This window comes from Pseudoalteromonas sp. CST2 (genome assembly GCF_028599385.1).
In the GTDB taxonomy this organism is placed as follows: Bacteria; Pseudomonadota; Gammaproteobacteria; order Enterobacterales; family Alteromonadaceae; genus Pseudoalteromonas; species Pseudoalteromonas atlantica.
In genome coordinates this window covers 1-115,343 of sequence record NZ_JAQREO010000003.1, presented here as the reverse complement: position 1 = coordinate 115,343, position 115,343 = coordinate 1, and the positions used below count along the sequence as shown (strand labels likewise).

99 protein-coding genes (1 of these 99 running past the window's edge) are annotated in these 115,343 nt (G+C 40.7%); 48 read left to right on the top strand and 51 right to left on the bottom strand.

Annotated features, from left to right (window positions below; translation table 11 throughout):
• Positions 1 to 597, bottom strand: partial view of a LysR family transcriptional regulator gene (locus PSH41_RS05395; protein WP_054981994.1) — the 5' portion only. The gene continues 351 nt to the left of window position 1, outside the view; only the first 597 of its 948 coding nucleotides appear in the window; it begins with the start codon at positions 595 to 597; the stop codon falls past the left edge of the window.
• Between the two features lies 1 nt (position 598).
• Positions 599 to 1,504, bottom strand: a complete 906-nt coding sequence (locus PSH41_RS05390) for a LysR family transcriptional regulator (protein WP_004586290.1) — start codon at positions 1,502 to 1,504, stop codon at positions 599 to 601.
• 298 nt (positions 1,505 to 1,802) lie between these two features.
• Here PSH41_RS05390 and PSH41_RS05385 point away from each other — a divergent pair, with 298 nt between their 5' ends.
• Both PSH41_RS05385 and PSH41_RS05380 read left to right on the top strand, forming a co-directional pair.
• Positions 1,803 to 2,558 (top strand): SDR family NAD(P)-dependent oxidoreductase, encoded by a 756-nt coding sequence (locus tag PSH41_RS05385; RefSeq protein ID WP_004586289.1) that lies wholly within the window; start codon positions 1,803 to 1,805, stop codon positions 2,556 to 2,558.
• Positions 2,559 to 2,744: 186 nt separating this feature from the next.
• Positions 2,745 to 3,536, top strand: coding sequence for a DODA-type extradiol aromatic ring-opening family dioxygenase (locus tag PSH41_RS05380; protein WP_273588542.1), 792 nt, complete (start codon positions 2,745 to 2,747; stop codon positions 3,534 to 3,536).
• Positions 3,537 to 3,652: 116 nt separating this feature from the next.
• On the opposite strand, the gene PSH41_RS05375 is transcribed toward PSH41_RS05380, so the two are convergent.
• Complete coding sequence (locus PSH41_RS05375) at positions 3,653 to 4,279, bottom strand: DJ-1/PfpI family protein (RefSeq protein ID WP_273588543.1); 627 nt, start codon at positions 4,277 to 4,279, stop codon at positions 3,653 to 3,655.
• Positions 4,280 to 4,429: 150 nt separating this feature from the next.
• On the opposite strand from PSH41_RS05375, the gene PSH41_RS05370 reads away from it, so the two are divergent.
• The 8 genes from PSH41_RS05370 (at position 4,430) to PSH41_RS05335 (ending at position 15,266) form a co-directional block, all read left to right on the top strand.
• Positions 4,430 to 5,107 (top strand): haloacid dehalogenase type II, encoded by a 678-nt coding sequence (locus tag PSH41_RS05370; protein ID WP_273588544.1) that lies wholly within the window; start codon positions 4,430 to 4,432, stop codon positions 5,105 to 5,107.
• Positions 5,108 to 5,467: 360 nt separating this feature from the next.
• Entirely contained in the window at positions 5,468 to 7,006 is a 1,539-nt protein-coding gene (locus PSH41_RS05365; RefSeq protein WP_273588545.1) for a pyridoxal phosphate-dependent decarboxylase family protein, read from the top strand.
• On the top strand, positions 7,006 to 8,325 hold the full coding sequence (locus PSH41_RS05360) for a lysine N(6)-hydroxylase/L-ornithine N(5)-oxygenase family protein (RefSeq protein ID WP_273588546.1): 1,320 nt from the start codon (positions 7,006 to 7,008) through the stop codon (positions 8,323 to 8,325). Before PSH41_RS05365 ends, PSH41_RS05360 begins: the two co-directional genes overlap by 1 nt.
• Entirely contained in the window at positions 8,322 to 9,500 is a 1,179-nt protein-coding gene (locus PSH41_RS05355; protein WP_273588547.1) for an MFS transporter, read from the top strand. The genes PSH41_RS05360 and PSH41_RS05355 overlap by 4 nt, the downstream gene beginning before the upstream one ends.
• A 25-nt stretch (positions 9,501 to 9,525) precedes the next feature.
• Complete coding sequence (locus PSH41_RS05350; RefSeq protein WP_273588548.1) at positions 9,526 to 11,874, top strand: GNAT family N-acetyltransferase; 2,349 nt, start codon at positions 9,526 to 9,528, stop codon at positions 11,872 to 11,874.
• A complete protein-coding gene (locus PSH41_RS05345; protein WP_273588549.1) occupies positions 11,867 to 12,505 on the top strand; it encodes a hypothetical protein in 639 nt (212 codons plus the stop codon). Before PSH41_RS05350 ends, PSH41_RS05345 begins: the two co-directional genes overlap by 8 nt.
• On the top strand, positions 12,489 to 13,568 hold the full coding sequence (locus PSH41_RS05340; protein ID WP_273588550.1) for a heparan-alpha-glucosaminide N-acetyltransferase domain-containing protein: 1,080 nt from the start codon (positions 12,489 to 12,491) through the stop codon (positions 13,566 to 13,568). Before PSH41_RS05345 ends, PSH41_RS05340 begins: the two co-directional genes overlap by 17 nt.
• Before the next feature lie 498 nt (positions 13,569 to 14,066).
• Positions 14,067 to 15,266, top strand: a complete 1,200-nt coding sequence (locus PSH41_RS05335; protein WP_273588551.1) for a multidrug effflux MFS transporter — start codon at positions 14,067 to 14,069, stop codon at positions 15,264 to 15,266.
• A 64-nt stretch (positions 15,267 to 15,330) separates the two neighbouring features.
• On the opposite strand, the gene PSH41_RS05330 is transcribed toward PSH41_RS05335, so the two are convergent.
• Complete coding sequence (locus PSH41_RS05330; protein ID WP_273588552.1) at positions 15,331 to 16,200, bottom strand: LysR family transcriptional regulator; 870 nt, start codon at positions 16,198 to 16,200, stop codon at positions 15,331 to 15,333.
• A gap of 101 nt (positions 16,201 to 16,301) precedes the next feature.
• Between PSH41_RS05330 and PSH41_RS05325 the strand changes: the two genes are divergently transcribed.
• The gene (locus PSH41_RS05325) at positions 16,302 to 16,802 is read left to right on the top strand and encodes a lactoylglutathione lyase family protein (RefSeq protein ID WP_054982007.1); all 501 of its coding nucleotides are present in this window, start codon (positions 16,302 to 16,304) and stop codon (positions 16,800 to 16,802) included.
• Positions 16,803 to 16,962: 160 nt separating this feature from the next.
• On the opposite strand, the gene PSH41_RS05320 is transcribed toward PSH41_RS05325, so the two are convergent.
• Together PSH41_RS05320 and PSH41_RS05315 are read right to left on the bottom strand one after the other, a co-directional pair.
• The gene (locus PSH41_RS05320) at positions 16,963 to 17,226 is read right to left on the bottom strand and encodes a hypothetical protein (protein ID WP_256851014.1); all 264 of its coding nucleotides are present in this window, start codon (positions 17,224 to 17,226) and stop codon (positions 16,963 to 16,965) included.
• Positions 17,227 to 17,593: 367 nt separating this feature from the next.
• A complete protein-coding gene (locus tag PSH41_RS05315) occupies positions 17,594 to 18,568 on the bottom strand; it encodes a transposase (protein ID WP_273588553.1) in 975 nt (324 codons plus the stop codon).
• Positions 18,569 to 18,740: 172 nt separating this feature from the next.
• Between PSH41_RS05315 and PSH41_RS05310 the strand changes: the two genes are divergently transcribed.
• Positions 18,741 to 19,073, top strand: coding sequence for a gamma-glutamylcyclotransferase family protein (locus tag PSH41_RS05310; protein ID WP_273588554.1), 333 nt, complete (start codon positions 18,741 to 18,743; stop codon positions 19,071 to 19,073).
• A 44-nt stretch (positions 19,074 to 19,117) separates the two neighbouring features.
• On the opposite strand, the gene PSH41_RS05305 is transcribed toward PSH41_RS05310, so the two are convergent.
• Entirely contained in the window at positions 19,118 to 19,789 is a 672-nt protein-coding gene (locus PSH41_RS05305) for a hypothetical protein (RefSeq protein ID WP_273588555.1), read from the bottom strand.
• A 107-nt stretch (positions 19,790 to 19,896) separates the two neighbouring features.
• On the opposite strand from PSH41_RS05305, the gene PSH41_RS05300 reads away from it, so the two are divergent.
• The gene (locus PSH41_RS05300) at positions 19,897 to 20,772 is read left to right on the top strand and encodes a LysR family transcriptional regulator (protein WP_273588556.1); all 876 of its coding nucleotides are present in this window, start codon (positions 19,897 to 19,899) and stop codon (positions 20,770 to 20,772) included.
• A 77-nt stretch (positions 20,773 to 20,849) separates the two neighbouring features.
• Here PSH41_RS05300 and PSH41_RS05295 read toward each other — a convergent pair whose 3' ends face one another.
• Positions 20,850 to 22,931, bottom strand: coding sequence for a TonB-dependent siderophore receptor (locus PSH41_RS05295; protein ID WP_273588557.1), 2,082 nt, complete (start codon positions 22,929 to 22,931; stop codon positions 20,850 to 20,852).
• A 168-nt stretch (positions 22,932 to 23,099) separates the two neighbouring features.
• Here PSH41_RS05295 and PSH41_RS05290 point away from each other — a divergent pair, with 168 nt between their 5' ends.
• From PSH41_RS05290 to PSH41_RS05270, 5 genes are all read left to right on the top strand, one after another.
• Complete coding sequence (locus PSH41_RS05290) at positions 23,100 to 23,723, top strand: fused MFS/spermidine synthase (protein WP_004586267.1); 624 nt, start codon at positions 23,100 to 23,102, stop codon at positions 23,721 to 23,723.
• Positions 23,716 to 24,600: a spermidine synthase gene (locus PSH41_RS05285; RefSeq protein WP_273588558.1), complete on the top strand. Its 885-nt coding sequence runs from the start codon at positions 23,716 to 23,718 to the stop codon at positions 24,598 to 24,600. Before PSH41_RS05290 ends, PSH41_RS05285 begins: the two co-directional genes overlap by 8 nt.
• A 119-nt stretch (positions 24,601 to 24,719) precedes the next feature.
• Positions 24,720 to 25,193: a MarR family transcriptional regulator gene (locus PSH41_RS05280; protein ID WP_248444255.1), complete on the top strand. Its 474-nt coding sequence runs from the start codon at positions 24,720 to 24,722 to the stop codon at positions 25,191 to 25,193.
• 8 nt (positions 25,194 to 25,201) lie between these two features.
• Positions 25,202 to 26,266, top strand: a complete 1,065-nt coding sequence (locus PSH41_RS05275) for an HlyD family secretion protein (protein ID WP_273588559.1) — start codon at positions 25,202 to 25,204, stop codon at positions 26,264 to 26,266.
• Between the two features lie 10 nt (positions 26,267 to 26,276).
• The gene (locus PSH41_RS05270; RefSeq protein WP_273588560.1) at positions 26,277 to 27,326 is read left to right on the top strand and encodes a DUF2955 domain-containing protein; all 1,050 of its coding nucleotides are present in this window, start codon (positions 26,277 to 26,279) and stop codon (positions 27,324 to 27,326) included.
• Between the two features lie 139 nt (positions 27,327 to 27,465).
• On the opposite strand, the gene PSH41_RS05265 is transcribed toward PSH41_RS05270, so the two are convergent.
• The 3 genes from PSH41_RS05265 to arfB all read right to left on the bottom strand — a co-directional run bounded on the left by PSH41_RS05265 (position 27,466) and on the right by arfB (position 29,494).
• Positions 27,466 to 28,383, bottom strand: a complete 918-nt coding sequence (locus PSH41_RS05265) for a histone deacetylase family protein (protein WP_273588561.1) — start codon at positions 28,381 to 28,383, stop codon at positions 27,466 to 27,468.
• A gap of 2 nt (positions 28,384 to 28,385) precedes the next feature.
• Entirely contained in the window at positions 28,386 to 28,850 is a 465-nt protein-coding gene (locus PSH41_RS05260) for a hypothetical protein (RefSeq protein ID WP_273588562.1), read from the bottom strand.
• Positions 28,851 to 29,080: 230 nt separating this feature from the next.
• Positions 29,081 to 29,494, bottom strand: coding sequence for an alternative ribosome rescue aminoacyl-tRNA hydrolase ArfB (gene arfB, locus PSH41_RS05255; protein WP_273588563.1), 414 nt, complete (start codon positions 29,492 to 29,494; stop codon positions 29,081 to 29,083).
• Between the two features lie 193 nt (positions 29,495 to 29,687).
• Here arfB and PSH41_RS05250 point away from each other — a divergent pair, with 193 nt between their 5' ends.
• Positions 29,688 to 30,260 carry a hypothetical protein gene (locus PSH41_RS05250; RefSeq protein ID WP_004586261.1) on the top strand — a complete coding sequence of 191 codons (573 nt, stop codon included), beginning with the start codon at positions 29,688 to 29,690 and terminating at the stop codon, positions 30,258 to 30,260.
• An 89-nt stretch (positions 30,261 to 30,349) separates the two neighbouring features.
• On the opposite strand, the gene PSH41_RS05245 is transcribed toward PSH41_RS05250, so the two are convergent.
• From PSH41_RS05245 to PSH41_RS05225, 5 genes are read right to left on the bottom strand one after another with little or no spacing between them, the layout of a single operon-like run.
• Entirely contained in the window at positions 30,350 to 31,096 is a 747-nt protein-coding gene (locus PSH41_RS05245) for an SDR family oxidoreductase (RefSeq protein WP_171036111.1), read from the bottom strand.
• 10 nt (positions 31,097 to 31,106) lie between these two features.
• Positions 31,107 to 31,811, bottom strand: a complete 705-nt coding sequence (locus PSH41_RS05240) for a histidine phosphatase family protein (protein WP_273588564.1) — start codon at positions 31,809 to 31,811, stop codon at positions 31,107 to 31,109.
• Positions 31,811 to 32,884: a phosphotransferase family protein gene (locus tag PSH41_RS05235; RefSeq protein ID WP_138579637.1), complete on the bottom strand. Its 1,074-nt coding sequence runs from the start codon at positions 32,882 to 32,884 to the stop codon at positions 31,811 to 31,813. Before PSH41_RS05235 ends, PSH41_RS05240 begins: the two co-directional genes overlap by 1 nt.
• Positions 32,885 to 32,896: 12 nt before the next feature.
• Positions 32,897 to 33,718 carry an SDR family oxidoreductase gene (locus tag PSH41_RS05230; protein WP_055254307.1) on the bottom strand — a complete coding sequence of 274 codons (822 nt, stop codon included), beginning with the start codon at positions 33,716 to 33,718 and terminating at the stop codon, positions 32,897 to 32,899.
• A gap of 9 nt (positions 33,719 to 33,727) precedes the next feature.
• A complete protein-coding gene (locus PSH41_RS05225) occupies positions 33,728 to 34,948 on the bottom strand; it encodes an acyl-CoA dehydrogenase family protein (RefSeq protein ID WP_273588565.1) in 1,221 nt (406 codons plus the stop codon).
• Positions 34,949 to 35,063: 115 nt separating this feature from the next.
• On the opposite strand from PSH41_RS05225, the gene PSH41_RS05220 reads away from it, so the two are divergent.
• The gene (locus PSH41_RS05220; RefSeq protein ID WP_273588566.1) at positions 35,064 to 35,972 is read left to right on the top strand and encodes a LysR family transcriptional regulator; all 909 of its coding nucleotides are present in this window, start codon (positions 35,064 to 35,066) and stop codon (positions 35,970 to 35,972) included.
• Between the two features lie 55 nt (positions 35,973 to 36,027).
• Here PSH41_RS05220 and PSH41_RS05215 read toward each other — a convergent pair whose 3' ends face one another.
• From PSH41_RS05215 to PSH41_RS05205, 3 genes are all read right to left on the bottom strand, one after another.
• Complete coding sequence (locus PSH41_RS05215) at positions 36,028 to 36,900, bottom strand: bile acid:sodium symporter family protein (protein ID WP_273588567.1); 873 nt, start codon at positions 36,898 to 36,900, stop codon at positions 36,028 to 36,030.
• Position 36,901: 1 nt separating this feature from the next.
• Positions 36,902 to 38,887 (bottom strand): AMP-binding protein, encoded by a 1,986-nt coding sequence (locus PSH41_RS05210; RefSeq protein ID WP_273588568.1) that lies wholly within the window; start codon positions 38,885 to 38,887, stop codon positions 36,902 to 36,904.
• A 129-nt stretch (positions 38,888 to 39,016) separates the two neighbouring features.
• Positions 39,017 to 39,823: a class II aldolase/adducin family protein gene (locus PSH41_RS05205; RefSeq protein WP_273588569.1), complete on the bottom strand. Its 807-nt coding sequence runs from the start codon at positions 39,821 to 39,823 to the stop codon at positions 39,017 to 39,019.
• 90 nt (positions 39,824 to 39,913) lie between these two features.
• Here PSH41_RS05205 and PSH41_RS05200 point away from each other — a divergent pair, with 90 nt between their 5' ends.
• On the top strand, positions 39,914 to 40,843 hold the full coding sequence (locus tag PSH41_RS05200) for a LysR family transcriptional regulator (protein WP_024033009.1): 930 nt from the start codon (positions 39,914 to 39,916) through the stop codon (positions 40,841 to 40,843).
• Here PSH41_RS05200 and PSH41_RS05195 read toward each other — a convergent pair.
• From PSH41_RS05195 to PSH41_RS05180, 4 genes are all read right to left on the bottom strand, one after another.
• Positions 40,827 to 43,199, bottom strand: coding sequence for a TonB-dependent receptor (locus PSH41_RS05195; protein WP_273588570.1), 2,373 nt, complete (start codon positions 43,197 to 43,199; stop codon positions 40,827 to 40,829). The two genes, PSH41_RS05200 and PSH41_RS05195, sit on opposite strands and share 17 nt — an antisense overlap.
• Positions 43,200 to 43,362: 163 nt before the next feature.
• Complete coding sequence (locus PSH41_RS05190) at positions 43,363 to 44,100, bottom strand: phytanoyl-CoA dioxygenase family protein (protein WP_273588571.1); 738 nt, start codon at positions 44,098 to 44,100, stop codon at positions 43,363 to 43,365.
• The gene (locus tag PSH41_RS05185) at positions 44,097 to 44,687 is read right to left on the bottom strand and encodes a uracil-DNA glycosylase family protein (RefSeq protein ID WP_273588572.1); all 591 of its coding nucleotides are present in this window, start codon (positions 44,685 to 44,687) and stop codon (positions 44,097 to 44,099) included. Before PSH41_RS05185 ends, PSH41_RS05190 begins: the two co-directional genes overlap by 4 nt.
• A gap of 150 nt (positions 44,688 to 44,837) precedes the next feature.
• The gene (locus PSH41_RS05180) at positions 44,838 to 45,194 is read right to left on the bottom strand and encodes a VOC family protein (protein WP_006793291.1); all 357 of its coding nucleotides are present in this window, start codon (positions 45,192 to 45,194) and stop codon (positions 44,838 to 44,840) included.
• Positions 45,195 to 45,416: 222 nt separating this feature from the next.
• Between PSH41_RS05180 and PSH41_RS05175 the strand changes: the two genes are divergently transcribed.
• From PSH41_RS05175 to PSH41_RS05165, 3 genes are read left to right on the top strand one after another with little or no spacing between them, the layout of a single operon-like run.
• On the top strand, positions 45,417 to 45,755 hold the full coding sequence (locus PSH41_RS05175) for a hypothetical protein (RefSeq protein WP_064385857.1): 339 nt from the start codon (positions 45,417 to 45,419) through the stop codon (positions 45,753 to 45,755).
• Positions 45,752 to 47,347 carry a PepSY-associated TM helix domain-containing protein gene (locus PSH41_RS05170; RefSeq protein ID WP_273588573.1) on the top strand — a complete coding sequence of 532 codons (1,596 nt, stop codon included), beginning with the start codon at positions 45,752 to 45,754 and terminating at the stop codon, positions 47,345 to 47,347. The genes PSH41_RS05175 and PSH41_RS05170 overlap by 4 nt, the downstream gene beginning before the upstream one ends.
• Positions 47,344 to 47,685 (top strand): DUF3325 domain-containing protein, encoded by a 342-nt coding sequence (locus PSH41_RS05165; protein ID WP_055254328.1) that lies wholly within the window; start codon positions 47,344 to 47,346, stop codon positions 47,683 to 47,685. The genes PSH41_RS05170 and PSH41_RS05165 overlap by 4 nt, the downstream gene beginning before the upstream one ends.
• Before the next feature lie 237 nt (positions 47,686 to 47,922).
• Here PSH41_RS05165 and PSH41_RS05160 read toward each other — a convergent pair whose 3' ends face one another.
• The gene (locus tag PSH41_RS05160; protein ID WP_004588274.1) at positions 47,923 to 48,444 is read right to left on the bottom strand and encodes a lipocalin family protein; all 522 of its coding nucleotides are present in this window, start codon (positions 48,442 to 48,444) and stop codon (positions 47,923 to 47,925) included.
• 120 nt (positions 48,445 to 48,564) lie between these two features.
• Between PSH41_RS05160 and PSH41_RS05155 the strand changes: the two genes are divergently transcribed.
• Genes PSH41_RS05155 through PSH41_RS05145 form a run of 3 tightly spaced genes read left to right on the top strand, consistent with a single transcriptional unit; the run spans position 48,565 to position 49,974 of the window.
• Positions 48,565 to 49,020: a YaiI/YqxD family protein gene (locus PSH41_RS05155; RefSeq protein ID WP_004588273.1), complete on the top strand. Its 456-nt coding sequence runs from the start codon at positions 48,565 to 48,567 to the stop codon at positions 49,018 to 49,020.
• A gap of 1 nt (position 49,021) precedes the next feature.
• Positions 49,022 to 49,564 (top strand): DUF6942 family protein, encoded by a 543-nt coding sequence (locus tag PSH41_RS05150; protein ID WP_273588574.1) that lies wholly within the window; start codon positions 49,022 to 49,024, stop codon positions 49,562 to 49,564.
• 17 nt (positions 49,565 to 49,581) lie between these two features.
• Positions 49,582 to 49,974 (top strand): ACT domain-containing protein, encoded by a 393-nt coding sequence (locus PSH41_RS05145; protein WP_273588575.1) that lies wholly within the window; start codon positions 49,582 to 49,584, stop codon positions 49,972 to 49,974.
• 125 nt (positions 49,975 to 50,099) lie between these two features.
• Here PSH41_RS05145 and PSH41_RS05140 read toward each other — a convergent pair whose 3' ends face one another.
• Entirely contained in the window at positions 50,100 to 50,981 is an 882-nt protein-coding gene (locus PSH41_RS05140) for a LysR family transcriptional regulator (RefSeq protein ID WP_273588576.1), read from the bottom strand.
• A gap of 144 nt (positions 50,982 to 51,125) precedes the next feature.
• On the opposite strand from PSH41_RS05140, the gene PSH41_RS05135 reads away from it, so the two are divergent.
• Both PSH41_RS05135 and PSH41_RS05130 read left to right on the top strand, forming a co-directional pair.
• Positions 51,126 to 51,731 carry a short chain dehydrogenase gene (locus PSH41_RS05135; RefSeq protein WP_054982054.1) on the top strand — a complete coding sequence of 202 codons (606 nt, stop codon included), beginning with the start codon at positions 51,126 to 51,128 and terminating at the stop codon, positions 51,729 to 51,731.
• Positions 51,732 to 51,834: 103 nt separating this feature from the next.
• Positions 51,835 to 52,005: a hypothetical protein gene (locus tag PSH41_RS05130; RefSeq protein WP_273588577.1), complete on the top strand. Its 171-nt coding sequence runs from the start codon at positions 51,835 to 51,837 to the stop codon at positions 52,003 to 52,005.
• A 1-nt stretch (position 52,006) separates the two neighbouring features.
• Here the strand turns inward: PSH41_RS05130 and PSH41_RS05125 are convergent, their stop codons facing one another.
• The 5 genes from PSH41_RS05125 to PSH41_RS05105 form a co-directional block, all read right to left on the bottom strand.
• Positions 52,007 to 52,663, bottom strand: a complete 657-nt coding sequence (locus tag PSH41_RS05125) for a class I SAM-dependent methyltransferase (RefSeq protein ID WP_024033000.1) — start codon at positions 52,661 to 52,663, stop codon at positions 52,007 to 52,009.
• A gap of 12 nt (positions 52,664 to 52,675) precedes the next feature.
• Positions 52,676 to 56,326 (bottom strand): SbcC/MukB-like Walker B domain-containing protein, encoded by a 3,651-nt coding sequence (locus tag PSH41_RS05120; protein ID WP_273588578.1) that lies wholly within the window; start codon positions 56,324 to 56,326, stop codon positions 52,676 to 52,678.
• The gene (locus tag PSH41_RS05115; protein WP_273588579.1) at positions 56,323 to 57,570 is read right to left on the bottom strand and encodes an exonuclease SbcCD subunit D; all 1,248 of its coding nucleotides are present in this window, start codon (positions 57,568 to 57,570) and stop codon (positions 56,323 to 56,325) included. Before PSH41_RS05115 ends, PSH41_RS05120 begins: the two co-directional genes overlap by 4 nt.
• A 77-nt stretch (positions 57,571 to 57,647) precedes the next feature.
• Positions 57,648 to 57,884 (bottom strand): hypothetical protein, encoded by a 237-nt coding sequence (locus PSH41_RS05110; protein ID WP_004588266.1) that lies wholly within the window; start codon positions 57,882 to 57,884, stop codon positions 57,648 to 57,650.
• A gap of 135 nt (positions 57,885 to 58,019) precedes the next feature.
• Positions 58,020 to 58,256: a hypothetical protein gene (locus PSH41_RS05105; RefSeq protein WP_004588265.1), complete on the bottom strand. Its 237-nt coding sequence runs from the start codon at positions 58,254 to 58,256 to the stop codon at positions 58,020 to 58,022.
• A gap of 381 nt (positions 58,257 to 58,637) precedes the next feature.
• Here PSH41_RS05105 and PSH41_RS05100 point away from each other — a divergent pair, with 381 nt between their 5' ends.
• The 4 genes from PSH41_RS05100 to PSH41_RS05085 all read left to right on the top strand — a co-directional run bounded on the left by PSH41_RS05100 (position 58,638) and on the right by PSH41_RS05085 (position 63,343).
• A complete protein-coding gene (locus PSH41_RS05100; RefSeq protein ID WP_273588580.1) occupies positions 58,638 to 61,073 on the top strand; it encodes a M1 family metallopeptidase in 2,436 nt (811 codons plus the stop codon).
• Positions 61,073 to 61,564 carry a DUF6702 family protein gene (locus PSH41_RS05095; protein ID WP_004588263.1) on the top strand — a complete coding sequence of 164 codons (492 nt, stop codon included), beginning with the start codon at positions 61,073 to 61,075 and terminating at the stop codon, positions 61,562 to 61,564. Before PSH41_RS05100 ends, PSH41_RS05095 begins: the two co-directional genes overlap by 1 nt.
• Before the next feature lie 257 nt (positions 61,565 to 61,821).
• On the top strand, positions 61,822 to 62,439 hold the full coding sequence (locus PSH41_RS05090) for an HAD family hydrolase (RefSeq protein WP_004588262.1): 618 nt from the start codon (positions 61,822 to 61,824) through the stop codon (positions 62,437 to 62,439).
• A 178-nt stretch (positions 62,440 to 62,617) separates the two neighbouring features.
• Positions 62,618 to 63,343: a YebC/PmpR family DNA-binding transcriptional regulator gene (locus PSH41_RS05085; protein WP_121638623.1), complete on the top strand. Its 726-nt coding sequence runs from the start codon at positions 62,618 to 62,620 to the stop codon at positions 63,341 to 63,343.
• 292 nt (positions 63,344 to 63,635) lie between these two features.
• Here the strand turns inward: PSH41_RS05085 and PSH41_RS05080 are convergent, their stop codons facing one another.
• Entirely contained in the window at positions 63,636 to 65,828 is a 2,193-nt protein-coding gene (locus PSH41_RS05080) for a malate synthase G (protein ID WP_273588581.1), read from the bottom strand.
• A gap of 236 nt (positions 65,829 to 66,064) precedes the next feature.
• On the opposite strand from PSH41_RS05080, the gene PSH41_RS05075 reads away from it, so the two are divergent.
• Positions 66,065 to 67,666 (top strand): isocitrate lyase, encoded by a 1,602-nt coding sequence (locus PSH41_RS05075; protein ID WP_004587182.1) that lies wholly within the window; start codon positions 66,065 to 66,067, stop codon positions 67,664 to 67,666.
• 490 nt (positions 67,667 to 68,156) lie between these two features.
• Here PSH41_RS05075 and PSH41_RS05070 read toward each other — a convergent pair whose 3' ends face one another.
• The 3 genes from PSH41_RS05070 to PSH41_RS05060 form a co-directional block, all read right to left on the bottom strand.
• Positions 68,157 to 70,193 (bottom strand): S9 family peptidase, encoded by a 2,037-nt coding sequence (locus PSH41_RS05070; protein ID WP_273588582.1) that lies wholly within the window; start codon positions 70,191 to 70,193, stop codon positions 68,157 to 68,159.
• Positions 70,194 to 70,556: 363 nt separating this feature from the next.
• Positions 70,557 to 71,291, bottom strand: a complete 735-nt coding sequence (locus tag PSH41_RS05065) for a 5-oxoprolinase subunit PxpA (protein ID WP_273588583.1) — start codon at positions 71,289 to 71,291, stop codon at positions 70,557 to 70,559.
• A gap of 19 nt (positions 71,292 to 71,310) precedes the next feature.
• The gene (locus PSH41_RS05060; protein WP_273588584.1) at positions 71,311 to 73,107 is read right to left on the bottom strand and encodes a glycoside hydrolase family 3 protein; all 1,797 of its coding nucleotides are present in this window, start codon (positions 73,105 to 73,107) and stop codon (positions 71,311 to 71,313) included.
• Positions 73,108 to 73,664: 557 nt separating this feature from the next.
• Between PSH41_RS05060 and PSH41_RS05055 the strand changes: the two genes are divergently transcribed.
• Both PSH41_RS05055 and PSH41_RS05050 read left to right on the top strand, forming a co-directional pair.
• Positions 73,665 to 73,874 (top strand): cold-shock protein, encoded by a 210-nt coding sequence (locus PSH41_RS05055; protein ID WP_004587186.1) that lies wholly within the window; start codon positions 73,665 to 73,667, stop codon positions 73,872 to 73,874.
• A 121-nt stretch (positions 73,875 to 73,995) separates the two neighbouring features.
• A complete protein-coding gene (locus tag PSH41_RS05050) occupies positions 73,996 to 74,751 on the top strand; it encodes a substrate-binding periplasmic protein (protein ID WP_337946890.1) in 756 nt (251 codons plus the stop codon).
• Positions 74,752 to 74,847: 96 nt separating this feature from the next.
• Here PSH41_RS05050 and PSH41_RS05045 read toward each other — a convergent pair whose 3' ends face one another.
• From PSH41_RS05045 to udk, 3 genes are all read right to left on the bottom strand, one after another.
• Complete coding sequence (locus PSH41_RS05045; RefSeq protein ID WP_248450080.1) at positions 74,848 to 75,549, bottom strand: substrate-binding periplasmic protein; 702 nt, start codon at positions 75,547 to 75,549, stop codon at positions 74,848 to 74,850.
• Between the two features lie 354 nt (positions 75,550 to 75,903).
• Positions 75,904 to 77,127 (bottom strand): NupC/NupG family nucleoside CNT transporter, encoded by a 1,224-nt coding sequence (locus tag PSH41_RS05040; protein ID WP_004587189.1) that lies wholly within the window; start codon positions 77,125 to 77,127, stop codon positions 75,904 to 75,906.
• Positions 77,128 to 77,144: 17 nt separating this feature from the next.
• Positions 77,145 to 77,774 (bottom strand): uridine kinase, encoded by a 630-nt coding sequence (udk, locus tag PSH41_RS05035; RefSeq protein WP_004587190.1) that lies wholly within the window; start codon positions 77,772 to 77,774, stop codon positions 77,145 to 77,147.
• A 194-nt stretch (positions 77,775 to 77,968) separates the two neighbouring features.
• Here udk and PSH41_RS05030 point away from each other — a divergent pair, with 194 nt between their 5' ends.
• The 5 genes from PSH41_RS05030 to PSH41_RS05010 all read left to right on the top strand — a co-directional run bounded on the left by PSH41_RS05030 (position 77,969) and on the right by PSH41_RS05010 (position 82,202).
• Positions 77,969 to 79,186 carry a phosphopentomutase gene (locus PSH41_RS05030; protein ID WP_096042662.1) on the top strand — a complete coding sequence of 406 codons (1,218 nt, stop codon included), beginning with the start codon at positions 77,969 to 77,971 and terminating at the stop codon, positions 79,184 to 79,186.
• A 15-nt stretch (positions 79,187 to 79,201) separates the two neighbouring features.
• Positions 79,202 to 79,903, top strand: coding sequence for a purine-nucleoside phosphorylase (gene deoD / locus PSH41_RS05025; protein WP_004587192.1), 702 nt, complete (start codon positions 79,202 to 79,204; stop codon positions 79,901 to 79,903).
• Between the two features lie 394 nt (positions 79,904 to 80,297).
• Positions 80,298 to 81,041 (top strand): ferredoxin--NADP reductase, encoded by a 744-nt coding sequence (locus PSH41_RS05020; protein ID WP_273588585.1) that lies wholly within the window; start codon positions 80,298 to 80,300, stop codon positions 81,039 to 81,041.
• A gap of 92 nt (positions 81,042 to 81,133) precedes the next feature.
• Complete coding sequence (locus tag PSH41_RS05015; RefSeq protein ID WP_273588586.1) at positions 81,134 to 81,865, top strand: nuclear transport factor 2 family protein; 732 nt, start codon at positions 81,134 to 81,136, stop codon at positions 81,863 to 81,865.
• Between the two features lie 16 nt (positions 81,866 to 81,881).
• On the top strand, positions 81,882 to 82,202 hold the full coding sequence (locus tag PSH41_RS05010) for a hypothetical protein (RefSeq protein ID WP_004589283.1): 321 nt from the start codon (positions 81,882 to 81,884) through the stop codon (positions 82,200 to 82,202).
• 580 nt (positions 82,203 to 82,782) lie between these two features.
• Here PSH41_RS05010 and PSH41_RS05005 read toward each other — a convergent pair.
• On the bottom strand, positions 82,783 to 83,661 hold the full coding sequence (locus PSH41_RS05005) for a tetratricopeptide repeat protein (protein ID WP_024032988.1): 879 nt from the start codon (positions 83,659 to 83,661) through the stop codon (positions 82,783 to 82,785).
• Between the two features lie 658 nt (positions 83,662 to 84,319).
• On the opposite strand from PSH41_RS05005, the gene katG reads away from it, so the two are divergent.
• The gene (gene katG / locus PSH41_RS05000) at positions 84,320 to 86,500 is read left to right on the top strand and encodes a catalase/peroxidase HPI (protein ID WP_273588587.1); all 2,181 of its coding nucleotides are present in this window, start codon (positions 84,320 to 84,322) and stop codon (positions 86,498 to 86,500) included.
• A gap of 1,232 nt (positions 86,501 to 87,732) precedes the next feature.
• Here katG and PSH41_RS04995 read toward each other — a convergent pair.
• The 4 genes from PSH41_RS04995 to PSH41_RS04980 form a co-directional block, all read right to left on the bottom strand.
• The gene (locus tag PSH41_RS04995; protein ID WP_083901829.1) at positions 87,733 to 89,334 is read right to left on the bottom strand and encodes an ABC-F family ATPase; all 1,602 of its coding nucleotides are present in this window, start codon (positions 89,332 to 89,334) and stop codon (positions 87,733 to 87,735) included.
• A gap of 186 nt (positions 89,335 to 89,520) precedes the next feature.
• Positions 89,521 to 90,255 (bottom strand): substrate-binding periplasmic protein, encoded by a 735-nt coding sequence (locus PSH41_RS04990; protein WP_264391099.1) that lies wholly within the window; start codon positions 90,253 to 90,255, stop codon positions 89,521 to 89,523.
• 177 nt (positions 90,256 to 90,432) lie between these two features.
• A complete protein-coding gene (locus tag PSH41_RS04985; RefSeq protein ID WP_273588588.1) occupies positions 90,433 to 91,185 on the bottom strand; it encodes a substrate-binding periplasmic protein in 753 nt (250 codons plus the stop codon).
• The gene (locus PSH41_RS04980) at positions 91,182 to 91,919 is read right to left on the bottom strand and encodes a substrate-binding periplasmic protein (protein ID WP_273588589.1); all 738 of its coding nucleotides are present in this window, start codon (positions 91,917 to 91,919) and stop codon (positions 91,182 to 91,184) included. The genes PSH41_RS04985 and PSH41_RS04980 overlap by 4 nt, the downstream gene beginning before the upstream one ends.
• A 441-nt stretch (positions 91,920 to 92,360) precedes the next feature.
• Here PSH41_RS04980 and dptF point away from each other — a divergent pair, with 441 nt between their 5' ends.
• Genes dptF through PSH41_RS04950 form a run of 6 tightly spaced genes read left to right on the top strand, consistent with a single transcriptional unit; the run spans position 92,361 to position 103,328 of the window.
• A complete protein-coding gene (gene dptF, locus PSH41_RS04975; protein ID WP_273588590.1) occupies positions 92,361 to 93,953 on the top strand; it encodes a DNA phosphorothioation-dependent restriction protein DptF in 1,593 nt (530 codons plus the stop codon).
• Positions 93,954 to 93,956: 3 nt separating this feature from the next.
• A complete protein-coding gene (dptG, locus tag PSH41_RS04970) occupies positions 93,957 to 95,255 on the top strand; it encodes a DNA phosphorothioation-dependent restriction protein DptG (protein WP_273590061.1) in 1,299 nt (432 codons plus the stop codon).
• The gene (gene dptH / locus PSH41_RS04965; protein ID WP_273588591.1) at positions 95,236 to 100,284 is read left to right on the top strand and encodes a DNA phosphorothioation-dependent restriction protein DptH; all 5,049 of its coding nucleotides are present in this window, start codon (positions 95,236 to 95,238) and stop codon (positions 100,282 to 100,284) included. Before dptG ends, dptH begins: the two co-directional genes overlap by 20 nt.
• On the top strand, positions 100,274 to 101,146 hold the full coding sequence (locus PSH41_RS04960; RefSeq protein ID WP_273588592.1) for a phosphorothioated DNA-binding restriction endonuclease: 873 nt from the start codon (positions 100,274 to 100,276) through the stop codon (positions 101,144 to 101,146). Before dptH ends, PSH41_RS04960 begins: the two co-directional genes overlap by 11 nt.
• An 18-nt stretch (positions 101,147 to 101,164) precedes the next feature.
• Positions 101,165 to 102,223, top strand: a complete 1,059-nt coding sequence (locus PSH41_RS04955; protein ID WP_273588593.1) for a ParB N-terminal domain-containing protein — start codon at positions 101,165 to 101,167, stop codon at positions 102,221 to 102,223.
• 1 nt (position 102,224) lies between these two features.
• On the top strand, positions 102,225 to 103,328 hold the full coding sequence (locus PSH41_RS04950; RefSeq protein WP_273588594.1) for a potassium channel family protein: 1,104 nt from the start codon (positions 102,225 to 102,227) through the stop codon (positions 103,326 to 103,328).
• Between the two features lie 141 nt (positions 103,329 to 103,469).
• Here the strand turns inward: PSH41_RS04950 and dndE are convergent, their stop codons facing one another.
• The 9 genes from dndE to PSH41_RS04905 form a co-directional block, all read right to left on the bottom strand.
• Complete coding sequence (gene dndE / locus PSH41_RS04945; protein ID WP_273588595.1) at positions 103,470 to 103,820, bottom strand: DNA sulfur modification protein DndE; 351 nt, start codon at positions 103,818 to 103,820, stop codon at positions 103,470 to 103,472.
• A 1-nt stretch (position 103,821) separates the two neighbouring features.
• The gene (gene dndD / locus PSH41_RS04940; protein WP_273588596.1) at positions 103,822 to 105,813 is read right to left on the bottom strand and encodes a DNA sulfur modification protein DndD; all 1,992 of its coding nucleotides are present in this window, start codon (positions 105,811 to 105,813) and stop codon (positions 103,822 to 103,824) included.
• On the bottom strand, positions 105,810 to 107,435 hold the full coding sequence (locus PSH41_RS04935; RefSeq protein ID WP_273588597.1) for a DNA phosphorothioation system sulfurtransferase DndC: 1,626 nt from the start codon (positions 107,433 to 107,435) through the stop codon (positions 105,810 to 105,812). The genes dndD and PSH41_RS04935 overlap by 4 nt, the downstream gene beginning before the upstream one ends.
• The gene (gene dndB, locus PSH41_RS04930; RefSeq protein ID WP_058550467.1) at positions 107,432 to 108,517 is read right to left on the bottom strand and encodes a DNA sulfur modification protein DndB; all 1,086 of its coding nucleotides are present in this window, start codon (positions 108,515 to 108,517) and stop codon (positions 107,432 to 107,434) included. The genes PSH41_RS04935 and dndB overlap by 4 nt, the downstream gene beginning before the upstream one ends.
• 127 nt (positions 108,518 to 108,644) lie before the next feature.
• Complete coding sequence (locus PSH41_RS04925) at positions 108,645 to 110,702, bottom strand: DNA phosphorothioation-associated putative methyltransferase (protein WP_273588598.1); 2,058 nt, start codon at positions 110,700 to 110,702, stop codon at positions 108,645 to 108,647.
• Positions 110,703 to 111,479: 777 nt separating this feature from the next.
• Positions 111,480 to 111,752 carry a hypothetical protein gene (locus tag PSH41_RS04920; protein ID WP_273605085.1) on the bottom strand — a complete coding sequence of 91 codons (273 nt, stop codon included), beginning with the start codon at positions 111,750 to 111,752 and terminating at the stop codon, positions 111,480 to 111,482.
• A 276-nt stretch (positions 111,753 to 112,028) separates the two neighbouring features.
• Positions 112,029 to 112,379, bottom strand: coding sequence for a hypothetical protein (locus PSH41_RS04915; protein ID WP_138578931.1), 351 nt, complete (start codon positions 112,377 to 112,379; stop codon positions 112,029 to 112,031).
• Positions 112,379 to 113,398, bottom strand: a complete 1,020-nt coding sequence (locus PSH41_RS04910; RefSeq protein ID WP_273588600.1) for a hypothetical protein — start codon at positions 113,396 to 113,398, stop codon at positions 112,379 to 112,381. The genes PSH41_RS04915 and PSH41_RS04910 overlap by 1 nt, the downstream gene beginning before the upstream one ends.
• A gap of 210 nt (positions 113,399 to 113,608) precedes the next feature.
• The gene (locus tag PSH41_RS04905) at positions 113,609 to 114,613 is read right to left on the bottom strand and encodes a nuclease-related domain-containing protein (protein WP_273588601.1); all 1,005 of its coding nucleotides are present in this window, start codon (positions 114,611 to 114,613) and stop codon (positions 113,609 to 113,611) included.
• Between the last annotated feature and the right edge of the window lie 730 nt (positions 114,614 to 115,343).

Here is a 115,343-nt window from a genome sequence, read left to right as displayed (position 1 = left end):
TAGGCTTACATCGCCATTGCCATAAACCACCGCAGGTAAGGCGATAAGTTCTTCGGGTGTGCTTGGCATACCATGGCGTGCAATAAAGTCATTAGAAGCAACCAAAGCAAAGTGCATATCAGATATTTTTTTTGCCATTAGATTGGAGTCATTCAATTTGCCAATTCTAAATGCTAAATCGTAATGGTCGGCAATAATATCATTGCGCTTATCATCAAGCATGAGGGTTATTTTTACCTCAGGGTATTTTTGCATAAATAAATTAATGGCCGGCTGCACATACTGCTGCCCAAAAAACATGCCCGAGGTAATACGCAAAATACCTTTAGGTTTTGCTTGGTAAGAGTCGGCAATGCTATGAATATCACTGAGCGTATCAATTAAAATATGCGCTTGCTGGAGTATTTCCTCCCCTGCGGAGGTAAGCGAAAAGGAGCGCGTAGAGCGATTAAGTAACTGAATACCTAAACTGCTTTCTAGCTTTTTAATTTGCTTTGAAAGCGATGAGTTGTCCATATCGTGCAGCGCCGCGGCTTTTGCAAATGAGCCTTGCTGTACTACATCAACAAATAACGCTAATTGGTTGGTGATTGACATCTCACTCTCCTAAATCCCAATAAGGTGTATCGGTGTAATAATTGCTCGCAAAATCAACAAACGCGCGCACTTTACTGGGTAAAAACTGCCTGTTTGCATACACCATATAAAGCCCTATTGGCTCAGGCTCGTAGTCTTTTAATATACGCACTACTTTACCCTGTGCCAGCGCCTCTCCGGCTATAAATGTTGGCTGCATGGCAATACCGCCACCTGCTATAGCGGCATTGAGTAGCAGGTCGCCATTGTTAGCAACTAGGTTACTTTCAAGCTTTAACTCGTTTTTAAGCTCGTTCGCTCCACGTAGCTTTTTGGTAGGCTCGGTGTGTGCGTAGCGTAAATAGTTATGCGATTGCAGCTCTTCTAAGCTAGTAGGCGTACCGTGCTGCGCTAAATAAGAAGGAGAGGCAAACACCGCTAACCTAATAGGCGCTATTTTTTTAGCAATAAGTGATGAGCTTTTTAAAACCCCAATGCGCAGCGCTATATCAATACCTTGCTCAACAATATCAACAAATTGGTCGGTAAGGTTTAGATCTAATTTTAAATTTGGATAACGCTTTTGAAACTCAACCAATAGCGGTGCTAAGTGCTTTACCCCAAACGACATAGGGGCGCTAATACTGAGCACACCAGAGACATTTTCGTTTAGGTTATCGAGCGAATTTTCCATGTCGTCTATATCGTCTAGCACCTGTAAGCAGCGGGTAAAATAGTGATCTCCCGCCTCGGTAGTGCTTACTTTGCGCGTAGTGCGGTGCAGTAATCGGGTAGCAAGCCCCTCTTCTAGCGCAGACACATACTTGCTCACAAGTTGCGGCGATATATCGAGTTTATCGGCAGCTTTAGAAAAAGACCCCTCTTGTACAACACTTACAAAAGTCTTCATGGTGGTTAGCTTATCCATTATTAGCAATGCCTTGTTTATAATTTTTAAATAAAGATCGTATTAATTATGTTTATAAAAACAGTTAAAGTCCACACATCGCATTTTTGCACAGATAGTGAGTTTTTATAGCGTTATAAACACATTTTTTTGCGTAAATAACTATTTATTTACAACAAAATGGAGTTAATACGTGCTACTGCAGCAATCACGCTTCTTTTTATCCATTCTAACGCCAAGTCGGGTTTATTAATAATGCAGTATCGCTGTACGTGAATAAGCACGCTTATATTTTTATTAATGACTAAGAGATAAAGCCATGAAAAGATTAAACAACAAAGTAGCCATCGTTACTGGTGCAGCACAAGGTATTGGCGCTGCTTATGCAAAAGGTTTAGCTCAACAAGGCGCTAAAGTTGTGCTTGCTGATTTAGCCGACCCAAGCGCAGCTGTAGCTGAAATTATTGCCGCTGGCGGCCAAGCAATAGGCTGCAAAGTAGATGTAACGAATAGTGAATCGTTAGATGCCATGGTAAAACAAACCGAAGCTGAATTTGGCCCGGTTGAAATATTAGTTAACAATGCTGCTATATTTGCTGCGCTTGAGCTTAAACCATTTTGGGAAATATCTGAAGACGAATGGGATTTAGTTATGCGCGTAAATGCCCGTGGGCCTTTTCAGTGTACCAAAGCAGTGTTGCCTAGCATGCGTAAATTAGGTCGTGGTAAAATCATTAACATTGCATCGGGTACATTTTTACGCGGTGCACCTATGTTTTGCCATTATGTGGCATCTAAAGGCGCGGTTGTTGGGCAAACACGTGCGTTGGCCACTGAGCTTGCTAACGATAATATTTTAGTTAACTGCCTATTAGTTGGCTTAACCGAAAGCGAAGGCGTTAAAAATAACGCACAGTTTGATAAAGCTAAAAATAGCACACTAGGCTCACGAGTAATTAAACGTGCAATGGAGCCTGAAGACTTACTTGGCCCTATTTACTTTTTAGCCAGCGAAGACAGCGATTTTATGACCGGACAATGTATTAACGTTGATGGTGGTGCAATTAACTACTAACACGCCATATTGCTTATTTAGTGTTAATTTAAAAGCCGATGTTTACGCATCGGCTTTTTAACGTGGGGGCAAATAAAAATCAGTTTAACAATACTGTATTTATAATATCTCAATGCGCGCTTTATTTATTAACAAAATAAAAGCCAATAAAATAAGGATATATTAATAAAATCCTTAGGTATTACCATGGCTCAACCTGCACTATTTATCTCTCACGGTTCACCTATTATGGCCGTACAGCAATCGCCAACGTCTGACTTTTTAAAAGCGCTTGGCAAGTCACTCAACACGCCACGCGCTATTGTTATATTTTCGGCGCACTTTGATATGGCCCATGATGAAGCGGCCCATAATATTGTAATAACCGCAGGGCGTGCGCCTGAAACCATTCACGACTTTTACAATTTCCCTGCGCATATGTATAACATTAAATACCCAGCTCCAGGACATCCTGAGCTTGCGGGTAATATTGCAACGCTATTTAAAAATAAAGGCATTACAGCAATACTTGATGAACGCCAAGGCTGGGATCATGGTGTATGGATACCACTGCGCTTAATGTACCCGCAGGCAAATATTCCTATTGTACAAGTGTCTATAAATACTCAATTAGGCGCAAAAGCCATGTATGAATATGGGCAGTTACTTGCCCCACTTCGTGACGATAATATATTAATTATTGGCTCTGGCGGCATTAGCCACAACCTACGAGAAGTGTTTAAAACCCCTGCTACACCTAACCGTGTTCAAATGGTAAAAGCGTTTACCCAATGGGTTGAATATAAGCTTTTAGCGCAAGACACGCCCGCACTTTTAAATTACTTAGCCGATGCACCCCATGTGTTATTTAACCACCCTACCCAAGAGCATTTTTTACCACTCTTTGCTGCTATGGGGGCAGGCGGCAAGCAAGTTGAAAAACTCTTTAGTGATATTGAAATGGATATTTTAGCGCTTGATACCTATAAGTTTTATTAATTTTAATCAGTACAGTGCAAGCGCCTTTGGTTTTTTAATCAAAGTGTAATGGGGGTTTACAAAGCGTATGTTGGGTTAAGAGCAGCAAAGCCCAACATAAAGTTATAAAGTGGGCTTTAACGCAGCTTTTTAATGTAATTAGATGTGGCGCTATTTTTATGCGCGTCACCATAAATAATTGGTGACGGATAGTATTCTGCGTCTAACTGTATGGTGGAGGCAACATCTTCACTAAAATAATCGGCAATAAAAGCAAGGCACATATCCATACCTGCTGAAACACCCGCACAAGACCAAATATTGCCATCTTTCACAAAGCGTTCTTCAACTACGGTTACAGTGTTATCTTTTTTAAGGTGATCTAGAAAAGCCCAGTGGGTGGTTACTTTTTTATGCTTAAATAGCCCCGCTTTTTGCATTAAATACATACCAGTGCAAATAGATAAAACACTGTGGCAGTTTTCAGCTGTTTTTTTAAGATAATTAATAACGTCAAGGTCTTCCATTGCTATACGTGCACCACTACCGCCAGGTACAAATAATACATCGGGCTGCACTGGATCAGTAAAATGATAACCGGCACTAAAACGCATGCCGTGCTCACCTGAGGGAGTCATAGAATTTAGCGATATTAATTTGGGTTTTTCACATAACCCCTTTTCTGCCAGCAGACCTATTAGTTCCCATGAACCAACTAAATCCAGCTCTTCAACTTTGTCGTAAATTAAAAAATATATTTTCATACTATGTTATTTAGTCCTTTAATTTGTATCGTTTTTAAATAATAGGCGCTGCAATCGTGTTGTAAACTTTATTAATTTGAGCAATCGTTCAAAGTAAGTTAAGCTCAAAACGATTAACTTACAAGTATCTTAAATTTATTGGGAGCAAACATGGCAACCACACTCGCATTTGACGTATACGGTACGCTTATAAACACTCACGGCGTGCTGTCTTTACTTGAAGATATGATAGGCGATAACGCGCAAAAATTTTCAAATACATGGCGCGAAAAACAATTAGAGTATTCGTTTAGACGTGGGTTGATGCAAAACTATATTCCATTTTCGTTATGTACCAAACATGCCCTCGATTACGCGTGTTTAGCGCATAAAACGCAGCTTAGTGATGATCAAAAGCAGCAATTGCTTGAGCAGTATAAAATTTTACCGGCCTTTGACGATGTTAAAAAAGGCCTTGAGCAACTTAAAGCGCAAAATTACCGATTGTTTGCATTTTCAAATGGCGCTGCTGATGCGGTAAATAAATTGCTCGAAACTGCAGGTATTAGTGAGCTTTTTGAAGGCGTTGTAAGTGCCGACGATATGAAAACATTTAAGCCAAACCCAGGTGTTTACAGCCATTTCTTACGCGAGACCAATTCAACGGGCGCAAACACGTGGCTTATTTCGAGTAACCCGTTTGATATTACCGGCGCTATTTCACATGGTATGCGCGGAGCATGGATAAAACGCTTTGAGGATTCTATTTTTGATCCGTGGGAAATTCAGCCAACCACCGTAGCCACCGATCTAGTGGATTTAAAAAATAAGCTTGAAGATATCAATTAAGCTGCATTTTTACTGTTATATCCCTCTTTAGCACTTAAGGTTTAACCGAGTTGTAAAGGGGGCTTACTTCTTATAGTGGTACTGCACACTTATAATACGTTCGCTTTTTACTACCCCTCCCATCTCTTATATTTCAACTAGCGCACTATTTTACAAACTGTCATTATTTAGCGCGCATTTTGGCACCTTCCCATAGCTCATTTTATATACTTTGTTAGTTTTAAAAGTAATTCCTTATAACTAATCAGTCACTCCTAATTGCGAAAATAAACCTATATCTAACCCTTAATCATTATTGTAAATGCAAATTGTTACTATTAAGATCCTCAACCCCAATACAAGTACAACCAAGGAGCGAATATGTCACAATTACAATCGGCGCAGCTCAGCCCTGTCGAAAATAAAGCAATATTTGAGCAAAACGGGTTACCTCCTCAATTTAATCTCGATCAGTTTATTAACTACCAAATAGCGTCGTTGCAGGGGCTTTCGGCTGTACAACAAGCTATGGCTAAAGCGCAAAAGCCGTTTTCTGGCGTGTCTGTTAATACGCTTGCCGCCACTGTAAATGATGTAGATTTAGCCAAACCTCTTGCTGATTTTCCTGCCGTATTAAACGAGCTTAAAAGTGTGTATTTAGATCACGCAGTGTATTTTCATCATCCGCGTTATATGGCGCATTTAAATTGCCCTGTTACGTACCCTGCAGTTGTAGCAGAGCACATCATTGGCGCAATCAACACTTCGGTAGACACCTGGGATCAAAGCGCTGGCGCGACCCTTATTGAACAAAAATTAATTGATTGGAGCTGTGAAAAAGCAAAATTACCTAGCACTGCCGATGGCGTTTTTACCAGTGGTGGTACGCAATCGAACTTAATGGCCATGCTTGTTGCACGCGAAGTCGCAGTGAGCCGCTATGCACCTAATCATGAAGTAAAACTGCAAGGCTTGCCTGAAGTAGCCTCACGTTTTCGTATTTATTGCTCTGAGGTTGCGCATTTTAGTATTCAAAAGGCTGCGGCATTATTGGGCCTTGGTTATAACGCGGTAGTGCCCGTGGCTACAAACAATAAAATGCAAATGGATATGGATGCACTTAACCACGCAATTGCGGATTCTAAAGCCAAGGGCGATTTACCTATCGCTGTGGTAATTACCGCAGGTACAACCGATTTTGGCTCAATTGACCCTGTTGAAGACATAGCAAAACTTGCTAAAAAAGAGCAGCTTTGGTGCCATGTTGACGGCGCATACGGCGGTGGTTTATTGGTAAGCGAGCATCACCGAAGTGCTTTAAACGGCATAGAACAAGTAGATTCAATTACCATTGATTACCATAAATCGTTTATGCAACCGGTTAGCTGCAGTGCTTTTTTATTAAGTGACAAACGCCACTTTAGCCATATAACCCTTTACGCTGACTATCTAAACCCGCTTGCTGAGGCCGGCAATGGCACGCCAAATTTAGTTGATAAAAGCTTACAAACCACACGCCGTTTTGATGCCCTAAAGCTTTGGTTAACACTGCGCACCATGGGCGAAGCGCCACTAGGGCGAGCGTTTGATAAAGTAATTGGTCTTGCTCGTCAAGCCCACATTGTACTTAACGACCACCCAGATTTTGAAGTTATAAATTACCCAGAGCTTAGCGCGCTGGTATTTCGCTTTGCGCCAGAGGATCTAAAACATAACCCCGATTTACTCGACACCCTAAACCTGCACGTACGCCAAACATTCTTAAATACTGGTGAAGCCATGATTGCGCGTACCAAAATTAACGGCCGTCATTACCTTAAATTTACGTTACTTAATGCCCAGTGCCAATTGACCGATGTGCGCGCCGTGCTTGAACAAATTAGTGCTATTGCGTGGCAAACGTATAAGGAGCAAAAATAATGAGTAACCAACCTTATGACTTTATAGCCATTGGCCTTGGCCCGTTTAATTTATCGTTAGCATGTTTAAGTGAGCCACTAGAGGGCGTGAAAAGCTTATTTTTAGAGCAGCGTAGCCAATTTGATTGGCACCCCGGAATGATGCTAGAAGGTGTTACCTTGCAAACGCCGTTTATGTCTGACTTGGTGACCCTTGCAGACCCTACTAGCAAGTATAGCTTTTTAAATTATGCCAAGCTTAATAATCGCTTATACCCATTTTATATTCGCGAGAGCTTTTTTTTACTGCGTAAAGAGTACAACCTCTATTGCCAGTGGGTGTGCTCGCAGCTTAGCAACGTAAGCTTTGAGCAAAGTGTAACTAAGGTTGAGTTTTGCCAGCAAAGTGAGTGCTATACCGTTACCTGTAAAACCCCAAATGGAGAGCAGCACTATGTTACGCGCCACTTAGTGCTTGGCACCGGCCCTGCCCCATACATTCCTGATTGCGCAGTGCAAAGTAATTCAAATAACGTAATGCACAGTAGCGATTTTTGCCACCGCCTTTATGAGCTAAAAGCAGCTAAACGCGTTACGGTTGTAGGAGCTGGGCAAAGTGCGGCTGAAATTTATCACACCTTATTACAACAAGCCGTGCCACAAGGTTTGCAACTAGATTGGATTGCGCGATCGCCGCGTTATTTTCCGCTGGAATACACTAAACTCACTCTTGAGATGACCTCTCCTGAGTATGTTGATTACTTTTATAATTTAAAAACCGAGCAACGAGATTGGCTTAATCACAATCAAAAAAACTTATTTAAAGGCATTAATGGCGATTTAATTAATGACATTTTTGACACCCTTTACGAGCAAAGCCTAGATGGGCCCATTTCTACCACATTTAAAACTAACAGCAAGCTTACCAATACACGTAAAAGTGCTGGTCGCTTAGTCACTGAGTTTTATCATCAAGAGCTAAATGAAGCCTTTGAAATAAAAACCGATTACTTAATTTGTGCCACGGGCTTTAAATACAAGCGCCCTGCTTTTTTAAACCCCATTGCACAGCAACTCCCAGAAGATGAGCAAGGCCGCTACTTAGTTAGCCGCGAGTATGCGGTAGATAGTGAACAAAAACGTATATTTGTACAAAATGCAGAGCAGCATACCCATGGTTTTGTAACCCCCGATTTAGGCATGGCGTGTTATCGCAACAGTATAATTTTGCGCGAAATACTCGGTTATGCGCCGTATCAGGTTGAGCAAAAAATTGCTTTTCAGTGTTTTGATTTAAGCGATGTAGAAACCCATCCACAGCAAAAGAGTAACGCCGCATGAGTTTACGTTTAGCGCTTATTTTGCTTACGGTTATTTCGGTAGTGTGCGACACCTTATTACTGCCGTTTTATCCGCAATTTTTTGCCAGCGAATTTTCTGTAAGTAATCCCACACTTATTGGCGTGTTTGTAGCTAACTGTTGTATTACCGTTATGCTCGCGCTGCCCCTGTGGGCAAAGGTTGCCAAAAAATACCACGAGCTGGCTCTTTGGCTTGTAACGCAAGTGATTGCCGCCTGCTTTGGTTTGCTTTGTTATTTTGCAACTAACGTGTGGGAGTTTTGGTTTTATTATCAGCTTATGTTGGTGCTTAAAGCCAGTTACCTGCTTATTTACCCGTTTGCACTGCGTTTAGAGCAGCAAAGTAAGCACCTTTCTATTATTGGCTTATTTTCGGTACTTATGCACTTTGGTGCTATTGGCGGCGCGTTAGTGGGCGGGTACTTTTTTAGTATAAATGCACCGCGTTATGCATTGTTATTAAGTGCTGCGGGCGATGTTATACAAGTGCTGTTGTGCGCCTATTTAATGGTGAGCTTAAAGTTAGGTATTTATCAGCACGCGATTGAAAGCGAAAAACCGCGCACTCGCACGCCGTACTTTATTTGGCAATTTTGCTTTATAAGCGTGGTGGTTTATTTTAGCGCGTTTTTAATTAGGCCGTTTTTTACGACCCATTGGCAAGGAATGAGCGCACAAAGCAGTGCATTCCAAAGTGCGCTTGTGTACGCCATTCCTGCTTTTGCAGCCCTACTTATGCTGTTGTTTAACCACTTTCGGCAGCACTTACCTCTTCCTACGCTTAGCCGCACTAGCACGCTATTGTGTGCACTTATTTTTGGTGCTATTGGGCTTTATTTACAGGCGCAAGAGTCGGTGTGGTTAGTGGTCAGCTCTCGCGTTTTATACGGTATAGCGCTGTTTCAAGTCATGGTTTTATTAGAAGTGATGCTATTTGCTAAAAGCGAGCCTGCTCACTACGGCAGTGATTTTGCCAAAGTACATGTTGCGCAAAATATTGGCGTTATTTTAGCGTCGTTATTAGTGGGTATGAGTGTGGAATATTTTAATACCACCGTGCCTTTTTACTTTGCTGCCATTGGCTTTGCAAGCCTTGGCGCTATTTTGCTATGGCGCGTTAAATTTGTTTGCCAAGCTGCACACACAGCCACTTAATAATTAAAAAGATTTAGGAGTTTTTATGTATTTTTCATCTTTTGTAACCACGTTACAACACACAGGTAATGTGACTATGCGGTTACTACAGCAAAGCGATATGCCCATAATTTGCCAGTGGCTTACACTACCTTACGCCCATTTTTGGGGTATGAGTAAACACACACACGAGCAAATGTGCAGCGCCTACCAAGATATAATTAACCACCCGCACCATCATGCCTATGTTATTGAGCAAAATAATGAGCTGCTTGCCTTAGTTGAGCTTTACAGCCCAAAGCACGACAAGCTACTCGCAGCCGCCTATGAGGTAATGCCAAACGATACCGGCATGCATATTTTACTTGCCCCAAATACACAGCCTAAACGCCATTTTAGTTTTGAAATAATGCAGTGCGTATTGCACAGTATTTTTACTCATAATGCCGATGCACGCGTAGTAGTAGAGCCCGATATTGGCAATAGTAAAATTCATACCTTAAATAAGCGTTTAGGCTTTGTGCATACTAAGCAAATAACCCTTGGTGATAAAAACGCCTACCTTGGGTTTTGTAATAAAGCTGCATTTGAAACGCATGTTAATTTACATCACAAAGCGCAAACGCCAATAAACACCGACTATGTAAAGTTTGACCACTGGCAATGGGCAAACAGGCACTTACAAAGTAAAGCCATTAGCGAACTGGTACACGAGCGCTTATTGGTTGCAGAGCAAACCCCACAAGGTTTTAAAGTAAATATTGAAGGGGGTTATTTTATATTTAATGGCCGTGCTATGGCGCTTAATCACATAGATATAGACGAGCCAAGCTTATGCTTTTATAACCTTAATAATGAGCAAGCAGAGCTTGATGTACTGCACTTTTTTAGCGTGCAAGGCCCTGCGCTGGGTTTAACTGGCGAGCGTTTAGCCACCTACCTTGAAGAGCTTAACGCCACACTTGCGAGTGCCTGTTATAAACGCGAAAACAACACTCTTAGCGCAGCCGAACTTGCGCAATTAGGGCTGCAACAAATAGAGGCTGCAATGAGCGAAGGCCACCCTGCGTTTGTGGCTAATAATGGCCGTATTGGTTTTAGCAAAACCGACTTTTTACGCTATGCGCCAGAGGTGGGTAAACCGTTTAAAGTGCTGTGGTTAGCGGCGCATAAAACAGTATGTGATTTTGCTTATAGTGAATACTTTAGTGATTACCCAAGCCATATTAGTGGCGAGCTTGATTTAACCACTCGTAATGCGTTTAACAAAGCGCTAAAAACGCAAAACCTAAACCCCGACGACTACCTATTTATGCCTGCCCACCCGTGGCAATACCAACATAAATTAAGTGTGGTGTTTGCCAACGAGTTTGCCAATAACCGTTTAGTTTACTTAGGTGAAGGCGACGATTTATATCAAGCGCAACAATCTATTCGCACCTTATATAACTGCTCGCATCCGCATAAGCCGTATTTAAAAGTGGCGCTGTCTATTTTAAATATGGGCTTTATGCGCGGGCTTTCGCGCGCTTATATGGCGGTAACCCCGGCTATAAATGATTGGGTATTTAATAAAGTAAACTACGACCCCACGCTTAGTGCGTGCAATTTTACTGCACTTAGAGAGTACGCCACCTTAGGGTATGCGCATCATACCTTTGAGCAAAGCGCATTGGGCGATACACCGTATCGTAAAATGTTTGCCTGTTTATGGCGCGAAAACCCAAACCATAACTTACAAAATAATGAGCAGCTCACCACCATGGCCGCACTACTGCACCTAGATAACAACGGTAAAAGTATGACAGGTGCATTAATAGATCAAAGTGGTTTAAGCACACATGCTTGGCTGCAACACTATTTTAATGCCTATCTTATCCCGTTAGTGCATAGTTTTTATGCCCATAAATTAGTGTTTATGCCGCACGGCGAAAATCTCATTTTAAAGCTTAAAAATTCAGTCCCTGTAGGCGCTTACATGAAAGACATCGGCGAAGAAGTAGCGATGCTTAATAGCACTGAACCTTTACCTGATGAGGTTTCGCGCATTCATATTACTATGCCAAAAGAGCTTGAATTACTGAGCATATTTACCGATGTATTTGACTGCTTTTTTAGATACCTAGTGGCTATTTTAGTAAGAGAAGAGCGCATTACCGAGCACGACTTTTGGCACGGCGTTGCGCAAAGTGTTAAAGCGTATCAACAGGCTAACCCTGCCTTAAATGCGCGTTTTAAAGAGTATGACTTTTTTAGTGATGAATTTGCACACTCTTGCTTAAACCGCTTGCAGCTTGGCAATAATAAACAAATGGTTGATTTAACCGACCCAGCAGGCAGTTTACAGTTTGCCGGAAGTTTAAATAACCCAGTATCGACAAAGCTGTATGGCTAAGCCTGTAACCCTTGCGCACTTTTTATTTTGCCCAAGTGAGCCAGCTACTGCGGCTCACCCAAGCTTAGATTTAGTGCGCACATTAGCGATTCATTGCAAGGCGCACTACCCACATGCGCCTGGGCAATTTATTAGTCGGCATTTATATTTGCAGCTTTGTTGGCAAACTATGTATGCCTATTGTTATTGGCATACTTCTAAACAAAATGCACATAACCCCACGCAATTACAGCTTAAAATTAATGGCGCTTATAGCCGAGGGTTTAACCTCAGCGGTGCGCCTATATTAAGTAAAGCTGAGCAAAACAATGCACTTATTGAGTTTATTAGCTGTGTAGGAAAGTGGATAAATACCGATTATGCGCTGGGAAAAAAAGAGCAAGGGCGCTTATTAATCGACACCCTTAACAGCGCATTTGAGCGCGCCCATAGCTTAAATTTAGCAAGCGCTGATCACACTACACATTGCCATCAGCAGCTACACAATTTAATCAGCAATCACTTTAATTTAAACACCCCATTTAAATTAACGGCCGGTCGCTTAACGTGCTGTCGTTATTATTTAGCAGGTTATAACAAATGCCAAACCTGCCCTAAAAAGGATATTAAAACCAATGAACACACGACTTAAAACGATAGACCTTGCCCGAGGTGCGAGCGTTTTTATTATGATTTTGGTACACACCCTATGGATGTACTCGAGCACAACGCTTCAAAGTGAAAGCCTATTTGGCGCTGTTATTCATATACTTGGCAAAGGCACCGCCTCGTTTTTAGTGGCAATGGGGCTGTCTATGGCGCTTTCGCGCAGGCAAACCCCCATGTTATTAATTAAGCGTGGTATACAGCTTTTACTACTTGCCTATTTAATGAATGTGGCAAAATTTTGGCTACCCATTGAGGTATTTAATACCATGCCCGAGGCATTTATAAATGCCTATGGCTGGCAAAGTCCGCTCAGTGCTGGGCAGTTACAATTTATGGTGTTAACCGGTGATATTTTACAACTTGCTGGGGTGAGCTTAGTGCTGTTTGGCGCGCTTAATATTGCCCGCTGGAAAACCACATGGATTGCATGTTTAGCCGTGGCTATTGCACTTGTAAGCCAGTTTGTTAGGGGGCAGCAGTTTGCGCTTTCGCCTTACATTAGTGATTTGTTTTTTGCTAATAACTACCAAGTTTATTTTCCGGTATTTCCGTGGGTAAGCGCTATATTAACGGGGTATGTGCTTGGGCGTGTATATATAAATAGCCAGCGTAATGCAGCGTATTTATTTAATGTGTGTGCAAAGTTAGGGGCCGCATTATTAGTGATTGGTTCAGTGTGGTTATTTATTGATTTTAAAGGCCAGTTTGGTAACTTTTTTCACTTAAATGGCGGCGGTATTATTTATTTAGTTGGTTTAAATTTATGTGCATTAGCCTTAATAGAATATGCCATTGCCAATAAATTTAATGGCCCTATTACACGCGCTCTTTTATATGCGAGCAAACATGTAACGGCCCTTTACATTATTCAATGGGTGCTAATTTGCTGGCTTATGGGCGTGTTTGGTTATCATACACAGTCGTTTTGGCCAACGTTGTGCTTAATGGTACTTATGAGCTTATTAACCTTTGCAGTGCACAAAGTGTATTTGCAAGCTAAGCAAACCATACTCGCTATTAAGCAAAAGCCTAAGCGTACAGCATAAATTAAACTCTCTGGCTATTACTGGTAAAGTAATAGCCAGCCATAAAAACGAACATAAAAAATGAGCAATATACACATGGGCTAAGAGTATATAAAATCTACTTATAACGTGGAGCATACAAAAGGAGTCTATTAAGTAGGTAATGAGTGCAGTCGTGCTTTGCATTTACCACGTTATTTATAAGCAAGATTGTGTATTAGTCAGTTACTTTGTTTTTTTTGGAGTTTAGTTTGAAAGTAGAGCAGCCTGTATTAGGCAAAACTGGCACGTTAATTTTTTTAGTTATTTTAGGGCGTGTTGATCTTTGCGGATTGAAATTTGTTCAATCTAGGGGCGATTAAATCGCGGCGCGAGGTTTGTAACCTAGTGGGCTAAGTAAAAACCGAGTAACAAAGAGTTTATCGCCCCTAGGCAGAACCCGAAGGGCAGCGCATGTTTGGCATTTATGCTGCGTTATCGCCTATTTATGGGGAATAACCACACTTCATAGGCTCCGCCTTGCCTAAAAACCAAACATACTGCTGCAAATTCAACCATCAAAGATCAACACGCCCTAGTGCATTTCCCCCTTTAACTACCGATTTATATCTTCCTGCTTTACCTACTATGGTAGAGAAACTAAATACTAACCAAGCCTTGGTTAACTTAACACTTAGCGTATATTTTGCAGCCTACGCCATAGGACTATTGTTTTGGGGCCCACTAAGTGAAAAATTTGGCCGTAAACCTATTTTGCTTATGGGCTTTGGAATATACGTAATAGGCAGTGTGTTTTGTGCGTTATCTAATTTTGTAGAAATGCTTATAGGCGCGCGTTTATTACAAGCCTTTGGCGGAAGTGCAGTAACGGTTGTAGCCACGGCAATAGTAAAAGATTTGTACGATGGCCGCGAGCGAGAAAAAATTATCGCCACTATTATGTCGCTGGTTATTATTGCCCCTATGGTGGCGCCTGTGCTGGGCGCATTGCTATTAAAAATTGCTAATTGGCATATGATGTTTGCTGCTTTAGCCGTGTTTGGCTCGGTGGCTATGTTATTTACCTTTTTTTACCGCGAAACCTTACATACACGCTACGCCGGCTCTGTTTTTCAGTCGTGGGGGCGATTAGCTGTAGTAGTTAAAAATCCGCCATTTTTATCGCTATTGGCTGTTTTTACTATTGTGCCTATGGCGTTAATGTCGTTTTTAGCGGCGGGCTCTTATGTATATATCAACGGGTTTGGTTTGTCGGAACAAACCTTTAGTTACGCCTTTGCAGCGAATGCTGTGTGCGCCTCGTTTGGGCCAACAATTTATATGCGGCTTTCTAAACGTGTATCGGTAAAAAAAATAATTACTGCGAGTTTTTTAACCCTAACAGCATGCGGTATAAGTACCATTTTTATAGGCGGCTTATCGCCTTGGGTATTTGGTGCATTAGCAGCAATAGCTACCCTAACCGTTATTATTACCCGCGTGCCCGGTACTAATTTAATGTTAGAGCAACAAACAACGGACACGGGCTCTGCTGTGGCCGTTATTCAGTTTTGTTCTATGATTGCAGGTGCAATAGGCATGGCGCTTGTATCGCTTAATGCAGAAACATTAATTAAAAACTTAGGTGTTATTCAGCTAAGTATTGGCCTTATAGCGCTTACTTTATGGTTGGTATTTAAAAATAAGGCGTATGTAAGCGCCTATATGTCTAAAGTTTAAACACGCTAAAACCCGAAAAGGCAGTACAGTAAATAAAAGCTGGCTGTACTGCCTTTTTAAAAAACTATTCCCCCGCTTTTATCGCCTCAATTACCGTGTGCATGCGCTTTGCTATTGGCCTGTTACGATGATGACACACATAAATATTTTCGCTGATTGGATTAGCTAAATGATGCGTTTTTATAAGCGCTGGTTTATTAAATGCGCCCACCGCATAAGCAGGTAAAACAGTAAAACCTAGCCCTAAACTTACCGGCTCGAGTATTAAACTTATTTGGTTAGAAAACCCCGTACGCTTAATTTGATCAACATGTTCAAACTCATTGTAGTTTTCGCTAAGTAATAGCTGCGCGTGGTGTTTTGCATCGGGGTGGCCAATAAAGCCAAGCTCACATAAAACCTCCCATGTTGGGTTTTTAATATGTGCTGGAGTTACTAATAATAAAGCTTCTTGGCCAATTTTGTGGCTGGTAACTTCGCTAAGTGTAGGTGCTTGGGTTAAAAAGCCTATGTCGGCACTGTGGTTTGCCACCGCTTGCTCTACACTGGTATTAGGTGCAAAGCGATAATCAATATTAAGCTCGGTATGCTCAGCCTGTAATGCTAATAATTGGCTATAAAATTGTAGCCCACAGCTACCTGGCGATTGTATTTTTACTAGGCCGCTGTAAGGCGAGTCATCTTTTAATTGTTGTTCTAAAAATTGCCATTCTTTTAATAACAAACTGCCTTGCTGATACAAATTTTGCCCATGTACGGTAAGGGTAAATTGTTTGCCGTGGCGCTCTAATAGCGCGCAGTTTACTTGCTGCTCTAGCTTTTTAATATGCTGACTTACGCCCGATTGGGTCATAAATAAGCGCTCGGCGGTTTGGGTAAAATGATTTACCTCAACCAACGTACAAAACGTGTTTAACCATGTCGGGTTTATCATTACAAAACGTACTCAAAATGATGATTAATGATAATTTTACTTAATAAACACGGGTTCGTAAACTAACACCATCAACTAATCACAGTTAAAGAGGAAGCATTATGAGTCATACATATCCACGTAGTTTTTCGCACATTGGTATTTCAGTACCTGATGTTGAAAAAGCCGTAGAGTTTTACACTAAGGTGATGGGCTGGTACACCATAATGGAGCCTACCGTGATCACTGAAGATAACAGCCCCATTGGCGAAATGTGTACCGATGTATTTGGTCCAAATTGGGAAAAATTTAAAATAGCGCACCTTTCAACAGGCGACCGTATTGGTGTAGAAATTTTTGAATTTAAAGACCAAGAAAACCCTAAAGACAACTTTGAATACTGGAAAACCGGTATCTTCCATTTCTGTGTACAAGACCCAGATGTGGAAGGCTTAGCGGAGCGTATTGTTGCTGCAGGTGGTAAAAAACGTATGCCAGAGCCACGTTACTACTACCCTGGCGAAAAGCCGTACCGCATGATCTACATGGAAGACCCGTTTGGTAACATCCTTGAGATTTACAGCCACAGCTACGAGCTTATTTACAGCGCAGGCGCTTACTAAACGTAGCTAATTTAAAAAAGTTTAGCTAAAAACAAAGGCCGAAGTATTTATTTACTGCGGCCTTTTTGTTTTTAAATAGACTTGTAGACTATTAATTTGGCTAATATAGGGATTGTTACTGCTAAATAAGAAAACAATTAAAATTAAAATGACACCTATTTCAAATGCTTTTAATTAAGATATACATAAGCACAAAAATAGCAGTGACACTAAAAACGACACCAGTTAAAAAACCAGACTCCCCTTCCTTACACCACGTACCAAGTGAAAACTGTTTATTACATTCTTGCTTTAATTCAAAAACACTCATGTTCTTATTTGTTTTCAAACGATAGCCAGGAAGAAAAATCTCACCAACTCTAAGTGCACTAAAGAGATTAAGGCAAAACAAAATGACCAATAGAACCGATATTAAGCTAACCATTTTAGGTCCTTATAATCCAATCAAAATTTTCAATAAATCTATCTACCTATTATTACAGCAATAAAATCTAATATAGTAGCCTTCATTGCATGTATCAGAAAGGTGGATGTGACTATAAACTCAATTAAAATGACACCCATCTTAAATTCTTCACAAAAATATAATTTATTTAAGATGACACCCACTTTAATTATTTCAAAAAATCGACTTAATTAAATGGCTAATTTAAAAATATGTAAGCTCAAGGCATATTAAAAGGTATATACTGCGGGTATTTTAAAAATGTGCTGCTATTTATTTAGTTAACTAAATTTAGGGCACGCTGAAACCAGCATTTAGGCTGTTTTTTAAATGAAAGAAGGTTTTTTTAGGCTAGTAGCTTTTCGCAATTACTAAAATTAACTCGTCGCTTTTTATTTAAATGCTCGCAGTAACTTACATGTGATTGCGGCTTACCTACAGCGCCATGAAATACGCGTGTAAAATCAGTAGTGAGTTTTAACCAATTCTCTGGCGATATGTTTACTCTTTCTAATAAAGGGAGCTGTGTATTTTCAATAAAACCTGGTTTGTTATCGCGAATAATGCGCCCTGTGAGCTCAACTAATTCGAGGTAATATTTAAGCTCGAACGGTAAACCTTTAGGCATAAATTTACAGGGTTTACCTGCAAATTTTAAAAGTTGTTTGGGTTGCTTTGCGTTTTTAGCGCCCTGAATGCGCTTTTGCACGCTGGTGAAGTTTGAGCACTCGGGGGTTTTAGCTACTTTTGCTCTTATTGGGTTTAAATCAACGTAAGCCATGCAAGCTGCAAGGGCTGCTTCATCAAGGAGAGCTTGTGATTTAAATCGCCCTTCCCAAAATCGGCCTGTGCATTTGTCTTCTTTATTTGCTTTTCGGGCAATGTGTTCGTTTAAAACGCGCATAAACCAGCTAATGCTAGATAACCTTTCTCTGTATTGAATAATAGTTTGGCTTAAAAAGTATCGCTCTGTACTGCTAAGCTTCTCACCTTGTAAAAATTTTTGTGTAAGGGGTGTGCCTTTACATAGCTTATGCCAGCGTAGCAATATAGCTTTGTCATTTAACCTATTTGCTTTTTTATCATCAACATAAAGCACAATATGGGTGTGATTACTCATAACTGCATAAGCACATATATCAATACAAAATATTTTAGCGAGTCTAAATAGCTTTTGCTCTACCCAGCCCCTTCGATGTTCGTAGGATTTACCCGTTAATGAATCCTCGCCGCATAAATAAGCATGACGTACACAGCGCGAAATACAGTGATAATATTTTGTATCTGCCAAACTGATTTGGCGTTTTCTTGCAATAGCCATGTAGCACCTAGCTTTTGATGAACCAATTAAAAAAGTAGATGCTTATTGCGTAAAGTGCAAAAATAAGGATGGGTGTCATTGTAAAAGTAAAATTTCACTCGGGAATTTTTTCATATTTAGTTAAGCTTTAGCTTAGTTAAACATAATCATTAGCCTTAATTTAGGAGTTTACGTGTTAGAAGCGTTATTTGTATATGGCACCTTGTGCCCAGGGCATCCGAACGAACATATTCTTGCCAATATTGGCGGTACGTTTGAGCAAGGCAGCGTGGTTGGCAATTTAATTAACGAGGGCTGGGGCGCCAAAATGGGCTTTCCTGCACTGGTATTAGACGAAACAGGTCAAGAGATAAAAGGCCATGTGTTTAGCTCAACTAATTTAAAAGATCACTGGCATGTGCTCGATGAATTTGAAGGCGATGCGTACTCACGCATTTTAACGCAAATAAAATTGTTAAACGGCGAATACGTTCAGGCAAATGTATATGCTCTTAACGTTAAGTAATTTATATAGCAGCGCTTTTTAAGCTAAAGCGCTGCTATAATTTTTTAATTAACTTCAAAATCGCGAGTTTCTAAATAGCTTGGTACGCTTTTAAAACAGGCCTTTAGCTTACTTGCAAGCGCTGTGGTTACTGGCGCATCACATTTTAACTGGCCATTATATTTTCCGTTAGTTAGTGCTACTAAACTGAGTGAGTCATAGCTTGGTTTACTTTGTATTTTATGAATCACCAACCCCTGCTCTGCTGAAACCTTTATTAAATCAAACTCTTCTTTTTCAGGTTGTGTTATAGCGATCTTTTTTACATATAACGGATTTTTAAAGGTCAGCTTTGTCGAAAACAAAGCCTTACCTCCGCGCTCAAAATGGCCATTAAACACAGTAGTATTTAAAGTGGGTGTCTGCTTATTTATTAATAAATTCAAATCAAATTTGGTTGGTAAAATGGTGATCTGAGTTTGTTTTTTTAGTGACTCGTTCAGTGCTTTTTTGATTATTTTAAGATGGGTGTCATTGGTAGTTACTTCGTACACTATTTGGTAGTTGTGTGGGGGGGCGTATAAAGGCATGTGGCTGGCAAGTACTTTATCGCCGGCTAATATAAGCGCCATGCCATGAAAGCCATTATAGCTGTGGGTTTTGTGTGAATTGTGTTGAGGTGTATTTGAGTGCGCTGCACTCGATAATAAAATAAAAATTAGCAGTATGTGTTTCATGTTAATGCTCAAAAATAAATATAGCGTCACTATAAGCTGTTTTATATGTATAAATAATCGATAATAAGTTATTAGTTGTTTCCTTTTAATCAATACGGTTTGGCGCTATGCATTTAGATGACATTGAAAAAGTAATCCATATGGCGGGTTCGCAAAACCTGCACACAACCGCTAAGCATTTTAATATTACCCCAGGGGCGCTGTCTAAAACGCTAAAAAAGGTTGAGGCAAACTTAGCCACAGAGCTGTTTAATCGTGTGGGCAAAACCTTAGAACTTAATGATAAAGGCAAAGAGTTTGTTAAGCACAGTAGTGATTTAGTACATAATTACCAGCAGCTTATTAGCCGTTTTAAAAGCGATAATCATAAATTTAATGCAGTTATAGCAGGCCCTGCCATTTTACTTAAAAGTGGCCTTAAAAAGCTGCTTACACCCCTTAGTAACCTGCCCTGCTCGGTACGTATTAATAATGTATTTGAAGGTGAAGCCATAAGCCAAGTTGCATCAGGCGCGGCGCATATTGCGCTAGTAACTCGCGAGGCATTAAATAACAGTTCACATACAAATTTAGTGGCGGTTAATGTATTTAATACTGGGTTTAGTGTGGCTGCGCATGCTTCGCATCAGCTAGTACAAACTGGCTCTTTAACGCTTAATAAAAACCAATTACTAGAGCTTGCTTTTGCATGCCCTTTGTTTTCACCCCTGTGCGGCCTTGAGCAAGGAGTAGGCTCCGACGGCTGGCAAGACGATACTGCACCGCGCAATATTGTATTTAGATGTAGCGATTACAGTGCATTAATAGAGGTGGTTCAAAGTGGCTTGGCGTTGGCGTATTTACCTAACTTTGTGATTGATGATTTAGGGCTTACAAAAATAACTGTAAAGGGGGTTAACAGTCACTACAGTGAAAGCATTGTAATGATATACAAACCTTCAAAGGCCGATGGTTGGCTTAATAAACTTATGCATTCTTTATAAAAAAGGGCTTAAAAATATAAAGCGCCTTAACCACTACATTAAGACGCTTTAGGATGAAAACTTTAATTTGCTAGCTATTAAAAATTATACGCTAGCGACATTTTAAATTGAGTTGGCGCACCTGGGTAAACCCATAAAGCGTTGTAGCTACTTTCGGCGTAATCTTCATCAAAAATGTTATTAACACTCACATTAAGCTCTGTTTGCTCGGTTAAGTTAACGTTGCCAAACACGCCAACTAATTGGTAGCTCGGTAGCCTAAAGCTTAAATCGGCGGCATCACCTAAACGGCTACTGGTGTATTGGTAACTTGCACCAAACTCAAGCTCTTTGCCCATTAATGCTGTTTGGTGGCTAAGCGTAAGGTTTAAGTTATTTTTTGGTACATTAACCAGCGGGCTGCCTTTTTCAATTGGCACGCCCCAATCGGCATTAATAATGTCGTTTGCTGTGGTGGCATCTATATAGGCGTACGATAAGTTAAACGCCGTTGCATCAGTAATATAGGTATTTAAATCAAGCTCAAACCCTTTACTATCGGCTTTACCAATAGGCGCAGAGAATCCAACGTTTACAGGGTCTGCCACTAACATATTACTTTTAGACGCATCAAAAAATGCCACAGTACCGTTTATGCCTAAGTATTCAAACTTAGCGCCAACCTCAAACGAGTCACTGTATTCAAAGCCAAAGGGATCGCCGCTTGCATCTGTGCCGCTCAGTGGTAAAAAGCCTTCTGAGTAACTGCTGTAAAAAGTGATTGCGTTATTTAGCTCGTACACTACGCCAACACGAGGGCTTACTTGGCTTTCAGAGCTGGTCGAAAACACGCCGCTGTTGGTTTCTAAAATATCTTGGTCTACGCTGTCAAACCTTAGGCCCACTAATAGCTTAAATTTGTCGGTAATATCCATTTGGTCTTGAACATAAATACCGTACGCCTTTTGCTCTTCGTCGTTTTCGTAAAGCAGGCTTACTGCTGGGCGTTCTACATCGTAATTTGGCTCAAAAATATCAACGGTATAAGTGCCGTTACCGCCTCGATAGCGAGAAAGCGCTGTACGTAAATCGTACTTGTATGCATCGGCACCTATTAATAAATGATGCGTAATACCGGCTGTGTCTACACTGCCGCTTAGCTCAAACTTTACACTTAAATCTTCTACTTCGTAGTCGCGATAACGCTGCTGGCGAGTAAGTGTGCGGCCATCATCAAATAGCGATTGGCGCGATGGCGAAAGCTCAGCATCTGACGAAAAGCCCGTTAACGTAGAGCTACGGTAGTTTGCACCGGCCACTAACGACCATTCATCGTTAATATCGTGATTTAAAGTAATTTGGTGCCCGCGCGAATACACCTGCGTGTCGCCATCGTTTGGGTTACCTAGATAACGCGAGTTTGGTACGGTCTCAAAATCGTTATCGAGTACGACAACACCACGGTCAAATAACTGCGCTAAATCTACGTATTCAAACTCATAAGTCACACTGGTTGATGCGTTTATTTGATGATAAATAGACGGTGTAATTACCTTTTTATTGGTGTACACCTCATCGCGGTAGCTGTCGCTATCTTGCCATGCGCCATTTATTCTAAACACGGTGGTGTCGTTAATGCCGTTTGTGTAATCGCCTTCAACGCGATTAAAACTGTCGCTGCCTAAGCTTAGTTTTAGCTCACCTTGCGGCTCAAACTGAGGCTTTTTAGTCACAATATTTACAGTACCGCCGGGCTCTGAGCGCCCATAAAGTGCTGAGCCTGGGCCTTTTAGTACTTCAATGTAATCAATGTTAGATACATCACGCGGGCCGCTAAAACCACGCCCACCGCTAAAGCCATTAATTAAATAGCCCGATGGCATGTTTTCGTTACCCGAAAGACCCCGAATAGAAAAGCTATCCCATAATGCGCCACTGTTATTTTTGCGCGAAATACTGGCCGAAAAATCGAGCGCGTCTTGTAATTTAGTAATGCCTTTTTGATCAATCGCAGCACTGCTAACACTTACAATAGATTGCGGCATTTGCTTTTGAGGAATGTCGCCACGGTATGCTTGTTTATAAGTAACCGATATTTTTTCAATTTCGTCGTTTTGCTCTTGCGCCACTGTTTGCGCACTTATGCCTAAGCAGGCTAAATAAATTAAAGAATACTTCATGATAATAGGGAAATCGAAGGTGTTATATTATAACAATAAGTTTAGCATGCGTTACTTTATAACAAAACAACTTTTTAAAAAATCACAGAGCGATTAATTAATGCACTAGCGACTGCCGAGCCATCACGTTAGTATGGAGACCTCTTTAGGTTACATAACGATAATTACATGAGTATAAAAACAAACGCGTTAATCTATTTTTTAGCCTTTTGCAGTGGCTTTTGCATTATGGGTATTGAGCTATTAGGCGGGCGTATTTTAGCGCCTTTTTTTGGTAGTAGTGTGCACATTTGGGGCAGCATAATTACCGTATTTATGCTTAGCCTTTCTTTTGGGTATTTACTCGGCGGTAAGCTAAGTACTAAAAATGCATCGCTTACAAAATATGGCTTAATATTTTTAACTGCCAGTATTATGGTGGTGCCTATTGCGCTTTTTTCGCAGCCAATAATGGAGTTTATTTTTACCCACATCGAAGATACACGCTACGGCTCGTTACTTGCCTCTACGGCTTTGTTTTTTATTCCTACCGTTATTTTAGGCATGATCTCGCCTTACTCGGTGCGTTTATTAGTCACCGACAGCCATAAAAGTGGCCAAGTTGCGGGTATTTTATATTTTGTAAGCACGTTGGGTAGCGCCTTAGGGACTATTATTACCTCGTTTTACTTTGTATTGGCGTTTGATGTAAATACCATTATAAGTGCCTTTGCGTTAACCTTGGGCCTTTTAGGTGTGCTGGCAATTACTGTTAATAGCCTTGCTGGTAATAAGGAGCTTGCCCATGCGTAACTGTTTATTATTTTTAGCGGTACTGTTTTCGGTTGCGGCGCACAGTAATGTAGTGCACGAGGAGCGTTCTTTATATCGCAATATTATTGTTGATGAAACACATGACCTACGCTGCTTAAAATTTAATACAAAAAGTAGCCAAACTAGCCAAAGCTGTATGTACAAAAACAACCCCGACAAACTGGTTTTTAACTACACAAAGCTTACGTTTGCCAGCCTTTTAGTAACCGATAACCCTAAAAATGTGCTTATTATTGGCCTAGGTGGCGGTACGCTTTCTAATGTCATTCATGCGCTTTACCCTGCAGCTAAAATTCATAATGTTGAAATAGATCCCGCTGTTTTAAAAGTAGCCCGTAACTATTTTAACTTTACAGAAAACGATGCGGTCACCTCAAGCGTGCAAGACGGGCGTATATTTATAAAGCGCGCAGCCATTAAAAAGCAAAAGTACGATTGGATTATTCTTGATGCGTTTAACGGCGATTATATTCCTGAGCACTTACTCACCAAAGAGTTTTTTGAAGAGGTAAAAAGCGTATTGGCCGAGGGCGGTGTAATTGCCGCTAATACGTTTTCGAGCAGTAAATTATACGAACATGAGTCGGCAACTTACCACGCCGTGTTTGGCGATTTTATTAACGTAAGCCGTGCTAATCGCTCTAACCGTATTATTTTAGCGGGTGTAAACTCTATGCCTACTGAGGCGCAAATTAATCAGCGTATTAAAGCACTTAACCCGCGTTTAAAAAAATACGATGTAGATTTAAAAGCAATTAGTACCTATATGCAAAGTACCAAAAACAAGCAAGATTGGCCTGCCAATACAAAAGTGCTTACCGATCAGTACTCCCCTGCTAACCTCCTTAATTTTTAAATCCACAAATTTATGTAGCCCCAGTTTTGGGGCTTTTTTATTTGCAACACCCCTCAATATTTACTTAGCACGCTAACTAATGCTAAAATACTTAGCATGCTAACTAATTTGAGGTGGTTATGACTACTCAAAAACCTTTTCACGAAACGCTCGATTTAACCATTATTGGTAACATGGGGCGGGTTCATAGGCTGTGCCGCGAGGCCATCACTTTAGCTGTAGAACCTTTAGGGCTTACGCAATCGCGCTGGACGGCACTAACCCATATAAATATGTTGGGCGAGGGCATAACGCAGCTTGAGCTTGCGCAGAGTTTAGGAATAGAAATGCCCTCGCTTACCCGCACATTAAAGCAATTAGAAGAGCAGCTATTAATTACCCGTAAAGTTGATGAGCACGATAAACGCAGTAAAAAAATTTACTTTACCGATCAAGGTGGCGCAATTTTACAGTCGCTAAACGAAAAACTCATTGATATTAAAAGCCAGCTATACAGCGGGCTAAGCACACAGCAACTCGATGCGCTTGCATATGGCATCGTCAATATGGAAAAAAACGCACTAAACTGTATTAAAAATCAAAGTAAAGAGTAAGAGAGACAATGACACCAGATCAAAAATTTACTCGTTATGTAAGGCTTTCGTTAGCGGGTTTTGTTGTTATATTTATTTACTATTTAATTGCCGACATGTTTATGCCGGTAACGCCGCAAGCGCGGGTTTATCATCCTGTGGTGCAAATTGCCCCGCAAATAAGTGGCCGTGTTACTAAGGTATTGGTTAATAATAATCAAACCGTAAAAGCTGGCGATGTATTGTTTGAAATAGACTCAGGCCCTTATAAATTAGCGCTAGAGCAGACACAGCTTGCCCTTGACGACGCCAAATTACAAAACAAACGTTTAGACACCAATGTAAAAGCACTTGAGGCGCAAATTTCGGCGGCCAAGGCAAAGCTGCACGAACAGCAATTACTAAATAACCGTGGCGAAGCATTATTTAAGCAGCGCTCTATTTCAGAGCAAGAGCTTGAAAGCATTAAAGCTAACTTTGAAGCAAGTAAATCAAATGTCGCCTCATTAGAAGCGCAATTGGCAGAAGCAGTACTTGCCCGCGGCGAAAGCGGCGCGCAAAACTTAGCGCTTCGCCATGCTGCAAACCAATTAGCACAAGCCGAGCTTAACTTATCGTATACCCAAGTACGTGCGCTAAGCGCTGGTGTGGTTTCTAACTTACAACTACTTGATGGCGCATATGCGGTAGCGGGTAGCCCGCTTTTAGCTATTGTGACTAATAAGGCCGACCTTGTTGCCGATTTTAGAGAAAAATCATTACTAAATATGAAACCAGGTAGTTTGGCGCGAGTGGTATTTGATAGCCGCCCAGGTGAGGTTTACAACGCGCATATAAGCACGTTTGAGGCAGGCGTAAGCGATGGGCAACTCAGTGCAAATGGCTCGCTTAGTAGTACCGAAACCAGTAATCGTTGGGTGCGCGATGCTCAGCGCCAGCGTATTCATTTAGTGATGCCAGATAACGCTAAATTAATTGCTAATATGCCAAGTGGTGCGCGTGCCACTGTGCAACTATTGCCAGAGTCAACAATTGGGCAGTGGTTAGCGTCGGCTCAAATTAGGTTTATTAGCTGGCTACACTACATTTATTAATGGAGGCCGTATGACTCAAGCTGTTAGCCAAGCACCGCAATTAGACTCAAACGGTTTACGCCAAGCGCTGCGCATAGCCGGTGGCTGCACCATAGGGTTTACTATTAGTAAATTAATGAACTGGCCATACGGTATATTTTTTACTGTTTACCCCATGTTGCTACTTGGTTTAGTGCCGGTGTTAAATAAAAGCATTGTGCGCCAGTTTTTAGCCAGTGCCGCCATTAGTATTCCAATGGTTTTAATAATGCAGGGCTTGTTTTCGCACCTTCCGGTACTGATGACCGTTATTGTATTTTTAGCGTTTTGCTTTTTGTTTTATCAAATGAGCTCAGGTGCGGCTTTTTTATTTGGCGCACTAGGCGTGGTTGGGTTGTCGATTCAGCTGCACTTTTCAAGCTATGTAACCGGTACAAGTAGTGTATACCCGCTTATTTTAAGTAATGGTTTGGCTACTGTTCTCTCTATTGTTATTGCGTTTGTTATGCATGGTGTTTTTCCTGATGTAACCGCGCGTGCCGTAAGGGCGGTACCCGCTAAAGCCAAAGAAAGCATTCGCCATGAGGTATTATTATGCGCAACGGTTGCTACGCTTTCGTTTGTGGCGTTTCAAATCCTCGATTTACAAGATTCAATATCGGCGCAAGCCTCATCGGTATTAATTTTGTTTTCGCTGTGCTGGAAAGCCGCAGGTATGGCTGGTTGGCAGCGCGCTATTGGTACATTAATTGGCTGTAATGCTGCGTTATTGGCGCAAGTGTTATTGTATAATCACTCTGACTTTTTGTTGTTTCCGGTGCTTATACTGTGGACGTTATCGTTTGTATTTAGCCGTTTTCATATTATTGGCGGCGGCGCTCCGGGCATAGGGTTTGGTGTGTTAACCACGTTTGGTATTTTGTTTGGCAACTCACTAGGCCCCGGGCAAGACCTTGTTTATAGCGCCATGTATCGCTTTAGCTCTGTTGCGGTGGCTATTGTGGCCAGTTTATCTGCGGTGTATGTAATGCACCATATATTAAACCGCTTTAGTGCCACCCGCCATCATACCTATGAGTAGCTTGTTTACTCCTAGAGGTAATTTTACCTGTAAGCGGTGCAGCCCACTACGCAAACAAGTTTCGCGTCTACAAGTAATTAAACTCAAAGGTTAGGATTATGCCGTATGCGCAGAGCTTGCTCGCACGAAAAGCGAAGCTTTACAGTTCTGCACATGCCTTAATTGATGCAGCTATGGCTGAGGCACTTTGTTTTGAATATCCACCGCCACCAGTAACTACAGTAGGTATATCTAGGTTTTTCAAATATGTAAGTATGGCTTTCTCTCGCTTAGCAACATCTTCAACAGTAAGCTCAAAACCACCTAACTTATCAACGGCTAACACATCAGTTCCAGCAATAATGAATGCTAAAGCATAATCAGTTTCTACTAACTTTAGCGCTTGATTTAACTTATCCAAGTATTCATGGCCTTCAATGCCACTTTTCAATGGAACGGGGAAGTTAACTCTATTACGCGTAAAATCAGAGGTTGGATAAATATCTGCGTTGTATACATCTAGTAAATGTACATTTTGGTTATCCTTGAAAGAGTATGCATTACCGTTACCGTGATGAGCATCAACATCTATAATTAATACTTTATCCGTTTCACTTAATTGGCCATTTTTACGTAATTGCTGATAACTAATTCCAATATCATTATAAATACAAAAGCCTTCCATATTAACGTTGCTAGCGTGATGGAAGCCTCCTGATAAATTCCACATAATATCGCCAGAGCTTAATGCTTTTTCAGCACCTAGCAAAGTTCCCGCAACAGCTAAGCGCATAGGTAGCAAAATTTTATTATCTAGAAAATTAAAACTAACGAAAGGAATTTTCGGAACTTCCAAAGCCCTAAGTATAAGCGTTTTACTTAAAACCAATTTTCGCATTAATTCATTGAGATATTCATTAATCTTGACTGACGAAACAGGTCCCTGTGGGTAGATTATTTCAATATCTAAGTTATCAAGTTCTGTAATTACTTTTGCAAACTTTTCACCATCAAATGGGTGTAAGTATTTTAGTAATCCTAATTGATAATTAAAGCGGGGCTCATAAATAATTTTCATGTCTATGCATTTTCCGTTTCTGCAAGTTCCTTAGCGTAACGTAAAACTTCATGGGGCGTCCATATACCACCACCTAATGTTCTTGCTAATTTACCATATGCACCAGCATTAGGCTTAAAACTTGGCTCTTTAGCACACGCAACTCGTAAGCAATCAGCTACAACATTTGAACAATTGAATTTAGCTAGCTGGTATTGAGGTATATTTTCCATTAAAGAAACAACATAGTCTTCTAAGGCACTCGTGTTTGCATTTGAAATAGTAACAGTTATGGGGCGGCGGTTACCCTCACTTTCAATATCAAACTCCAGTGCTTGCATAAAGTGACCAGGACGACGACGCTTTATTTTTAAATCTTTTTTACCAGCATCATCAGCTGGCCAAAAGCTTATGTAAGTAGTGCCAAATGAAATTGAAGCATGACCTACCATACTTCCGTGAGGTAACCAGACGTGTACTTTTAGCATAATAAAATCCTTTTTTGTATTTTCCTAATTGAGGTTCAATTTATATATTTGAAGACTAAAAATCAATACATAGAATTAGAATCTTTCTTACAGTGAATTACGTAACATTAATTTACACTCTATCTCCTATTTCGCTTTGCTAAATTAACTAGCACTTTATTTATGGGCCTTGCCCATCATGCAAACAAACTTCGCGGCTACGAGTAATTTAAATTTATACCCCAAGCTTTTTAAAACTTAATATTTCCGCGCAGGGCTTTGGTTTGCCCATGTTTGGTTTTTTTATCCATGCGCTTGCGCTGCGAGTTACGGCTTGGCTTGGTTGCGCGGCGGGCTTTATTTACCTTGGTTGCACTTAAAATTAAATCTTTTAAACGTTTTAGTGCATCTTCTCGGTTAAGCTCTTGGGTGCGAAAGCTTTGGGCTTTAATTACCACCACGCCCTCTTTGGTGATCCGAGAGTCGTTTAGCTTTAATAAACGTTCTTTGTAAAAATCGGGTAACTTTGAGCGGTTAATATCAAAGCGTAAATGAATGGCGCTGGCTACTTTGTTAACGTTTTGGCCACCGGCACCTTGCGAACGTATAGCAGTTAGCTCTAGTTCCCATTCATCTATAGTGACAGTATTTGAAATAGTTAACATTACGTTCAGCTCTTATCGACAAAAATGCAGTATAACATTTGTAACTATATTTGTGCTGAATCAGCTTAAGTTATAGAACTTTAAAGTATTTATACTACTTTATAGCCTAAATACACCTAATACTTTAGTTATGTATTGGCAAGCGCTTACATTTAGTTTTTAATGGCTTTAATTAAATAATAGGAAACGCCCAATGAAAAAAATAATTTTATCACTTAGCTTATTAGCAATGAGTTTTTCAAGCCTTGCTGAAGATATTAGCGAAGGCCAATTACAAAGCTACATGAAAGCACTGCCGGCTGTTTCTAGCTGGGCTAGCAGCCAAGATTCGTTAAAAAACCTAGATTTAGCAAGCATGCTAGGTGGCTCTGCTGATCAAAATGTTGAAGAGCAAAGCTCTCTTGCTAATAGCGCATTAAGCATGATTAAAGAGCAAGGCTTATATAAAAGCTTTGCCGATATTACTAACCGTTACGGTTTTTCGCCGGAAGAGTTAGTATCTGTTGGCTCAGAAGTATCTATGGCTTACATCGAAAACCTTAAATCGGGCCTTTCAGCTGAAAACCAAGAAACAGCAAATAAAGTAATGGGTGGCCTGCAAAGCCTTAAAAGTGCTAAAAGCAGTGACGCTAGCTCGTTAATGGGCTCGTTTGGTAAGGCTTCAAGCGCGGCTGAAGAATCTACAGACCCACTAGTAAGCGAAAACAACCTTGAGCTTGTGAGCGAGTACATGCCACAGCTGCAAAAGATTTTTGCACTACTATAATTTTACAAATAACCTAAACGTAGGTTAAGTAAACACGTACATAAAAGGTGGCATTTGCCACCTTTTTTAATGCCTAAAATTTAAAAACCTTACGACATTTTACGAATTGTACTCAGCGGTGCTATTCGTAAAATCCAATGCAGAAATGCCCACGGCCAGCTTGGCACAAAGCTGTTGGCTTTTTCTTTATTTATTGCTTTTACCAGTGCTTTGCAGCCAGTTTCGGTATCAACAATAAACGGCACTGTTTTTACTTTTTCGTTTATTTCGCTTCTTATAAAACCTGGGTGTACGCAGCTTACTTTTATAGGCGTGTGCATTACATCTATGCGTATGCCTTCACTTAATGAGGTAATAGCCGCTTTAGTGGCGGCGTAAACGGTCATGGCGCGCCTAAAACCACGCACAGCACTAATAGATGAAATAGTCACTAAATGACCATGGTTTTGCGCTCTAAAAATTTCCATTGCGGCCTCAGCCTGCGCAAGTGCGGCCACAAAGTTAGTTTGTGCGGTTTGTTTGTTGGCATTAAAATAACCCGTACCAATAGAAGCCCCTTTGCCCATACCAGCATTTATAATCACTCTATCAAGGCCGTTAAGCTCATCTTTAAAGGCGTTAAATACGCTAAATACTTGCTCGTGGTCGTTAACATCAAGCACTTTTATGCTAATGGTTATATTTGGGTTTATTTGTTCAAGCTCACTTTTTAGCTGCTCTAATAGCTCAAAGCGCCGAGCACATAAAGCAAGATTACAACCTTGTTTTGCAAACTCTTTTGCCATGCCTTTGCCTAAGCCTGAACTTGCACCTGTTATTAGTATGTTTTTGCGCATAATTAGATCCTTAGGTGTATGTAATTAATTTTTGTTGTGGGTGGCACTCTAAAAAGTGATGCTCGTTTAAACTACTTATCGTTAATTTTTGATTTTTTCCTTTGCCGCGCGCCACTACTTTGGTTACGCCTGCGTTTACTAAGCTCCAATTAATATCAATAAAGCGCTCGAGCTTTAGCCCCATTAAATGGCTGGTTATAATGCTAATAGGCCCGCCAGAGGTATAAATAAGTACCTTTTTACCGTGGTTTTCATTGGCTATTTGTTCAAGCGCGCCAAGTACACGCGCAGTAAATGCATTAAAGCTTTCGTTATATTGAGTGCTGTCGGGATTGAGTACCCATTGCTGTATGGCGCTAATAAATACCGTTTTAAAATATTCCATAGGCTCGGCTTGCTTGCTAAGTGCCGCGCGAACTTGGCTTGGGGTGGCAAGCTGTGGGTTATAAACGGCTAAAATATGTTCGTGATCGTACTCGTTTAATCGCGCATCGTTTATTACCACTGGCGTATTATTAGCACTTGCTAAACTCAGCTCTGCGGTTTGATTATGGCGCAGCATACTGCCTGCAAATACTGCATCGGGCGTAAGCTGCTTTTGTGCTAAATATTCACCCAGTAGTGTTGCTTGCTGTTGCCCTTTTTTTGAGAGCGTATCGTAATTATCAGCCGAAAAACTGGCCTGCCCGTGGCGTACTAAATATAAAATACACATTAGACTTTACCTTGGTTGTTAATGGCTTTTTTACAGCGCCATAAAAGGTAATGTACAAACACCCAAAAGTGTTTAAAGGCGGGGTTTTTAGTTTGCCCATGGTGATAGCGGTAATAAATTTGCTGCACAATGCCGGCAAGTCTAAATAGCCCGTACACTTCGTAAAAGGTAAAGTCATCTACGGTTATATTCATTTTTTTACAGTAGTAGGCCACCACTTCTTTGCGCGTTAGCATGCCCTCTAAGTGAGTGGGTTGACGGCGCGTGGCTTGGGCTAAAAAGTCATCTCCTGGCTCTACCCAGTAAGCCAATGTATTGCCCAAATCCATAAGTGGGTCGCCAAGGGTGGCAAGTTCCCAATCTAAAATACCCAGTACGTTGGTGTAGTCGTTTGCATCAAGCACAACGTTATCAAACCTAAAATCGTTATGTGTTATGCAAATACGCTCGTTACTTGGCATGTTGTTTTCAAGCCACTTAATGACTTTTTTACCGCTGGGTACATTCCAGGTTTTGGCTTTAGTAAAGCGCTCGCTCCAGCCGCTAATTTGACGCTGGGTGTAGCCTTCGCCTTTGCCTAAATGGCTTAAATTGGCCTGTTTGTAATCTACTTTGTGTAACTCTACTAGGCAGTCGAGTACGTTTTCGCACAGCTTTTTGGTTCGCTCGGGCGTGGGGGTTAATCCGCGTGGTAAATTTTTACGCGGAATTATCCCCGTAAGCTTTTCCATAACGTAAAAGTCGGTGCCGAGTATGTTTTCATCGTCGCAAAACGCCTCCATATTTGGCACATAGCTGTAAACTGGTTTTAGCGCTTGCTGCAGCTTATATTCACGGGCCATATCGTGTGCGCCTTTGGCTTTGGTGCCTTTGGGCGCACGGCGTAAAATAAGCGACTGCTCTGGGTACTCTAGGCAGTAGGTCCAGTTTGATGCCCCCCCTGCGTATTGAGTAACACTTGGCTCGCCAGTTAACTGTGTAAGGTGCTGTTTAAGCCAGGCATCTACTTTTTGTGTGTCGAGCTCTTCGCCTTGGCGTACGTTTTTGGCTTGATCTAATAATTGTGTGTTCATTGCTAGCCTTTATTATTTTGATTTTAAACGTTGCATAGAGCGTGTTTTTTTCAGCATGTTTTTAATGTACCACTCAACGGGGAGTAGTTTTTTCATTAAAAAGGCCTGTTTACCTAATTTATGGGTCAAAATTAAAAATGGGCGGTTAAGCGACTGCTGATAAATAATATCGGCAACTTGCTCTGCGTTTATGGGGGAGCGCTCAAAGGCACGGTTAAGCATGGTTTTCATGGCCGGCTCGCTGGTGCGCATGGATTCATCAAGATTGGTTTTAAAAAAGCTCGGGCAAACAACACTTACATCTATATTATCGTGGGCGAGTTCGAGCTTTAGGGTTTCGCTAAAGCCTATAACCGCCGCTTTTACGGCGTTATAACTGCTCATAAACGGAATAGGGGTAAGCCCTGCTTGTGAGGCTATATTAATAAAGTAGCCACCGCCTTGTTGCACAAAGGCGGGGTAAAACGTTTGGCACACCCGCACCATAGAGAGCAAATTAATATCCATAATCCACTGCCATTGCTCAAGCGATTCGCCCTCAAGCGAGCCGCCCGTGGCAACGCCTGCGTTATTTATAACAATATCTACGCCCTGCCACTTGGTCTGGATAATATCGTAAAGCCCCTTTACATCTGCTTGCTTGGTTACATCACAGGCGTAAAAAAAGGCATCGCTTTTTAGTGCTTGCAGCTCACTAATGGTTGTGGCTGCACGCTCGGCGTTTATATCGGCAATACAAATTTGTAAGTTAGCGCCCAAATTACTTGCGTAACTCAGGGCTAACGCTTTACCCAGCCCTGTTGCTCCACCTGTTATTATTAGTCGTGTTTTCATGGTGTTGCCTTAGCTGTATTTGTTAAGTTCGAGGCGCGAAACCATGCCCATATGTACTTCGTCTGGGCCATCTGCAAGGCGTAAAATACGCCCCATTGCATTAAACGAGGCAATAGGAAAGTCGCTCGACACCCCAGCGCCACCAAATACTTGTATTGCCATATCTGAGACCATTTGCAGCATATTAGGCACGACTACTTTTATGCTCGATATTTCGGTCATGGCGTGTTTAACGCCTTGGGTGCCTATTTTCCATGCCGCGTGCAGGGTTAATAAACGGGCTTGATCTATTGCCATACGCGCTTGCGCAACGCGTTCTAAATTACCGCCTAATTTAAGTAAGGGTTTACCAAAAGCACTGCGCGACAGCCCGCGTTTAATCATGAGCTCTAAACAGCGCTCTGCTGCGCCAATTGCGCGCATACAATGATGAATTCGCCCAGGCCCCAAGCGCCCTTGTGCAATGGCAAAGCCTTTGCCTAACCCTAAAATAAGATTTTGTTTTGGTACGCGTACGTTATTAAACTCCATTTCGCCGTGGCCGTAGGGGGCATCAAAATCGCCACAGGCACTTAGCATACGCTTAATGTTTACACCGGGTGTGTTTAGCGGCACAAGTACCATTGAATGCTGGCTGTGTTTATCGTTTTCGGGATTAGAAAGCCCCATAAAAATAGCCACCTGTGCATTAGGATGACCAAGGCCGGTGGTCCACCACTTTGTGCCATTTAAAATAAGCTCGTCGCCATCAACATCTATGGTTGCTTGCATGTTTGTCGCATCTGATGAAGCGACATCGGGCTCGGTCATGGCAAATACTGAGCGAATATCGCCATTTAATAATGGGGTTAACCACTGTTGTTTTTGTTCATCATTTGCAAAGTGATAAAGCACTTCCATATTGCCGGTATCGGGGGCGTTACAATTAAATATTTCTGAGGCAAATAAGCATTTACCCATTTGCTCTGCAATAGGGGCGTATTCTAAGCAGGTTAAACCTTGTGCTAGTTCTGCATCGGGTAAAAATAAGTTCCACAGGCCAGCGGCTTTTGCTTTCGCTTTTAATGGCTCAATGTGCTCACTTAGCTGCCAAGTGGTCCAATCGTTTGAATTATTTTTAGCATGGTTATGCGCAACTACTGCTTGCTCAATAGGCAATACGTGTTCATCCATAAAGGCGGTTACACGCTTTAGGTAGTCTTGGCTTTTTTGGCTTGGCTCAAAGTTCATTAGGGTTGCCTGTTTATTTTTTAGTTAACCCAGCATAAAACATTCGCCCCAATGAATTAAATGAAATATATTACCAGTTAAGTGTGAATTACATTCATAGTGTGAGCGGGTAATAATGATTGAAGCTAAAAATATTCAGCAGTTAGATTTAAATTTACTTAAAATATTTGAATGCCTATACCGTGAAAAAAACATGAGCGAAACCGCAAAGGTGCTATACATAACACCCTCAGCAGTCAGCCATGCTATAAAACGTTTGCGTTGTGTATTAAACGATCCGTTATTTGAGCGCCAAGGGCAATTAATGCTCCCCACCCCTGCGTGCCAACGTATGGCACCCGAGCTAATAGATTTACTCGAAAAATTACGCCAAGTGCTACAAGCCTGCGGTGACTTTAATTTAGCGACCACAGCGCAAACTTTTAAAATAGCCCTGCACGATGCAATAGAGCCTATTGTTTTGCCTAAATTGCAACTTGCACTGGCAAAACATGCTCCCAATGCAAGCTTAGCGAGCGTAAAATTAAGCCGTGAAGAAATGCATAAGCAATTAGCTAATCATCAAATAGATATGGCAATTGATGTAGCACGGCCAATAAAAGCGCCCATTAGCCACGCTGTTCTCTCAAGTGATCACTTTTGTGTACTCATGAAAAAAAACCACCCGCTTAAAAACCAACTCAATATAGACAATTATTTAGCGGCTAAGCATGTTGCGGTATCTAATCGAGCAACCGGCACTGTTATTGAAGATATTGCGTTATTGCAATTGAGTTTTAATAGGCAGGTGGCTATACGTTGTCAAAATTATTTTGCCGCGAAAGAGGTAATAAAAGACGCGCCATTTTTACTTACTTTACCTTCAATGGTTGCCAGCCAATTGCTAGACGACACGCTAATAGCACGCCCCGTGCCCACTACTATGCCTGCTATTTATCAGCATTTATACTGGCATCAAAGTACTGATAAAGACGACGCTTTAATATGGTTACGCGGGCAAGTACAGCCTATTTTTAAACGTTAATAGCTATAAAAAAAGCGCCAAACTTAGAGAACTAAATTTGGCGCTTCGCGTTTTTTTAAGCGTTTACAAGATGTTTGTTTTTAAACTTAAGCCCAGCAATTAATAACAGCGGCCCAATAAACATGGCAAGGCCATATACACCGCCTGTTACTGCGTATTCGGGCTTATTTAAAAAGCTTATAGCAATTAAAATAGCCAACGATGCGTTTTGAATCCCTACCTCAATCCCAAGTGTTAGTGAATCGGTCAGGTTAAGGTTTGAAAGTTTAGCTATGAGCAAGCCAATGACCATTGAGCCAATATTTAATGCAAGGCAGGCCCAAAATACAGCATCAAACGAGCTTGCCAGTAAGGAGCGTTCTTTTATTACTAACGCGGCTATCATGGCGAGCATAAAAAATAACGAAAAACGTCTAAAAAACGGCTCGCTTTTAATCGCAAATTCGCTTTTAAAATGGCGCAGGCTTATCCCTATGGCTACAGGCACTAAGGTGATTACAAATAGCCCAAGCGATGTAGTTAATATAGAAAAATTAGCATCGTCTTGCGGCGCAAATTGGTGCATGGCAAAGCCAATAATAAACGGGGTGGTAATAATGCTAATAGCAGTTGAGGCAGCGGTTAAGCTTACCGAAAGCGCTAAATTAGCCTTTGCCAGCTGGCTCACTACGTTTGACATAGTACCACCTGGGCACGCGGCTAAAATCATTAACCCTATTGCTATAGGCGTGGGTAAATTAAGTAAATAACACAAACCTAAAGCCAGTAGCGGCATGGCAATAATTTGACCTAGTAAGCCCATAGCAATTGCTAAGGGCTTTTTAAAAAGCCGCGTAAAGTCGCCAACTGTAAGCCCAAGCCCCATGCCAAACATAATAAGGGCAAGAGCGAGTGGGAGTATGATTTCTGTTAAAAATGATGCGTTCAAATTAGGCGGCCTCTGTTGTTTTTAATGCCAGCACTTCGTAGTTAAATGAGTACGGGGTTAGCAGCGTTTTTATCTGTTGTTGCAGCGCGTTTAACTCATTTTCATTAACTAAAATTGTGGCTTTTATGCCTAACTTTTTATCAGCAAACACATTTATTTGCACGGTTTTGTTGATTAATTGCTCGCTAAGAGCCTCTGTAATGGTTTGTTTTATTTCTAGGCAAACCAATTCGGGCTTATAAATTTTACCTACGGCAGTAAGCGGTATTTCATCAATTATATAAATAGCTTTTGGTATTGCTGCCCGCTCAGGTATGTTGGCGCTAACATACGCGGTGAGATCATCAAGCTTAAGCGTGCTATGTGGGCTAAGCGTTACGTAAAGTACCGGCACTTCGCCTGCGTAGCTGTCGGGGCGTGGCACGGCGGCTGCAAGTGTTACTTCGGGGTGGCTGGTTGCGGCATCTTCTATCATTTTGGGGTCTATATTGTGCCCGCCACGTATTATTAGCTCTTTTTGCCTACCGTATAAGGATACATACCCGTTCTCATCTATTTTTCCTAAATCGCCGGTTCTAAAATACTGTTGGCCGTTTTCATCAACTACCCATGCGCCTTGGTTATGCGCATCTTCTACATAACCGGGGAATACGTTATTACCGGTTATTATTATTTCGCCGACATCGAGTGTATCGCACATTTTAACAAGCGTACCTTGCTCGTTTATATCGGCAATTTTAAGCGTAATACCAGGTATTGGCAGCCCTACAGAAGCCTCTTTATTAATTGGGTTTACAGGCATTAACGTACTTACTGAGCTGCCCTCAGTTGAGCCATAACCCTCTACCAGTGGGGTGTTTGTGAGTTTAGTAAACAGGGCTTGTAAATCTGATGAAAGCGGCGCGGCCCCACAAATGGCAAACTTCATTTTAAGCGGTGGCACCGATATTTTTTGCGAGGTAATTTGCTCAACCATAGCAGCGTAAACCGTAGGTACGGCGGTCATAACGGCTACATCGTAATTATTAATTAGGGTGAGTAAGTTTGGAATGATGTTTTTACCTCTAAAGCCAGAAGGGCTTGCGAGTAAAATTTTACAGCCTTTCATAACTGAGGCTATGCCTGTTGCCACTGCCGCATTTACATGAAATATGGGCAAACCTACTAGCATGGTATCGCCTGCGTTTACTGGCGAAAGTAAATTAACCTGCCCTGCATTGGTAAGCTGGTTTAAGTGCAAGTGCTTGGCAAGTTTTGGTAGGCCGGTGGTACCACCCGTATGAAAATACGCGCACACATCGCTTTGCTCAGGCAAAATAAAATTAGCTGCTTGCGTATTTTGCGCTGCGAGTAACTTTTTAAACCCATACACGGGTACTTTATTATTTTGCGAGCACGCTATGTCGTCACCAAATAAGCTAATAACCGCTTTTAGGCCAGGTATATGCTCTTTAATTGCCATTACTTTTTGCCAAATATCGCTACCAGGGACTGGGCCTAGGGCAATGATTACTTTGGTATTGGCTGAGATCATAATTTCTTTCATTATGGACTCATCAAGCAAGGGGTTTATGGGGTTTGCAATGCCAGCGGCCTCTGCTGCCCAAAGCGATACATAGGTTTCAGGGAAGTTAGGTAGCACCAGCGAGGTTACCTCGGTTTTTGTAATACCCAACGAGTGCAATGCATTACCAAGCCCTGTTACGTTATTGGCAAGCGCTTTGTAGCTCATTTTACGGTGCGGATTTGCAAAGCTTTTACCTTTAAAGGTCATTAAAATGCGGTGAATAAGCTTTTTTGCAAACGGAATTTGCGCTTCGCTAGTGCAGTCGCCATCTAAAATGTATTCAATAGCGGTTGCATCACCAAAGTTTTTTGCCGATTGTAAAATGGCATGATAAGTAGAGCGAGGAAGTTGCTCTGGTGATATTTCCGCAAGGTTTAAATTGCCAACATCGGCGTGGTTTTTAATTGTTGTTATATTCATAAAACCCTCAACGTATCTTTATAATGTGTGTGTTTGCGTGTGAGTGCATAGTATTTAAACGCGGCTTTGGGTGTGTGGGCCATTACCGCGCAAATTTTAGTCTATCAAAATTAAGCTATTGCCAGTGCTTTAATCTAAAAAGCTGTTATCTTTTGCGGCAACGACCTGATACATGGGCTGAAAATTCCCCCATGTAACTAGCTCTGAGCCATTGGCTTGTTTAGTGTGTAGCGCAACATCGTGAGAAATCAGCTTAGGCTCGCCTGCGGCTTGCGCTAATAATTGGCTTTGGCAGCAGCTATCTAGCAATACAAAATTGGCAACTGCGGCATCAACCGACGAACCGACGGTAAGTAAACCATGGTTTTGCAAAATAACAGCGCAGTGATCACCCAGTGACTTAGCTATCATGTCGCCCTCTTCGCTGTCGGCCACTACGCCGCTAAATACATCAAATACGCTATGGTTTTCATAAAATACGCAGGCATCTTGCGAAATAGGTTTAAGTAGCTCACCTAATGCCGAAAACGCACGGCCATAACGTGTATGGGCGTGGGCTACTGCGTTTACGTCGGGTCGTGCCATGTGTATGCGTGAATGAATAGCAAACGCGGCATTATTAATCGGTGTGCTGCCTTCAATAATATTACCTTTATGATCAACCCGAATAAGATCTGACGCTTTAATATGCGCAAAATGCATACCCACAGGGTTTACCCAAAAGGTATCGGGCTCTATGCAGTCGCGAAGTGTTATGTGCCCAGCAAGTCCTTCATCAAAACCGTACATGGCAAATACTCTAAACCCAGCGGCTAGGCGTTGTTTTTCGTAGCTGCGTTGCTCGTTTAGGGTGCTAAATTTAGGCGGCATAATAAGTTTAAATTTGTCGCTGCCTATGGTCATTTTTGCGGCTTGCTGCTCTAGTGTATTGCTCATAATAATCCTAAATTAAACTCTGTTGACTTTAGTTTAGTCTCGCTTAAGATAAATAGAAGTGATGTTAATTAATGGTTAAACATAAATACTATGCATGGAAAGATAGATTTAAACCTGTTTGTAATACTTAAAACGGTATATCAAGAGGGCAGTATTACCACTGCAGCGGATAAACTGCATTTAACGCAACCTGCTGTTAGCCATGCGCTTTCTCGCCTTAGAGAAAAGTTTGACGACCCATTATTTATTCGCCACGGGCGGCGTATGGTGCCCTCACCTTTTTGCCAAAAAATAATAGCGCAAGTTATTGAGTCGGTGCAGGTATTAGAGTCAACCTTAAATAACGAACGGCTTTTTGATATAGCCGCCTTTAAGCGCGAAATAAAATTTGGCTTTAGAGATATTTTAGAATCGATATTTTTTCCGCCGCTAATGAGCGACCTACTCACAAACACCCCCAATATCACGATTAACAGCCGACAGGTGTCGCATGTTGATATGGAAAAATCACTCGAAAACCAAGAGCTCGATATAGTCATTGATGTGCTTACCCCTACCAGTAACCACATAAAAAACACCTTTATTTGTAATGAGCATTTTTCGCTAATTTGTAGGCACGATCACCCAATATTAAATGACTTAACCGTACAAAATTACGCAAAGGCATCGCACGCGTTGGTGTCGTTAAAAGGTGCGCAGGTAGATATTATTGATATGGCGCTGGCAAAGCATGCACTTGCCCGTAATGTAGTGCTTAAATGTGAACATTATTTTGCGGCGACTAAAGTGATTAGCCAAAGCGACATGATAATGACAATGCCAAACGCATACGCGCAGGTATTAAAAGAGCAAATGCCTGTGCATGTAACTAGCTTGCCGTTTGATGTGCCGTTAATGCCCGTGCACATGTATTGGCACGAACAAGCCGATGACGATTTAGTAAATAGTTGGATGCGAGAAAAGCTGCTAGGTTTAGCCCAGCAACTTATCCCTGCTGACAAACTTAAAAGCGGTAATTAAATTGTGCGTGATAACTGCGCCCACGCTCTGATAAAAAACGGTGTGCGTAGCTAATTACTGGCACATCGTTGGCCTGCGAAAAAGTGTGTTTATCGGTTAGGTTTTTAGCTAATAACGACACCGACCAATCTCCTTCACTGCTACCTAGCTCTATGCGTAAATTTAGCTTTTCAAAAGCACTTTGCTTGGCTATTGGGTCAAGATCTTGCTCTAAAAAGTAATCGTCACTAAAGTTAAGCGCTAAATTGCTACTTAAAGTTAAATTAGAAAATACCTCGGTATTGTAATCAATCGCTATATTGCCTGAGTAATCGGGAGCAAACGCGCCCGTTTGTCCGGTTAAATCTTGAAACGCTTGGCCAAGTAGCTCGCTTTGCATAACCGTTGGCGAGGCACTGGCGTATTGCTCGTATTCAAAATCAAGCACCGCAAGGTTTGCCGATAGCTGCCAACTCTGATTTATTGCCCAGCGCGAATCGAGCTCAATCCCTTTTACTTTGGTTTCGGCGGCATTTTTAACTACAAATGCATTACCATTAAATTCAGATACTTGTAGGTCATCGTACAGGGTGTAAAACAGTGTAGCGTTTACTTGTAGAGTATTTTTAATTGGCTCGGCTTTAATGCCAAATTCAAAGTTTGTGGCTTTTTCGTCGTCAAACTCAAAGCCTGAGTTTTCATCAACCGTATTACCTTGTGAGCAATTTAAGCCAGAGCCATCAAAACCACCGGCTTTGTAGCCTATGCCAGCGCTTGCAAATAACATGGTGTTGTTAAACCCTAAATACTGCACACTAATATTGGGTGATAAGTGCGATTCATCACGCTTAGCGTTAAGGTTATGTACCCCCGCGCCCGAAAGCTGCCCTGCAATAGTGGGCGCAGCGGCATTAGCAAATTGTTGTACGGCTTGCGGTGTGTTTGGCTCAAATACGCTATACACACTTTGTACGCTGCTTACTTCTTTTTCTTCTTTTTGATAACGCAGGCCAAAATTAGCGCGCCATTGCGCGTTTACATTCCAAGTAAGGGCGGTAAATGCTGAGTAGCTTTGTTGGTCTTGATCAAACAGCGCATTTACGCCCAATGATGTACCCACTAAATCAGGAATAAGTAACGATGCACCAAATAAAATATCGTTTGGGTGTTTAAGCTCACTGCTCATGTAAAAAATGCCCGCTACGTATTCAAGCGTGCGCCCTGTTGGCGAGCTTACTCTAAACTCTTGCGTAAACTGGTTATAGGTTTCTAAGTAGTCTTGTTTTATAAGCGGGATTTCTGAAAAGTCCGCGTCAAATGTTGAGTCCCAATCGTACTCGCTATACGTGGTTACAGAGGTAAATTCGTATTCGCCATGGTTATAGGTTAATTTAAGTGATGCGTTATCAAGCGTGGTTTTACTTTGCTCATTAAGCCCACCTGGGTGATCATCGCCCGATACCGAACTTGTGTAATCAAGACCCGAGTTGTCGCTTAATAAAAGTGAACGATACCCTACATTGCCTGGGTTAGTAGGGTCATTTGCTATTTGTAAATCTCGGTTGGGAGTATCAATAATGTATTGGTAGCGCGAGCCATGCGATTCAAACTCACCGTGTTCCCACTTAAACAATGCGTTTATATCATCGTTTATTTGCCAATCTATTGATAAACGCGCACCTGATGAGTCGTTAGATTGCTCATCACTTTGGCGCGCTTGGTTATATAAAAAGCCATCAACAGAGTGGTCAAACGCGGCAATACGAATGGCTAAATCATCGTTAATAGGAATGTTTATAACGCCTGTAAAGCGCTTTTCGTTGTCTGATCCAAACTCTGCCGAAACATTGCCTTCAAGTACATCGGTTGGCGAATTTGAAACCATACTAAAGGCTCCTGCTGTGGCGTTTTTACCAAACATAACCGACTGCGGGCCTTTTATAAGCTCAAGGCGCTGCATATCTAAAAATGGAAATTTAGCCTGGTGCCCGCGCCCTAAATACACGCCATCTTTATACATAGCAACCGATTGCTCAAAGCCTGAGTTAGTACCCGAGCCTATGCCGCGTACAAAAATACGTTTGCTGCTTGAGGTTTCGGTTATATGCACGTTAGGTAGGTTTTCGCTTAGGGCGAGTAAATCCTCAACACTGTTTTGCTCGAGGTAATCGCCAGAAAGCGCTTGAATAGAGGTAGGAATATCTTGTAGCGATTGCACCCGCTTTTGCGAGGTGACAGTAATGGTTTCAAGCTCACTTTTATTTATTTTTTGCTCGCCAGCTTGTGCCATACCCACGTTTAATGCGCTGAGCGTAAATAAAGTCAGTGTTTTTTGTTTTAAAAAGCTAGGCTTTAAATGTGTGTGTTCAGTTGTCATAGCTGCAACTCCATTATAGAGGTTATTTTTATTGGATAATTTTGCGTCTATTTCATACTGACGAGTCTTAAAATAAATAACAGTGATGTTTATTTATTCAGCACTATTAGTAATATTTATAGTTAAGCGAAAAAGTGTTGTGCTAAATGGGGTTATAGCGGGTTTAAAGTGGGTTAAAAAATACTTGCGGATTAGCAGTTTTATTTGCTATTGCCGAGCTTGGGGTGTTTGCTGCATTGATAAAGGCAGTAAGCTGTGGTGCATTTTCGCAAAAAATAATATCCAGTGCTAAACGGTTTTTGCCGTATAAGCCTCGGTGAATCATATTGGCTGAAAACAACAGTAAGTCTCCCGCATTAAGTTTAATAACTTTGCCTGTAGTTAGGTTATCGCTTGGCAGTTTATTATTTTTTGCAAAACGTACATTTAGCTCCTCTAGTGTATCCCAATTTTTATGCGAGTGGGGCACAAGCTCTATGCCTGGCTCGTCTTCAAGGGCTAACCGGCAGTGCACTACGTCGGGCCCGTTTAACGCAGCTTGTTGCTCTTGAACATTTAAATGGTATTGCATATCGCGATGCCAATAGTTTTTTTGTGTAACATTAACGGGATTAAAAAATAACTGAGTATTTAAAAACAGTGGCTCACTAATCGCCTGTTTTACACGCTTAATTAATTTGTTATCAGCTATTAAACTAAATAAGGCTTCGTTTTGCTGCGCCGTTAAATACTCACTATTTGTTATGCCTGAACTATTAATTGCACGGGATTGATAAAACTCATGGTTATTAGCCTTCCACTTTGTATGAAAGGCATTAACTAGGAGCTTAATTTTATTTAGCTCTTTGATACTGTAAAGCCCCTTTACAAGCATATAACCGTTTGATTTATAGCTGTTCATTGTGGTTCTTTATTTAATATTGCAGCAACGCGCCCAGCAAGTTCTGGCAGTACATCTTGTGCAAACCACGGGTTCTTTTTAAGCCAAATATTATTGCGTGGGCTTGGGTGTGGTAGCACCAAATGCTCCGGCCAATACTCACGCCACGATTTTACTAACTCGGTTAAGGGCCTGTTTTTAGTATGCGGTAAATGATAAGCCTGCGCGTATTTACCAAGCACTATTGTAAGCTCTAAATTTGGCAGAGCGGCCAGTAATTGCGCTCTCCAAGCAGGTGCACATTCTTTACGCGGGGGTAAGTCGCCCGACTTACCTTTACCAGGGTAACAAAAGCCCATAGGTAAAATAGCTATTTTTTGCGGATTATAAAACTCATCAACACTTAGCCCAAGCCACTCGCGTAGGCGGTTTCCGCTGGCATCGTTAAAGGGCTTGCCAGTTTCGTGTACTTTTATGCCCGGTGCTTGGCCGGCAATTAAAATACGCGCATTGGCATTAAATTGTATAACGGGGCGAGCACCTAACGGTAAATGAGGTTCACAGATCACGCATTTACTAACTTGCTCAATTAAATTGATCGGATCCATATAAATCTGGCCTTAAATGCTTAAATTTTGTTCTAAATGGCCATTTAGACCTAATGAGTTGGTAAAAAATCGGTTTATTTTACTCAAATTAGTTATTAGTTGGTAAAATCGTGATCTCACTTGAAAGTAACAACTAATTATCTGATATATTTATTGTTTTTCTGACCATACGGCAAATTCGTTACCACTGGGCTCGGTAAAATGAAAGCGGCAGCCACCGGGGAACTCAAAAATAGGTTTTACTATTTTGCCGCCATATTGCGCTACTTTTTTATAGGTAGCGTGAATGTCGTTACTGTAAAACACCAGCAGTGCGGCCCCATGTTGAGTAAGTGATTTAAGCGGTGCTTTAAAAAAGCCACCATCAAGCCCTTGGCCGCTAAACGCCGTATACTCTGGGCCGTAGTCGGTAAATTGCCAGTTAAACACGTTAGTAAAAAAGCTTTTTGTAGCTGTTAAATCGCACGCGGGAAACTCTACATAATTTAGTTTTTCGTGGTTGCTCATTTTAAATTTACTCATTGGCTTGCCAGTATTGACCACTGTAAACCTTCGTTATTAGCTAAGCAATAACCCTAAAGCGGCAGAGATCAGTATTTTACTAACATGCTAGGCACTAATGTTAAATTAACTAGAATATACAAATGAGAATCGCTATCTTTTGTATTTGTAAGCTTTATAATAACGCCTTCTTTTTATCCTCGTATTTGAATAAGGGATTTGTTAACTATGCAGGCACCTCTGCACATAGCACCTTTTACAAAAACTAACCTAGCTGCGCTTTTAAAGGTGGCCCAAAGCTATAGAGTGTTAGTATTTTTGCGTTTTATTATTGCCATTGTGGGTGGCTATGCGTTTACCTCAGCGTGTATTTCATTATTAAGTGTACTGCTGCCCATTCCTAAGCAAGATGCCGTTTTACTGTGTGTGTCTATCAGTATTTTAATTTACGCCGCAGTGTTTATTTATGCGTTTTCGGTTAAGTCGTTAAAAACTGTTTGGATCAGTATTTTACTAAGTACCGGTTTTTTTGTTGCTGTATTGGCATTACTGAAGGGTTGGCTATGAAAGACAGTTTTTTTAGGTCGATGACCTGGCTACATACCTGGGTGGGCTTACTTACCTGTTGGATTATTTACGTAATATTTTTTGCAGGCACAGCGAGCTTTTTTAGAGACGAAATAAATCTGTGGAATCAGCCGGCTATACACAATGTGCAAGCCCAAACCGACAGAGTGGCCGCGCAAAGGCAGCAAATTATTAATGGCTTTGATTATTTAAATCAGCACGCTGAAAATTCCCCTAGTTGGCGTATTACCTTGCCCGAAGAGCGAATACCGTATTTGGTATATGGCTATGCAAAACCTAAAGAGCCGGGGCAGCGCCGCAGCCAGTTTGTAAATACCCAATTAAACCCAAACACCATGCAAGCGCTGCCTTCTTTTGTTGAAAGTAAAGGCGGTAACTTTTTTTACCGGTTGCATTATCAGCTTTATTATTTAGATGCCATAACAGGGCGCTGGGTAGTGTGTTTTGCCAGCTTTTTTATGCTACTGGCAATAATTTCGGGCGTGGTTATTCATAAGCGCATATTTAAAGATATGTTTACTTTTAGGCGCAATAAAGGGACTCGTAGCTGGTTAGATGCACATAATTTAAGCTCGGTACTTGCCCTACCGTTTCATTTAATGATTACCTACACAGGCATTATTACGCTTATATTTATGTTGTTCCCCTACCCTGCGTTAACGACGTACGACAAGGGTATGCGTGGCTTTTTTAACGATGTAACACCTAGCAATAACGTGACTAATAACGCCCAAGGCAGTGCAGAATTGCTCCCTATAAACACTATTTTGGATCAAGTTTATACTAAGTGGCCTAGTGCAGATATTACGCGTGTTCAGGTTAGTAAACCGAATATGGCCGCTTCAACAGTAACGGTATTGGTAAGCCCTGCGAAGGCGCTTCGCGATCAATCTCCACGGCTTTTGTTTAGTGGCGCTACGGGCGAGTTAGTTGCACAAACTGATGACGAACTTAGCAGTAGTAAAGCACTTTATGAATCACTTAACTCTATGCATACAGGGCGCTTTGCTACGCCTTTACTGCGCTGGCTATACGTACTTGGCGGTATTGCAGGCTGCGTAATGATTGGCTCTGGCTGCATAATGTGGGCTAAACGCATACGCGAGCGTAATAAGGGTAAAGCCTCATTTGGCTTACAATTAGTCGAAGCTTTAAACCTTGCCACCATTATGGGCTTACCACTGGCTACTTGCACCTTTTTTATTGCCAATAGATTACTTAGTCCAACCGTAGCAGGGCGTGATGAAAAAGAAGTTACAGCGTTCTTTTTAGCGTGGTTAGTGGTTGCCGTTATGGCACTTTTAAAGCGCGATAGGCTGCAATGGCGTGTAATGGCAGCCATAAATGCCCTCGCCTGTTTGAGTGTACCGGCAATAAATGCGCTTACCACACAGGGCAATATAGTGAGCTACTTACTTAATAAGCAATGGGCCTTGTTTATTTTCGATGCGGTATTTTTACTGTTTAGCATACTGTTTTTAGTACAAACCGAAAAATTACGTACTGCTTCTAGCGCATCTAAAAAAACAGCTAATAAGCTAGCCGATAATAAAAAGGGGCAAAAAGCATGATTGATTTACTAAGCTTTAGCCTCTGTTTGTTTGCTTTTAATGGTTTTGCTTTGGCAAAACCAGCGCATTTTAAAACGGTGTTTACAACGCGTCCCTCTAAGCTGCAAAGTAATTTGCTGCTAATAGTTGCCTGGATCAGTATTTTACTAAGTTTATTGTTCTGTGTGGTTACGCAGCAGGGATACGGTGCTTTACTGTTTTGTGGCTTTATGGGGCTAAGTGTATTAATTATAACGATTTTTTATAATTTTATAGAAAAGTTGATTAAGCCATTTAGCTTTTTAAATATGTTACTGATTGGCTTATCAGGGCTATTACTGGCAGTAAATTCACTTTAGTTAGTAAAAACCTGATCCAAAGAAAACCCTTAATTTTAGGCAAAAAAATGGCAAGCTATAAAGCTTGCCAACAATAGGGGGATATTCAGTATGTCCAACACTTGCATGTCTCGTTGCAAGTGCAGCTAATATAGCCCTAACATATTTAACTTACCTTACAGTGAGGTGATCGTTTTATTACAGCTGTAACAATCATTTGCTCAACAACTGTAAAGCCCCTTTACATAGCTAAATAACCTATTGTTTAACCCAAATAATTTGCTCTGTAGCAAAGCCTAGTTTGTTGGCTTTAGCTATAAAATGTTGTTTAAGTTTGTCACTAACGGTCGGTGTACGCGATAAAAACCATAAAAAGTCGCGGTTATAACTTGTAATAAACGCATATTGGTAGTCGTCTTGGTCTAATTCAAAAATAACGTAAGCACCATAAAATGGGCCAAAAAACGAGACTTTAAAATGGCCTGTGTCAGTACCTTCTACAAATTTAGCTAAGCCCTGTGCTTCATCCCACTTTTGCTCTTTAGTTATAAAACCTTTGTTGAGCACTTTTACTGTGCCATCGTCATTTACGGTGTAAGTCGCGGTTACTTGCTCCATACCCTCTTCGAATGAGTGATCAAGGCGGGCAATTTCGTACCACTTACCTTTGTACTGCTCTAAGTCAAAGTTTTTAACCGGAGTAATGCCCTCAGGTGCACTAGTACAGGCGGTGAGTAAAAATAACCCTGTAATGAGTAAAATAGTCGTAATGGCCTTCATGAAAGCTCCTTTTTAAAAGTGATGTTGTTGGTACGGCTCTAAGCCAATAAAGTTTGCTAGCCGATTAAAATAAATTGCTATAGGATCAGCTAAATACTAGAGCAATTAAAAGATTTAAGCATGAAAATATGGGTAGATGCCGACGCATGCCCTGTGGTAATAAAAGAAATACTTTTTAGAGCCGCTGAGCGCACGCAAACACCAACCATTTTAGTAGCTAACCATGCAATGCGCATTCCGCCTTCAAAATTTATAAGCCGCGTACAGGTTTCGAGCGGGTTTGATGTGGCCGATGACGAAATAGTAAAACGCGTAGAAAAAGGCGATTTAGTTATTACTGGCGACATACCGCTTGCCAGTGAAGTTATAGATAACGGTGGCCAAGCACTTAACCCGCGTGGTGAGCTTTACACGCCAGAGAATATTCGCTCGTTATTAAACGTGCGCGACTTTATGGATACCATGCGCTCAAGCGGCGTAGAAATGAGTGGCGGGCCACCACCGCTTAGCCAAACCGACCGCCAAAACTTTGCCAATAACCTCGACCGTATTTTAGCGCAGAAAAAGGCGAGCTAGTGTGAGTGAGCAACTAATTGGCTTAGGTGAGCAAGCCTTTAGCGTAGCCGTTTATGTGGCAAAAGCGCCGCCTATGCCCTACTTTGAAACCCTACAAAGTGTTGAGCCTGTAATAAACGAGCAAATAAATACCATAAACCAGCACTGTGGTAATGGCTGGCGTAAAGTGTTTAACGTATACGCTAAAGTTTTGTTTGCGCTACCGAGTGAGCATTACAGTTTTGCTAAACAAGCCGCTAGCTGGCAAGCATATCGCGATACATTTTTACTGCAAAAAAACAGTAAAACAGCGCTGTTATTTAGTGCGCCCATCATTAACGGCATAAATAAAAACCAACTGCATATTATTGCTGGGCGAACCCATGCTAAAAACTTATTACAGCAAGGTAAGATTAATGCGCAATTTAATTGGTTAGACGATGAGTTTGCAATTGATACAACGAATAACATTATCGTGTGCCCGTTCTTTGATTACCGGCAGTTAAGTAATATTAAAATAGCCCGATTAAGCGAGCTAGTTGCCAAGCTTAAAACATCTAATTGAAAATGTAAGGACTCAACATGGCGGGAATTTTAGAGCTAAATACATTATTAAAATCAATGAACCCTGAGCTTAAACAAGGTGAATATATATTTTGCTGTTTAGCAGGCAGCCTTGCCGACTACGTTCATTTAAACCCGCTTGCCAGTTACGTTGAAGAAGAAGGCCTAACCCTTATTTTAAATGCAGATACCGCCAATAAAGCCGGTATTACTTATGAAGCTAAATATAATTTAATTACCCTTAATGTGCATTCAAGCCTTGAGGCTGTTGGGTTAACCGCTGCGGTATCGGCCAAATTAACCGAGCATAATATTAGCGCTAACGTAGTAGCTGCGTTTTATCACGACCATATTTTTATACAAACCGATAAAGCTCAGGCCGCGATGAAAGCACTTGGTGAGATTTCTTGAGTTTGCGGGCACAGCAACATGTTAGGTGATGTGGATATTAGCGCATCGGGTGGCGCTTCGCTTAACCGACCTACGTTTTAGGATGAGCTTGTCTTAAGCGTTTGATCAGAATTAATATATCCAAATTACTCAACCACTAACTTTGACACTACCCATTTATGCAGTGGGTTTTTATTGTAGCGTGGATGCCACGCAGCTATTACATCAAACGGGGCTGGCAGCTGCTGTAGCTCTATCTTTACCAGTTCGGAGCTTACCGCGCGTGAGGGTAAAAACGCGATGGAGTCGGTGGTTTCTAGGTACATAGGCACAATTGAAAAACACGGTGCCGATACAACAACATTGCGCGTTAAATCAAAGCTTTTAAACCAATCGTCAATAGAGCCTTTAAAATTTAGGCGCGAAGGTGAGGCTATAATGCTTGGGTAACTGGCTATTTGTGCAAGGGTTGGTTTTGTGCCTGCTATTGATGAGTTAGCTGAAGTAACGCAAATATGTTGCTCTTCAAATAACTTAATAATGGGGTAAGTACTTGGGATGTAGTCGGGGAAGGCAATGGCTAAATCAACTTTACCGTTTTCCATTAAATCGTGCAGGCTGTCGAGTTCAAAGTCTCTTATTATTAATTTTAAATTAGGCGCTTGCTCTCTTAACTCTTTTACAAGCGCTGGCAAAACAACTTGCTGTGCGTAGTCGGTAGCGGCTATTACAAACGCACCATCAACTGTTTTTGGGTCAAATATTTTAGGCGCTAATAATGCCTGAAAATCGTTTAGCAGCTTGTCTATATCTACCGATAACTCTTCTGCATAAGGCGTTGGCACAAAGCCGGTGGTTTTTCTTAAAAACAGCTGGTCGCTAAATACATCACGCAGCTTTTTGAGTTGCTCACTCACAGCTTGTTGGGTTAAGCCTAATTTACTCGCCGCTTTTGATGCGTTTTTTTCGCGAATGAGCGCCTGGAAAATACGCAGCTGCTTTATATCTAGCCTGTCTAACTTACTCATGCCAATGCCTTTGTTGTTTTAGCATTATTAACGTATCACATTACCATTTATTTTTGTATCACTTACATGAAGTGGTTGTTTCTAATTGTCGAGCTACCCCCTTATTATGCCCCTACACACTAAATTGAATGATTGGAGCAAACAATGAAAACAGTAATTTTAATCGGTGCACTGGGCAAAATGGGTCAAGCGGCATTGACCGGTTTATCTAAGCATAAAGTAATTACAGCGGGTCGCTCGGGCGATGTAGATCATATTGTTGATATTACGAGTGAAGCGTCAATTACCGCTTTGTACGAAAAAGTAGGCCACTTTGATGCCCTAGTAAATACAGTGGGTTTATGCGAATACGAAACCTTTGCTGATATGAGCGAAGAGCAGTGGATGACGACCATTATGAGCAAAATGATGGGGCAAATTAACCTTGTACGTATTGGTCAAAAGTACATTGCTGATGGCGGCTCATTTACGCTAATTAGCGGTATTTTAAACGTTAAACCGATTCCTTTTGCGATTGCCGATGCAACAACAAGCGGCGCAATTGATACATTTGCAAAATGCGTATCACTGGAAATGCCACGTGGCACGCGTATTAATGTGGTTAACCCTACTGTGCTTGAAGAAGCGTGGGACGTATATGGCGAAATGATGCCAGGTTTTCAACCCGTACCAAGCAAGCTTGTAGGTAAAGCGTTTGAGCGCTCGGTTGATGGCTTTATTACTGGCGAAGTTATTTTTGTAGATGCATAACTACCCGCCATATTGGTGAGTGACGTGGCAAATTAAACAAATAAGCGCTCTGCATTAACAGTAACTGCAAAGCGCTTAAATACAGATTTTAATAGGTGATGAAATGAAAAAATTAATATCCGTATTTGCGATATTATTGGCCGCAGGCTGTGCCAGTGTAGCACCAAGCTCGCAATATGTTAGCGAGCCAGGTGCCGATTCTAATAAAGAATGTAAAACCATACCGCGCCATAAACATACGGTTAAATGGTGCAGGCCGCATCCTTCAAGATAAGTTAAACAACGTATCCGCTAAAACCAAGCGCTTTAAAATAAAGCTTAGGAATACCGTATTTGCATTCATTAAGTAACTCGCTAAAGCGCATTCTATCAAGTGGGTAAAATTCACTGTCTAAGTTTTGAGCTGTGTAGGCTTGCCCTGCATCACTTAAGCCTAAATCGGCACACACAGTAATTTGTGCTTCGCGCTCAAAGTCGGTTTCGGGTTTCATTAAATCGCTAATAAATAAGTTTGCGCCTTTATTTAAATTAGCTTTAATATTTTTTAATAGCTGCTTTTTGCTGCCGTCGTCTTTTAAAAAGTGCATTACGAGTAAGCATAGGGCCGCATCGGCCTTAGTAGATAGCTTATCAAGCTCGCCTTCAATAACATTAACGCGCTTTGCTATGCCGTGCTCTTCAAATGCTTGTTTAGCAATTGCGAGCATATCACTTGAGGTATCTTGCGCGGTAAATTGCCAAGTAGGGTTAAGCGCGGCAAGGGCGAGTATTTCTTTGCCTGTGCCTGCGCCCACGACTAAAATATGTGCGTTATCTTTGAGGGTTGCTTTAAGTTGAGCATTAGTAAGTTGGTGCAATAGCTCATAACCAGGGACTAAACGGGTAATGCGGTCGTTGTAATGCGTTGCTTGCTCGCCTGTGAATGTTGGCATTTTTTAACTCCTTTATAAGACTTCAACAGTGGAGTATCCACCACTTTTTTTACTTACATGTACTTGCGTGGCTACGCGTTCACTCATTTCACTCACATGCGATATAACCCCTACTTTACGGCCTTGTGCTTGTAATGAGTCGAGTGCGTCCATAGCAACGCTGAGTGTTTCGCTATCTAACGTACCAAACCCTTCGTCAATAAACAAAGAGTTGATTTGCACTTTGTTTGAAGAAAGCGATGCAAGCCCTAATGCCAGTGCTAGTGATACTAAAAAAGATTCACCACCAGAGAGCGTATTAACAGAGCGTTGTTCGTCGGCCATATCGCGGTCAATAATGGCTATATCGAGCGATTGCGCAATGGCAGTGAGCTCGTAGCGTTTATTGAGGGTTTTTAAATGGCTGTTAGCATAATGCAGCAATATTTTAAGGGTTTGTGTTTGCGCTAAATTACGCATGGTTTTACCGGTTGCATCCCCTAATACTTTATTAAGCACGTGCCACTGCTCTACCTGCTTTTTAAGGGTAGCAAGTTCAGCGTGTTTGCCTTTAAGTGCTTTGGCGTTTTGATTGTGTTGCTCAAGCGCGGTATTAGTGCCAAGCAAACTATTTTGTAGCTCAGTTTGTTCATTAGCTAAGGACGTTTCTTGTTCTGCTAATTGGCTTTCGCTTTTTTCGGGCTTGTTAGTATTTTGGTGATCTGTTTGCGCCTTTTGCTGTTGCTTAAGCGCTGCATTTGCGTCTGTAAGTGCTGCTAAACGCTGCTCAAACTGCATTAATTGCTCTTTTATTTGCTCACTAGTCAGAGTTAGTAAAATAGCGATCTGTTCGTGATTTACCTCGCTATATTGCGCTTTAAAGTCGTTAAACCAGGCATTGTAGCGCTCTTCAAGTGTACTTTGCTCTTGAATTTGCTCTGCCAAGCGCTGCTCAATGTTTTTGAGTGTTATAGCGTGCTCATCGCGTTTTTTAATTGCGCTGTCGTGGGCTTGTTGGCTTGTATGTAATGCCTTTTGGCATTGCTCAAGCTGCGTATTAAGTTTTGCTTGGTAATCATCAGCACTTAGTGGCTCGTTGTTAAATAAAGCAAGGCGCTCTGTGCGCGTGGTGTTTTGCAGTTGTTGCGCTTTGGCTAAATCGTCGTTTAAAACTTTAAGCGCTTGCTCGCTTTTAGCTATTAACGGTGTGAGTTGCTGTAATTGCTGATTAGCGCTGTCTATTTGTTTTTGACTTTGTTCAAGCTGAACTTGTGTTTGCTGGAACTGCTCAACCTGCTGGCTTAAATCGCTCATATTTAGCGTGTTGTTTTGCAATTGCTGCCAAAAGTCACTGTGCTCAAACTGTGCATTAAGGGTGCTGGTAAGCTCGTTAACTTGCGTATTTAACTCTGCATGTTTAGTGTTTATTTGGCCAAGCTTATTGGTTAATTCAACATGCTGATTATGCAATTGCTGCTGTGTATGTTGCTCGGCTTTTAAGTTATTTATTAGCTGATTTACTTTTTCTTGCAGGGCTGTTTGCTGTTTTTGCGATTCAAAATAGTGCGACTTTTGACTGCTGAGCTGGGCGTATGTTTCATCAAGCTGCTGTGCTGTTAAGTCGTTAAGCTCTGTACGTGCCCCTTGCATTGTTGTTTTAATTTCTAGCTGCTTTGCCTGTGCGCTCTGTATAGCTTGGCTGTATTGAGCGTGCTCAGTGACAAGTACAGCATGTTGAGTTTGGTGCTGATGCAGCTTAGCTTGGGCGCTATCGTGTTGCTGCTTAGCTAGGTTATAACTTGTTTCAAAATCGGCTATTAGGTTATTTAATTGCGGGTTTTGGCTGCTTGCATACGGGTGCTCTTTTGCCCCGCACACTACACATGGCTCGTTAGGGGTAAGCTGCGTGCGTAAATGCTCTACGTTTTCGCTGGCACGCAGGCGAGCTTGGTTTAATGCGTATTCATTGTGTTTAAGTGCTTGCTCGCACGAGGCTAAGCTTTGTTGCAATGTTGTTTGCGTTTGCTCACTGTGTACAAGCTTGGCCGCAACCGCCGCTTGTTGTTGTGTGCTGTGTTTTATTTCTTGATTAAACTGCTGGTAGCGCAAGCGCTGATCTTTTAAATATTCAATATTTTTAAGTTTGCTATCGCATTGTTCAATATTAAATTGGCGTTGTTGCTCACTTAGCTGGTTAAGATCTTTTTGTTGATGCGCAAGTTGTTGCTCTTGCAGCTCTACTTTTTTAGTTTGCTCTGCTAACAGCGCCGCTTGTTTAGTTTGCTCTTCTAACAGCTGTTGGTTTTGCGAAGCGGTTGCCTTTATTTGCTCATTGGCACTTAAATACGTATTAAAGCTATGTTGGTAATAATTCCAATCATTAGCCAATGGTTTAAGCTGCGTGTGCTCGTTTAGCCACGTTTGATGCCCAGTGCTGAGTTTGTTTGCCTCATCAAGTGCATGTTGGCTTTGCGTATACTGCGTTTGTAATTCGCTAAGTTGCTGCTGCTCTTTTTCGCTTTGCTGAGTCAGGTTTGTAATAGTTTGTGCGTGTATAGCAAGTTGGCTGTCGAGCTCGCGGGCTTTTGCAATAATTGGCTCTGCCGTTTGCTTTTGCTCTTGCGCTGTTTTTAACTCGCTTTGCTTTGTTGTAAGTGTTGCGGCCTGCTCTTTTATAAGCGCAGCATGGTCAATCGCTTTTAAATCGCTTATTTGCGTACTAAGTGCTTTGTTTTGCGCCGTTAAGTACTCATGACGTTTGCGGTTGTCTTTTATTTCAAGGGCGCTTTGTGCTTGTTTAGCTTGCTCACTTTGCTTTGCTATTGCGTCAAGCTGTTGTTGCGCGTGTTGTTGCTGCTCTACTGCGTGTTCTAGTGCCTGCGATAAGCTAGCTGCTTGCTTATACCAATTTAAGTCTTGCTCTGTTGCTGCATGCGTTTTTTTAGTTTGCTCAATTTTTTTAAGTAACTCATCGCGCTGGGTTTGTTTAGCACTTAATTCGTCATCGCTTAACAAGGTGTAGCTTGCAAGGCTTGCATTAAGTAATTCATATTGATCTTTTAGCGCTTTATTACGCTCAAAAATACGTTTACCTATTAAGCTAAATTTATCGGTGCCGGTTAAACACTCTAAAAGTTGTGCGCGTTCATCGCCTGTGGCTTTTAAAAAGGCTGCAAACTCGTGCTGTGCTAACAATACCGCGCGGGAAAACTGCTCAAAGTTAAGTCCTATCTTGCTTTCAACGTCTTTTATGGTTTGGCTTTTATCGGCTATTAGGGTTTCATCGGGCAAGGTTAGTAACGTATGCTCAGCTACTTTTAACTTGCCTGTTGCTTTTTTGTGGGTGCGGGTAATAACGTAGCGTGCGCGGTATAATTGTTTGTCTTGGCCAACAAAATCAACTTCAGCAAAGCCTTCCCATTTGCCTCTGCGCAGTAAGTTACGCGCATCGTTTAGCTTTATGCTGTCGCCGTTAAAATCAATTAAGTTGCCTTTATCGCCTTTTAAGCGTGCTGTTTTAGTATAAAGCGCTAAACAAATAGCATCTAAAAAGGTGCTTTTACCTGCGCCTGTGTCGCCGGTTATAGCAAACAAGCCCGCATCTTTTAGTGGAGCTTGAGTAAAGTCGATTTCGGCATCGACTATTGAGGCTAAATTATGAATACGAACTGCGGTTATTTTCATAGTTGCTCTTGCTCCGTCAGCTCACTTATTACATCGTTTAACAGTGTTTTTAGCTCATCTGGTACAGCTTGGCCGGCCATATCTTTGTCGTTTGCAAAGGCTTGTTCTAATAAGTTTAATGGGTTGAGCATTTCAATTTCGCTTAAATCTTTAAATACGGCGCTGTTATCACTTGTTGTGGTTTGTTCTCGAACCCGCTCAATGCCGCAAAATTTTACGTGTTTACCCTCAAGTGCCTGCTCTATTTGTTCTCTAAAGGTGGTGTCGGTATCACTTGATTTAAGTTTTACGCGTAAATAAGGGGCAATAGTATGTTGTGATGTATCGAGCGCTTTAATTTGCTCGCATAACTCGCTCAATGGCACGCACTCCCCTTTTGGTAAAATAATCACTTCAGCAGAGCGTGGAATGTAAAGGGGGTTTACAGATGTGCTAATAGTTTGTTTTTCATCACTTTTAAATTCTACTATATTAACTTGGTGCGTGTACTTACGCTCTGAAAACGACATAGGAATGGGCGTACCGCTGTAACGAATAACGTCTTTTTTAGCGACTTGCTGTGCTTTGTGTAAATGCCCCAATGCTACGTAGTCTGCCTTGTTACCAAATACACTGGCCGAAATAGACTCCTCCCCACCAATCACTAAATTACGTTCTGAGTCACTTGAAATATCACCGCCTTTGGCATGTAAGTGCCCCATTACAATTAACGGCGAATTTTGCGCGTTAATGCTATAGGCGTGATCAAGTGCAAGCTGATAGGCTTTGTCAACGCCTTGTGCGTAACTAGGGCCGTTTTTAGTATGGCTAAGTGAACTTATATCGCTGGTACGTAAAAAAGGCATAGCGACGATTACAGCGCGTTTATTTTGCGTATTTATTTCAATCACGGTATTGACTGGGTCGGTTACTTCAAAGCGCCCCACTACATGGGTGTCAAACTGAGCAAGTAAGGGCTGCGCCGCTAATATACGATTTGCTGAGTCGTGGTTGCCGGCAATAATAACAACATGCAATTGCGGGCAACGCTTTTTAGCATCTTTTATAAATTGGTAAAGTTGGTTTTCGGCGCTGGCACTGGGTGTGGCTGTATGATAAATGTCGCCTGCAACTAAAAGTATATCTATGTGTTGCTCTACTAGGGTGCTAAGTAGCCAAGTAAAAAATGCAGCGTGCTCATCACGGCGGTCATGTTCATAAAATTGTTGGCCTAGGTGCCAATCTGAGGTGTGGAGAACTTTCATATCGCGCTCTTAAAAAACCATAAGAGCGCCAATATACCCAAGGCAAGTAAAGATGCAAGCCTCGGGAGGGCTTTAGTTTAGGTAAAACTATATATAGCAATAATAATGACAGGAAGCGCTAACAAAGCCATACCTAGCGGCATTTTTAAACTTTTAGTTTGCTTTGCTTGCAATGCTTTTATGGCATTCGTTTCGTTACAGGCGGCTACTTTATCAATATAAAAATAACCTGAGTCTAGATACTGCTTACAACTTTGCTGATTTGCTGGAATGGCTATTAGCTCTTGTTGTTTTTTTAGGATATAAAAATCCATACACCCACCACATTGCTTACTGGTAATAAGTACATATTTGAGAATAATTGTAACGATTTTATTATGCTCAAATAAAAAAAGTGGGCGATTTTAAATATAAAATGCACTAAATATCAACCTAAAATTTCACTATTTTTAATTTATCGTATAAATAGTTAATATTAGTGAGATCACGGCAATATTTGCGCCAATTATTAGCCACTTTTTACTGTGTTTTTGTTCAGTAGATAGGCGTTTTAGTGCATCTTGCTTATTGCATGCCGACACCACGTTAACATACGAATATTGGTTTGATTCGTAGCGCTCTAGTAAGTCTTTATCAGCAGGGATAGCTTCGAGCTGATGATCTTTTTTTACAATGTAAAATTTCATATCGGGCTCCTTTAGTTTAAATATGCTGCTTAATTTGTATTGAACCTGAGCGCATTAAAACCGTGTAAACACTGCTAACGCTATAAATTTAAGCTCAATTTAAACAACATATTTTTGCACCTTAATTTAATCCTAAGCTAATGGCATGAATTAGGCCTGAACCCTTATGAATACTGTGTTTGTACCTTAATTAATACACATCAACTAGCTGTAAAGTGTAAACCCCTTTACAGTTTTAAAAGTGGCTTAATTTACTGATTCAAAAACCATGTTAAAACAACGTGAATATTACCGTGTTTAATGGGCGGTTGGTCGCTAATTAATTGAACAAAAATAGTAACTTTGTCAAAGTACGCTCACAAAATTCCACTAGGACTCATAATGAAAAAAACAGTTCTTACGCTAAGCGCGTTTGTGTTGCCTTTGGCAATGTCGGGCGCTGTGTTAGCGTCATCCGTTGAGCAAACTAAAGGCTCATTCGTTGATAAGTTTCGCCAGTTAGACGAAGCGCTTCCTACCCCAAATGTTTATCGTAGTGCCGCCGGTGAGCCTGGCGAAAAATACTGGCAGCAACGTGTTAATTACGACATAGATGTAAAGCTTGATGAAAAAAAGCGCCGCTTAACAGCAAGCCAAAGCATTGAGTATAAAAATAACTCGCCGCATACACTTAAATATTTGTGGTTACAGTTAGATCAAAATATTTTTAAAAGCGACTCAATTGCCGAAACCACAAAAACGTTTAAAAGCACGCTAAATAGTTTACCTGCACAAAAGCCGGCTAAATTAAGTTTAGGAGAGCTACGTCGTCAACAATTTATGAGCGACAACGAGTTAGGCTATACAATTAGCAATGTAAAAGATGACAATGGCGATGAACTGCGCGTTACTGTTGTTGATACGCTAATGCGTATAGATTTAAACGAGCCATTAAAACCAGGCAAAGAAGCTGAGTTTAGTATGAACTTTGCTTTTAACATTGTTGAAGAAGATGCCGTAGGTGCACGTTCTGGTTACGAGCACTTTGAAGAAGATGGCAACGATATATTTTTACTTGCGCAGTGGTTTCCGCGTTTAGCTGCTTACACCGATTACGAAGCATGGACAAACAAGCCGTTTTTAGGCCGTGGTGAGTTTACGCTTGAGTTTGGTGATTACGATGTAGAAATTACTGTACCTGCTGATCATATTGTATCGGCAACAGGTAAGTTAGATAACGCAAGCAAAGTGCTTACACGCACGCAGCGTAACCGCTTAGAAAAAGCTGAAACAGCAAAGCGCCCTGTATTTATTGTTACTGAAGAAGAAGCGTTAGAAAACGAAAAACAAGGTACCGATAAAACAAAAACGTGGCACTTTAAAGCAGAAAATGTGCGTGACTTTGCGTGGGCGTCGTCGCGTAAATTTATGTGGGATGCAAAGGGCTACCAGCAAGGTGGCGATGAACAACCTTTAGTGATGGCTATGTCGTTTTACCCTAAAGAAGGTGGCGATTTATGGAAAAAGTATTCAACTGAATCTGTAGTACATACAATGGAAGTGTACTCTCGCTATTCATTTGATTACCCATACCCTGTAGCGCAATCGGTAAATGGCCCTGTAGGTGGTATGGAATACCCAATGATCACTTTTAATGGCCCACGTACAGAGCTGCAAGATGATGGCTCGCGCACTTATTCTCAAGCTGAAAAACGCTTTTTAATTGGCGTGGTTATTCATGAAGTTGGCCATATTTACTTCCCTATGATTGTAAACTCTGATGAGCGCCAATGGACCTGGATGGATGAAGGTTTAAATAGCTTTTTAGATGGCGTTGCAGGGCGTGAATGGGACCCAACTATACCGTGGGGTGTTGAGCCGCGCGATATTGTGAGCTACATGAAATCGCAAAACCAAGTACCTATTATGACGCAGTCAGACAGCGTACTTCGTTTAGGTCCTAATGCTTATACTAAACCAGCTGCGGCACTTAATATTTTACGTGAAGTTATTTTAGGCCGTGACTTATTCGACTTTGCGTTTAAAGAGTACGCACAGCGCTGGAAATACAAGCGCCCTACTCCAGCAGATTTTTTCCGTACCATGGAAGAAGCCTCGGGTGTTGATTTAGATTGGTTTTGGCGCGGCTGGTTTTACAGCACCGACCATGTAGATATCTCGTTAGATAAAGTGTATCAATTACGTTTAGATACTAAAAACCCTGATATTGACTTTAAACGCTTACGCGATATAGAAGCAGACAAACCAACATCACTATTTGTTAAGCGCAACCGTGAAGAAGGTAAGCAAACTTGGGTTGAAAAAAATCCAGATATTACCGACTTTTACGACGAAAACGACCGCTTTACTGTTACCAATAAAGAACGAAACGCGTACAACAAGTTTTTAAAAGGCTTAGAGCCGTGGGAGCGTAAAACGCTAGATCGCGCGCTTGAAGAAGATAAAAACTACTATGTTATGGAGTTTTCAAATCTAGGTGGCTTGGTAATGCCTATTTTATTAGAGCTAACTTATGAAGATGGCACAACCGAAGAGCGTTACATTCCGGCTGAAATTTGGCGCCGTAATCACAAAAATGTACAAAAGCTTATTGTTACAGATAAAAATAAGCCATTGGTATCGGTAAGCGTTGACCCTCGCTGGGAAACAGCTGATGTAGATGTTGAGAACAACAACTACCCTCGTCGTATTATTCCTTCACGTATTGAAGTGTATAAAAAGAAAAAGAGTAAAGCGAAAGTAAGTCGAGATATTATGCAAGACATTAAAACTGAGCTTAAAAAAGACGAGAAAAAAGATGGTGAGGAGCAACAATAATGCGCTTTTTGCTTATTATTGTTTGCCTTTTAGTTGCTGCGCCAAGTATGGCGCATCAACTAAAGTCATCGGTTACTACGGTGCTTTTTAATAAACGCACTAACAATATTGAGCTTATGCATCGCTTTTATTTACATGATACTGAGCATGCTGTAGCGCATTTATTTAATGGAAAAGCCGATATCATTAGCAACAAGGCCGACCAACAACGTTTTGTAGAGTATGTTGAGTCGCATGTTGCGCTGCAAACCTTAAAGGGTAAGCCATTAACGCTTAGCCAAGTCGGTGCGCAAATTGATGGAAAGTTTTTTTGGGTGTATCAAGAAGCTCCTATCCCAAAAGGGATTGAAGGCATAAAAATGAGTAACGGCGCACTGCGTGACTTATGGCCTTCTCAAGTAAATATGGTAAACGTAGAAGGTAAAGGCAAGATTAAAACCCTTCACTTTACCCAAAACGATACCTGGCTCGAGGCTAAGTTCGAGCAATAAGTACTTCCCCAACCTACGCGCACTGCAGTTTATGTGCGCGTATTCTCCTTTTGTTTATGCTGTGTTCATTTTTGATCTGTTATTACTAGCTGTTCGTAGAATTTTAGTAATTAATTGGTGTTTATAAGGCTAAGTAATAGATAAGTGAATACTTTTCTAATAATTTGTTTGATAAACATTTGCTAAATTATTCTCATGAAGTAGAGTCATTATGTGTACACATGTTGTATTGATTTTTACCCCATTCAAGGAATGATATGAAAGCTCAAGTAGAGGCTATTCAAGGAGTTATATTTGATTTAGATGGCACGTTAGTATCGTCTGAGTTAGATTTCTCTCTTATAAAAGCACAAATAGGTTGCCCATGCGAGCAAGACCTACTTGATTATATTGCCCAGCTTCCATCGCCCTACATGCGTGAAGAAGCGATGAATATAGTGCATCAGCACGAGCTGCAAGACGCTCAGTTTGCCACTATATTGCCAGGCGTAACCGAAGCCGTTAACGCCCTTAAAGTTAAAAATATTCCTATGGCTATTGTTACCCGCAATTTTGATAAAGCGGCAGCAATAAAGCTGCAAAATAACCCGCTACCTATCGAAACGGTATTAACCCGTAGCGATGCCCCAGCCAAACCCGATCCCAGTGCCTTAAATGCAATTGCCACGCTTTGGAATATAAACGCCAGCAACTTGTTATACGTAGGGGATTTTTTATACGACATTCAAGCAGCACATAATGCAAATATGCGCGCTTGTTTGTACGCGCCAAACGCGGTGCCTATTTATGCCGACCAAGCTGATTACGTTTTACGTGAATTTACCGAATTAGTTACTTTAGTCGAAAGTTACTCACAAAAAGTAGAGTTATGTTAAATAGCGCTTAACTTTTATTGTTGCGTAATTACTCCAGTGTTATTTGCATAGGAGCAGCTGTATTTATTTAGCAAATAGGTTGTTTTAAATTCAGTTTGTAAAGTTCAACAGACCCTAGCCCAATAGGGTTCGAATTGGTAAAATATTGCAAAATTAACGTATTGATTAGAGGCACAAGATGGGCAGAGCATTTGAAGTCCGTAAGAGCTCGATGGCTAAAACAGCCAACGCAAAAACTAAAGTTAACTCAAAGTACGGTAAAGAAATTTATGTTGCCGCTAAAAATGGCGAACCAGACCCCGATGTCAATCAATCACTGCGTCGTCTAATAGAAAAAGCAAAAAAAGACCAGGTTCCTGCTCACGTAATAGAAAAAGCAATTGAAAAAGCAGCCGGTGGGGCAGGGGAAGATTATTCTCCCGCACGTTACGAAGGCTATGGCCCAGGTAACTGCATGGTTATTGTTGATTGCTTAACCGACAACCCAAACCGTACAATTAAAGACGTACGTTTACCGTTTACCAAAACAGATTCAAAAATTGGTACACCGGGCTGTGTTGCACATATGTTTGATCATCTTGCTGTACTTGGTTTTGCCGGTGACGATGACGAAGTGATCCTTGAAGCACTAATGATGGCTGACGTTGATGTAACCGACGTTGAAGTTGAAAATGGTAAAGTGTCGGTATTTGCACCCCATACTGAGTACTATAAAGCGAAAACAGCGCTTGAGGAAAACTTTGAAGGGATTAACTTTGAAGTAGATGAAATTACGTTTGTTCCGCAAGTGCATGTAGAAATTGAAGATGAAGAAGTTATTGCTAATTTTGACAAGTTCATCAACATGCTTGAAGACTGTGATGACGTTCAAAACGTGTATCACAATGCAATAATTAAAAATTAATTTAGCGCTAGGTACAGTGAGCACTAAATAAATAACGGCACTAGGGCGTGTTGACCTTTGGCGCTTGAATTTGCAGCAGTATGTTTGGTTTTTAGGCAAGGCAGAGCCTATGAAGTGTGGTTATTCCCCATAAATAGGCGATAACGTAGCATAAATGCCAAACATACGCTGCCCTTTTGGGTTCTGCCTAGGTTGAACAAATTTCAATCTGCAAAGATCAACACGCCCTAATAAACAAAAAGCGCGTTTTGTGTAGGCAAAACGCGCTTTTTTGCTGTTAAACTAATGTTAGCTATTCAGCTAGGTTATGGTGTTTTGCTTTATATTTTAAGCGGTAACTGTGTAATAAGGGCTCGGTGTAGCCACTTGGCTGCTTAGCACCTTCTAATACAAGTGCTAAAGCGGCTTGATAAGCAATACTATTTTTAAGTGACTCTTCGCTTTGTGCCATTGGCTCGTACGCGCTGTCGTGCTCATTTTGGCCATCAACCACTTTAGCCATTTTAGCCATAATCGACTCTATTTGTTGTTGAGTACACACCCCATGCTGTAGCCAGTTTGCCATATGTTGACTTGAAATACGCAAGGTTGCTCTGTCTTCCATTAAGCCTATGTGGTTAATATCAGGCACTTTTGAGCAGCCAATACCTTGGTCTATCCAGCGTACTACGTAGCCTAAAATGCCTTGTGCATTGTTCTCAAGCTCACTTTGAATATCTTCTTTACTGAGCGTTTGCGGCTGAGCCATTAAAGGCGGTGTAAGTAAATCAGTAAGGCTTGCCATACCTCGTTTGGCAATTTCTTTTTGCTCGGTAAATACATCTACATCGTGATAATGCATAGCGTGCAAAGTGGCTGCGGTAGGCGAGGGCACCCACGCGGTATTAGCGCCAGATTGTACATGAGCAAGCTTTTGCTCCATCATAAGTGCCATTTTATCTGGCATAGGCCACATACCTTTACCTATTTGTGCTTTACCGCTTAGGCCGCAGGCAAGGCCTGTATCAACGTTACGGTCTTCGTATGCTTTGATCCACGGCTGAGCTTTAATAGCGGCCTTTGGCAAAGCGACCCCTGCGTGCATAGAGGTATGAATTTCATCGCCCGTGCGGTCTAAAAAGCCAGTATTTATAAACACCGCGCGCGCTTTTGCTGCGTGTATACAGGCTTTTAAATTGACTGAAGTACGGCGCTCTTCATCCATAATCCCCATTTTTAGGGTATTTTTTGGCAAGCTAAGCGCTTCTTCTACCATGCTAAAAAGCGTATTTGTAAAAGCAACTTCTTCAGGGCCATGCATTTTGGGTTTTACAATATTGATGCTTTGCGCACTGGTGTTTTTAATGCCTGTTTTTTTATTTAAATCGTGCAGGGCTGCGGTTGCGCTAAACATCGCATCCATAATGCCCTCAAATACGGGTTGGCCGTAAATGTCAGTAATAGCAGGGTTTGTCATTAAGTGGCCTACATTACGGACAAACATCATGCTTCGGCCTTTAAGCGTAAGGCTACTGCCATCAAGGGCTGTATATTGTCTATCGCTTTGTAAAGTACGCTCTATGGTTTTATCGCCTTTTTTAAACGATTCAACCAAGTTACCTTGCATTAAACCCAGCCAGTTTTTGTAAACTTGTACTTTATCCTCGGCATCTACTGCGGCAACAGAGTCTTCGCAATCCATAATGGTTGTTAGTGCAGCTTCAAGCAAAACATCTTTTAATCCTGCTTTGTCGGCTTGGCCAATAGGGTGGTGATGGTCTATTTGCAGCTCTACATGCAGGCCATTGTTTTTTAATAAAATAGCACTTGGGTTTTGCGCCTCGCCTTGGTAGCCAATAAGTTGCTCAGGGTTTTTTAATTGAGTATGCGAGCTGTCTCTTAGGGTGATCGACAAGGCGCCTTCAACAATTGAGTAGTTGGTGCTTTCTATGTGTGAGCCATTTTTAAGGGGCAGGGCTTTATCTAAAAATTGGCGCGCATACGCCATTACTTTAAAACCACGAACCGGATTATACGTAGCGCCTTTTTCAGCGCCGTCGTCTTCACTTAATACGTCGGTGCCGTATAGCGCATCGTATAACGAACCCCAGCGCGCGTTAGCCGCATTAAGCGCAAACCGTGCGTTGCTAACAGGCACAACAAGCTGAGGGCCTGCGCTGAGTGCTATTTCGGGCTCTACATTTTGCGTTTCAATGGCAAAGTCTGCAGGCTCTGGTACTAGGTAGCCAATGTCTGTTAAAAACGCTTGGTACTGCGCGCTATCCCAGGTTTTATTTGTTTTATGGTAGTCATCTATTTGTTGTTGTAGCTGCTCGCGCTTAGCTAAAAGAGCGTTATTTTTCGGGGTAAGCGTTTGTACTATGTTTGCAAAGCTTTGCCAAAATTGCTGCTCAGATAAATGAGTGCCTGGGAGTAGCTGTGTTTTTACAAAGTTGGCCAGCTGTGTATCTACGCTTAGCCCTGAGTGTGTGAGAGTGTGTGCCATATTTACCTTCCTTAAACGGTCGCGGTGTTGTTGTGTGCGTTAAAGCAACAATAACGCAAAAAAGGCTCAGTGCGTGCTTTTTAGTCATTCACAAAAAATATAGCGGTAATAACAACTATAAATTTACTAAATCTAAAAAATAAGCCTAATGTTGAATTAAGCGATACGGAGCACACACTCCTAGCCACTCTCACAATAATTTAAATAATTTATAGACCCGTTCGAAGGATTTTATTATGACAACATACACACGTGAAACCGATACTCTAGCAACACTTTGCCAATCTCAAGGTAGCGCATGGAAAGCCATTAACCCTGAATATGCAAGCCGCATGCGTTTACAAAACCGTTTTCGTACGGGGATTGAAATTGCACAATACACCGCAGATGTAATGCGTGAAGATATGGCCGCTTACGATAAAGACACCAGCCAATACACACAATCTTTAGGTTGTTGGCATGGTTTTACTGCGCAACAAATGATGATGGCAATAAAGCGTCATCAAAAAACAACTAAGCGCAGTTATGTTTACTTAAGTGGTTGGATGGTTGCTGCACTTCGCTCTGCATTTGGCCCGTTACCGGATCAAAGCATGCACGAAAAAACCTCAGTGCCTGCGCTTATTGAAGAGATTTATACATTTTTAAAACAAGCCGATGCCCGTGAACTAGACCACTTATTTAATGATCTAGACGAAGCGAAAGCCAATGGCGGCGATGTACAAGCGGTGCTTGATAAAATTGATAATTTTGAGACGCATGTAGTGCCTATTATTGCCGATATTGATGCTGGTTTTGGTAACGAAGAAGCAACCTACCTACTTGCTAAAAAGATGATTGAAGCAGGTGCGTGTGCCATTCAAATAGAAAACCAAGTGTCTGACGCTAAACAATGTGGTCACCAAGCAGGTAAAGTAACTGTACCGCACGAAGATTTTTTAGCAAAAATTAATGCTGTACGTTACGCGTTTTTAGAACTCGGTATTGATAACGGTATTATTGTTGCGCGTACCGACTCATTAGGTGCAAGCCTTACGCAAAAAGTGCCTGTGTCTCAAACGCCAGGAGACTTAGCTAGCCAGTACAACGCGTTTTTAGAAACCACACCTATTAACGGTGTAGATGATTTAAACGAAGGCGATACGGCAATGAAAATTAATGGCCAATTATGTAAGCCAACGCGTTTAGAAAACGGTTTATACCAATTCCGCGAAGGCACTGAAAAAGACCGCGTAGTACTAGATTGTGTAACAAGCTTACAATCGGGCGCTGACTTATTGTGGATTGAAACCGAAAAACCACATGTTAAACAAATTGCAGAGCTAGTTAACCGCGTTAAAGAGCAAGTACCTGATGCTAAGCTTGTTTATAACAATTCACCGTCATTTAACTGGACGCTTAAGTTCCGTGAGCAAGTGTACCAAGAGTGGCAAGAAGCGGGTCGCGATTTGAGCGCTTACCCAAGCCTAGGTGATAATAAAGGCCTAATGGCGCCAGAAATGGACGATACAGAGCTTGCTGCTGAAGCGGATGTATTAGTACAAAACTTCCAGCGCGATGGTGCACGTGAAGCGGGTATTTTCCATCACTTAATTACACTGCCTACATACCATACGGCTGCACTAAGCACCGATATTTTATCAGAAGGTTACTTTGGTGATATGGGCATGCTTGCTTATGTACGTGATGTACAACGCCAAGAAATTCGCCGCGAGCAAGCCTCAGTTAAGCACCAAGATTTAGCAGGGTCTAATATTGGCGATACGCACAAAGAGTACTTCTCTGGTGAAAACGCACTTAAAGCCGGTGGTGAAGATAACACCATGAACCAGTTTTAACTTTTCTAGATAGTGTTACTCAAGGGCCGTAAGGCCCTTTTTTTATTGTATTAATATAAATCGGACTCGGCTAAATTTAGTTTGGATCACAATTTAACTAGGTAGATATTAAGTACAGCTATATGGCTGCTTTTTTACTGTAAAGCCGCTTTAAAGTGCAAAATCCCCCTATTAAAAGGCTGTTTTTAGCTGTTTTACTAAGTATAAGTAAAATAATAAACCGAAATTTTACTAACCTGGTGCCTTTATAAAACAATTTTTTACTAACTGAGTGCTTATAAACAGTGGCTCAAACCGATTTTTTACCAACTCAAACGATTAAAATTACAATAAACCGAAATTTTACTAACTGAAAAACACCTAAGTCCGATATGGATAAGCTCAAAACTGTAAAGGGGGTTTACAGTTTGGCATTAATTAACCTAAGCGTTGGTAATTACAAAAAAAATAGCCACTTAGGTGTGGCTATTTTTAAACCTAAACACGGAACTTATTTTTTGTTTGAGTGTTTATCAAACCACCATTGAATGTAGGCTACCTTGGTCATTAAATTAGAAGGGCGCGCCGTAATACCGTGTGATGCATTAGGAATACGCACCATGGCGGTATCAACACCTTGCAACTTAAGGGCTTGATAAAACTGCTCGGTTTCAGAAATAGGGGTACGGTAATCTGCCTCCCCTGTTAAAAGCATAGTGGGCGTTGTTACGTTACCTACATAGCTAATAGGTGAGCGTTTCATGTAGTGCTCAATATGATCCCAAGGTTTACCTGGGAACCAGTAATCGGCAAAAAATGGATAAAAGTCGGCAGTTAGTACAAAGCTGATCCAATTAATCACGGGTTTAGCCACCACTGCTGCTGCAAACCTGTCGGTGTGCCCTACAATCCATGCGGTTAATACACCACCGCCAGAGCCACCTGTTACAAATAGTTTAGACTCATCAATAAAGCCTTTCGCTATTAGCGCATCAACGCCGGTCATTAAATCGTCAAAATCGTTACTTGGGTAATTATGATGAATTGTTTGGGCAAACGTTTTACCGTATGAGTCACTGCCTCGTGGGTTCATGTATAAAACCACGTTTCCTTTGGCTGCAAACAATTGCACCTCGGTACTAAAGTGAGGGCCATAATTAGCCACAGGGCCGCCATGAATTTCTAATACAAGTGCGTATTTTTTTGATTTATCAAACTCAGGTGGGTATGCAATCCAACCTTGAATTGGCAGCTGGTCGTGGCTCGATTTAAGCCAAATCTCTTCTACGTTGGCAAGTTCTTTATCGCCTAACGCATCGGCATTGAGTGTAGTGAGGCGACGAGCTTTGCCTCGTTCTATAGTGGCTATATCTGCAGGGCGCTGAGTATCGGCAAGTGTAAAAGCAATTTCGCCATCTTCGCTTACATCAAAATCGCCGCCCGAATAAGGACGACCAAACGCAACGCTACCTATTTGCTCGGTGAGCACTTTACGCTTACCACTGCGTGGTTGGTAGGCAAGGGCGGTTTTGCCTTCGTCTGCGTAGCTAAAGTAAACTCCTTTTGAATTGGCACTCCATTTAATTTGCCCCACACTTCTATCAAAATTAGGGGTTAGGCTTTTTGTATCGCCCGTTTTTAAATCACGAATATAAAGCTGCGTGTTTTCGTAATTGGTGCGTTTATCATCATACCCTGTAAAGGCTAGGTAACGCCCATCGGGAGATACTTTAGGCTGTTGGTCAGGGCCGTTTCTATTGGTAATGGCAGCAATTTTTAAGGTGCTTAAATCAAGCTGGTATATTTCACTATTAGTGGGCTTTAGTTGATTTTGCTCATGCCGATTGGCCGAAAAATAAAGGCTGTTGCCGTTTTTACTAAAGCTTACTTCGCCGGCGTTATTAAACTCATCGTGTGTGAGCTGCTTTGCATTGCCGCCATTTGCATCTATTGCAAATAATTGGCTAAAACCTTTTTGGCTATAACCGCCTCCGTCGGCACGGTAGTATACATCGTCTATAAATTTAGCAGGTTCTGCCCATGTAGCGCCTTTAGGCTTGCCAGGTAAGTTAACAGGTGGTGCACTGCTACTTGGTACAAACATACTAAAAATAAGCTGCTGAGAGTCGGGATGCCAGGTAATTGCGCGTGGGCTGCTGGTTAGGTTACTAATTTTTGCTACAGCACCTGTTTTAAGCCACTTCATATAAATTTGACTGCTGCCATCGCGGTTAGATATAAATGCAAGGCGTTGCCCATCTGGCGATAGTACCGGGGAGTGATCCATATGCACGCCCGAGGTAAGCGGTTGCAGTTGTTTAGTTTTATAATCAACTGACCAAATATTACTGACTTTACGGTCCGTTTTTATATCCATACGGTTACGTACAAAGTACACCGTTTTACCATCGTCTGTTATATCAATTTGATTGGCGTATTCAAGGTTAAACACATCTTGTAGCTGTAATGTGTTGTCCTTTGCAAAAGCTAACTGGCTACTACCAAGTAATAAACTGCTACTTAAACTAAGTGCTAAAAGCGTCTTCATTTGTATTCCCTGTTGTGGTTTTTGTATATGTAGTTATATGTCAGTAGGAAAGGGATGAAAAGCGCGATGCGGTGAAACTATAATTTAATATCCGTTTAAGTAAAGCATGGTTATTTTATAGAAATAAATAGCGGGCTTACTGCGTTAAATTTTTTATATGCAACGCCATGTATTACTGCGCTGTGTTACTTATGCAATGGGACTTGTGCTGTGTTGTTGCGCTTTTTTAATGTGATATTAGGTTTTACGTGATTGAACTTAATGGAGGTTAAAGCTGTAAAGCCCCTTTACAGCTAAAAATTTTTAAAGTGAAACAAACACGCGTTTTGTAGCTTGAGGCTTAATAACTAGTTAAAAGCAAGGTTAGCTTGCTGATGCACACAGTGATTTAATTTCTTTAATAAGAGCAATACCGGCTGCGTTATCGCCATGTACGCACAAACTGTTGGCATTTAAGTTCAGGGTGTTTCCTGAGCGAGTGGTTACACAACCCTCGGTTAATAGCTGTTTTACTTGTGCTAAAAGTGCTGGCTTGTCGTGAACGCTGCCATCAAGGTGGCGAGATACTAAATGCCCTTCGTCTGTATATTGCCTATCAGCAAAGGCTTCTAAAATAAGATCTACACTTAAACTATTGGCGGCAAAGGTGTGTTTTGCAGAGTCTTTTGTGGCTAATAGCATAAGCTTTAATGGTGCAGGGTAGTGCGCTATGGCAGTAATAACAGTTTGTAAAATATGATCGTTTTTCATCATGTCGTTATATAAAGCACCATGTGGCTTAACATAGCTAAGTGTTAAGCCCTGTACTTTAGCCATGCCATCAAGGGCGGCAATTTGGTAATGTAAGCAATTGGTCAGTTCTTGCGCGCTAAGCGCCATAGAGCGCCTGCCAAAGCCTTGTTGGTCGGGGTAACTTGGGTGCGCACCTATTTGTACATTGTGCTGCTTTGCTAAATACAACGTATCGGCTATTACATCTGGGTCTCCACCATGAAAACCACACGCAATATTTGCCATATCAATATGAGGCATTACCTCATCATCTAATCCCATTTTCCATGCGCCAAAGCTTTCGCCTAAATCGCAATTCAGTTTCATTTTTTATCCCTTGTTATTATTATTTTATGGTAACTGGCAGTACGCCATGAGCGTGTGCATTGCCTAACAATACCTTAGCAAGCGCTGTAAACGCAGGCCCTGCAACAGCATTGTTTTTATCTGTATCTATATTATACGCATAAGAAGCAAGAACTGCATTAGCTCTGCTGCCAAACTGCGCTATGTCGTAGGGGGCACGTAAACTTATAAATATTGTTTTTTTATTCACTGATGCAGCTATATCCAATAAAGATGACAGCGCTTTAGGTTGCTCAGCGGTGTTGAGTGCAAAGCGAGGGTCGTCTTTCAAATCATCCATTCCTCCAATCTCTACAGCGCTTTGATTAGGCGTAGCGTTGCCTGCAATAACAACATCTGCATTTTTAATTAAGCTACGCGCCTTTACAGGGTCAAACCCTTGTAAACTACTGCAACTATATTTAAGCGCCGCAGTACTTATAGCGCTAAGCGCTTGCTGCATGGCCATGCATTTTCGGGTATCGGGCATAATAATATGGATGTGTTGCCCTTTGCTTAAATTAAGAGGCAATGCATTATTGTTATTTTTAACCTCAGTAATAGCATTTACGGCAAGCTCAGCTTCTATTTTGCGATGTGCTTGAGAGCCAATAATATCTTTTGCTTTAGCCAAAGTGCTTAATGGGTCTAGCTGTGTGGTTAATTTAAATTTATTTTTTAAAGCGGTTATACGTGCAGCCGATTGAGCCACTTCTTCTTTACTGAGTTGTTTATTATTAACAGATGCGACTAATTCATCCATTAGTTTGTCGAGTGCGTTTAAATCAGCCGGTGTTCTGATCTCTATTGGCATAAGCGCTAGGTCAACGCCTGCTGCAAAGGTATTGATTACCGCTTGGGTTGGGGTGAAAAAATGACTAATGCCAGCCATATCTAAAGCGTCGGTTACCACCACACCTTGATAATTTAACTCCCCTCTTAAAATGTCAGTAATTATAGTACGCGACATAGTGGCGGGTTTTATCATGCTTTTGCTATCAACACTTACAAACGTACTATTATCGAGTTGTGGGTATTGAATATGCGCCGTCATAATCATACCTGGGTTTTGCGTGGCAATTATGTGTTTAAAGGGAGCTAAGTCTTGTTGGTATATGTCTTCTTTGGAGTGATTTACTTGTGGTAACCCTGTGTGGCTGTCTACGTTGGTATCGCCGTGCCCTGGGAAATGCTTTAACGATGTAATAACGCCGTTGCTCTCAAATCCTGCCACTTGTGCTGCGCCTAGCTTACTGACAAGCGCTGGGTTTTCACCAAATGAGCGAACATTAATTACCGGATTGTCGGGGTTCATGTTTACATCTACCGTAGGGGCATAGTTAACATTAATACCTAACGAATTAAGCTCTTTAGCTATAACAGTGGCAGTTTGGGTTGCGTATTGAGTGCCATACTTTTTATAAGTTGCACCAATAGACATATTACCAGTAAATGAAGTGGCTACATCGCGTGGTAAACGCGCTACTCGGCCGCCTTCTTGGTCTATCGAAATAAATAACGGCAGCTTTGAACTTGATTTACTCGCCGCAGCTTGTAATTGACTATTAAGGGTAATGGTTTGCTCAATAGATTGGGTGTTTTCAGAAAATAAAATTACACCACCAATATTATGCTTAGCAATGGCCGCTGCTAGTTCATCAGGTAGGGTAGTAACCGGTGTTCTGCATTGTTTGCTTGACCCTTGCTGACAAAAATAGCGTAAATCGAGAATTAGTTTTTGCCCCAATTGTTGTTCAAGAGACAGTGTAGGCTTAGCAAAAGAAGATTGTAATGGCATTAAACACCCAGATAAAAAAACAACAGACGAAATAAAGCATTTATTTAGCAAAACACACTCCAACGCTAAATAGATAAGTGGCAGTAGCTTATCTATTTTTGTGTACAACTGCAAAGTGCAGCTGTTTGTACACACAGGGTAAATTGTAAGGCGTGTATCATGGCTGAATACGTTTTATCTAAATGGTGAGTAGGTGTTAAATTAGCTGTACTCATTGCCGCCGTTTTAAAAACTAAAGATTAAATAGTTCATTGTTTTAATTGGCCAGTTAACTATTAAAGCCGCGCAGGGGTTAAGCTATAGGCTAGCCACGGGAGTTATTAAAGGCTAAGCACAAACACTATTTATTGGCTGCATTACTATAAAGGCTTGACATAAATAGTTAACTCTATATAGTAGGCCGCAGCTAGAAAGAAAGCATGTAATTTATAAATCTCCATTTCGTTGTTGTATAAGTAATACTTGTAGTACCGTCCTGAAGTTTTTAAGTACCATCTCATTTTTTGCTACACCCGCTCTTATGAGCATATTTTTTATTTTTATATCAGGATATTACAATGTCTAACATCGTATCAGGTACAGTTAAGTGGTTCAACGAGTCTAAAGGTTTTGGTTTCATCGAGCAAGAAAACGGCCCAGACGTTTTCGCACATTTCTCAGCAATCAAAAGCGAAGGTTTCAAAACTTTAGCTGAAGGCCAACGTGTAGAGTTCACTCTTTCACAAGGTCAAAAAGGTCCTCAAGCGGATAACATCACTCCGTTATAATTTTTACTTTTAAAGTAAAAATAAAAAAAAGCGCTTAAGGCGCTTTTTTTGTGCCTAAAATTTGACTGTAAAATAGCGCCATCTATCATTTAATAATATAAATTAATGTAGTGGTGCGGTTATTCTAAAACTCTTTCCTTTTATTGCTTGTTTCTTCTTTAGCACGTTTACTTATGCAAACCATTTTAAGTTAGTTATTTATACAGATCAGTTTGCACCTTATAATTTTATAAACGAGCACGGTCAACTTGTTGGCGCTAACTACGATATAGTCAACGCACTGTGTATTAAAGCAGAAGTAGAGTGCGACTTTAAAGTCATGCCTTGGAAGCGTGCCGCAATGCTTGTGCATAAAAAGCCTTATTCAGCCATTTTTTCAATGGCGCAACATACTAACCGAATTCCTTTATTTAATTGGCTTGGTCCGTTAACTACTGCACGAACCTATTTTTATAAGTTAAAAAGCCGTCCTGATGTCACTGTAAATACCCTTAACGACACCACTCTTTATTCGTTAGGCATGGTAAGGGGAGATATATATCAATCATTGGTCAAAAAAATAGGGTTTGTAAATGGGCAAAACTTAATGACGTTTGGTGAAGAGCAACAATATATTCAGCTTTTTATAAACAATAAAATAGATCTTATTTTAGGCTCGGAGCACGTTATTTATAACCAATTAAAGCCTTATAACGTGAGCTTACTTGATGTAGAGCAACTCACTGAGCTACCTGTAAGTAACGACCTTAAAGATAATTATTTAGCGTTTAATAAAGCGGTGCCGAAGCACATAGTAGATCGCTTTCAACACGCCTTTAAAGTGCTAAAACAAGAGCGCAGTCTCGATTCGTTCATAGCGCCATATAGCAATAATTAATCACTAAGCCCCTATTTTAAATTTCATTACTTAGCCACTAATTAACGTAACTAAGCGTTAAAACTGCGCTTAAATAAGCAAGGTTTAGCTTAGGTGCTAGGGTAGCCCTTGGGAATTTTTAAGTGTGTAAAAGGCTTTTTGTAGCGCGTTTATATAGCGCATATCGGTGTTTTTATTTGCTGCTAAATAGGCATCTACCTTGAGTTCTTCTACATTATATATGGCTTTAAATTGAGCGTCAGGGGTGGGCAAATACTGACTTATTTGATGTATTAGTTCGGGGTCATCAACAATTAAGTCTACTTTTTTGGCAACTAATAACGCATACGATTTTTGTATATCGGTGGTTAGCACAACTTCAAAACCCAAGTTGGTTAATATATCAGTAGAAAAGTCGTTACGTTGCATCGCTATTTTGTATTTTTTTGCTTCCTCAGTATTGTTAATAATTATGTCGTCACGCTCTTTAAGCGCAACAAAAGCAAGTTCAAAATGCGAGACTGGGCCTATCCAATGAAAGTTGTTTTCTCGCCCTTTGGTGCGCGCTATGGTGTAAATAAAGGTGTTTTGAATAGTGCTGGCAAGTCTAAATGCTCGCGCCCATGGGTACATTTGTATATCGGGCGTTAGGTTAGCCTTTGCAAAAATAGCCCTTATAAACTCAGTGCCTTTGCCTGTCACTTTTCCATCAACGAGTATTTGATCGGGCGGCGAGAGTTCCGTGACAACTAAAAGAGGGTCAGAGCTTGCGTAGCTATTAAAAAAAACAAACAACAATACTAATAAAAGTTTACGCATTTATATAAATCGACTTATCAACAGCGGCTATTTTATGAGTGTGCTTAAAGGTAGAACATCAATAAAACAGTAGGTTACATTAGGATAAACCTAATTGTGGCCTAAAATTTATAATTTACCACTTTTCAATAATACAAATTTATCGCAAAAATATAAAAAGCCATGTGCGTATATGTACTTAAAGGTAAGAAAGAGAAAGTAGTTATTAAAAGGAAGAATATATTTATAAGGGCCCTAAAACGATAAAAGGGCCTTGCGGCCCTTGGTGAAGTATCGTTCAAGTCAGATAGTGCTTTAACCCCTTAAAGTACTATCTTCTTGTTTTGCAACACCGGTGTTCATCTCATTAAGTTTCTAAGCTAGCGAGAGGAAAAACCCAGCAATTGCTGCGCTCATAAGGTTAGCCATAGATCCTGCTAACACTGCTCTGAGCCCTAAGCGTGCGATATCCTTTCGCCGACTAGGCGCCATACCGCCTAATCCACCTAGTAAAATAGCTATCGACGATAGATTAGCAAACCCACATAACGCAAATGTTACAATTGCTTGAGTGTGCGCACTTAACGTATCGCGATAATTTATAAAGTCTAAGTAAGCAACAAATTCATTTACTACTAACTTTTGACCAATAAAACTACCTGCTATGATTGCTTCATCCCACGGTACGCCAAGTAACCATGCAACAGGAGCAAATACATAACCTAAAATTTCTTGTAGCGTTAAAGTAGGGTAATCAAACCACCCACCAATACCGCCTAGTAAACCGTTTAATAACGCTATTAATGCTACGAAAGCTAATAGCATTGCGCCCACATTTAGCGCTAAATGCATGCCGTTAGCTGCGCCTGATGCTGCTGCATCAATAACATTAACGGGCTTGTCTTCATCGGTGTCTAAATCAGCAAGCGTATCTTTAGGTGTTTCGGTCTCTGGCACAATCATTTTGGCCATTAAAAACCCACCTGGTGCAGCCATAAAGCTGGCGGCAATTAAATACTTAAGCTCTACACCAATAATTACGTAACCTGCCATTACAGAGCCTGCTACCGTGGCTAAGCCACCTACCATTACTGCAAACAACTCAGACTTAGTCATGGTTGCTATAAACGGCTTAACAATTAAGGGTGCTTCAGTTTGGCCTACAAATATATTAGCCGTTGCTGAGAGCGATTCTGTGCGCGAGGTTTTCAATAGTTTTTGTAAACCGCCGCCCAGAATTTTAATTATCCAATCCATAATGCCAATGTGGTAAAGCACAGCAACAAGTGCTGAGAAAAACACAATGACCGGTAAAACTTGAATAGCAAAAATAAAACCGAGTGTATCTTGCGAAGCAAGTGGGCCAAATAAAAACCCAATCCCGTCGTTTGCAAAGCTAATTACCGAAGAGACGGCACTAGACATACTTGCTAACACATTTTTACCTGCTTCAAAAAACAGTACAAACCCACCAATAACTACTTGCATAGCAAAGGCTATTGCTACGGTGCGTAAGTTTATTGCTTTACGATTAGTCGAAGCCGCAAAAGCAATACTTAGTAGTACAAACATGCCTACTAAGCTCATAAATGTTGTCATACAGATGTTTCCCGTTATTATTCTTGTAGTAAATACTTAATTTTACTTTTAATAATATCAATCGCAACGCGGTTCATTCCGCCTCGAGTCACAACCAAATCAGCGTTATGCTTTGAAGGCTCAATAAATTGATAAAACATCGGTCTAACAGTTGCTTGATATTGCTCAACAACAGATTGTAATGTTCTGCCTCTTTTTTCCATGTCTCGTTGCATACGACGCATTAAGCAAATATCAAGGGGTGTATCTATAAATACCTTAATATCAAATTCTTTATTAAGTGCTTTATCACTTAATAATAAAATACCTTCTACTATTAAAATTTTAGCTGCAGCAACGCGACGAGTTTCATCGCTTCGTGTGTGTTGTGCATAATCATAAGTAGGTACTTCGACAGAGTTACCACTACGAAGTTGAGTTAAATGTTCAAGCATTAACTCATGTTCAAATGCATCAGGATGGTCGTAGTTAGTTTGCGTACGGTGTTCCATAGGCAAATGCGACTGATCCTTGTAATAAGCATCTTCTTCAATAATGGCGATAGCGCCTGGTTCAAGCTCATTAACCAACTCATTGTAAATAGTTTGGCTAAAAAGAGATTTGCCCGACGCTGATGCGCCAGCAATAGCTATAATAGTTCGTGTCACTAAAGTTCTCACCCACACAGAAAGGAAAAGTTGTTTGGTTGATCACAATAGCAAAAAAGACACGAATAATCTCTTTTGCTTTGCTTAAGAACGCAAATTTATAATGTTTAGCTTTTATGAAACAGGACTTATGTCCTGTACGGAAAATTCGATCAGCGGATAAAGTAACCACCTAGAAGCAAAGTGAGGTCAACATGGCAAGAGCAATCATCTTAATGGCAGACAGCCTAGGTATAGGCGCAGCACCCGATGCAGACAAATTTGGTGATGTTGGAGCAAATACACTCGCCCACTTATTAAAAGCATACCACGACGAAACGGGTAAAGCCTTATCGTTACCTAATTTATCTAAATTAGGTTTAATCGATGCCTGTGAGGCAGCGGGCGGTGAAACGTGTTTAGTTTCTGAGCGTCAAGCATCGCAAGGTGCATGGGGTTATGCAAAAGAGCTTTCAAGCGGTAAAGATACGCCATCAGGGCACTGGGAAATGGCCGGCGTACCTGTGTTATTTGATTGGGGCTACTTCCCTAAAACACAGCCGAGTTTTCCACAAGAATTTGTAGACGAATTTATAGCCGCTACCGGTATACCTGGTATTTTAGGCAACTGCCATGCATCAGGCACTACCATATTAGAGCAGCTAGGCGAAGAGCACGTAAAATCAGGCAAACCAATTTGTTACACCTCTGCAGATAGCGTGTTTCAAATTGCCGCACACGAAGAGTCTTTTGGCCTTGAGCGCCTTTACGAAGTGTGTGAAATTGCCCGCGAATTACTTGATAAACTAAATATAGGCCGTGTTATTGCTAGGCCATTTTTAGGCACAAGCAACGCAGATTTTGCCCGTACTGGTAATCGTCGCGATTATTCAGTATTGCCGCCAGCACCGACCCTATTAGATGTACTATCTAAACACGGCGGTGAAGTAATAAGCATTGGTAAAATTGCAGATATATATGCACACCAAGGCATTACCCAAAAACACAAAGCCCCAGGGCTGATGAATTTGCTTGAAAAAAGCAGCGAAGTATTAGCAAGTGCGCCAGATAACAGCTTAATTTTTACCAATTTAGTTGATTTTGACGAAAAGTTTGGCCACCGTCGCAACCCAGTTGGCTATGCAAAAGCGTTAAAAGAATTTGACGATTACTTACCAACTATACTAAACCAATTAAATGCAGATGACGTGTTAATGATCACTGCAGATCACGGCTGTGACCCAACCTTTCCAGGTTCAGAGCACACCCGCGAATATGTACCAGTTATAGCTTATCAACCGGGCATGCAAAATACCCCGCTTGGCGAGCGCAATAGCTTTGCAGATATAGGCCAAACCCTTGCACAGTGGTTTAACTTACCTGCACTTGAATACGGTGACGGCTTTTTAAATAAGCTAAACGCGCCTAAATAAAAAGGAAAACAATTAATGAGTACTCCGCATATTAGTGCAAACGTTGGTGACTTCGCTGAAACAGTATTAATGCCGGGCGATCCGCTTCGTGCACAATACATTGCTGAAAACTTTTTAGATGATGCAGTACAAGTAACAGGCGTACGTAACATGTACGGCTTTACAGGCACATACAAAGGTAAACCTGTAAGTATTATGGGTTCGGGCATGGGCATACCATCTATGTCTATTTATGCGCGTGAGTTAATTGTAAGCTTTGGCGTTAAAAATATTATTCGTATTGGTACCTGTGGTGGTATTGGTACAGATATTAAAATTCGCGACGTAATTTTTGCACAAGGCGCAAGCACCGACTCAAACGTAAACCGTGCACGCGTTCGTGGTTACGATTTTTCAGCAATTGCTAACTTTGACCTACTTTTAAACGGTGTTAACGCCGCTAAAGACCTAGGCATTAAAGCAAAAGTAGGTAATGTATTTACTACCGATACCTTCTACCAAGCTGACGACACATTCTATAAAGACCTAGATAAACTAGGTGTACTAGCTGTAGATATGGAAACAGCAGGTTTATATGGTGTAGCTGCAGAGTATGGTGCTAACGCAATGGCACTATTTACCGTAAGTGACCACGTGATCACCGGTGAAGCAACACCAGCAGATGAGCGCCAAAGCACATTTAACGAAATGGTTAAAATTGCTTTAGAGTCTATTTAATAAACGCAATTTTATTAAATTAGCAAACAGTTCCTTGGTAACGTATTCACTAAGTTTTGGAGACACGCCCAAAGTGAAGTGAGACTAAACCCCCAAAGCCGCATTTTATGCGGCTTTTTTTATGCCTATAAAAGCGGTGTTTTCAAAGCGCCAGCAAGCTGCACAGCACGAGCTAACCGCGTAGCTGGAGTTCACCTCGCGTTTGGTATTAATTTCATCGCGGCATAAAGCCGCTGCTACTCATCTTTTTAATCAAACTAATGTTATCCAAAGTAAAAGCACTACGTTTAAAAAGTCACTACACCCAGTGTCACTCTTACTTAGTTAATGCTAGTGTATAAATTACAACCATTTATTGTTTTTGTTGTTTAACCGTTAAGCTATGGAGTTGACTATGTCTAACTGGGTAGATGCAACCGTAAAAAAAGTAACATGGTGGAGCGATACACTTTTCAGCCTGGTAGTAAACGCAAGCGTAGAGCTATTTAAAGCAGGGCAGTTTACTAAGCTCTCGATTATGGAGGGCGATAAACGTATTGCTCGGGCATACTCTTATGTAAACGCGCCTAATAACCCCGATTTAGAATTTTACCTTATCAATGTAGAGGGCGGCTTATTATCGCCTAGGTTGGCGCAATTAAAACCAGGCGACACTGTATTAATAGAGCAACGTGCCACAGGTTTTTTTACCTTAGACGAAATACCGCAAAGCGAGCAGTTATGGATGCTAAGTACAGGCACTGCAATAGGGCCGTTTTTATCTATTTTGCAGCAACAAGAGGTATGGCAAAAATACACACAGATTAATTTAGTGCACGGCGTACGTTTTAATGCCGATTTAAGCTATCAAAATCTTATACACACCCTAATAAACGCACACCCTACACAACTTAACTACATTCCGGTTGTAAGCCGTGAGGAGCCAGAGCAAGGTCTGAAAGGGCGTATAACTACAGCAATTCAAAACGGCGAGCTATTTAGTAAAGCCTCTAGAACCCCAAGCCCGAGTAATTCGCAATTTATGATTTGCGGTAACCCACAAATGGTAAAAGACACCACACAGTTACTTTTAGACAAAAACTTTAAACGAAATCGTCGCAGAGACCCAGGGCACATAACGGTTGAGCAGTATTGGTAAAGTGTATAACAATCATTTAATTGCTACCCGAAAACGCTCAAATTTGTTATGTTGCAGCATTAACAGCGTTATATGTTCATATTAGGAAAGTTATGAAATCGTTATCTATTATTTTTGCCTCGCTTATTGCCACTGTTACCCTGATCAGTTATGCAGCAGAGCAAACCGAAGAGACTCAAGAAGAGCAAAAAAGTACCGAGCAAGCGTCAAGCTCTGCTCAAGCCAGCAATTCACCAACAAAAGCAAAAGATGAAAAGTTAAACACGCTTGAGTACCAAGCCCCAGAGCTTAAAACGCCAACAGTAGATACTGCTAAACTTGACGACTCAAAAGTACTGGGTAGCGAAACCCCAAAACCGGTAGAAAAACCAAAAAACAAAGTAGAAAAAGCAGCAGCTGTGGCCGAGGCAGAAAAAGCGGTAACGCAAGCCAAAGAGGCATTAACCGCTAAGCAGCAAGCTAAAGCTAAGCAATCTCGCGAGTCGCTTGCTGTTGTAGAGCAACTAGTAGAAGCCTATAACGCACGTAATATTGAACAATTTATTCGTATGTATGATGAAGATGTAGAGTTTTATATTTTTCCTAATGAGCTATTATTTAAAGGAAAAGAAAAACTAATAGCCCGTTATGGCTTAATGTTTAAAAAATTAAAGTGTATTAATAGCTCGCCAATAAAGCGTATTGTGCACGGCAACATAGTAATAGACCACGAGCTATCAGAAACCTGTTCAACAGACGAAAACGTGGTAGATAAACGCTCTGAGTTAGTATCGAGCTACCAAATAAAAGACGGAAAAATAATCCGCGTATTATTTTTTAGATAATTATAAAAGGCATACTATGCAGTTAGCAGACGACAAAAAAATTCGCTTAATGTACCGCGTTGAGCCAGGGTGTTTAGGACCACAGGGCGCAGATCACATAGAAGACTTTTGTCGTTATGCTAACAAGCATATTAAATCACCTTATTACGGGCAATTTTTGTTTTTACCACGTTTTGACAAACAAAAAGATGAGCGTCAATACAGTGTAAAAAACCGCAATCTATCGCGAGTGCAAGCCAAGGCCTATTTAAACCACTTTGAAATTGATATAGATACCTTCGAAGAGCAACTCGACGAACTCCTCACCAAAGCCATCGATTTATACTTCAAACGATAATTATAAACGCCTGAATACAAGTTTTACCCTGTAGCTAATTTTGCCTGTAGATGCCTAGTTTGCTCAGGGAGGTGCGTATTTTCTCATTAATTGCCCCACAGAGGGCATTTCACGCTACACAGAGAAAACAGGCATTGGTGAGTTACTTCTTTGTGATGAGATAATCACTTTTAAACAAAAGCAGTGCGCGTCTAACACTAAATTCAAATACTGTTTTGTAGACCGAGTTCTTACTTATGTGATCATTTATTAAATCACTTATTCTCTAGCTCTAAAAGCGCAGCGTCTCTTAACCTCTTTGTGAATCATTGGCTTAACTTGTTTTCACCACAGAGGGCACAGAGGCGCTTCGCGCTACACAGAGAAAGCACAGGTATTGGTGATTTATTTCTTCCGTTTTTCTCCTGTTCTCCTCCTTCACTTCTCGGTGGTGAGATAATCACTTTTAAACGAAAGCACGAGCTAACTACGTAGCAGCGAGTTTACCTCGCGTTTTATATTAAACTTTTTCGCGGCATAAAGCCGCTGCTACTGCTATTGTGGGCTTCGCACTTTACGCCAATAACGCGCCTACAAAACTCTAGCTACCCGCTACTATGGTATTAAAGCTGTCGTTGTCGTGTAGGCTAGCAAATGCACTTTCGTGTAGTAGCTCATTACGTAAGTTTGGCGAGTATTCTAGGGCCATTTTTATATCGGCTAATGCATCGGCATGTTTGTGTGTAAGTGCATACGCACACGCACGCTGCCAGTAGGCATAGCCGTAGTCGCTATCTATATCAATGGCTTGGTTACATAACTCAATGGCTTTGGCGGTCTCGTTTAGCTCTAATAATGCATCGGCTTTATAGGCAATGGCTTCTACATCCTCTGGCTTACGTTTTAAAATTTCGTCAAATATTTCTATTTTGTTTGCAAAGTCGCTTTCTAGGTTTGCGCGCATCCATAACGAGTGCACCTCGTTAGTGACCGATATACGCTCTTGGTTACTGAGTATTTCTTCTGAGCGTACACGCAGTTTTTCTTCAAGAATCTTTAAGCGATCTTCGTACTCGTCAGTGATCACACTGACACGCGTATTTACAATGTCTTCTACTTTATTTTTAACATCGCGCAGCGAGTTCCAGCCTACTAAAACCAAAATAGAGGCCGTAGCAGTAATAATAAAAAACACGTTATTAATAGTGTCGGTGGTGTAAATAAGCGCTCTGTCGGCGGTGTCTAATTGGGCGTGTGTAACTTGTTTTGTCACATCTTCGCGTAATTGTTGTTGGTCTTGGCGAACGGCTTTTAACTCATCAAGAATATAGCGTTCTAAAAGCGGTTTATACATGGGCTCATTTAATTGCGCTAACGCTTGTTGCTGTTGCTCTTCTGTTGGTGCAGCAGATTCTTGGGCATTAACAGTATTTAAAAGCGAAACAAAACAAACAAATAGAATAGTTATATAAAAACGCATGGGTACGCCTAGTTAATTATTAGTGACTAATCGCACTTTAACATGCAAGGCTTATTGGCACTAGGGCGTGTTGGCTTTGAACATTAAACAAGTTAACAAAATCATACAACTGTTCACATAGCCTCAAAGGATTCTAAATTTTAGGCAAAAAAAAGCCAGCCCAATGTGGGCTGGCAAAACTGCTTAAAACAACAATAAATTGTCGCAGGGAAATAACAGGAGTGAGTGGTCATAATAATCAAGTTAATCTGAACATTTACTTAATTATTCAAAATAGATTTCAATAAGTTATAAAGTAAAGGTGCATTGGGCTTAGTAATGCACCTTTATAAACAACTTTAATTTCATGGTGAAGGGGGGTATTCCAATGTGCGCTTAATTAAAAGCCACTTTCAAACCCTTCACATACCATTACGCGTTATCTATTTAATCCGATCACACTAATTGTGGTGTTTAAACTGTATTCATTAAACCAATGGTTTCAATCGATTTAATTCAAGTTAATACGCTGGCGAATGTAATATTAGGGGTCTATATTGTTTCAGCAGTAAATAAAAATTATGCGCAAAATTAATAAACCTTAGCGTGCTACTTTAAATGTAAGCGCTGGGGCTTGAGTAAAATAGTTAAACTCTTCATTTAAAGTAAGGAGCTGAAAATGAGCAGCACTAAATCGGGTCAATGTCCCGTAATGCACGGTAGTAACTCAGTTATTTCTAAAGTAAACACAGATTGGTGGCCAAATACTCTAAATTTAGACATTCTTCATCAGCACGACACAAAATCAAACCCCTACGGCACAGACTTTGACTACGCCGAAGCATTCAAATCTCTAGATTTAGACGCAGTAAAAGCAGACCTAAAATCCTTTATGACCGATAGCCAAGATTGGTGGCCTGCCGATTGGGGCCATTACGGCGGCTTAATGATCCGCATGGCATGGCACTCTGCGGGTACGTACCGATTATCAGACGGTCGTGGTGGCGCAAGCACCGGTAACCAGCGTTTTTCGCCGCTAAATTCATGGCCAGACAACGCAAGCCTAGATAAAGCACGCCGCCTATTGTGGCCAATCAAGAAAAAATACGGTAACAAACTATCGTGGGCCGACCTATTTATTTTAGCCGGTAACATGGCATACGAATCAATGGGCTTAAAAATTTATGGCTTTGCAGGTGGCCGTGAAGACATTTGGCACCCAGAAAAAGACATTTACTGGGGCGCAGAAAAAGAATGGCTAGCACCGAGTGATGAGCGTTACGACAACGTAGAAAAACCCGACACCATGGAAAACCCATTGGCTGCGGTACAAATGGGCTTAATTTACGTAAACCCAGAAGGCGTTAATGGTATACCCGATCCGCAAAAAACCGCGCAGCACGTACGTGAAACATTTGCTCGTATGGCAATGAACGACGAAGAAACCGCAGCGCTTACTGTAGGCGGTCACACGGTAGGTAAAACCCACGGTAACGGTAAAGCTGAGCACTTAGGCCCAGAGCCAGAAGCGGCCGATGTACACGAGCAAGGCCTAGGCTGGAACAGCACTAAAGAAGGCGGCTTTGGGCGAAATACTGTAACGTCGGGCCTAGAAGGCGCGTGGACTACCCATCCAACAAAATGGGATAACGGCTACTGCCACTTACTATTAAACTACGAGTGGGAACTAACTAAAAGCCCAGCAGGCGCGCACCAATGGGAGCCTGTAAACATTAAAGAAGAAGATAAGCCGGTAGATGTAGAAGACCCTTCAATTCGTTTAAACCCAATGATGACCGACGCCGATATGGCTATGAAGGTAGACCCAATCTACCGTAAAATTATTGAACGTTTTAACAACGACTTTGAGTATTTTTCTGATGTGTTTGCCCGCGCGTGGTTTAAACTTACGCACCGCGACTTAGGCCCTAAAGCGTGTTACCTAGGTAAAGATGTACCAAGCGAAGACCTAATTTGGCAAGACCCAATTCCAGCGGTTGACTACACCCTATCTGATGACGAAATTAGCGAGCTAAAAGCACAAATTCTTGATTGTGGCATAAGCGCAACCGATTTAATTACTACAGCATGGGATAGCGCACGTACGTACCGTGGCTCAGACCGCCGTGGTGGTGCAAATGGCGCGCGTATTCGCTTAGCTCCGCAAAAAGATTGGCAAGGTAATGAGCCAGAGCGCCTAGCAAGCGTACTTAGCGCCCTTGAAAAATTTAAAGCAGGTTTAGCTAAGCCTATCAGTATTGCAGATTTAATCGTATTAGGTGGCACAGCGGCTGTAGAGCAAGCTGCAAAACAAGCTGGTGTTGATGTAACTGTACCGTTTGCGCCAGGTCGCGGCGATGCAACCGACGAAATGACCGATGCCGAGTCGTTCGAACCGTTAGAGCCAGTACACGACGGCTTTAGAAACTACCTTAAAGGCGACTTTAGCGTATCGCCAGAAGAGCTACTTTTAGAGCGTAGCCAGTTAATGGGTCTAACTGCACCAGAAATGACCGTACTGTTTGGCGGAATGCGTGTTTTAGGCACAAACTACGCAGGCAGCAAACACGGCGTATTTACCGATAACGTAGGTGCGCTTTCTACCGACTTTTTTGTAAACTTAACCGACATGGCCAACAACTGGAAACCGTCTGAGCCAGGTGTTTACAACATTGTTGAACGTAAAACAGGCACCATAAAATGGACCGCAACACGTATAGATTTAGTGTTTGGTTCAAACTCTATATTACGTGCACTAAGCGAATTTTACGCACAAGACGACAACAATGAGCGTTTTGTACATGACTTCGTAAATGCATGGGTAAAAGTAATGAACGCCGACAGATTTGATCTTAAATAAATCAAAATTATAGGCACAAAGGGGAGCAACATAGCTCCCCTTTTTTATTATCTAAATTTTAGTTCGTGGCCTGTAGGCACAGAGCTTGTTCAGGGTTGATGTACAGCTTTTCATTAATTGTAAATTAAATACCACCACCGAGGACACAGAGGCGCTTCGCGCTACACAGAGAAAACACGGTGATTGGTGAGCCATTTATCCTGCTCTTCTCATTCACTTCTCGGTGGTGACATAATCACTGTTAAACAAAAACAATGCGCACCTAAAAACTATGAACTAACCACGTAGCAGGAGCTTACCTTGCGTTTGGTATTAAATTTTTTCGCGGCATAAAGCCGCTGCTACTCATTAATTCAACCACAGAAGCCACAGAGGCGCTTCGCGCTACACAGAGAAAACACGGGGATCGGTTAATCACTTCTTCTGCTCTTCTCATTCACTTCTCGGTGGTGACATAATCACTTTTAAACAAAAGCAATGTGCGCCTAAAAACTATGAACTAACCACGTAGCAGGAGCTTACCTCGCGTTTGGTATTAAATTTTTTCGCGGCATAAAGCCGCTGCTACTCATTAATTCAACCACAGACGGGGGTTGGTTAATCACTTCTCCTGTTCTTCTCGGTGGTTAATTTGGCTTGTAAGCGCGAAGCTTGTTCATACGAAAGGCAAAGCATCTCATTATTCAAACGATGTATTGCACAAAGAGAAAAAATGAGGAGTGAAAGTTGTAGGCGCGAAGCTTGCTCGCGCAAGATGCTTGTTACTTCTCTAAAGCGAAGCGCCTCTACACCTCTTTGTGATTGTATTGGTTTAATATTTACGCGCTATCGCTCGTTACGCCAGCAAGCTGTGGGTCTACAAGGTAAGGTATGGCTCTGGTGTTAATGTTAACATTGTGGGCACCAAGCTTGTTCAGGGGTGATGTACAGCTTTTCATTAATTATAAATTAAATACCACCACCGAGGACATAAATGCGCTTTGCGCTACACAGAGAAAACACGGTGATTGGTGAGCAATTTCTCCTGCTCTTCTCCTTCACTTCTCGGTGGTGACATAATCACTGTTAAACAAAAACAATGCGCACCCACCTATTTAAACACCCACAAAAAAAGGCGCTAAACAGCACCTTTTTAAAATGATTTAGGCTTTATTTTTAGTTTTTGAAACCTAAAAGCTTAAACCTAAAAACTTATACCTAAAACAGACGCGATATAAAATCGCTGCTACAACTTAAGCGATTTTTTTCTCTTCGATGCTAGCTAGGTATTCGTCAAACGTACCCTGAAAATCAATGACCTGCTTGTCTTTAATATCAATAATACGTGTTGCTAAAGATGATACAAACTCGCGGTCGTGGCTTACAAAAATAAGCGTACCCGCAAAGTCTTTAAGTGCATTGTTTAGCGCTTCAATGGCTTCCATATCCATGTGGTTGGTTGGCTCGTCCATTACAAGTACATTTACGTCTTGCATCATTAGCTTACCAAACAACAAACGGTTTTTTTCACCACCTGAACAGTTACGCGCTTTTTTGTTTGAATCGTCGGCGGTAAACAACAAACGCCCTAACATGCCGCGTACCATTAAATCGTTATGCTTGGCTGTACGCCATTGCGACATCCAATCAAATAACGTTAAATCGTTATCAAAATCTTTTGTGCTGTCTTGCGGGCAGTAGCCAAAGGTCGCATTTTCTGACCATTTAATTTCGCCTTCATTACTTTTAAGCTCGTTTACTAAACAGCGTAAAAAGGTAGTTTTACCCACACCGTTTTCGCCAATAACCGCAAGCTTCGCGCCAGCTTCTAGTAAAAAGTCGCCGCCGCTAAATAGTGTTTCGCCATCAAAACCGTGGCCAAGTTTATTAACTTCAAGCGCTTGGCGGTACATTTTTTTGCCTTCGTCAAAACTTAACGATGGGCTCATACGGCTTGACGCTTTAACTTCATCAAGCTTAATTTTATCCATTTTTTTAGCACGCGAACTGGCTTGTTTAGCTTTAGAGGCGTTAGCACCAAAACGGTTAACAAAGTCTTGAAGCTCGTCAATCTCAGCGCTTTTTTTAGCGTTTTCGGCTAATAATTGTTCTCGCTGTAAGCCTGCCGCTTCTAAAAACTTCTCGTAGTTACCTGGGTAAATACGCAGCTCACCGTAATCAATGTCAGCCATGTGAGTACATACCGAATTTAAAAAGTGACGGTCATGCGAAATAATAATCATGGTGCATTTACGTTTATTAAGCTCATTAGCTAGCCACGTAATGGTATGAATATCCAAGTTATTGGTTGGCTCATCGAGTAGCAGTATGTCTGGATTTGCAAACAGCGCCTGCGCTAAAAGCACACGTAATTTCCAACCTGGGGCAACGTTTGCCATTAACCCATAATGAAACTCTTTATCTATACCCGCTTCTAATAGTATTTCTTCAGCGCGGCTTTCGGCTGTGTAACCGTCCATTTCGGCAAAAACGCTTTCAAGGTCGGCCACTTTCATGCCGTCTTCTTCGCTCATTTCGGGTAATGAGTAAATACGGTCGCGCTCTTGCTTTACTTTCCAAAGCTCTACGTCGCCCATAATTACGGCATCTACAACGCTGTATTGTTCAAACGCAAATTGGTCTTGGCTTAGGTTACCTACTTTAAGCCCTGGCGTAATCGACACATTACCCGCACTTGGCACAAGCGCACCGCTTAAAATTTTCATGAAGGTCGACTTACCACAGCCGTTAGCGCCAATTAAACCGTAACGGTTACCGTTACCAAATTTAGCTGAAATGTTTTCAAACAACGGCTCTGCGCCAAACTGCATCGTAATATTTGCGGTGGAGATCAAAAAGTTAGTCCTAGAATGAGTACTGACAGGGGCCAACTGCAGCAAAACGCCACAAACAAGACCAAGCAATAGGGTAAATTAGCTGGCGAATTATACAGATCCCCCCATGGTAATGAAAGGTAAAAGATACATACCTAAAATGGCAGCACGTTAGGTTATGAATCTATATAAGTGTAAAGCCGCGGGTTAATAGGGTTTGTAAATGCGCTCTATGGCCGCTTTATTATTTTTAATAAGGCGATTAATTACAGCGACTTCGTCAAGCGTGACCGACTGTTTACTCATCATAAAATGTACGCCATTAACATTAATAGCTGGCGCCGTTTTTACCGGCAAAATGGTGTTGTAGCGCTTAGCAAAATATTTTGCGACAACAGAGTCGTCAATCACGTAATCAACTCGCTTTTTGTTAAGCATACCAAAGCGCGTATTTGCATCCGCGGTAAGTACTATTTGGTTGGGGTAGTGTTTTCTTATTTTTTCAAACTCAGCGCCAAAAAAGCTGCCTCTGTTAACGCCAACAATAAAGCCACGTTCAAAAAGCGCCGCCAAATTAATTACATCTTTAGCGTTTTCATGCTTATAAAGCAGCATAACTTCATCGCGATATACATCAGTAAAATAAGAGTACTCGGCGCGCTCTTTTGTATAACTTGCCGCAAAGGTAATATCAATATGGCCTGTTTTTAGCTCTTGCTGAACCCGCGATAAGCTCGGAAAATAAACCCACTCAATACAAAAAGGCGAATTTTTAAAAACAGCGTTAACCGTATCTACCTCTGCGCCTACAAAGGCGTTGCCTTGTTTAATTAAATAGGGCGCCCAGTTGGTTTCGTTGGTGCCCATTTTTAGCGTTTTAGTGCATGCCAGCACATTAAATTGCGCAACCAAAACTATAAACGCTAACAGAAACATTTTCATAAAACGTCCTTTTATACCAATCCGCATAATTAAGTGATCTATTTTGAGGATGGATAAACGTGTTGATAGCAAGGCAAAAAATTCGCTATTTAGTTGTTCTAAATGAGAATTTTTTAACGCAGATAGCGACACATTTAGCCCCTGAAAATGATTAAGTATTAATGTGGGTTGGTATTATTACTTAAATAACGCCTTAAGCGCCGCTTTATTTTTTACAATATGCGCATTAATAGTGTTAACTTCTTCTAAAGAAATCGTTTTTTTGCTCATCATAAAATGCACATTATTTACGTTAATAGGCGCTACTTGCTCAACGGGTAAAATAGCCGTGTATTTATTAGCAAAATGGTGCGCCACTAACGAATCGTCTACTACAAAATCTACCCGCTTTTTATTTAACAAAGCAAAGCGTTTATCGGCATCGCTGGTAAGTACTATTTGCTTGCTATATTTATCGCTTAACGTTTTAAACGTGTGCCCTAAAAAGCTGCCGCGATTAACGCCGGCTGTTAAGCCTTTTTTAAATAACTGCTCTAACGAACTAATATTTGCCGAGCCAGCATGTTTATACAACAGCATTACCTCTTCGCGATAAGGCAAACTAAAATGGGCGTAAGCTTGGCGCTCACGGGTTTTGCTTGCTGCAAACATTAAATCTACACGGCCGTGTTTTAGCTCTTCTAAGGCGCGTAAGGAGTTAGGTAATAACGTAAAATTTATACAAAAAGGGGAGTCTTTAAAAATGGTTTTAATTATATCTATTTCAACACCTGTTAACGTATTGTTTTTTAGTACCACATACGGCGGCCAGTAGCGCTCGTTGGTGCCTACATTAATTGTTTTATCGCATGCTTGGGCTTTAGCGCTAAATAACCCCAAACACGTTACCCACATCAATAAAAACACACGCGTACAGCTCAAAACATTCATTCAAACAGCGCCTTAAGTGCCGCTTTATTTTTAGTTATATGCGCGTTAATAATTTTAACCTCATCAGGCGTAACTGTTCTTTTGCTCAGCATTAAGTGTATTTGGTCTTTATTAATAGCGGGTATGGTAGGCGCCTTCATTAAGCTGTTACCACGCTTACTTAAATAATTGCCTACTAGCTCGTCTTCTATTGCGTAATCTATACGCTGTTTATTAAGCATTTCAAAGCGCTTACTGGTTGCGCTGGTGTATTCTATTTGTTTTTTATGGCTTTTTTTATACTGCTCAAACTCTTCGCCATAATAACTACCAAAGTTAGCGCCTATGGTTAAACCTTGGTTAAAAATATCAGCCAAGTTTTTAATCGTATGCTGATTGTTTTTGTTTTCGTATAAACGCATTACCTCGGTGCGGTAGGCCTTTGTAAAATGAGCATATTTAGCACGCTCACTGGTGTAACTTGCCGCCCAGCCTATGTCTATTCGGCCATGGCGCAGCTCGGTAAAAGCCCGTTTAGAATTAGGCAGCATTTTTATTTCAAAACAAAAAGGCGAGTCTTTAAAAATAACAGTTAACGCATCCACCTCTTTACCCTGTAACTGGCCGCTAATGCCCATTACATACGGCGGCCAAAAAGCATCATGTGCGCCAACGCTAAGTGTTCTTTCGCAGGCAAACACACCCCAAGAGGTACTAAACAACACACACAATAGTAAGATTATTAATTTATTCATTAAGTCTCTGAGGTAAGCTTTTTTTGTACGTTATTAAAACAGTATAACCTAGCAAAATAATATAATGGTGAAGGAACCATTAAAGTTGTAAAAAAATGTATCTAAAAAGGAGAGAGTTAACGTTTTAAGAAGATAATTATTGCTAACTACAGCACTGTGCTAAAGCGCTACAGCTGATAATGCTGGCAATATTTAATAGTAGCTTATTGTTTATAAACAAAGTTCAAATAATGATCACGTATTATCGATAATTTGAGCAATCACAATAATTAATGATATAGGCGTACTATTTTCATACCGTATCTACCTAAAAAGCCTATATTTTTTAAGCTTTATCATGTAAATTGTTTCTAAATGAATACTAACTTAACGGTAAGTTAGTTTTAAATAGACAAACCAAGGAGCGGTTTAATAAAGCCGCTCTGTATTGGGAATATTATTATGCGGTTGAAAGAAGCCCTCAGCGTCTTATCAAAGTCATCCCCTTATGCTGTGTCTACAGAGCGCAGCTCTACAAATCAAAATATTTTGGATGATGTAAAGTCATACTTGTATATTCAAATGCCAATCGAAACTGCTGTAAACAAAGCTATCTCGTCTTTTGGTGCAAACGATAAAAAAATATTGTTTTTATGTGGTAGTAGTGGCGACGGTAAATCAGAACTATTAACTAAAGCTAAAGTTAATTTTGGCTCTAGAGTAAAATTTCATTTAGATGCTACTCACAGTTTTGATCCCCATGGCACAGCAATTCAAACATTAGATAAAGTATTTAATGAGTTTGAAGCTTCAAACTCACCCCTAGTTGTTGGCATAAACGCTGGTATGCTAGGTAATTATGCTGAAGAAGGTCAAAATCAATTAATACGTAGTAAAATTAGTGAATATCTTAAAAATAAAAATACCCAAGATGACACTGCTATTTTTATTAACTTTGAAGACTATCCAAAATTTGAAATAGGTGAAGATGGTTATAAATGTGATTTTGCAGAAAAGCTATTACAAAGAATCACTCAACCCAAAGATAATATTATTAGACAACTTCTTGAAAAAGAAAAAGCTCAATTACTTGATCCATCAACCTCGCGGTTAATAGCAAACTTTGAATTACTTAGTCTACCTTCTGTTCAAAAAGTGATTATTGATTTGCTTCTTAAAGCGCGTTTAATGCGAGATCAATTTTTAACTGCGCGTGCATTACTCGATTTTATTCACGAGCTTTTACTCGGTGAAGGATATTTATTCGACAACTTATTTGCCGGTGGAGATAACGAACTTGCAAATAAAATTGAAAATTTTGACCCTGCACACTTTCGCACCAAAGAAGTAGATCGTTTTATTCTTGCTTACGATCTTGGTTTGCCAGATGGGAAGTTTGATGTATTCAAGAATGCATTAAACCAGTTAGGTATTACTAATATTGATACCGGTGAGCAGTACTTACGTTTATTTTACCTACTTAAGTACGACGATTTCGCTAATAATTATCATTATAATTTTACAGATGACTTCAACGAAGGACTAATCGAAAGTTACATTTCTATTTACCAGCTACATAAAGCTTACAGTGGCGATAGCAAACAAAAAAACAGCTTAAAAGAGTTTTATAGAGATACTTTAATTTCAGCTATTCGTACCTACATAAATCGTAACGCTCCAAAGTTAGGTAAAAAATTCTTTTTATTATCTGATTTCGGAGATTACCAAATTGCTGCCCCAGCAGATTTATCAATGGATTCTAAATCTATTGCAGCATCTCCCCCCGCTAGCAGTGCAACATTTAATGCACATTTAAAGCTGCAAGATAGAAAATTCAAGCTGCCAATAAATATTAATCTTTTGTCGCTACTTATTAATATCAACAATGGTTATCGGCCTAATAAACATGACAAAAATTCGGTAATACTACTAGATGAGTTAGCCGCAGAGATTGTACAGCAAGCAAAGGCCGCTAAAGAAATAATCATTACAGGTGTAGATGGTAAATATCATCTAGAACTTGATGATGAAGACATTATGGTTAGTGAGGGTTAATAAATGCCATTATTAAAAGAGTTAAAACCAAAAAATAATAGTGCAGCTAGTTATTTCCCTATATCAGCTAATAGTACTAACAATAAGTATGATTGGGAAACGGTAGTTGGTTTTTTCATTAAGTCTCTACATAGTCTTAAACTTGAAAAAAACATTGAGTCACTCGACGACTTTAAAAAGCTATGTAAAACGCATTTTACTGATAAGTTAGACGGCGAATCGTTTTGGCATGTTATCGAAAAAATGTATTTTGATAATGAGCAGGTGCTAAATATAGCGCCTGAGATGCAAGTGTTGAAAGTATTAAACCCAGATAAAAGTAACTCAGGTGATGAGCGGCTTACATCATTATTTAATAGCTTAATGGGTGATGTTGAAGTCGCTAATGCTCCAAAAGCGCAGCTTAACTTTTTAGAACAAGAAGTAAAAAAGGTTTTTGACTCACCACTTGTGACTAAGAAAGACCAAAGAGTACGCAAGCAAAATATCGCTTACCTCCCTTTTTTATCAGAACAATTCCAAAAAGACTTGGCTTTTTTGGTTAGCTACCCAGGGCATTTTTTGCAAAATATTAAAGCCTTTTTAAAGCTATATGGTTTCTTATATACAGTCCAACTATCACTAAATATAAAAGGCTGGGCTCAAAAGCCCGAGATAAAGCCTTGCTACTTTATTTTAGACAGTGAAAAAGCCAGTAAAGAGCGTACTAAATTGCAACTGCATGGACACAAACAAGTTATTGAATCTAGCTATTCACTTTTTCCATACTTGGCACTAAACGAAAGTTTGCAAGATACTAAAGAACAAATTGTTCCTCTATGGCACCTATTTGAAGAGCTTGCTGATACAGATATAAAAGCTTTAAACAAGTATGCAGTCGAATTCTACATTAATAGAAGTTTAACGAGTCAAGAAGCCTTAGCGGCAACACCAAGTGAAGCAATCAGTTATTTAGCCAAACTTTTTACAGAGCAATTTAAAAAAGGTAACACGCGTGAAACTCCTTTTAATAACTTTGTAAAAGCCACCCGAGAAACCTTAATCAAGCCATTTGAACAAAACCGCCGCCGAGCAGGCTCATTTTTAGTATTAAACCAAGATTACTTACTATTGCTTACTAATTTGTGTATTGGTGAAAATGAAAAGTTAAGGCTCCATGAGTTGTTAATTGAGTTTCAAAAACGTGGTGTATTTTTTGATAAAAGCAGCGAAGAATGCTTAATCGATTTGTTTGAAAGAATGGGTAACGTAGAAAGAATGAGTGATAGCGGAGATGCAGTTTATGTCAAAAAAACTATATGAAGACTTTTTAGTTGAACATTTTTGCCAGTGGGCAACTAAAGGTTTTGAGGGTGAAAGCCGCTTTCAGTTTCGCTCGCCAGATAGTGATAATAGTTTAAAGCTTTATCACGCAATGCTTAATAAGGCAGATACAAGCGTTGAATTGAAAACTAATGACATAAACCAAACGCTGCCTGCTATTACTTTTGGTAAAACTACGTTAATACCTGTAGTACATAGCGAAAGTGCACAAGGGCTGAGTGAAAACTTTATCTCACATTTACGCGATTTAGTATCAGCTCAAGACGGCCCTTTAAAAGACTGTGTATTACTCGTTATCCACAACTCTTATTTAGATACGCTAATTAATTCAGCACGTGACATAGGTAAAGCTGGTGAAGTTTGGCATCCCTCAACAATCAAAAAATCACTCAGTGAGCTTATTTCGTCAATAAGCGGTACTGATAAAGTATCGCAGTGCCTGCTCGATCACCGTTTTAAACTAATTATCGAAGACGGCGCAACTATGTTCGGTTTTACCGAACTTTATGATGCGCTAGAAGATGGCGTTATTCAATTCAGCGAATTAGGGTTATTTAACGACAACACAATTGTAAGCTGGGACGATACAGACCAGATAGATAAACGTCTATCACAAAACCACCAGTTATACGGCAATATTAGCGAGATAGTTGAAAAGTACCCGCAAGAGCTTGTCGAAAAGCTGGGCGATTTAGAACTTAGCGAAAAGTTTGTAAATACTCATTTTGCAGATGGCCAAAATTGGGAAGAGCTCGATTTTGGCGCAATTATAAAAGAGCGCCGAGACAATAAAGAAAACCTATTGTCGTTTGAAAGTGAAATAGTCACAGATATAGATTTTATAGCGCGTGAAAACAAAAAAGAACGCCATTTAATCATTCAAATGCCAGAAGGCAAAACTGACTTTAAAATTGAAGCAAGTTTTGTGGGCGGTAAAATTCAAAAAAATGAATTAAAACTACAGCACACTAAAGAAGAAATTACTCTTGATGTAAATAATCGGTCTCAAAAACGTAGTATTGCTGAAATTTCGGGAACCTTTAATAATCAACCGCTTTATTTTAGTGTTGATTTTAAACGCGAAAAACCACAAGAGCGTTTTAAATACAGAGTTTTAGTTATTCCACAGGGCGCTTTTTATCTTGATGATTTAGCCGATAGCTTTTTGCTGGTACCACGCAAGCAGCTTATAACTTTGCAAACAAATGCGGGGGTTCTACAGATTGCTGCTCAAGGAACTCCTGCAAAAGTTACGCAATCAAACCAAACTTTCCTAGTTAACCAAACACAGGCTGTAGATTTTGCACAGTTTGCCAATGAAACAGACACATTAACCTTTGCAGTTCAAAGTGGATCGCATGTACTTAATTTTGAAGTGGATGGCGCTGTTTCGTCAGATACATTAAGCCTACCACTAGTGCTTGATACCAACCTGTTCAACCGTCTATACAGTGATAATTTCAATGGCTTATACAATCGCGCGAAAGAAAAAGTCGTTATTGATGGGAAAGACCTGAATCCTAAAGGTATGCGTAAAAACCTATTAAATTGGGAAGCAAAACTACAAGATGAGCGCATACTTGCAACACAAGCTGCTGGTAGGCCTGAAGTTACATTAGAAAATATTGAAAGCGCATTCCCAGACTTATTTGTAGCTTACCAATCACTATTTGATTACTTAGACGAGCGAAAGGCACTTATAAGTACTTGCTCGTGGGGGGGCGAGTTTTTAGGTTTAGCAAATAAAGTTGTTGAGTGCTACTTAGCGCAAGTCGATAAATTAGAAACTAAATCGCTGTTATCTCCGCAAGCAAACATGCTAGTAAATATAGGGATTACTGAATTTGATGACCAAGAATATATAACGCCGCTGCACCCATTAACACTCGCTTACTTTGCTCAGCTTGTAACACGTGCTAGTGATGAAAACGATAGTAGTTTTAATACATTACCTAAAGCCACAATTAAACGTTTAAATGCAGAAGGCTTATTACCATTTGTATGGCATGCAACAGACGGCTTTGCATACAACCAAGCTGTGCCCGAGAACCGTATGTGGTGCAAACTGGTTTCTAACAAAAAAGCAGCACTTGAATATGTACGCCCATTAGTAAGGCAAAAAACAAGTGAGTTTACAAAAGCGTTTGATGTCCTTTTTGATAAAGGCGGTAAAGAAACCGTTTATATTAACTCTATCAATAATGGTAACAACACCGCGCTATTTTTAGGCTTAGTTGATTACCTAAAAAAGAAATCCCCTGACGAAGCAAACCGCATTCACGTAAATATTTATGATAAAGCACTACAACGTACTTACTTTGATGATTTTGCTGATGCGCCAAGTTACGATGAACTAAAAGAGTTAGCTGAGCTAGGTAGCGAAAAAGACAAAGCCGATGCTATTGCCGATATGCTTAAAAATCGCATAACTTACAGTAAGTTTAAGTTAAATGCACAAGAGCCAACATTTAACTATGCACACATTAGCTTTGTACGTAACGATACAACAGTAGAGCCAGTACCTGTTGATGTACTAACCGAAAAAACCGGTGTTGCCTGTCATGGCTTATTAGCTGGCGAAACCGCATATCAAGAGCAAAACACGTACTTTACAACCTTTGGCCTTAATAAGCTCGATGTTGATAGTACAGCTACATTAAAACTAAGCAGTCAATTTAACAGCTTGGCAAAAGCTGCATGGTGCGGGCAAAAGTACGAAACTAGTAATGGCTTAGGTTTAAAAGTAGCGGGGCAACTGTCAGAGCTTCTTGAAGGCGTATACGAAAACTCAGTTTGGACGGTGATTATTGACCCTAAAGTGACGCTTGAGTTTTTTAAAGGCCAAAAAGATGCGGTACTGATCCACTACTCAGACAACTTTACTAATTCTGCAAACTACGATGCGATAACCGTTACCAAACGCCGAGACTTATACGACCAAGTACTTTCTCAAGGTATTAAAGGCCTAATAGACGAGTTTAATGCGTTTAATGGTGAGTGGTTACTTAAAATGATCACCAGTAACGACAACGACCGCAAAGAGAAAAAAAGCATAATAGGTGCGTATAAATACGTAAACTGTTTGCTGCATCAAAGCGATATTACATGGGTGCCAATGAGCGTGGCCGAAATGCTCCGTGTAGCGGGTAATATAGGCTTAAAAATGAGTGATAGTGACTTCTCGCGCTACTCACAAAATATAAAAAGCGGCGCTATATCTGACGACGTTTTATTTGTTGGCTTTAAAGGTAGCAACATGTACTTGCTACCGCTTGAAGTTAAAATTGGTAAAAAACGCACACATGGTAAAGGCATTCAACAAGCTAAAGAGCTAAAGCGTTATTTAGTCGAAAACTTATTTGGTCGTGACGACTTAGCTGGGCATTTATACCGAGGCTTGTTTATTCGCCAAGTATTAATGCAAGTTGATAAGTTTGAATTATACAAAGTGTACGAGAATGACTACTTTAACGAACTACAAAACAATCGCGAGTGGTGGTTACAAGGTGATTACCAAGTTGCCGATTTAGCTGACTACCCGCAAGGTTTTATGATGGCATTTTTTGAAAACGCCGATTTTGCCAAAGAAGAATACACCGTTGAAGACGATATTCTGCAAATCATACTACCAAGCGCTAACTTAAACCGTTTTATAAGCACGCCTTTGCAAACATTACTTAGCAATATTCAAAGTAGTGAGCTTTGTTATATACCCGAGCAATATATTCTTGAAGGTGAAGCAGTAAATAAAAGTAGCGTGACACCAATAAAGCCAGTTGAAAAAATAGACCCAGATAAACCAAAACCTGTAGATGAGGTTCTACCTAAAGTTGCCGAAGAAGCAGCGCCAAACATTGTTGCAAAGCCAACGTCAACAGACTCATTAAAAGTACTAGTTGGGCATGTTATGCAGAATAATGAGCCTGTTTACTGGGAGCCGACCAACACTGCTAAATTTATGAATACCAACTCGGGTATTATCGGCACTATGGGCACGGGTAAAACCCAGTGTACTAAGTCGGTAGTGACTCAGCTTTATCGTAATCAGCACAATAATGTTGATGGTAAACCAATAGGTATACTCATTTTCGATTACAAATCAGATTACGTTGACGATAAGTTTATTGATGCCACTAATGGTAAAAAGTTTAACTTACATAAATTGCCATATAACCCGCTTAGTTTATTTGGTGATACGCCCATGTTACCTGTGCACACAGCGCGTGGTTTTTCAGAGACTATGGGCAAAGCATTTAATTTGGGTCAAAGACAGCAGTTGAAGTTACGCCGCATAATTGGTGAAGCATATGATTTAGCCGGAATTGATCGCGCAAACAAGTCAACGTGGAGTAAACCGGCTCCAACAATGGCGGATATATGGTCATTGTTTTTAGATAGCGAACCAGCGGAAGATTCACTTTATGCAGCGCTTGAGAGCATCTGTGAACTTGAAATATTTGAAGACGACACTAGCAAGTGCATGTCGCTTTACGATCTCGTAGATGGCATTACCGTCGTTGAGTTGGCAGGCTACCCAGGTGAAATACAAAATCTTGTTGTAGCGCTTACGCTCGATTTGTTCTACTCGCAAATGCAAAAACAAGGCAAACCAGAAGTACAAGGTGACTTTAGGCAAGTGACTAAGCTAGTACTGGTTGATGAAGCCGATAACTTTATGTCACAAAACTTCCCAAGCCTTCGCAAAATATTAAAAGAAGGTCGTGAATACGGGGTGGGGGTTATTTTATCAACCCAAGATATTACACATTTTAAAACCAGTGAAAACGACTATTCAGCGTACATTTTAAGCTGGATTGTGCATCGCGTAGCACAAATAAAAACCCAAGATATAAAAGGCATATTCAACAAAGATGATAAGTCAGAGCAAGAGCTGCTGATGAAAAACATCCGAGAACTTGAAAAACACACCAGCCTTTATATTGATGGTGAAAAACAAATTAAGCGGATTAAAGATAAGGCGTTTTGGGAATTATTGGATGACGCCTAATGAATTACGTGCTGCCATACTTGGTGTTAAACGTTGGAACCGTGGTGATGAGCGTGCGCCTAATAAACCATTAATGATGGCTTACGCACTTGCAAAATACATTCAGGGTCATGGGCAAATGTTTAGCTATGAAGATGAAGTTGATAGAGACGTTCATCTTTTGTTAAAGCGTTTTGGCCCTTCACGGAAGGCATATCATCCAGAGTATCCTTTTTGGCGCTTGTTCAATGATGGTATATGGCGTTTGGATAACGCAGAGGAGTGTATTCCAAGAAGTAGCAATACTGACGCTAAAAAATCCGAGTTAATAAAGCACCAAGTTACAGGCGGTTTTAGTGATGAGATCTATCAGTTACTACAAAGCGATATACAACTTGCTATTGAGCTACTAGAAACAATACTTTCGGAAAGTTTTCCTGAAAGTATTGTGCCTGAAATTACAGCTCAACTTGGTTTAGAGTTTACATTCAAACAAGTTCAAAAGCGTGACCCTAACTTTAGACGAGAAGTGCTTAATGCCTACAACGGGAAATGTGCAATTTGCGGGTTCGACGCGCGCATAAATGACGATTTATTTGCTCTTGAGGCTGCGCATATTAAATGGAAGCAGTTCAATGGCCCATGCAACGTAAGTAACGGTTTAGCACTTTGTTCTATTCATCATAAAGCGCTAGATAAGGGGGCAATCACAATTACACCAGAAAGGACAGTTAAAGTATCAAATGCTGTAAATGGGGGGGATTTAGTGTCTAAATTGTTTTGGGACTTTGAGCAAAAAGAGATAGATTTACCAAGAGATAAAGGTTATGCCCCAGAAGAATCCTTTCTTACTTGGCATTATCTAAATGTATATAAAAGTTGAAGGAAGTGACAAAGGCATATGACTATCAAGACTAAAGAAATTACAGTCGGGCTAGCGCAGCTCATGCTGGATCCAAATAACTACCGACTGAACAAAGGTGAAGAAGATCAAAAGTACTCTGATGATGAAGTTGTGGATGTTCAGGATGAAATTCAACAAAAATTGGTCAGTGAAAATATTTCAGACTTGGAAACCTCAATATTAAAAAATGGTTTTTTAGAAGTAGATAAAATTGTTGTCAAAGAGTTGAATAATTTAACCAGCTCAGAAGAACTAAAAAAATATATCGTTATTGAAGGTAATAGAAGAACAGCGGCTTTTAAGTCGGTTATTAATGAACATTATTTGGTAAATGAGGAAAAGTTTGAGGATGACTTTCCAACATCACTGCAAGAAAAGTATAAGAAAATTAATGTTATCCTAGTCAAAGGTAGTGATGAAGAAGTTAAAGATTACTCTCAACGATTAATGGGCATAAGGCATGTTTCAGGTCCTCGACAATGGGGAGGATACCAAAGTGCGAAATTAATCAATGATATGGCAGAACAAGGTTACAAAAAGATTGGTACTTTATTGGGAATGAGGCCGCATGAGGCACAAAGAAAGCATGAAGCCTATTTAGCAATTCAACAGATGAAAAGAGATCCTGATTATACAACTAAAGCATCACCAAAATTGTTTACACTATTTGCTGAAATAGTAGCTTCAAATAAGTTTTTTAAAGATGAATGGTTAGGTTGGTCAACGGAAGATCTAGAGTTTACAAATACAGGCAATCTTCATCGTATCTATGATGCTATTTTACCTACTGAGGATGGCTATCAAGAAATTAATAACCCTTCTAAGTTAAGGTTTTTTGCAAAATGTGTGAAGACTAATGAAATTAGAGAACAGCTAGAGGCTGGCATCTTACTTGAAAATATTGATTATGATTTCGATGCTGAAAAGAGAGTCGAAAAAATAAAAGGATTTATTAGTTTTACAAATAAATTTGAAGATTTAACGCTCGAAGAAGAAAAATTATTTTTAAGGTTAAAAGACATTATTGAAAGGCTCCCTTTTAAGGAGGCTGAATAGTATGAAGGAATGGTATGAGGTTGCGCGAAAGCAGTTGGTTGATATTTTAAATGAGAATGTAAAAGTAAGTGGTTTAGAGTTTCTAGAGGATTTTGTCTTAGAAAATAGAGATGATTATTTTGAGGATTTAGAATTTGATGATGTTGATAAGTTTGTAAGTGATGAATTTGATCCCTTCCAAAATTGGCTAGAAGAAAGTTCTCAAGATAGCGTTAGAGTAGGTAAAAATGGAAAGTGGTATTCAATTAACTCGAATGAAAAAACTTCTACTAAACTGAAAGATAGTTTTAATCTGACTAATGAAGAAGTGAGATTACTTGAATTAGAGGCACTAGGTTTACATTCAGGGAAAGTAAACGAGTTCAAAGCGCTGTACCAAAAGCTTGTGGCTACAAATTTTCATGAGTTAAAGTATAAATGTGCTTTTAGGTTAGCTAAGTGTGCTGAATTAAATAGAGGGATACATGAAGATGAACTTATTCAGTTTTGGGAAAATGCTTCAGATGCCGCAAAAGCGGCTAGTTTAATAACAGAGTCTTGCGATTGTAAATCAAGAGCTGCTTATCATTATGTAAGACTATCTAATCATCAGGCAGCAGCAATGTTATACGAAGAAGCTTTTCAAATTGTAGATGAGCATAGCTATGGTAGTAAGATGCAACTACTAAAAAATGCTAGGTTGCAGTATCAACTTTTTGGCGATCATGAATCAGCTTCGAAGGTGTTTAAAAAAGAAAAAAATCTAGAGTATCAAGAAGCAACAAAGTCATCGAAGATAGCTTTGTTTTTATATCGAATGAGCTCAAATTATGGGGAGAGCCCTAGACGTGTACTCTGGAATTGCCTTTTGATTCTAATTTTATCTACTTTTTTTGCCTTTGCATTGGATATTACAGTGAATAAAAATGAAGGTGCTTTAAGTTTCTGGGAGCAACTTTCACGAAGTGCTTATTATTCAGTGGTAACTTTCACTACTCTTGGTTATGGAGACTTTTATCCCAAAACCGAGTTAGGGCATTTTTTTGCAAGCTTAATAGCTCTATTGGGGTTGATTTATTCTAGCCTCTTTATGGTTACTGTCGTACGAAAGTACTCTAGGACTTAATTATAGTGTAATTAGTGAGAGTGATTGAAGCAGCTCATAATATTATTTATGCGCTGCTCAACTAATCAAACAATTTAATGGCTATAACTAACACTTTAATCTAGCTATCAGAATGAATCATGTAATTTAGGCATTTATTGCTTAAACAAAACTTGTTAAATTTAATAGATTTGTATAGTTTCTAATCGCAGCAATTCCGTCCTCAACATGTGCTGCCCATGCTGCTTGTAATTCTTTATCAGAATACTCAGGGTAGCGCTGTTTAAGTAGTAATTCAGTTACCATTTGAGTTTTACCTAACCAGGTAAACTTATCGAGTTTAAGGCTACCAGAGAGTTTGTAGTCTTTTTCTTTATTGAACATAAACCCCTTTTCAATAGAACGAAAAAATGCAATTCGGGCTGCTACATTTGGTGTAACGCCTGTTTTGCCTTTAAGGGTTTGGAGCTGTTCTTCAACGGCTTTGTTAAGCCACATAGTTTGTGGGAGCATGTTATATGGCCTCCTGTGCTAGCTCTGCCCAAAAGTAACCTTCTCTCAGGGTTGAACAATTAGTAAGTTGGTTAAATTCAATCTCGAACGCGTGAGACACTTTATGCTCAATGGCTTGGTAAAAATCTTCGTCTACTTCGGTGTCGGTTGAAAGCAGTATTACTTGCTCGCTGGCCTCTGGGAAGTAGTGCTTAATAAGTTTATCGCGGTGTTTTGAATCTAAACGGCCCAGTGGCGTATCTACCACTACTGGCAATACTTTACCCGAAAGCTTGCCGAGCGCTTCTAAAATAGCGAAAGCAAATATTTGCTTTTCGCCTGCAGACATAGATTTACGGTTAATAATAACGCCTTCGGCATCGACTAGGTTTACGTCAAAGCTGGTTGGGTCTATTTTAGCCGAGAGCTTTAAATCTTCTTTCCGGGCGAGCTTACGGTATGCTTTTACAAATAGCTCTTCTAATTGCGTTACACGCAGCTCTGTAAGGGCGTGTTTAAAGTCTTGCAATACATATTGGCTAAGCTCTACACGCTCAACGGCTTTATCGGCTGAGTGGTTGTTTTTAAGTTTGGCGTAGTCTTTCTCTAAGCGTTTTGCCAGCTCTAACTCTTTAGCTTTAAACTCTTTAGCTTTTAATAGTTCGCTTATGTACTCTTTGCTTGTTGTATCACGTTGTTTTTCAAGTTCGCGCAGCGATGTATATAGCTCATGTAAGTCGGCAGCATCAGGGGCACGCTCAATATTAATTGAAAGTGAGCTTAATTTATTTTGCGTTTGAGAAAGCGTTGTTGATAGCTCTTTTATTAACGCTTGCGACTGCGAAGCCTCAGTTACTTGTGCGTTTATAAGCGCAAATTCAGAGTCTGAAATATCAAGCTTTGGCTCGGCAAGGGCGGTTTGATTTACCAGCTGACCAAAATAGCTATTTACCGTTGCCATTATATCGCTGCTTTGGTCATCAAACTTTTGATTCAGCGCGCTTTCAAGGTTTGGTAACGCTTGTACTAGCTCGTTGCCAAAAGCTTTAGCTTGTTTAATTTGTTGATCGCTGGTTAGCTGCTCAATTAAGTTTTGCATAGCTGTTGGCGCAAGTGCCATTGGTAGGCTGCCGCTTAGCTCTTGGCGTATTTTAGCTGTTAGCTCTTTTTCAAGCTCAATCAACTCTAAGGCTTTTGCTTGCTCTTGATCTTTGGTTTTAGCCCATGCGCCACCTTGAGCTTGTATTTCGTGCTCTTTAGTGGCTATTTTGTTTTTAAGCTCTGTTAATTGTGCGCCAATGCTATCGGCTTTATCTCTTGTGGCATTGACTTGCTTGGTAATTTGCTTTTTTTGCTCTTCTGCCGCTTTAATTTTTTTAAGCGTGTCTTTATCGGCGGTTTCTGCGCCTAGGCCTTTTAAGTAAATATCAAGGTCGTTGCTTAGGCGGTTTATAATATCGATACCTAGCAGTTTTTGTACGGCCTCTTTTAAGTAAGAGCCGGTATCATCCTCTGCTAGCTCTGCTATTTTTTCGCCATCAAAAAAGAATAAATCGCCAATACCTGGCGGTACTATTTCATGCAAAAACGCTTGTACTTGCTCTGAATTTAATGAGGTATCTTGCTCGCCATTAATAGTGAGCGTTAACTTTTCATCGCCTTCAAACTGCCATTTACGGGTTACTTCGTAAAGGTTATGTTTGCCTTGATGAGTATGCGAAAAGCTTAGCGTTATACTGCCTTCGGCATTTTGCTGGGCTTTGGTTGCCGTTTTATTAGTTTGCTCGTTTAAGTAACTTAGGTAATCTTTTTTAGTGATTACAGCACCCAACGCACGCTTACCTAATAACGCTAAACGAATTGCAGTAAGAATAGAGGTTTTACCCGCACCGTTTAAGCCACCAAATAAAATAATAGGGCGCTCAAACATGCCTCCTTTACGCGGGTCTAAGTCTATAGTGGTTTGGCCGTTAAAAACTCGAAAGTTATTTAGGGTCAGTGTTTTAAAAATCATTCTATGCCCTCAGCTTTGAGCAATGCATTAATTTGTTTTAGGTCGTCTTCTAGCGCTTTTACTTCGTTACTTTGGCGCATTTGGCTCTGACGAATATCTAAATTAGAGGCAATAATAACTTCGGCGCTTTCCCAATCTTGCTGAATTAAGCGGCCAATACGATTAAAAATACCCGTACGGCGAGCAAGGCCGCTCATTTGGGTTTCAACGTCTATTAGCTTTTTAACCATTTGCGGCGATACGCCATGCTTAGGTGCAATGTCGTTAAGTAATTGACCTTCGGTTAGGCTAAATTGGTTTGAGTCGTCTATTGTCCAGTCGAGCTTTATGCCTAGCGCATCAAATACAATACCGGGTAGGGTATCGTCCCAATCTGGCTCGTTGGGGTCGTTTAACCATTCGTGCCTTACTGCGTGTAATTCATCAACGGTAATTAACTCTACATCACGGCCTTGGTCGTTAAATTGCTTTTGTATATTAAGCAGTAAACGCATGGCATGCTGGCGATACTTTAATTTGTAAGGGCCTGTTGTATAGTCGTCTGTTAATACGCGCTCTTTGTCTTCTTTTAGGGTTTTAAACGCTAAGCGGCCATCGCGACGAATATGGTTACGGTATTTCTTTTTAAGCTTAGGCGATGTACTACGCGATAAAATATTGCGGTACTTAAGCAGTGGTGTCATCCACTGCTCGCCGTTTTGAATGAGGCTTTCCATTGCGCGGTCGCGAGTTACTACGGTACATGTCCAACAACCAAAACGAGAGTTACCACACGAAGGCGTAGTTTCATCTATAACCATTGGGCACTCGCCTTGGCCTGATGAGTCTTTGTATAGGTTCCATAACACAAGGTTTTTACCGCCCCATGGGTTTTCCCATTCTAGGTCGTATTTATCAAACCATTTGTTTTTAGTGCCGTATGGCGTTTCTTCGGTTTTTAAGTGACACAGGCGTAGAATTTTCCACACATCGTCAACACTCCATGTATCAATTGGCGTGTAAATAAAGGCGTTGCTTAAAGTGGTGTGTACGGCTAAGTCTGAACCATCAATTTTGTGTTTTTTAATTACTTGCGCACGCGATGCGCTTTCTTGTGAGCGAGAACCTAATACAACAATTACTTCGTCGTATTCGCTTACGCGCTCTTTAATAAAGGTACTTACAGGGTCGATTTTCATTCGCTCTGTACACCAGCGAAAGTTACGCGTTGGCGCAGGGTACCCTTTACCAAGTAAGTTAGCCCAAAACGTATTATTGGATTTTGGCACTACTTTATGTGAAGTAATTGGTAGGCCTTCGCGCTTTGCACCTTCTTCAATTAGTTTTAGTGATTTATCGACGTGATCAACCACCATAGGTGTTTCAACTAAGGTGTCGGACGCGACTACAAAAACGGGCTTGTGGCGGTCTTCTGGTTTTAAACCAAGTAATGCAAAGTAAATTAGGGTCATTACGGCAGATGAATCTTTACCGCCACTGTAACCTAATACCCATGGGCGTTTGTCAGCCATGTATACTCGTTGGGTGTCGGCTACAAAGTTATGTAGTTGGCTACCTGCAAACGATTCATTTTCGATAAATTCGATGTAGTCTTCTAGATCGTACTGGTTTAATAATTTCATGCGTTTAAGTATTCATTCTCTTTTTGTACATCTTCTTTCGAAAGAGGGAGGCCAATTTCACGTTTTATTTGCATGCTGGTAAGGAAAATATTGCTCATAGCCTTTGAAAGCCTGCCATGTTGCATTGCTCTATGAGCCCAAGCAGGATTACTTTTAAGCCAGTTGATGTTGGCAATTAACTTAAGCTTTTTTTGTTTTTCTGATTCGCTCAGAGTTAGTAAGCTTTTACCAACTAGCGCAAGTGCCTGGAGGCCAATACCATGAGCCGAAATATACTCTTGTCGAAATTCTGCAGCCGAAAGCTGTTTGTTTTGTACTTGTATCCATTCTGGCATATAAATATTTAGTGCTTCCCAGTACTTTGCAGCAATTTGCCTTTCGTCTTCATTAAAGCCTTCCTTAGTCCCTTTACCAAGTAAAACGCGGTTTGCTTGTTTAATGCCACTAAGGGTAAACAGTTTACTACTTTTAACGGCAATTGTAGAGCGTTCAAATTCAGTAAATCCTGCAAAAGGTTTTGTATTTAAAGCTAAATAACGAGCAAGTTCAGATGCTTGATCGCGGTGATCGTACATGGTGCCAAGCGATGGGCTAGGGCGCACTGCGTATTTATTTAAATCGGCAAACATTTGTTGGCTACGTTGTAAGCCTTCGTCGACAAAAAATAATACGGCTATGTTGTCTTGACTGAGCTCTGGGCGCTCTTTTATAGCCTCTTCAATAGCTGCGCGACGGTGTTGCCCATCGTTTATTAAAATTTGTGCATCCATTGGTACTTTTAAGCTGCCAATATTGCTGTTTTTATCTACTTCAATAAAATCGATCTCAGCACCAATTGAGGCGGTAATAGCTGAAAATACATAATCGTGTGGTGACTCAACTAGGTAACGAGCCATTTCTGGTATGCGGCCTTTATTGAGAGTACGCTGAGCTCTAAGCTCAACGGGGACTTCTTCTTCATCATACATGAATATTTTAGGTATGAGCCTTAAAGGGCAGGTTGCTATATAAAATGGTTTGCCAGCCTGTTGGCCACGAACTGCGGGGAAGCTGTAGCAATAATTGCTTTCAAGGTTGCTCATAGTTTAATCTCATCACGTAAGGTACGTAATATTATTACGTACCTTACGTGATAAATACAGTTTTTATTGTTTTATTTATCGCAATGTCGATACGTGGAAACATAGTTCCTTGTTATGAATAGTAATTTTATTTCTTAAAAAATTTATCTCCCTTCAACTCTACAGCCCAATAGTCAAACACCTTGAGTAAAATAGGCCAGTTGGGCCACTCTGCTTTGGCTACGCCTTTGAGCATATCGGCTAATTTTTTATCAAACCGTTGTTGGCTTTTGTATTCGCTACTGTCTTTTTGTAAATAATCTACTTTGTTATAAAAGGGCTGGTAGGGGTAAACCTCGCCGTAGTAAAAATAGTCTATATCTTGCTCTAGCATTTTTACTTTTATTCGCTCAGTGAGTAGCGGCAGCTTTTTATTAAAGTCATCGTATTTTAAAAATGTCACTTTGCCTGAGTGCATATGTATTTTTACTAAATCTACGTCGTCAATATCGCCATACAATTGCACCGCACAGCCTATGTAAACACGCAGTATTGCGGGGAGTTGGTTTAAGTAACGAGTGGGTAATATATACGAGTGGTTGTCGTGTAACTCACCGAGCTGAATTTGCTCAAAGGCTTGGTAACAGGAATTGCCAATATTAGCAGGCTCTGCAATTGAGAATAGCAGTTGCTTTGCTTGCTCTAATGCTTGGTTATAGTCACTAAAATGTACTTTTAAATCTCGCGTCAGCCTTGCAGGCATGTGGCTTTTAGCTTGACGTTTACCAAATAGGCTAAGTGCAAAATAAACCAGTAAATCATGTTTTCGTTTTTGTTTCGCTTGCTCAAATTCATTTTGTTCATAGTAATTTTGCAGCAAGCTAAATGCTTTGTTGTGGCTGGCAAAGTATTTACGCAATGTTGCGCTTTGTTCAAACTCATCGTTTGCAGGTAAACGGCCTAAGTGCAGGCAATGTTGCCAAAAATCATCAAGCAGAGTTTGGTGTTTTTCAAACAAGGTTTTTTGCTGGGCTTTGGGTAAAGCTTTTGGCTGCGGCCTTTGGGTTATATGTTGCCAATTATAATTTTGAAATTGCAGCTCTAAATGATGTGCCTCTTCTAATTGCGGGCATTTAAAAATAGCAATTATGCCTTGCCCCAACGCCATTGTTTTAACGTTTAAGGTTTGCTCTATGTAGGCTCTTATTTGGGCTTGGCTATAGTATTTTTGAAAGGTGTTCCATTTAGTGATTACGCCGTCTTTATATTGTTTGAAGTGTTCTTGCTTCGTTTCGTTGGCAAGCATTACTGATACTAAAAGGAGTTTTTGTGTGTACTGATAGGCTGCTTTTAACGTGTCTTTTCGCTCTTGTTGATCTTCAATGACATTGAGTACAAAGCCCAAATTAACAATATCACTTTTTTGTTTATTTCCATTAGGCCTGTGTACTGGGTCCCATGCGTTAATATTTAACCCGTGTGCTTCTAGTTCTGTTGCGTCATCGGCTAGGCCGCAGCCGTAATCGAGTATTGAGTAATCACCATTTAAATAACCGTACTTTGCTAGTTTTTGAAAAGGCGCAGAGAGCCTATCACGATTTATAGCTGTTAAATGTCGCTTTATTGTTTGTGGTTCATTTTCAACTATAAGCTCTGGTAACTCAGCTACTTTGTGTAATCGACCTTGCTCATCAAGTTTAAAGCCTTTGCGCTTTATTAAGTTTTCCCATTGCTGTTTAAAACCAATACTCTTGGTGTTTTGGTACAGGCCTATTCGCTCACCTTCGTCGGTAATATCTTTAAATGTTTGGTAGAGCGGGTAACTTGGTAGTACAAAGGTTTCTTTGCGGTGCAAAATAGGCGGATTATTTGAGCTACTGTAGTTTGTTGTTTTTATTGTTAGCTCATCGGCGTCAATTGTATAACTGGTATGGAGTGCGGGGTAAGCGTATTCACCAAAGTCAGGGTAGTTAAGTAAGGTAAATTTTAAATCCCGCTTGTAAAGCTTAATTATGTTCCAAGTTTGCTGTACATCAAGCCTGTTTATTGTATTTGTTATAAAGCTTAATAATTCAGGTGCTAGCGCTTCTTGTAATGAACTTTTATGTAAATAAATGGCAGTTGGTAGTGATTTACCATGTTTAAGGTTTTTTATGAAAGCGCGATATTTTAGAAAACTTAGCTTTGGCGAAGAGTTAGTATCCATCAAAGTTACTCAAACCTTTAAAATAATTTTAATATACCTAACGGTAATACCAACAACAAATTTAAAGGCCGCTGTTAAGACAATCCACCCCGTCATTTTGCCCGAAGAGACTCAATTGATGAGTAATTGATTGCATGGAAGCAAGCGAAGCCGTGACTTCGCCATGGACGGCGAATACACGGCGGTTACTTCTCTTTGGTTGCCATCGCCAACGCAATATTTGTAAATTATTTTAAAAGCTACGCTTTTCGCGCGAGCAAGCTTCGCGCCTACTGCAAATTTTAAGGCTGTAGCTCAAATATTTCCCCCTTCGACTTCGCCTGCAAACACATAATTAATGAGTAATTACCTCGCATGGCGGAATTTTGTTCCCGACAAATTCCAAGTACCTAAATCCCTTTAGGCAATGCGAGTAAAGCGATGCTTGCATATGGGCGAAAAACGTAGTTTTGAACGAGAGGGTAGGGAAACCCGAACTGGAGAGCGTACATGGATGTGAAAGTTGTGCGTTCATCGCGTTTACGTTCATATTAATTTTGTATTTGAAGATAAGTGAAGTTGCGGGGCGTCGAAGGGTTCCAATGGGCGTTCGGCGCTATGCGCCCCTTGGTTGCCGTTGCCAACGCGATATAAGGAACTAAAAATACAGAGCGCGAGCAAGCTTCGCGCCTACGTCGAGTTCTAACAGAGCATTTTGATATAACCTTGTAGACGCGCAACTTGTTGGCGTTTAAAAGCTGCGCTTTTTGGGTCAGGCGAGTGTAACTGAATACGTGACTACTTTGAAAAATAAGAAACAATACACAGACACAGCATCATCCCTGTAACTGAAATTAAGTGGATCATGCCTATTGTTTTATCAACGGGACGTGCATATTTGGCTACAAAACGACCATCAAACATCGGAGTTGGTATACGAGAGCGTTCAAAAAACATCGCAAATACATAAAATGAAACACTAGCGCCAATACCTTTATCCCAGTTTGGGGGAAGTACACCATCCTTTTCCATATTTTTATTAATATGTTTAACAGAAATTCTTGAAAACAATATGCCAGAGGCAAAATACCTATCATAAAGATGATAAGAGAATACCCCGCAAAATGAGCTGCGGGCATCTAAAATACCCCTTCAAATATAGGTTTTCTGTCGTATATGTTTTCAGAGGTTTGTTTCATAAATTTGCTCATTTCATTACTCGCTGCAAAACCAACATATAGCCCTACACTTAACGAAATGACCCACCCATCGCCGTGGGGTTCCAAGGGGCGATATCCGTCCCTTGATTGCCATCGCTAATGCGACATGTATAAGTAATTTGTCGGCCTAGTAAAAAAAAGCCTCTAAAATCATCATAGAAAATAGACTCAACAAAAAGCCTGTAGTAGAAATAAGGTGCAAAAAAGCTAAAAACTTGTCTATTGGTCTTGCATACTTTGCAACATGGCTGCCATCAAATAGTGGAGTTGGTTTTCGTGCCCTTTTAAAAAAAATAGCCATAGCGTAAAATGGCGCGCTTGCACCGATTCCTTTATCCCAGCTTGGGGAGCTTATTCCATCTAGTATCATTTTATTATCAATGTATTTAATTGAAACTCGCGGGAATAAAACAGCCATTATCATAAGATAAAAAAAGAAAAAGATAGTGCTGTATAATAGTATTTCTAGTATGGGCATTAGAAAAGTTCTTTTGTTAGAGGTTGTCTATCATATAAATTCTCAGTAATCTTTTTTGCTTTTTCATTAACATATAAGCTAGCTCCAAAACCAACAAGTAAGCCTATTCCTACAGCTACGACCCAACCGTAAGGAGTTAGCATTAAAATTGTCGATAAGGCTGTTGTTGTAGCTGTAGCAGTATAAATTCCCGCTAAAGTTGAAACTCCAAAACCAGCCATTTCAGCTGATATACTTCTATGCCAGTCACCACCATTTTTATAATCACTATAAACAGAAACTCCTCGCACAACAGCATCGAAGGCAATCATCCCATAACCTAGCCAACGAGCATTATTTTCGAGGCGTTTTATTTTGTTTAATTCAGCAGTACTATTTATATCAAGTTTAGATGAATGTCTGGCACTTTTGGCTATATGAACACCACGGTCAGGGTTAGACCAAACAGTACCTCTTCGACTTGCACGGTTAGTATTCATAAAACGCTGTAATTCAGCTTGGTATTTAACTTGCAAGTCTTTAAATATAGCAAGTGCTTTTTGCTCTAAAGCAACCATGTGGTATTTAGGCATACCTGATTTATGTGCGGCTCGAATGTCTTTTAAAGATGCTTCATATTTAATCGCTAAATCAACAAATTTTGAACTGCGAGCTTCTATTGATGTGGCACCTGAACCAACAATAGCATGTGTGTTACTTTCTAAAAATGGTATCACTTGAGCTTGAAAGTCAGAAATTGCAAGCAAGGTTTCACTCCCAAAATCACGTAACATACCTGCAATATTTCTTTTTGATTGAGCAGGTAGTAGCGAAAATTGTCTGAGTATATTTTTTTGTTCTGAGGTAGGGTTATCTGAGAGTTGAGAGTACTCTTTGCGCCAGATATATGGTGTACCAGAGGTAATCACATCACTTTTTATGTGATTATTATCTTTAGAAAATGTATCTTCCTTGTCTGTTTTACATTTTACTACTTCTGCAGTGACTGCATCCAAGCAGATTCTAATTTCTAGAGCCATGATAAGTATCCTTACTTTTTAATTGTTTAAAAAGGCTAATGATTTTTAATTAAGTAGTCAATACAAAAATATTTTACACTAAGAAAGTGTAAAATATTTTGCTGCTAGTATTGTATGAAACACAATACAGCGCATAGGCCTTTTCGCTGTTTGAGGATTATAAGCCAGTTACTAACGAGCAAGCGCGATGTAGAATCGCACCTACAAACGTTAAAGCTTAATTGGCGTACTTATCTCACAATCTTTGCATACTAAAGAGTAACTTTCTCTACGCTTACCTGTTTTCGTATTACTACTCGAGCACTCAGGGCATGGCATTTTCATTGGCGTATTTGCACTGCAATTGCCGCATTTTACAAAGTAGCCATAACGTCCAGAAAGAGGCTGTAAGTTGATCGAACTTTTACATTGCTTACACGTTAATATTATATCTTTGATTAGAGCTTCTTTAGGTTTTGCTTGTGTAGTAATGGTTTGCTCAGATGTTATTAAAGCCTCATCGTAAACAGATTTTGACTCGCTTATATCCGCAGACACATATGAAGGCTCTTGTAAGTTAGGCGATATATTTTGCTCTAAAAGAAACTCACAGATCCTAGCTAGGCTTTCTTCACTAAACCAAGAACGAGTATTGGTCGAAAAAAAGTGCAGGGCATTTGGTGTTGAGGCAGGTAGCTTCATTATGTCTAAAAGTTTATCAGCTATAAATTCAGACTTTACGAGACGCTCTTCAAGCGTTTTTGGTGTGTTATCTCGATTAATTATGGCATTACTCGATATTGCACAGATGCTATGCCATTCACGGCCACCAAAATTTTGTTGTATTTTACCAAAAATTTTTGGCAGGAGTTGAGGAGCATTGTCTATTACTAAACTTTTTAGTAATGCCAATTGTAGCTCAACTTGTTTGATTGGTGACGGCATGCCTTGCCATTGCCCACGGTAACTGCGACTCCACTCTTGATGTTGGTTTATTGCAACTTCACCGGTAATACTTTTTGATTCAATAAGAATAAATCCGTAGGTGTAAACAACTAGGTGGTCTATCTGTGCGGTTTCGCCGTTGTGTTTAAACTTTACATCGTTAAACACAAATACTTGAGAGTGGTCTTTAAATGCGCGGCGTAAGTAAAATGCTACGTCTAGCTCTTGTTTTTGACCCGCTTTGATCTTAGCGTAATTGGAAGTTGATAGAGATTTATCTTTTAAAATCATGCGACATCCTTTCTGTCATATATGTTTAAATCATATCACTGAAGTACCTAATAAAAATACTGTTGAAGGGTTTTTACTCGCCCTGCTTTTATTTAAAAGCAGGGCTTTTACGCTGTTAATTTATTAAGTTATGAGAAGCTGCGCTTCTAACGTGAGCAAGCTCATCGTCTACAAGCGCGATATAAAATCGCGCCTAAACACCACATCCACGCCAGTGTAAAATTCACCTTGTAGACGCGCAACTTGTTGGCGTTCAAAAGCTGGGCTTTACGGTGATAATTTATAAGTAATGAGAAGCTACGCTTCTAACGTGAGCAAGCTTCGCCCCTTGTATCTACAAGCGCGATATAAAATCGCGCCTACGCACCACATCCACGTCAGCGTAAAATTTAACTTTGTAGGCGCGCATTGGTTCTGTTCAAAAGTGATTATGTCACCAGTGATAAGTGACCAATTAACCCCCGTATTTTCTCTGTGTAGCGCTAAGCGCCTCTGTGCCCTCGGTGGTGAAAAACAAGTTAAGCCAATTATTCACAAAGAGATTAAGAGACGCTGCGCTTTTAGAGCTAGAGCATAAGTGATTTAATAAATGATCACATAAGTAACCTGAGCTGCGCATAAGAAATGGAACTAAATGCCCTTGCGGTGATCAGATCTTTCGACCAAGAAACATAAGATTACCAAGGCAAGGGCATGAATAACTTAGATGCAATTTACGTAGATGTCGATG

Excerpts from the sequence above, each read along its gene's own strand:
- PSH41_RS05390 (WP_004586290.1), bottom strand. The coding sequence starts at position 1,504 with ATGGATAAGCTAACCACCATGAAGACTTTTGTAAGTGTTGTACAAGAG.
- PSH41_RS05385 (WP_004586289.1), top strand. The coding sequence starts at position 1,803 with ATGAAAAGATTAAACAACAAAGTAGCCATCGTTACTGGTGCAGCACAA.
- PSH41_RS05380 (WP_273588542.1), top strand. The coding sequence starts at position 2,745 with ATGGCTCAACCTGCACTATTTATCTCTCACGGTTCACCTATTATGGCC.
- PSH41_RS05375 (WP_273588543.1), bottom strand. The coding sequence starts at position 4,279 with ATGAAAATATATTTTTTAATTTACGACAAAGTTGAAGAGCTGGATTTA.
- PSH41_RS05370 (WP_273588544.1), top strand. The coding sequence starts at position 4,430 with ATGGCAACCACACTCGCATTTGACGTATACGGTACGCTTATAAACACT.
- PSH41_RS05365 (WP_273588545.1), top strand. The coding sequence starts at position 5,468 with ATGTCACAATTACAATCGGCGCAGCTCAGCCCTGTCGAAAATAAAGCA.
- PSH41_RS05360 (WP_273588546.1), top strand. The coding sequence starts at position 7,006 with ATGAGTAACCAACCTTATGACTTTATAGCCATTGGCCTTGGCCCGTTT.
- PSH41_RS05355 (WP_273588547.1), top strand. The coding sequence starts at position 8,322 with ATGAGTTTACGTTTAGCGCTTATTTTGCTTACGGTTATTTCGGTAGTG.
- PSH41_RS05350 (WP_273588548.1), top strand. The coding sequence starts at position 9,526 with ATGTATTTTTCATCTTTTGTAACCACGTTACAACACACAGGTAATGTG.
- PSH41_RS05345 (WP_273588549.1), top strand. The coding sequence starts at position 11,867 with ATGGCTAAGCCTGTAACCCTTGCGCACTTTTTATTTTGCCCAAGTGAG.
- PSH41_RS05340 (WP_273588550.1), top strand. The coding sequence starts at position 12,489 with ATGAACACACGACTTAAAACGATAGACCTTGCCCGAGGTGCGAGCGTT.
- PSH41_RS05330 (WP_273588552.1), bottom strand. The coding sequence starts at position 16,200 with ATGATAAACCCGACATGGTTAAACACGTTTTGTACGTTGGTTGAGGTA.
- PSH41_RS05325 (WP_054982007.1), top strand. The coding sequence starts at position 16,302 with ATGAGTCATACATATCCACGTAGTTTTTCGCACATTGGTATTTCAGTA.
- PSH41_RS05320 (WP_256851014.1), bottom strand. The coding sequence starts at position 17,226 with ATGGTTAGCTTAATATCGGTTCTATTGGTCATTTTGTTTTGCCTTAAT.
- PSH41_RS05315 (WP_273588553.1), bottom strand. The coding sequence starts at position 18,568 with ATGGCTATTGCAAGAAAACGCCAAATCAGTTTGGCAGATACAAAATAT.
- PSH41_RS05305 (WP_273588555.1), bottom strand. The coding sequence starts at position 19,789 with ATGAAACACATACTGCTAATTTTTATTTTATTATCGAGTGCAGCGCAC.
- PSH41_RS05300 (WP_273588556.1), top strand. The coding sequence starts at position 19,897 with ATGCATTTAGATGACATTGAAAAAGTAATCCATATGGCGGGTTCGCAA.
- PSH41_RS05295 (WP_273588557.1), bottom strand. The coding sequence starts at position 22,931 with ATGAAGTATTCTTTAATTTATTTAGCCTGCTTAGGCATAAGTGCGCAA.
- PSH41_RS05290 (WP_004586267.1), top strand. The coding sequence starts at position 23,100 with ATGAGTATAAAAACAAACGCGTTAATCTATTTTTTAGCCTTTTGCAGT.
- PSH41_RS05285 (WP_273588558.1), top strand. The coding sequence starts at position 23,716 with ATGCGTAACTGTTTATTATTTTTAGCGGTACTGTTTTCGGTTGCGGCG.
- PSH41_RS05280 (WP_248444255.1), top strand. The coding sequence starts at position 24,720 with ATGACTACTCAAAAACCTTTTCACGAAACGCTCGATTTAACCATTATT.
- PSH41_RS05275 (WP_273588559.1), top strand. The coding sequence starts at position 25,202 with ATGACACCAGATCAAAAATTTACTCGTTATGTAAGGCTTTCGTTAGCG.
- PSH41_RS05270 (WP_273588560.1), top strand. The coding sequence starts at position 26,277 with ATGACTCAAGCTGTTAGCCAAGCACCGCAATTAGACTCAAACGGTTTA.
- PSH41_RS05265 (WP_273588561.1), bottom strand. The coding sequence starts at position 28,383 with ATGAAAATTATTTATGAGCCCCGCTTTAATTATCAATTAGGATTACTA.
- PSH41_RS05260 (WP_273588562.1), bottom strand. The coding sequence starts at position 28,850 with ATGCTAAAAGTACACGTCTGGTTACCTCACGGAAGTATGGTAGGTCAT.
- arfB (WP_273588563.1), bottom strand. The coding sequence starts at position 29,494 with ATGTTAACTATTTCAAATACTGTCACTATAGATGAATGGGAACTAGAG.
- PSH41_RS05250 (WP_004586261.1), top strand. The coding sequence starts at position 29,688 with ATGAAAAAAATAATTTTATCACTTAGCTTATTAGCAATGAGTTTTTCA.
- PSH41_RS05245 (WP_171036111.1), bottom strand. The coding sequence starts at position 31,096 with ATGCGCAAAAACATACTAATAACAGGTGCAAGTTCAGGCTTAGGCAAA.
- PSH41_RS05240 (WP_273588564.1), bottom strand. The coding sequence starts at position 31,811 with ATGTGTATTTTATATTTAGTACGCCACGGGCAGGCCAGTTTTTCGGCT.
- PSH41_RS05235 (WP_138579637.1), bottom strand. The coding sequence starts at position 32,884 with ATGAACACACAATTATTAGATCAAGCCAAAAACGTACGCCAAGGCGAA.
- PSH41_RS05230 (WP_055254307.1), bottom strand. The coding sequence starts at position 33,718 with ATGAAAACACGACTAATAATAACAGGTGGAGCAACAGGGCTGGGTAAA.
- PSH41_RS05225 (WP_273588565.1), bottom strand. The coding sequence starts at position 34,948 with ATGAACTTTGAGCCAAGCCAAAAAAGCCAAGACTACCTAAAGCGTGTA.
- PSH41_RS05220 (WP_273588566.1), top strand. The coding sequence starts at position 35,064 with ATGATTGAAGCTAAAAATATTCAGCAGTTAGATTTAAATTTACTTAAA.
- PSH41_RS05210 (WP_273588568.1), bottom strand. The coding sequence starts at position 38,887 with ATGAATATAACAACAATTAAAAACCACGCCGATGTTGGCAATTTAAAC.
- PSH41_RS05205 (WP_273588569.1), bottom strand. The coding sequence starts at position 39,823 with ATGAGCAATACACTAGAGCAGCAAGCCGCAAAAATGACCATAGGCAGC.
- PSH41_RS05200 (WP_024033009.1), top strand. The coding sequence starts at position 39,914 with ATGCATGGAAAGATAGATTTAAACCTGTTTGTAATACTTAAAACGGTA.
- PSH41_RS05195 (WP_273588570.1), bottom strand. The coding sequence starts at position 43,199 with ATGACAACTGAACACACACATTTAAAGCCTAGCTTTTTAAAACAAAAA.
- PSH41_RS05190 (WP_273588571.1), bottom strand. The coding sequence starts at position 44,100 with ATGAACAGCTATAAATCAAACGGTTATATGCTTGTAAAGGGGCTTTAC.
- PSH41_RS05185 (WP_273588572.1), bottom strand. The coding sequence starts at position 44,687 with ATGGATCCGATCAATTTAATTGAGCAAGTTAGTAAATGCGTGATCTGT.
- PSH41_RS05180 (WP_006793291.1), bottom strand. The coding sequence starts at position 45,194 with ATGAGCAACCACGAAAAACTAAATTATGTAGAGTTTCCCGCGTGCGAT.
- PSH41_RS05175 (WP_064385857.1), top strand. The coding sequence starts at position 45,417 with ATGCAGGCACCTCTGCACATAGCACCTTTTACAAAAACTAACCTAGCT.
- PSH41_RS05170 (WP_273588573.1), top strand. The coding sequence starts at position 45,752 with ATGAAAGACAGTTTTTTTAGGTCGATGACCTGGCTACATACCTGGGTG.
- PSH41_RS05165 (WP_055254328.1), top strand. The coding sequence starts at position 47,344 with ATGATTGATTTACTAAGCTTTAGCCTCTGTTTGTTTGCTTTTAATGGT.
- PSH41_RS05160 (WP_004588274.1), bottom strand. The coding sequence starts at position 48,444 with ATGAAGGCCATTACGACTATTTTACTCATTACAGGGTTATTTTTACTC.
- PSH41_RS05155 (WP_004588273.1), top strand. The coding sequence starts at position 48,565 with ATGAAAATATGGGTAGATGCCGACGCATGCCCTGTGGTAATAAAAGAA.
- PSH41_RS05145 (WP_273588575.1), top strand. The coding sequence starts at position 49,582 with ATGGCGGGAATTTTAGAGCTAAATACATTATTAAAATCAATGAACCCT.
- PSH41_RS05140 (WP_273588576.1), bottom strand. The coding sequence starts at position 50,981 with ATGAGTAAGTTAGACAGGCTAGATATAAAGCAGCTGCGTATTTTCCAG.
- PSH41_RS05135 (WP_054982054.1), top strand. The coding sequence starts at position 51,126 with ATGAAAACAGTAATTTTAATCGGTGCACTGGGCAAAATGGGTCAAGCG.
- PSH41_RS05130 (WP_273588577.1), top strand. The coding sequence starts at position 51,835 with ATGAAAAAATTAATATCCGTATTTGCGATATTATTGGCCGCAGGCTGT.
- PSH41_RS05125 (WP_024033000.1), bottom strand. The coding sequence starts at position 52,663 with ATGCCAACATTCACAGGCGAGCAAGCAACGCATTACAACGACCGCATT.
- PSH41_RS05120 (WP_273588578.1), bottom strand. The coding sequence starts at position 56,326 with ATGAAAATAACCGCAGTTCGTATTCATAATTTAGCCTCAATAGTCGAT.
- PSH41_RS05115 (WP_273588579.1), bottom strand. The coding sequence starts at position 57,570 with ATGAAAGTTCTCCACACCTCAGATTGGCACCTAGGCCAACAATTTTAT.
- PSH41_RS05110 (WP_004588266.1), bottom strand. The coding sequence starts at position 57,884 with ATGGATTTTTATATCCTAAAAAAACAACAAGAGCTAATAGCCATTCCA.
- PSH41_RS05105 (WP_004588265.1), bottom strand. The coding sequence starts at position 58,256 with ATGAAATTTTACATTGTAAAAAAAGATCATCAGCTCGAAGCTATCCCT.
- PSH41_RS05100 (WP_273588580.1), top strand. The coding sequence starts at position 58,638 with ATGAAAAAAACAGTTCTTACGCTAAGCGCGTTTGTGTTGCCTTTGGCA.
- PSH41_RS05095 (WP_004588263.1), top strand. The coding sequence starts at position 61,073 with ATGCGCTTTTTGCTTATTATTGTTTGCCTTTTAGTTGCTGCGCCAAGT.
- PSH41_RS05090 (WP_004588262.1), top strand. The coding sequence starts at position 61,822 with ATGAAAGCTCAAGTAGAGGCTATTCAAGGAGTTATATTTGATTTAGAT.
- PSH41_RS05085 (WP_121638623.1), top strand. The coding sequence starts at position 62,618 with ATGGGCAGAGCATTTGAAGTCCGTAAGAGCTCGATGGCTAAAACAGCC.
- PSH41_RS05080 (WP_273588581.1), bottom strand. The coding sequence starts at position 65,828 with ATGGCACACACTCTCACACACTCAGGGCTAAGCGTAGATACACAGCTG.
- PSH41_RS05075 (WP_004587182.1), top strand. The coding sequence starts at position 66,065 with ATGACAACATACACACGTGAAACCGATACTCTAGCAACACTTTGCCAA.
- PSH41_RS05070 (WP_273588582.1), bottom strand. The coding sequence starts at position 70,193 with ATGAAGACGCTTTTAGCACTTAGTTTAAGTAGCAGTTTATTACTTGGT.
- PSH41_RS05065 (WP_273588583.1), bottom strand. The coding sequence starts at position 71,291 with ATGAAACTGAATTGCGATTTAGGCGAAAGCTTTGGCGCATGGAAAATG.
- PSH41_RS05060 (WP_273588584.1), bottom strand. The coding sequence starts at position 73,107 with ATGCCATTACAATCTTCTTTTGCTAAGCCTACACTGTCTCTTGAACAA.
- PSH41_RS05055 (WP_004587186.1), top strand. The coding sequence starts at position 73,665 with ATGTCTAACATCGTATCAGGTACAGTTAAGTGGTTCAACGAGTCTAAA.
- PSH41_RS05045 (WP_248450080.1), bottom strand. The coding sequence starts at position 75,549 with ATGCGTAAACTTTTATTAGTATTGTTGTTTGTTTTTTTTAATAGCTAC.
- PSH41_RS05040 (WP_004587189.1), bottom strand. The coding sequence starts at position 77,127 with ATGACAACATTTATGAGCTTAGTAGGCATGTTTGTACTACTAAGTATT.
- PSH41_RS05030 (WP_096042662.1), top strand. The coding sequence starts at position 77,969 with ATGGCAAGAGCAATCATCTTAATGGCAGACAGCCTAGGTATAGGCGCA.
- deoD (WP_004587192.1), top strand. The coding sequence starts at position 79,202 with ATGAGTACTCCGCATATTAGTGCAAACGTTGGTGACTTCGCTGAAACA.
- PSH41_RS05020 (WP_273588585.1), top strand. The coding sequence starts at position 80,298 with ATGTCTAACTGGGTAGATGCAACCGTAAAAAAAGTAACATGGTGGAGC.
- PSH41_RS05015 (WP_273588586.1), top strand. The coding sequence starts at position 81,134 with ATGAAATCGTTATCTATTATTTTTGCCTCGCTTATTGCCACTGTTACC.
- PSH41_RS05010 (WP_004589283.1), top strand. The coding sequence starts at position 81,882 with ATGCAGTTAGCAGACGACAAAAAAATTCGCTTAATGTACCGCGTTGAG.
- PSH41_RS05005 (WP_024032988.1), bottom strand. The coding sequence starts at position 83,661 with ATGCGTTTTTATATAACTATTCTATTTGTTTGTTTTGTTTCGCTTTTA.
- katG (WP_273588587.1), top strand. The coding sequence starts at position 84,320 with ATGAGCAGCACTAAATCGGGTCAATGTCCCGTAATGCACGGTAGTAAC.
- PSH41_RS04990 (WP_264391099.1), bottom strand. The coding sequence starts at position 90,255 with ATGAAAATGTTTCTGTTAGCGTTTATAGTTTTGGTTGCGCAATTTAAT.
- PSH41_RS04985 (WP_273588588.1), bottom strand. The coding sequence starts at position 91,185 with ATGAATGTTTTGAGCTGTACGCGTGTGTTTTTATTGATGTGGGTAACG.
- PSH41_RS04980 (WP_273588589.1), bottom strand. The coding sequence starts at position 91,919 with ATGAATAAATTAATAATCTTACTATTGTGTGTGTTGTTTAGTACCTCT.
- dptF (WP_273588590.1), top strand. The coding sequence starts at position 92,361 with ATGCGGTTGAAAGAAGCCCTCAGCGTCTTATCAAAGTCATCCCCTTAT.
- dptG (WP_273590061.1), top strand. The coding sequence starts at position 93,957 with ATGCCATTATTAAAAGAGTTAAAACCAAAAAATAATAGTGCAGCTAGT.
- dptH (WP_273588591.1), top strand. The coding sequence starts at position 95,236 with ATGTCAAAAAAACTATATGAAGACTTTTTAGTTGAACATTTTTGCCAG.
- PSH41_RS04960 (WP_273588592.1), top strand. The coding sequence starts at position 100,274 with ATGACGCCTAATGAATTACGTGCTGCCATACTTGGTGTTAAACGTTGG.
- PSH41_RS04955 (WP_273588593.1), top strand. The coding sequence starts at position 101,165 with ATGACTATCAAGACTAAAGAAATTACAGTCGGGCTAGCGCAGCTCATG.
- PSH41_RS04950 (WP_273588594.1), top strand. The coding sequence starts at position 102,225 with ATGAAGGAATGGTATGAGGTTGCGCGAAAGCAGTTGGTTGATATTTTA.
- dndE (WP_273588595.1), bottom strand. The coding sequence starts at position 103,820 with ATGCTCCCACAAACTATGTGGCTTAACAAAGCCGTTGAAGAACAGCTC.
- dndD (WP_273588596.1), bottom strand. The coding sequence starts at position 105,813 with ATGATTTTTAAAACACTGACCCTAAATAACTTTCGAGTTTTTAACGGC.
- PSH41_RS04935 (WP_273588597.1), bottom strand. The coding sequence starts at position 107,435 with ATGAAATTATTAAACCAGTACGATCTAGAAGACTACATCGAATTTATC.
- dndB (WP_058550467.1), bottom strand. The coding sequence starts at position 108,517 with ATGAGCAACCTTGAAAGCAATTATTGCTACAGCTTCCCCGCAGTTCGT.
- PSH41_RS04925 (WP_273588598.1), bottom strand. The coding sequence starts at position 110,702 with ATGGATACTAACTCTTCGCCAAAGCTAAGTTTTCTAAAATATCGCGCT.
- PSH41_RS04915 (WP_138578931.1), bottom strand. The coding sequence starts at position 112,379 with ATGCCCATACTAGAAATACTATTATACAGCACTATCTTTTTCTTTTTT.
- PSH41_RS04910 (WP_273588600.1), bottom strand. The coding sequence starts at position 113,398 with ATGGCTCTAGAAATTAGAATCTGCTTGGATGCAGTCACTGCAGAAGTA.
- PSH41_RS04905 (WP_273588601.1), bottom strand. The coding sequence starts at position 114,613 with ATGATTTTAAAAGATAAATCTCTATCAACTTCCAATTACGCTAAGATC.